Origin of the sequence: Rhizobium sp. BR 362 (assembly GCF_036528765.1) — a bacterium.
Classification (GTDB): domain Bacteria; phylum Pseudomonadota; class Alphaproteobacteria; order Rhizobiales; family Rhizobiaceae; genus Rhizobium.
The window spans coordinates 170078-280116 of record NZ_JARWGH010000004.1; the positions used below are offsets into that span (position 1 = coordinate 170078).

Here is a 110039-nt window from a genome sequence, read left to right on the forward strand (position 1 = left end):
AGTGCTGGCCGAATTCAAGGCCTTCGACGCAGATCTGGTTGTCCTTGGCATCGACGCCCTTCGGGGCGGCGCCGTTGACGGTGACAAAGGGCGTGTAGTCGACGCCGCTCTTCACCAGTTTCTCGGAGAATTGCAGGCAGGCGCGGGGCGAAGCGTTGTCGTTGTCCAGCGTATTGCCGGTGACACGGAAGCCCTGGCGGGCTCTGAGATCCTCATAGGCGGCCTGGACGGTCGGGGAGCCGGCCAAGGCAAGGCTTGCCTTATAGGCGCTGAGTGCCTGGCGATAATTCTGCGCGTTCTGCAGTGATGTGGCGAGCACTGCCAGCGCGTCGGCCCGGCTCCGCGTCGTGCGGGAAAGCTGATAGCCGTTGAGTGCAGCGTAAGCCGCCTGGGTGGCGACCGTCGTGTCGTTCGTTATGGTATTGGCGGCCCGCGCCATCTCGACCCAGAGCGCGCCATTGTCAGGCGCAAGCGACAGCGCGCCCTGAAAGGCGTTCAATGCGTTGTTGATGTTGCCGGAGGCCAGCTCGATGCGGCCGAGCGCCGTTAGGCTTTCGACGCCCTGTCCCTTCAGCTCATTGGCAAGCATGAGCCTGCTCTTCGCATCGCGCGCGGCCTGTAAGAAAATGTCGGAAAGGAAGGGAAGCGCGGGTGCGGCGCCGATATCCGGCTCATTTGCGGCAGCGGTTTCGACGATCTTGCCGGCAACAGCGCCGGGGAAGCTGTTGAGCTGGTTGAAATCGGACTTCAGGAAACACCATTTCACCTTGGGATTATAGGTGAAAGCCTTGCAGGACTTATCGCCGATGCAGGACGTCGAGCATTGATCCAGCGTGACATTCTGCTCGGTGCGCAGATCGAAGCCGAAATAATCGCCATCTTGCGTGGTGACCACTTGCCGCTTGGCATCGGCGGCGCTCGCGGGCGTCAGAGCGGCGAAGGTGGCGAGAAGAAAAACGGAAAGTCCGATAAACGCGCGCTTAGACATAAGTCCCCCCAACGCTGCCCGTTTCGATTGGCCGCACTCTTCAAACTTCGGTCTAATTTGTCAACCGAGCGTCGAGATGCAAACGCGCGATTTCGACTATACCGATCTGTTTGAATGCCGTGCCTTGCTATTCCAAGCTACATTTCCGCAGCACTCGGAAGCATGTCCCAAGGTGAAGCCCAAACTGTCCAGTTCACGATAGTCCGCGCGTGCGAAAATGTCATCTGGCACGAATAAGCGAAGCAAAATGAAAAGCTTAGTTTTAAAAAAGGTCCATACCTTGTTTGCCGTACGGAGCTTTACAGACCGTCTGTTTCATCCTGATGACGATGACTGCCGGCAATCGCATTCAGCTCGTCATCGAATAGATGCGTTACGCAGCATCGACACCGGCGTGGGGTGCCGGTGCCGATGCTGCGCGAAAACGGCTGATGAAGCTCCTAGCGGTTCGTCATGGCCAGCGAGGCATCCGAATAGCGCTTGCCCGCCACCAGTTCGAGCGGGATGACGTCGCTCAATTCCTGAAGTTCGCCGGCCGAGAGCGTGATGTCGGCGGCGGCATTCTGCTCCAGATGGTGCAGCTTGCGGGCGCCCGGGATCGGTACGATGTCGTCGCCCTGATGCAGCACCCAGGCGAGTGCGAGTTGTGCCGCCGTGACGCCCCTGTCCTTGGCGAGGGCTTCAAGCTTGGCGACGAGGGCGGCGTTGGCGTCGAAGTTCTCGCCCTGGAAACGCGGCACGTTGCGGCGGAAATCGTCGGCCGCGAGATCGCTCATATTGCGGATCGCTCCCGTCAGGAAGCCGCGGCCGAGCGGACTATACGGCACGAAGCCGATGCCGAGTTCGCGGCAGGCGGCAAGTACCTCTTCCTCCGGATCGCGGCTCCACAGCGAATATTCACTTTGCACGGCGGCAATCGGATGCACGGCGTGGGCGCGGCGGATCGTGGCGGCACTGGCTTCCGAAAGGCCGAGCGCACGCACCTTGCCCTCCCTCACCAGCTCCGCCATGGCGCCGACGGTATCTTCGATCGGAACGTTCGGATCGACGCGGTGCTGGTAGAAGAGATCGATGACATCAGTGTCGAGGCGTTTCAGCGAGGCTTCGGCCACCTCTTTCACATGCTCCGGCCGGCTGTCGACGCCGATCATCGCTGCCGGACCTGATTTTTCCAGATCGAGCTTGAAGCCGAACTTCGTCGCGATGACCACGCGATCTCTGACGGGCTTCAGCGCACGGCCGACCAGCACCTCATTGGTGAAGGGGCCGTATGTTTCGGCGGTATCGAAAAAGGTTATGCCGAGATCGACGGCGCGATGCAGCGTTCTGATGGACTCGTCGTCATCGGTTGCGCCATAGGCGAAGCTCATGCCCATGCAGCCGAGGCCGACAGCGGAAACGGAAAGTTCCTTGCCGAGTTTGCGGGTTTTCATAGTCGTGTCCTTTGAGCTTAATTCTGGTCCGCGACGGCATTTGCGCCTGCCGCGTGACGAGAGAGAAATTATGTCCGCCGATAGCGAATGAAAATGCATGCAAATTCAAATGGGCTGTTCTATTATTTAGATCAATGAACAGAACACAGCTCTCCCAATTGGCGGTCCTCGCCGCCGTTGCCGCCCATCGAAGCTTTCGCGCCGCCGGCAAGGAATTGTCGATCGCACCCTCCGCCGTCAGCCACGCGGTGTCGAGCCTCGAGGAAAGCCTCGGCGTACGCCTGCTTGCCCGTACCACCCGAAGCGTCTCGCCGACGGAGGAGGGCAAGCTGCTGCTGGAGCGCCTGGCGCCGGCGCTGCAGGAGATCGATATTGCGTTGGAGGATACGCTCGCCGCCCGCGGACGTCCGGCCGGCAATCTTCGCATCACCGCGCCGCGTTTTGCGACCGACCTGCTACTTGCCCCACGCCTCGGCGATTTCCTGAATAGCTATCCCGATATCACCTTGGAGATTGCCAACGAGGATGGCTTTACCGATATCGTGAAGCAGGGTTTCGATGCCGGCATCAGGCTGGAGGAAAGCCTGGAGGCGGATATGATCGCGGTGAAGATATCGCCCGACATCCGCACCGTGATCGCCGGATCTCCCGCCTATTTCGAGAAACATCCGAAGCCTATGCATCCGCGTGATCTGGTGCATCACCGCTGCATCAAGCGGCGTTTCACCAATGGAGCGATCTATCGCTGGGAATTCGAAAAGGATGGCCGCGAGGTAATCGTCGCCGTCGAAGGGCCGCTGATCGTCGGAGAGGATCAACTTGCGGTTCTGGCGGCCCTGAACGGCGCAGGGCTCGCCTATCTCTTCGATATGCGCGTTCAGCAGAAACTCGCCGACGGCGAGTTGATCCGTGTGCTCGAAGACTGGTGTCCGCCTTACCCCGGCCCCTACATCTATTATCCAAGCCGTCGCCAGATGCGCCCGGCACTCAGGGCTTTCATCGATTTCTTCAAGTATTCGCCATAGCAAGAGCAGCGGGGAGACCCCGCCGCCCTTGCCGGGAAATCATGCTGCCGCCTTCTGGTTGGCAGCGGTCATGGCGAGCTTCGAGAGAATCTTGTCGGTATTTCCCTCTTCCTGCAGCGTCTGGTCGAGCAGCTTGACTACCTCCGGCTTGCCGAGCGTGTTCGCCCAGGTCCGCAGCGTGCCATAGCGGGCAATCTCATAATGCTCGACGGCCTGGGCCGCGGAAATCAGCCCGGCATCGAGAGCGGGCGTTCCCTTGAATTCATCCATGATCTCTTCGCCTTCGGCGATGATTCCTTGAATGGCTTCGCAGGTCTTGCCTTGGGCGCGTTTGCCGATCATTTCGAACACCTGCTGCAGACGTTCCACATGTCCTTCGGTTTCCTGCAGATGCTTTTCGAAGCCGGCCTTGAGATCCGGTGATTGCGCCGCACGCGCCATCTTGGGCAAGGCCCGAACGATCTGTCGTTCGGCATAATAGATGTCCTTCAGCGTATCGTAGAACAGGTCTTCCAGCGTCTTGTCCTTGGCCATTGTCTCTCTCCGTGTTTTTAGAGCCAAATTTCTCGGATGCCGCCCGGCGGCGACCCCTACACAAGCCGGCGCAATCCTAATTGTTCCCGCTGCTGACAAAATTCGGGGTACCAACCTGCGATAAGCCAAGGTGAGATAAATATCCGCAGCAGCCAAACGAATGGCGGAAGGGATTCAGAGACGATGAAAAGGCCGGGATCGATGAAGGGGCTGGAGGAGCTAGGCCGCGTCAGGCTGTCGAAGAATTTCTTCTTCCGCGATTTCCTGCATTCGGAGATCGCCGATTTTCATCGCATTCCGAATATCCCCGACGATCCCGACCTGGCGATCGAGTCCGGCAGCCGGCTTTGCGAGGAGCTGCTGGAACCGCTGGAGGCGAGCTTCGGTCGGCTGCATATCCGCTCAGGCTACCGTGCGCCTGCCGTCAACGCCTTCGGCAACAGGAACGGCTTGAATTGCTCGACCAATGCCCACACCGCCGCGCATCACATCTGGGATATGCGCGATCTCGACGGCTGCATGGGCGCGGCAGTCTGCGTCGTCGTGCCATGGCTGATCGACAATTGCCGTGAGGAGGGTGATTGGCAGAAGCTTGCCTGGTGGATCCACGATCATCTGCCTTACGCCTCGCTCTGCTTCTTCCCGAAATTATGGGCCTTCAACATCCAGTGGCACGAGCGGCCGCAACGGACGATCCAGAGTTTTGCCCAGCCTCGTGGCATGCTGACCAAGCGCGGCATGGCAAATTGGCAGGGCGATCATTCGGCTTTCTACGCGGGATTTCCGATGCCGGTCATCTGACCGGGCATGACCTTGTCCAAAAACCGCTTCGCACTTTTTGGGATCATGCCTCAAAAACTGATGCGGTAGCGAATGTGTCCGTCGCTCTCGACATAACTGTCATAGAGCTTGCGGGCCGTGGCGTTGCTGTCTTCCGTATGCCAATAGAGCCGCGCCCACCCGTTCTTCTTGCAGAGGGCGACGAGGTCGTCCATCAACGCCCGGCCCACACCGCGTCCGCGCGCGCTTCCATCGACGAACAGGTCCTCCAGGTAGCAGTCCGGCGTGCGAACCCAGGTGCCCTCATGCGTCAGGCAGAGCGTGAAACCCTTGACCTCGCCATCGACCTCGGCGACGCGCATGAAGATGGCGGACGCCGGATCGAAGACCCGGCGCCATGTCTTGTCGGTGATATCAGGCGCGATGCTGACGCCATAGAAGGCGAGATAGTCGGCCCAGAGCTCGCGCCAGCGGGCTTCGTCTTCGGGCTTGGCATCGCGGATCACGACGGTCATCGGTTTATTCCTGCTTACGTTATTCGCCGGCTTTGTCGAGCAGGCTCATGGCCTCGTCGGAAAGCGAAAGCTTCGCCGAATTGATCAGCGCGTCGAGCTGGCCGAGGCTGGTGGCGCTGGCGATCGGCGCGGTGACGCCGCGTTTGCGCAGCAGCCAGGCGAGTGCCACATCGGCCGGCGTCGACTTGGTCTCCGCGGCAACTGTATCGAGCGCGGCGAGAATGCGGAAGCCCCTGTCGTTGAGGTAGGCCGAGACGCGATTTTCGCGCGCACGCCCTTCGGTATCGGCCTTGTTGCGGTACTTGCCCGTGAGAAAGCCGGCCGCCAGGCTGAAATAGGTGATGACGCCGATCTCCTCTTTCACGCAAAGATCGGCAAGCGGGCCTTCGAAACTTCCGCGTTCATAGAGATTATATTCCGGCTGCAGCACGTCATAGCGCGGCAGACCGGCCTTGGCGGCGGCATCGAAGGAGGCCTGCAACTGCTCGGCATTGAGGTTGGAGCAGCCGGCATGGCGGATCTTGCCCTGTTCCTTTAGTTTGGCATAGGCGCCGAGCGTCTCCTCATACGGCGTTTCCGGATCCGGCCAATGCGAGAGATAAAGATCGATATAGTCGGTCTGCAGCCGCTTCAGCGAATCCTCGACCGCTCGCAGGATATAATCCGCTCTCAGGCCCTTCTTGCCGGGACCCATTTCGGAGCCGACCTTGGTAATGATGATCGCCTTGTCGCGGGCAACGCGGCCCTGCTTCAGCCACTTGCCGATGATTTCTTCGGAATCGCCGCCCTTGTTGCCGGGAACCCAGCTTGAATAGACGTCCGCCGTGTCGATCGTGTTGAAGCCGGCGTCGAAAAAGGCGTCGAGCAGAGCGTAGGAAGTCTTCTCATCGGCCGTCCAGCCGAAGACATTGCCGCCGAAGACGATCGGCGCGGTGAAAAGATCGGTTCGTCCAAGCTTGCGCATTTCCATAATGGCTCTCCAAATCGTTTGAGCAAAAAACCGGCGCCGAAAAAGGCCGGAAAGGGAGGGGGACGTCGGTGCAGGTTATCGTCCTACCATTGGAAATGCCACTAACGATTATTTTATTCGGCCGCCGATCGCCGGTAGTGGCTGGGCGGCAGCTCATTATATTTCGACCAGACGCGCCGCATATGCCGCGGCGAGGCGAAACCGGATTTTTCCGCCACGCGCTCCATGTCCAGCCGCGAATTGGCAAGCACATCGCGGGCGAGCGTTACGCGCATCAGATTGACATAGGCCGTCATCGATAGCCCGGCATGCTCCTGAAAAAGTCGGGAGATGTGCCGCGCGCTCATCGCGCCGATGCCGGCAAGCTCCGCGAGGGACCAGCCATGCGCAGGGTCGGCCATGATCGCGTCTTGCACGCGATGGATGGCGGGATGCACATGATTGCGGCCGCTGAGCCAGGGCGAAAGCTGCGGGTCGGCACCCGTGCGGCGCATGTAGACGACCATATGGCGGGCGATCGTCAGCGCCGTCACGGGAGAAGTGAGGTTGGAGACGATGTGCAGCATCAGGTCCGTGCCAGTGGAAATGCCGGCGCTGGAATAGCGTTCGCGATCCTCGACATAGAGCCGGTTGTCGAGAACCCGCGCGGTGGGGGCATGGTGCTGGACTTCTTCGATGCAGGCCGCGTGCGTCGTGCAGGCATAGCCTTCGAGCAGGCCGGCGCGGGCAGCGAGCACCGCGCCGGAGCAGATGGTGATGAGGGTGACGCCCGGACGGATCGCCGTCCTCAGCCAGGCGGCGAGCAGCCCGTTCTCCTCCTCGATATCGCTAGCATCGGGCGGCGGCGTGACGCTGCCGGAGACGACGACCAGGGCGCCATCGGAAATGCGATCAGGCAGCGGCAGGAGATCGGCAACCGTCAGACCAATCGAGGTCGTCTGTGTCGGCCGGGCGGCAATGAAACGGTAGTCGAACAGGATATCCTCCTGTTCGATGTTGGCGCGGCGCAGAACCTCCACCGGCCCGGCGACATCCATCAGCAGCGTATAGGGCGGCAGCAGGACATAGACGGGAATGACGCGAAGATGTCCTTCGCTCTGGTTCATGCAGCGCTCCTTAGCGCTACTCCGGCAAGCGCTTCTTCCACGGTGGCGATGCGGGCGAAACGGCCTGACAGCACCAGCTCGGTACGCTTCTTGATATCCTCGGAGCTAAACACTGTGCCGGACGCATGCGTCATCGGGAAGGTCAGCGTCGCCTCAGTGACGTAATCGACATCGTAGCCGAGATCGGAGGCATGGCGCGTCGTGGTTTCGCAGCATTGCTCGGTGCGGATGCCGGAAACGATCAGCTTGCGGATGCCGTTTTCCACCAGCCAGACGTCGAGACCCGAACCCACGAGAGCGGAATGGCGCGATTTGTGAAAGATGGCATCAGCCTCCAGCGTGATCTCCTCGAGCTTGCGGACATATCCGCTCGCCAGACTGAAATGCTCGTCGCCGTCGACATGAAAGATCTGGACCACCGGAATGCCACGGGCCTTCGCGCCGTCGATCAGAATCTGCAGGCGGTCGACGAAAACGGGCAGGTCGTCCGCTTGCCAGTAAGGGCGGTGACGAAAGGATTCCTGAACATCGATAACCAGCAAAGCAGTATCGCTATGGGACATTTTCGTATCTCCTGTGCTTAAAGGATAGCCGAAGCTAGATCCGGATGAATAGACGCTAAAGCCATATGCCGGACAAAATGAGGACAAATCCGGCCATCGAGCTGCTCGCATAACGACCAGTTTTTGGCTCGATGCTACTGGGCGGCATTGCGCCTTGGATAAGCGCCGCATAAAGTTGGCTTCGATTTCGTCGCGAGCGAAATGAACTACCGTTTCGCTCCACCCACCAATTTCATAAGGTCCTGTCCGAAAGCCGCTCCGCGCCTGCCGCCCTGCGGTCACTTGCTTCGGGATCGTGCTCCAGGAGGAAAAATCATGCTGCGTTTCGGAATTTTATCCACAGCCAAGATCGGCCGCGAGCTTGTCGTACCCGCTATCCAGGATGCGGAAAATTGCGTAGTGACGGCGATCGCCAGCCGCGATCTTGCACGCGCCCGCCAAATGGCCGATCGCTTCTCCCTGCCGCATGCTTTCGGCTCATACGAAGAAATGCTCGCCTCCGACACGATCGATGCCGTCTATATTCCGCTGCCGACCTCGCAGCATGTCGAATGGACGATCAAGGCGGCCGATGCCGGCAAGCATGTGCTCTGCGAAAAGCCGATTGCCCTGAAGGCCGATGAGATCGACAGCCTGATTGCTGCCCGCGACCGCAACAAGGTGCTGGTGACGGAAGCCTATATGGTCACCTACGCGCCGGTGTGGCAGAAGGTGCGCTCGCTGCTGGCAGCCGGCGCCATCGGCCGCTTGCGCCATATTCAAGGCGCCTTCACCTATTTCAACCGCGATGCCGGCAATATGCGCAACATCCCTGAACTCGGCGGCGGCGGCCTGCCCGATATCGGTGTCTATCCGACGATCAGCACCCGCTTCGTCACCGGCCGCGAACCCCTGCGCATCCAGGCAGTCACCGAGCGCGACCCGGAATTCGGCACGGACATCTATTCTAGCGTCAAGGCCGACTTCGGCGATTTCGAACTGACCTTTTATATCGCAACGCAGATGGCCAACCGCCAAGTCATGGTTTTCCACGGCACGGACGGTTTCATCGAGGTGAAGTCCCCGTTCAATGCGGATCGCTATGGCGCCGAAGAGCTGGAGCTGAGCAATCGCGGCCACTCGGAATCGCAAATCTTCCGTTTCCCCGACAGCCGTCAGTACAAGCGCGAGGCGGAAGCTTTTGCCGCGGCGGCGTTGGGCAAGGGTGGGGAAGTCGTGACGCTCGAAAGCTCGAAGCTCAACCAGAAGGTCATCGACGCCATCTATCGCGCCAGCGAGAAGGACGGCTGGGAACCGGTCTAGTGCGGTTCCTCACGGATTTTGCCTGTGGCGGAAGACGAAACGCGAATAGCCGAAGAAGCTGAATGCAGTTGCCGCCGCTGATGCCAGAATCAGCGCTATGATCGGCTGAAGCGCCGGCGCGGAGACGAGTAGCGAGCTGAATAGAGCATAGTTCAGCAATGCCGACGTCAGGCCGACCGAACCATAGCGAAAGCCTTCGACCGCCAGCGAGCGGTTGGAGCGGCCGAAGGTGAAGTTGCGGTTGAGGAACCACGTGGCGAGCAGTGCGCTCGGTATGGAGAGGGCCCGGCCGACGAATGGACCGAAGGGCGTGAACCAAAGCAGCAGATGCAACACGCCCGCATCGACAACGAAGCCAATGCCGCCGGCGATCAGGAAGCGCAGAAGCTTCTTCATGCAGCCTTGGCCCTTTTTCTCCGGCTCGCCGGCTTTTCCTGTTCGGCCATATAGATCGTTCGCTCATCGCCAATCTGCCGGGATGCCGGTTTGGCGAGGCTCATATAGTGGATGCGAAGCTGTTCGGCGCGGGCTCGGGCGACGGAATCGAGGATCAGTCCGGCCGTGAACAGCATGAAGGAAATCATCATCAAGGCCATGGACAGCACCCAGGTGGGCATGCGCGCGACCAAGCCGGTTTCGAAATATTCGACGAAGACGGGGATCATGAAGCCGATGCTCGCTTCCATGGAAATCGCGCCCAAAATGCCGAAGAAGGCGAAGGGCCGCGTTTCCTTCATCAGCATCGCGAACATCCAGAGGATCTTCCAGCCATCGCGGAAAGTCGAAAGCTTGGAGTGCGAACCCTCCGGCCGCCGGCCGTAATCGAGTTCCAACTCGCTGACGGGCAGCGTCAGCCGCGAGGCATGCACCGACATTTCCGTCTCGATCTCGAAACCGCCGGATACGGCCGGAAAGCTCTTGACGAAGCGCCGGGAGAAAGCGCGGTAGCCGGAAAAGATATCGCTGAAGTCGGTGCCGAAGATCGTTCGATAAAGCCAGTTGAAGATCCGGTTGCCGAAGGCGTGGCCCTGCCGGCCGGCATCGTCATGCACGCCCCGGCGCGTGCCCACCACCATATCGGAACCTTCGGTCAGAAGCGTGCGGATCAGTTCCTCCGCATCCTCAGGCGCATAGGTGCCGTCGCCGTCGGCCATGATGTAGATGTCAGCGTCGATATCGGCAAACATGCGGCGCACCACATGTCCCTTGCCCTGGCGGCGCTCGCGAACGACGGTCGCGCCCGCAAGCATGGCATGCAGCGCCGTCCCGTCTGTGGAGTTGTTGTCGTAGACGTAGATACCTGCCTTCGGCAGCGCCTCGCGAAAGCCGCGTACGACTTGGCCGATCGTCGCGGCCTCGTTGTAGCAGGGCAGGAGAACGGCAATGTTCAGGTTCTCACTCCACATGGTTTCTGGCCAATTCTTACGCATGACGTTCACTTGAGGCCTCGACGGATAATTCGAATGAGAACTTATCCCGCTGCGCGTTAATAAGACCCTATGGCTGCGGGTGAAAAATGGCGGGTTGTGATCGCTGCGGGAACATTATCGTGATATCGGCTGCGGCATGGTCCCGCTTTACGTTTTCTTGATCGGCGCCCTTTAGCGTGACGGCCTTGCATGTCCTTCAAACACGGGGTTTCATCGAGATGGTGCAGGCGGTCGGAATATCGCGCGGATCGGTATTGGCGGTCACGCAGACGGCGTCTTCGCGCTGGTCGCGGCTGACGCTCGTCTCACTGATCTACAGCGTCATCATCATCGCCGCCCTGCTGATCCTCAATCGTCACGCCACGGATTATGTCGGGCCCGACAATGACGACATGATGCGCCTGGTCGAAGTGCGCGATTTCCTGGGAGGTCAGGGCTGGTTCGACACGGTGCAATATCGCCTCGGCCTCGATGGCGGCACGCTGATGCACTGGTCGCGCTTCATCGATTTGCCGATCGCCGGCCTGATTGCCTTCTTTCGGCTGTTTCTTGCGCCGGAAGGCGCGGAGGCCGCAGCGCTCACGGTTTGGCCGCTCCTGCTCGTGCTACCACTGATGTTCTTCATGGGCCTCGCCGGACGCCGCATTGCCGGCACAGAAGGCATGCATTTCTCGCTCGGCCTGACGGGGCTCTTCATTCTGGTGTCGAGCCGTTTCAAGCCGGGTTCCATCGATCATGACAATGTCCAGCTCGGGCTTGCCGCGCTCACCGTCGCCATGCTGGCCGACGAGAGCTACAGGCCGCGGAATTTCGTCATTGCGGCCATTGCCCTTGCCATTGCCCTTGGCATCGGAGCGGAAACGACGCCGTTCGTCGCGGTCGCCTGCATGGCGGTCGCCGGGCTCTGGGCCTGGGACGGGGAGATTTTCGCGCCTGCCGCCCGCGCCTTCGCCTTGACGCTGACGATCGCCGTCAGCGCCGCATTCTTCGCGCTGGTGCCGCCGCATCTCTATTCCGCCGTCACCTGCGACAATCTCTCGCTGGGCTTTTACAGCATCACCAGCATCGGCGGCGCGGGCCTGTTATTGTCGGCGCTGTTCGCCAGCCGTCTGCCGCGCCCCTGGCGTCTGGCGGTGCTGGTGGCCAATGGCGCCGTCGTCTTCGCCACCACACTGGCGATCGCGCCGCAATGCCTGCGCAATCCGCTTGCCGATCTCGATCCGTTGCTGGTGCAATTGTGGTTGAACAGCGTCAGCGAGGCGCAGTCGATCCTGGCCTTGTCCCACTATCAGCCGGAAACGCTCGGCGCCTTCTATGCCACCGGCTTCATGGCGATCGTCATCTGCATCTTCCGCATGATGCGCGGCGAGCGCGCCCGGCTGCATTTCGTTCTTCTGGCTTTGGTGGCCGTCAATTGGATCATTGCGCTCGTGCAGGTTCGCGGCGCCGAATTTTCCAATCTGCTCGCCATACCGCCGCTCGCGCTGCTGCTGGCCGAACTTCGCCGCATCTCCGCCGCTGATACGGAAGATATGGGCGCCGCCTTCTTCTATGTTTCCGCCACGCTGCTCTCCGTGCCCGCCGTCTGGGCTGTCGGCGGCGCGCTTGCCAATAACGGCATCGCAAACAGCTTCTCCGCTCCGGTCGCCAAGGCGGAAGAAACGGGGCAATGCATCTCAAAAGACGCGTTGGCGCCGCTTGCCGGTCTCGAACCAGGCGTCGTTTCCGCACCGTCCAACATGGGTTCGCCCATCCTGCGCTTCACGCAGCATCGCGTGCTCTCCGGTCCCTATCACCGCGATCAGGGTGGCATGCTGACCGAGTTGCACATCGGCCTTGCGGAGCCGAAGGAGGCGGAAGCCTTCCTGCGCGGCGCTCATGTAACGTTGCTTGCCTTTTGCCCCAGCGACCCGCAGGTGGAAGAAGTTTCGAAGCTGAAACCGGATGGGCTCTATGCGCAACTCGGCCAGGGCCATGTGCCCGCCTATCTTCAGCCGATCCCGGTTGCCGCGAAGTCGGACGTGCAGTTCTTCCGGTTCACACCGGGGGATTGAGCGTGCCGATATCTGACGAACGGACTTTTATGGAAGAACAGCCGCCAGCAAGTGAATCGTCGAGCCTCTTTCGCAAGGTGAGTGGGCGCTTCTTTCGTTCCATACTTGTCGAACGTATCGATCACGTCCTCGATCCTCCGCATGAGACGAGCGCCGGGCGCTATCACCGGCTCGGTCAGCCTGCCCTTTATATGAGTGCTTCGCCGGAGTGGGCGATCATGGCGATTTCAGGTTATATGCGCGAAGACGGACGGCGACGTGTTGTCGTGCCGCTGTTGGTCAGCAAGGCATTTGTGCTCGATCAACATGATGAGCAGGCCTGTGAACGGCTCGGCATTGATCGGGATGCCTCCAATCTACCCTGGCGCCCCGCTTTGGCCGCCGGCGAGGAACCGCCCTCCTGGCGCACGGCCGACGCCGCCAGAGCAGCCGGCGCCGACGGCATCATCGATCGATCAAGATTGATCTCCGGTGGTTGGCATCTCAATCTGTTTCGTTGGAACGCGCTCGGCGGCCCGTCCGTCGAGGTGAGCGGTGATCCGGTTGAGATTACATTGTCGGAAAATGGCCCGAAGTGGGGTCTATAGCCAGAGCTCGTAACTCAGCTCTTGGTCTGGTCGGTGCCACCGCGCCGTGATCAGGCCCTGCGCCGCTCCAGGGCGTCGAGCGTGACGAGATAACCGATGAAGCCGAGGTTATAGCCGCCGAGCGCAACGAACAAGGTCATCAGAGGCGGGGGAACCGCTGAGGCGGCAACCGCTGCCATGAAGGCAATGCTGATCAGGGCTGCACCCAGGATCGAGCCGATCGCCGAACGCTGCAGGCCGGCCGCAATTCCGATGATCATGGCGGTTACGAATATCATCGCTCCACCTCCTCTTTACCAAAAACAAGTTTGCACAGAATTGCATGCGGATGGCTAAGAAAGGCTTTGTAGACAGGGTTAACGCATGATGAAGCCTATTGTGCCGTGCGTCCCATCGGCCGCCGAAGCAACGCCGTAGCACCTTAAATCTGCGCATAATCTCTTCCCAAAATCGATTCCGACTTAAGGATTATGCGGCTCCGCATTTGCGGCGACTTCGGATAAAAGACGGTATGAGCAGCTTCTTTGAGAATGATTCGCCGACGAATCTCGCGGAATACTCTGTCTCGGAATTATCCGGATCGATTAGGCGTACCGTCGAGAGCGCCTTCGATCAGGTGCGCGTGCGCGGAGAAATTTCCGGCTATCGCGGACCGCACTCCTCCGGCCACGCCTATTTTTCGCTGAAGGACGACCGAGCCCGCATCGACGCAGTGATCTGGAAAGCTACATTTTCCAGACTGAGATTCCGCCCCGAAGAAGGAATGGAAGTCATCGCAACCGGCAAGGTGACAACCTTCCCGGGCTCCTCGAAATACCAGATCGTCATCGAGACGCTTGAGCCGGCGGGTGCCGGTGCGCTGATAGCCCTGTTGGAGGAGCGCAAGCGCAAGCTCGGCGCCGAGGGTCTGTTCGATGCCGACCGAAAGCGTCGGCTTCCTTTCATGCCGAAGGTCATCGGTGTCGTCACCTCGCCGACGGGCGCGGTCATCCGCGATATTCTGCATCGCATCTCCGATCGTTTCCCCGTGCACGTGCTGGTGTGGCCGGTGAAGGTGCAAGGGGACGGTTCAGGCGATGAGGTGGCGAATGCCATCCGCGGCTTCAACGAGTTCGCGCCCGGGGGCGCCGTTCCCCGTCCCGATGTGCTGATCGTCGCCCGCGGCGGCGGCAGCCTGGAGGATCTCTGGAGCTTCAACGACGAAGCCGTGGTCCGCGCCGCCGCGGCGAGCGAGATCCCATTGATCTCTGCCGTTGGTCACGAGACCGATTGGACCCTGATCGACTATGCCGCCGACATCCGCGCCCCGACGCCGACCGGAGCCGCGGAAATGGCCGTACCGGTCAAGGCTGAACTCGAGGCGCAGCTCGCAAGCCTTGCCGCTCGCCTGCATGGCGGTATCGGCCGGCAAATGGATCACCGCCGGCAGGCGGTACGTTCGCTCATTCGGGCGCTGCCCTCGCTCGACCAGCTTCTCGCCCTGCCGCGCCGCCGTTTCGATGAGGCCGCCGCCGGCCTCGGCCGTGGGCTGGAACTGAACACGCTCAACAAGCGCCGCTCTTTCGAGCGCACCGCCTCGCATCTGCGGCCCGACGTGTTGTCGAACCGCATCGCCGAGCGCCGGCAGATGCTGGGCGAGAGGATGAGCCGCGCCGAACGCACGGTCGAGCGGATGATCGATCGCGCCCGCGCCCGGATCGGCCGCGCCGATGCCGTTTTCGCCACGCTGCCCTCGCGGCTGGCGGCGCAGACCGGTCGTGCCCGCGATCATCTCGCCAATCTCTCCCGCCATGCCGACACGGCGATACGTCATCAGCTCGTGCGGGCGCGTGGTGAATTGGTGGCCCAGGAGCGGATCCTGCAATCGCTCTCCTATAAAAACGTGTTGAAGCGCGGCTATGCCGTCGTGCGTGACGAGGCCGACCGGCCTGTCTCGCTGGCCGCAGCCCTCGCCACGGGTGCGGCGATCTCGATCGAATTCGCCGATGGCCGCGTCGGTGCCGTTACCGGCGACAGCCCCGCCGCTCCCTCGCCGATAGTGCCGCCGGCGGAGACGCCGCCGCAGAAGACGCGGACCGCGAAGCCGGCTGATGCCGCCGACCCGCCGAAGCAGGGAAGCCTGTTCTGATGCGTATCCTCCTCGTGCTTGCCCATCCGCTGGAGGATAGCTTTGCCGCTGCGGTGGCGAAAACGGCGGAAGAGGCGCTTGTCGCCGGCGGGCATGAGGTGGATTTGCTCGATCTCTATCGCGAGGACTTTGACCCGCGGCTGACCGAAGCCGAGCGGCGCGCTTACGTCGATCAGCCCTATGATGTCAGCGCCGTCGAGACTATCGTCGCGCGGCTGCGGGCGGCGGACGGGCTGATGCTGGTCTTTCCGCAATGGTGGTTCAATTTTCCGGCTATCCTCAAGGGCTTCTTCGATCGGGTTTTCGCTCCGGGCGTCGCTTTCCACCACGATCCCGCCGGCGGCCGTATCGTGCCGCAGTTAAGCAATATCCGCCTGTTCTGGGCGCTGACGACGACCGGTTCTCCCTGGTGGGTCGTGCATCTCTATATGGGCAATCCGGTGCGCCGGCTCCTGAAACGTGGTATCGCCGCTTTCTGCGCAAGGCGGCTCGATTTCCGTATGCTGACCCTGCACGATATGGATCGCATTGGCGAAGCCAAGCGTCGTGCTCACCTTTCTCGCGTCAGGAATGCCCTGGCCGCGCTTTCGCTTTGATCTAGTTAATCCCCACACCATCAATTCGGCTGATATGCGGTTTTGGCGGCGGTATGTTATTCTAACGCCATGTTTTTTTAGGAGGACCAGACGATGAGATTGGCCTCTTACAATGTCGAAAACCTCTTCGATCGCGCCAAGGCGATGAATCTCGATAGCTGGGAGGAAGGCCGCCCGATCCTGGAGAAGTTCGCCGCGCTTGAAGGCTTGCTCGGTCAGGCGAGCTACAGCGACGCCGATCGGCGAAGGATCATGGAACTGATCGTCGCGCTTGGCCTGGAGAGAAGCGACACCGGCCCCTTCGTACTTCTGCGACGCAATCGCGGTGCGCTGTTGACCCGGCCGAAAACTGGCGGCGTCGTGGTCATTGCCGAGGGCCGGGCCGATTGGGTTGGTTCGCTGGAATTGCGTGAGGAGCCGGTGGATGAAGAGGCGATGCGCAACACGGCCCGGGTCATGAGCGATGTCAATGCCGATGTGCTGGGCGTTATCGAAGTCGAAGGCCGGCCGGCGCTGGCCTCTTTCAATTCATTGATCGTGCCGTCGGTCGGCGGCGATCCTTTTACGCATGTCATGGTGATCGACGGCAATGACGAGCGCGGTATCGATGTCGGTCTTATGACGCGGAAAGAATTCCCGATCGGTTTCATGCGCAGCCATGTCGATGATCGTTTGCCGGACGGTTCGCTGATCTTCCCACGGGATTGCGCCGAATATCGCGTGACGACGCCCGCCGGCGCGACGCTGGTCGTTCTGGTCAATCACTTCAAGAGCAAAGGCTATGGCGGCGTGCAAGCTTCCGACGCCCGCCGCAGGACTCAGGCGAAGCGGGCGCGGGAAATCTACGAGGCCTTGCTGATGGAAGGTGTCGACTACATTGCGTTGATCGGCGACCTCAACGACTTTCCCGACAGCCAGCCGCTGAAGCCACTGACCACCAGCACCCTGAAGGATGCCTTTACCCATCCCGACTTCGATGATGGCGGTTATCCCGGCACCTACGGCCTCTGCAACACCACCGGCAAAATCGACTATCTTTTCCTATCGCCGACGCTCTTCGACAAAGTGCAAGGGGGCGGTGTTTTCCGCAGGGGTCTATGGCCGGGTTCGCGCCCGAAGCGCTGGGAGGTCTATCCGGAGCTCACGGCGGAGAAGCAGGGCGCATCGGACCATGCCGCCGTGTGGGTGGACCTGGATATTTGAAAATACCCTCGCTCTATCGAAGCGAAGCTATTGATGGCTTACGCCCACTCGCCCCCGCGCATGACCGGCACGCGTGAGCCGTCGAGCTTGATGCCGTCGATATCCACCTTGTCGGAGCCGATCATCCAGTCGATGTGAATGAGGCTCGAATTGCCGCCCTGGGCCTTGATCTGTTCCTGGCTCAACGTCGCGCCGTCGATGAAGCATTTGGAATAGCATTGGCCGAGCGCGATGTGGCAGGACGCATTTTCGTCAAACAGCGTGTTGTAGAACAGGATGCCGCTGGCCGAGATCGGAGAGGAATGCGGCACCAATGCCACTTCGCCGAGGCGCCGCGCGCCTTCGTCGGTATCCAGCACCTTGTTCAGCACTTCTTCGCCGCGCGTCGCCTTCGCCTCGACGATGCGGCCGCCTTCGAAGCGAACCCGGATATTGTCGATCAGTGTGCCCTGATGCGAGAGCGGCTTGGTCGAGGAGACGTGACCTTCGACACGCAGCGCATGCGGCGTGGTGAACACCTCTTCGGTTGGGATGTTCGGGTTGCAGGTGACGCCGTTCTTGGCGACCGAGGCGCCGCCGTGCCATTCGTGGCCGTCGGCGAGGCCGATCTTCACGTCGGTACCCGGACCCTGGAAGTGCAGGGCGGCGAAGCGCTGCCCGTTCATCCAGGCCGAACGCTTGTGCAGGTTGGCATTGTGCTCGGCCCAGGCGCCGATCGGATCCGGCACGTCGACGCGCGAGGCGGCGAAGATCGCCTTGGCGAGCTTGGCGACGGCAATCGCTTCCGGGTCGTCTGGGAAAACCAGCTTCGCCCAGGAGGGGTTGGGATAGGAGACGATGTTCCAATTGATGTCGAAATTGGAGATCTTCTCCAGCGCTGGCTTGTAAGCGGCAGAGTTGGCGCGGTTGGCGCGCGCCACCTTGGCCGGGTCCTGGCCGGAGAGCAGCATCGGATTGTCGCCGGAAATGGCGAGCCGCGCGGCATTATTGGCATAGGCCTTGGCCATGCCTTCATAGAGCCAGTTCGAAGCGCGGTCGAAGCTGCCGTCATGACCGTATTCGTAGCGGGCAAGCGTGGTTTCCTCGTCGGAATAGAAAGTGGTGACGAGACCGGCGCCGGCTTTATACGCCTCGCGGGTGATCAGCCGCACCAGCGGCATCGCCACGACCGGCGCGGTAATGACCAGATCCTGGCTCGTCTGCAGTTGCAGCCCGACCTTCACGGCCACTTCGGCAAGCTTTTCCAGCTTGGCGGGATCGACGGGATGATGGTTGGGCGAGTCGAACGTCATGGCAAAACCTGCGTGCTGAGGATCGGAACAACGGTCCCAGACTTAGACTTGTTTGCGCCGGAAATGAAGGCTGTTTTGTTTTTTTGCCACCATCAAGCGATCAGCGGCGCGGCCTTCGCCTTCAAAATCGTCAGCGCGTCCTGTGGGTTAAGGCGCACCTGCAGGCCGCGCTGACCGCCGTTGATATAGACGTATGCCTCCGTTATCGCCTGCACCTCGATCGCCGTCGGCACGGTCTTTTTCTGGCCGAAAGGACTGATTCCGCCGACATGATAACCCGTCAGCCGCTCGGCATCGGCGGGCTTCATCATGGCCGCCGATTTGCCGCCGAATGCGCCGGCGAGCTTTTTCATGCTGACCTCACGATCTGACGGAACGACCACGCAGACCGGCTTGCCATCCACCTCTGCCATCAGCGTCTTTAGCACCCGATGGGGCTCCTCGCCCAGAGCCTCCGCCGCCTGCATGCCGACACGCTCGGCATTCGGATCGTAGTCATAAGTATGGACCGTGAAGGCAACCTTGGCCTCAGTCAGCATCTGCGTGGCGCGGGTGGTTTTGGACATGAAGATACCGATGTGTCTGACGGCTCAATCTGAACCAAATTCTGAATGAACGCGGTCGAGCTTTTCTAAAATCTCCAATCCTCGAGCCCGGTCGCCGCTCGCAACTCTTAGGCGAAACCGCGTTTCAGCATTGAACTCAGTCAGCGCTTTTGTTGAAAGTTCTTCGAAAAGCTTGTTGAGGCTCGTGCCGCGGGCGACGGCGAGAGCTTTCAAACACTCATGCTGATCGTTCGGAAGACGGATTGTCAGCTTTTCCTATTTCAAGGTCCCCTTAGCGGTTGAACGCGCCCGCATAGATCTCCGGCTTGAAGCCGATCAGCAATTTGCCGTCGGCTTCCAGTACCGGGCGCTTGATCATCGAGGGTTGGGCCAGCATCAGGGCAATGGCCTTGTCCTTGGTGAGATCGGCGCGGTCTTCTTCAGGAAGGGCTCTGAAGGTGGTGCCGGCGCGGTTCAGCACGGTTTCCCAGCCTGCCTGCGCGGTCCAGCGTTCCAGATGGTCGCGGTCGATGCCGATAGCCTTGTAATCGTGGAAATCATAGGCGATGCCATGGCCTTCCAGCCAGGTCCGCGCCTTCTTCATCGTGTCGCAATTCTTGATGCCGTAAATCTTGATCGTCATGCCGAATCCGTTCCTTGCTGTGCGCCATCGCATAACACGCAAGCGGCGATGAACGAAAGTCTGGGACGGCGCGAGGGTTCGGACCTGCGCTGAGCTGCCTCAGTCTTCCAGCGTTCCCGGCTTGCGGGCCGCAGCGCTCGGCCTGTCGCAGCCGATTTTCATCAGGTCGCCGCGGCGCCGCACGAGGCGATCGGAAGCCCGGGTGACGATGAGGCCGGCCTGCGGGGCGTGAACATCGATCGTTCCATTCGGCATGCCCGGCGCGGTAAGGATCGTCGCCAGCAGATCTCCTTCAACGACGCGCTCGCCGATATTGCGATGGAAGAGCACGGTACCGGCCTGCGGCGCGCGGATCATCTCGACATTGTCGAGCGGTACGGCGGGTCCGGTAAAGCTGGGCAGGCTCACGTCATCATCCCGCACCGCGCCACGGGCAGCGAGGAAACGCCAGAGCCCTTCGGCATCCCTCTTTGCCATCTCCGGATAGACATCGCGCGTGCCGCGCAATTCGACGGTGACAGACAGTTTTCCCGGCAGATGCACCTTCTTCTCGCCAGGCACGTCGTATTTCCAGGCGAAACTGACGGCTTCCTCGAAGGCAGAGCTTTCACCATCCGACAGCAGGACGGCGTCCATATTCAGAGCTGCCGCCAGATCGGCCGCCTCCGGCCAGAAGGCTTCGTCGATATAGGCATATTGCAGGGATTCGTCGTCGCAGTGCAGGTCGATCACCAGATCGGCCCCGAGCGCCATGTGGATGAGTTGCCGCTTCAGCCGATCCGCGGCTGGATAGCGCTCTAGATTTTCGATCAGCAGGTGACGGTCGCGCGCCGAAATCAGCGGAAAGTCGCGGTTGAAATTGGTGCGCGTGCCCAAATCGAAGCGGCCCTGCATCTCGCCGAAATGCGATTGCGCCGCGCCGATGGGATTGGCATGTGGCACCACGATGATGTCGCTCAGAACCGCGCCTTCGGTTTCCGCCTGCCGTAGTCGCTCGCAGAGGAAGTGGGCCAGCGCCGTGCCCGGCAGTTCGCCCGCATGCAGCGCCGCCTGGATATAAACTTTCGGCGCATCCGGCTTGCTGCCCGTAAAATGCAACACAGGCAATTGCCACGCGATCCCGGGCGTATCACCGTCGATAATGATTTGCGTGGCGTCCATGTGCTTTTCTCCTGCTTGCAATGCCCCGACGGCCGCAGCGCGCGCAATGGGAAGGCGGCGCGCGGATCGATCAGAACTTGTTTCACCGCCTGCCGAAAAACAAGGGCTGCCGCCGCAGCCTTGTCATTGCTCCCGTTTTTTACGAACCGCCGCTCCTGCGCAGGCTCATAATTAGGGCGAGGCTGAGCAGAACGGCGCCGGCACCGAGGACAAAGGGCGCTGTGTAGCCGAACTGATTGGCAAGCAGGCCGGCGATCGGACCGGTGCTTCCGAGCGCCAAATCCAGAAAAACCGAGTAGAGGCCGAGTGCAACGCCACGATTTTGCGGCGGAATTCGCGCCATCGCCTCATTGCCAAGCGCCGGAAAGATCGGTGCAAAGCCGGCCCCGGCGAGGGCTGCACCGATGATCGCAACGGCGGGTGAGGGAGCAAAGGCCAGCTCCATCAGCCCCAAGATCTCAAGGACCAGTGAGACGCGTGCCAGCGGCAAGCCGCCGAAGCGGGCGACGGCTTGCGCCAATCCGAGGCGGACGCCGATAAAGGCGAGACCAAAAGCGCTCAATGCCAGCGAAGCGCCGTCCCAATCGCGGCTATGGAAAAACAGGGCGACGAAGGCCATCACGACGCCGAAGCCGCTGGAGGCAAGCGCCAGCGCGACGCCGAACGGCGCAATACGGCTGAGGACCTGCCCGGTTCCGATGCCCTTCTCCTTGACGCCCGGCACGGCCGGCCGCGTCTGCGCCAGTATCAGGCCGGCAATCGCCAGCCCGATCGTTACCGCGCCGGTGGCGAAGAAGCCATATTGCCCTGCAAGCCACGCACCGAAGGGTGCGGCAAGCGCGATGCCGCCATAGGTGGCGATGCCGTTCCAGGAGATGATCCGCACGGTTTCGCCCGGTCCCATCAGGCCGATCGCCCAGGTGATCGCCGCCGTGCTGACCAGGCTCTCACCGACGCCAAGCGCCAATCGGCCGACAAGCAGAAGTTCCAGGCTCAGGGCCGGAGCGCCCGTCACCAGCGCCGATGCCAGCGTCAGTGCGCCGGAAAGTCCAAAGGCTAAGAAGCCGAGGAAAACCGAACGGCGCGGCCCGTAATGGTCGCACAGCCGGCCGACCTGCGCGCGGCTGATGATGGTTGCCACATATTGCGCGCTGATGGTTATGCCTGCCCAGACGACACCGAATCCGAGTCCGCTATCGACATAGGTCGGCAGCACGGCGAGTGGCAAGCCGATGGCGACATAGCCGAAGAAGGTCAGCGCAACGATGGAAAGGAGGGATAGTGTCGAGGAGGAGTGGATGGTTTGCGAGGCAGTGTTCACGAGATATCGCCTGCGGGCACCGGCGCGCGGTGTCCTTGCTGTTTGCAATACGGATCGGGGTTCGTACCGGATAGGAGTGGCTGCAACGGCCCAACGACCGCGCGAGGTCACGGTCAATTGGTATCAGGCGAGGAGAGGCGGGGTCAATGAAATTGCTGCTTTGCAGCAACAAATGATGACGCGTTCAAGCAATTGTGTTCGGCGCGGTGACGGGTGAAGGAACCGCACATGCGCGGTCAGCGGGAAGCGGCTTGCCGTGGGGAAGGAGGCAAGGCGACGATCGCGCCACCTTGCCTTCGGTTCACATCGTCAGCACCACGCTTGCCGTCGTTCGCCCCGCCTCCAGGTCGGCATGCGCCCTCGCTGCATCTTTCAGCATGTATTCCGCCCCGATCGGATTGATAAGGCCGGCCTGCAGTTCCGCCATCAGCGCCTCGGCGCCCTGCCGGTAGAGAGCAGGATCGTTGGCATAGGTCAGCACGCTCGGGCGAGCGAGACCGATGGCGCGGGGCGCGGTCAGTTCCTCGATCTGGATCGGAGGAATGGGACCGGCGGCTTGGCCGAGGCTCGCGACCATGCCAAAGGGCCGCACGGTCGCGAGTGTCTGCGACAACATTGCGCCACCAATGCCATCGATGGCGAAATGCACGCCCCGGCGGTCGGCGATGCGGCGCGTCTCCTCCACCCAATCCTCGGACGTATGCAGAAGAACGGCATCGGCGCCGGCTTCATAGGCAAATTCCGCCTTGGCTTCCGAACCGACGGTGGCGATGACGTTGGCGCCGAGCCGCTTTGCCCAGCGCGTCACGATCTGCCCGACACCGCCGGCTGCCGCATGCACCAGAATCCATTCGCCCGGCTGCAGCGGATGAACCTTATGCAGCAGCATATGAGCGGTGAGCCCGCGCAACATCGTGCTGCCGGCGAGCCTGTCGCTGACACCGTCGGGCAGCCGCACCAGCCGCGAGGCAGGCAGAGTCCGCACCTCGGCATAACTTCCGAGCGGATGGCCGACATATGCGATGCGATCGCCGACCGACAGACCTTCGACGCCCGAGCCGACCGCCTCCACCACGCCAGCGCCCTCAAAGCCGAGAACGGTCTGGCCGGGCGGCAGGGGATAAAGCCCGGAGCGAACATAGATATCGACGAAATTGACGCCGGAAATGCTTTGGCGGATGCGGGCTTGCCCGGGTCCCGGCTCAGTGACGGCAAGGTCGACGAGCCGCATTGTCTCCGGGCTGCCGGGACCGGTTATGGCGATGGCTAGGGGCATAGAACAGTCTCCTTTCAGACGCGTTTTTTTGATCACAAAGGCGCGCCTGAATAAATTCGGTATGAACTCACCGCATCTGTGCAATAATGCACAGATGATCGATTGGCAGGACCTCCTTCACTTCGCCTCCCTTGCCCGCACCGGCTCGCTTTCGGCGGCTGCGCGCGAGCTTGGCGTCGACCACGCCACTGTCGGCCGGCGGATCGCCGCGCTGGAGCGCACGCTGGACCTGCGGCTCATCGACCGCCGGCCGCGCACCTCGCCCTTGACGGCTGACGGCCGGGCGATTGCCGAGCTGGTGGCCGGCATGGAGGACAATGTCGAGGCGATCAGACGTTATTCGAAAAGCGCGGTTGCGGGCCTTTCCGCCGCCGTCATGATCAGCGCGCCGCCCTCCATCGCTGCCCATCTCATCGCCCCGAAAGCGGTCGCCTTTCGCGCCGAACATCCCGATATCACGCTGACGATCGCCGGCGTCACCCGCCGTTCCGCCCTTAATCACGGCGAGGCCGATATTGCCGTGCGCATGTCGCGTCCCGAGGAAAGCGATCTTCTCGTCCGGCGCATCGGCGTCATGCGCTTCGGCCTTTATGCCGTGCCTGAAATTGCAGCGACGCCGGAGGATAGCTGGGTCTTCATTGGCTATGACGCGGCGCTCGATCATCTGACGCAGCAGACCTGGCTGCGCAGCCTGCTTGCGGGCCGCCCCATCGTTTTCCGTGCCGGCGACGTCTTCGGTCAATTGCAAGCCGCGCTCGCCGGTCTCGGTGTCGTTGCGCTGCCCGCCTTCCTCGGCGATGGCGAAGCCGCCCTTAAGCGTCTGCCGACGGAAATCCCCTCACCCACGCGCGACCTCTGGCTCGTGACCTATCCCGATCTTCGCCGTTCTCCCGCCATCCGCGCGGTGATGGATTTCGTCAGCGAGACGATCGGGAGAAGCTGTCCGCTGAGAGGGGTTGACGGGCAGCCTGAGCCGATCTCGACAGTTCCGCACTCGACGCTTTGATGGCTTCGACAGTGCCATTCGCGCCGCTGGCATCCGCGTGCAATTCGCTCGCGTCCATGACCGGGTTCATGATGCCATGGCGATAGCCGGAATCGAGGGCCTTGAAAATAGCTGCAGCTTCAGAGTTGACGACGCGGTGGTGACGCATGCCGATGTGTCAATTTAGAAGAGGCCATTGATCGATATATTCGTGCTTACTAAGACCTTGTAGACTATTGACCAACACGAATTTCCGCACGGTCCATGTAATCGGCTTTTCCAAGTCGACCCTTGGAACGGGCGTACGGCCGTACTGAAGAGTTATATGGGGCTGGTAGCCCGGATCCAGACAAACGGCCAAGCCAGCCTCGTACACCGCGAGCCCGAGTTGAAGTTGAAGCCTTCTGAATTCCTTGACGCCATCTGTTGGACAAAGAACCAGCGGATGTGATGGTTGGCGAAAACTGAGAACATGGTCGAAAACCAACGTGAACTCGCAGTGCTGGATGGTTTTCGCCGCTCTCATGGCGATGGCGGTGATGTCATCCCGTCGTTTCGGATATTTGCCGAAGCCATGGACAGAGACATGCCGAAGTCCTGGTGGTCTGGCCCTGCCCAGTAAGCGATAGCTTTGACCCAATATCACCATAAGCTTGTCTATTTCGTTGCCGACCGGTTCATCGGGCAAAAGAGCGAAGTAAAGATTCTCCGATCCCTGCCTTGTCTGTGTTCTCGGGGGCGGAGTCTCCGGTTCCGTCATCCCGAAAGGAAGCTGTGTCTGTCTAACATCGAACATTTGATACCTCGCGGCCCCAAGGACGCCCCTCACTCGCTTCTGCCGAGCTAATCTCATCCGTGTTCGCAAATCAAGAACAAAAAGAGAACGAAGTGTCCGGCGTCGCGCCTAATTGAATATCTCGCGCCGCTTCCATAGATTGGGAAAATCAACAGCACCGAATAAAACCGCCCTTCGATTGTTCACCGCAGGTCCGGGCTTTTGCGCCCGTTCTCAATAAGGGAATGATCTCACATGTTGATAAAAACCATCTTCTCCGCCGTGTTTTTCACCCTCATTGGTCTCGGTGTGTCCGCTTGCTCCACCACGGGGCAGGGCAATTCCAGCGGGGGCAGCGGCGGTATGACGCGTTCCTCTCCGGCCGGCGGCAGTACGTCGGGCGGCGGTATGGGCGGCGGATATTGATAAGCTCCCAAGCTGCGTGGGAAGCGGTGCGGCTGATGTTGCTATGGCAGCATCGGCATCGCTTCCTTCGACCGATAAAATCTCGGCAACCGGTCGTCTTGCGCAAGAATCGGGTTGAATTGAAGTGCCCAAAGCACGATTTTCATGGCAAGTGGAAACACGGAAGGCCCTGCCATGAGCGAGACGAATCAACATTATCTGATCTTCGAAACCGCGGGCGGTTTCTGTGGGATTGCCTGGAACGATATCGGCATAACGCGCTTCCAATTGCCGACGAAAAGCGCTGAAGCGACCGAGCGCCTTATGCTCCGCCGTCTGCCAAATGCGCGTCCCGGCATACCGACGCCCGATGTAACCGAGGCGATTGCCGCCGTGAAGCGCTATTTTGCGGGCGAGGAGATCGACTTCTCCGGCGTAAAACTGGATCTGAGTGAGCAGGACGATTTCTTCAAGCAGATCTATGCGGCCGCCCGGCAGGTGGGATGGGGGCACACCACCACCTATGGCGCGCTCGCCAAGCAGCTTGGCGCCGGTCCCGAAGCTGCGCGCGACGTCGGCCAGGCCATGGCCAAGAACCCGGTGGCGCTGATCATCCCCTGCCACCGCGTCTTGGCCGCCGGAGGCAAGATAGGCGGCTTTTCGGCGCCCGGCGGATCGACCGCCAAGACCCGCATGCTGGAACTGGAAGGCGTTCAGCTCGCGCCGCCGAAGCCCGTGCAGCAATCCCTGAATTTCTGAACGCCGGTCGCATGGCCGCTGCTGAAGGAGGATGGATCACGCGTCCGTGGCTGCGGCCGCATCTCCGGCGAGCGGCCGAGCCCTTTGGGACGGAGAACGCAGCAGCAAATAGAACGCGGCGATATGCGTGATCATCAAGAGGGGCACGTAGATGATCGGGATCGCATAGGTGGCGCCTAGCTGCCCGGCCAATGCCGGAAGGTCGAGCTGACTGCCGTGATAATAATCGATGATGATATCGCTCGCCCCAGCGAGGTTGAAGGCAATGGTGAACAGCCAAAAGAGCGGGCGCGTCTTTATGGTCATAAGCGCCAGCATGGCGAGCAAGCCGGTTGCAAAATCACCGTAAGCGGCTGGCGCGGTGAAGCCTGCGGGCAGGTTCGGGCCGACGACGCCGGGAACGATGAAGACGAGCCCGAAGAAGCGGAAACTATGCAGCGTGGCGATGGCGCGTTGCGCTGCGACCTGATCCATCGATTTGAGCCTCGGCCAGATATACGCTCCGAAGCATAGCAGCCAAGGGACATACCCCAGAACAAGATGTAACTGGAAGATGATTGCGGGCGACATGTGGCCTCCTCTGGGATGCGAATTCATGCGGTGTCGAACACGATGGGGTCGCAAGCCTGATGTACGACTGCTTTCGCCTGGCGACTATTCGCTATAATGTTGACGGGCCATGAAGCAGAATTTCACAGTGAGACGCGGGGCGCTCGACGGTGTGGAGGCGTTCCTCAGCGTCGCCGAGCACCGCAGCTTTCGCAGGGCGGCCGCGGAACTGGGGGTAACTCCTTCAGCGATCAGCCAAGTGGTGCGCGCACTTGAGGCGCGCGTCGGCGCAGCGCTCTTCCTGCGCACCACGCGCAGCGTCGGCCTGACAGAAGCGGGCGAGCGGTTCCTCTCGCGCGCCAAACCCGCCTTCGAAGAGCTCGTCGCCGCAAGCGAAGTCGCCGGTCAGCTCGGCGAGCGGCCGGCCGGATTATTGCGTCTCGCCGTGCCGCGTTCGGTCGTGCCGATCCTGCTGGAGCCGCTGATTGCGTCCTTCTGCGAGGCCTATCCTGCGATCGAGGTGGAGATCGCGGTCAGTGAGAAGCTGGTGGATCTCGCAGCCGACGGTTTCGATGCCGGCGTCAGGATGGGCGAGTTCATCGCCGCGGATATGGTGGCGGTGCGGCTGACGCCGCGGTTCCCGTTTGTGGTTGTTGGCAGTCCCGACTACCTGTCCCGACGAAAGCCGCCGCAGCGCATCGACGATCTGCGCGATCACGCCTGCCTGCGCATGCGCCGCTCGAACGGCTCGGTCGCGCCCTGGTCCTTTGTCGACGGCGGCAAGACGATCGAAGCAATCGTCTCAGGGCCACTCATCGCGCATGATTATCCCACGATCCTTGGGGCTGCCATCCAAGGTGCTGGGCTCGCGCAGGTACCCGGTCCGCTCGCCGAAGCGGCTGTCGCCGACGGCCGATTGCAAGCGCTGCTCACACCCTTTGCCATCACAACGCCAGGGGTTTTTCTGTACCATCCAGGCAGGCATCAGGTCTTGCCCAAACTCCGCGCATTCATCGAGCATGTCAGATATCGGCGCGGCGACGCTCGGTTCGGAGAGGTCATCTCCGGCTGATCGGAAGGTCGAGCGGTTTGACCCACTCGAGACGGCGCTTGGTGAACATCTCGAGCATCGGCTCAATGCCGTCGGAGCTGTCCAGGCAGCCGATCGTCGCAAAGACCATTCCTGGGAAGCTCTCCAGCTTGCTGCTGAATACTCTGGCGCCGCAATCGGGGCAGAAGTTGCGATCGAGGCCCTTGCCGGATTGGGCGATATAGTGAAACGCCTTCGGCTCTCCGCTGGTCAGCGTAAAATCATCCTCGGGCACGCCGAAGAAAGTGGCTGCCTCGCCGCCTGATGCGTTCTTGCAGTCAAGGCAGTGACAAACGGCGACGAAAGTAGGATCCGTATCGAACTGGAATTTGACGGCACCGCATGCGCACTGACCTGTGTGCTTCTTGGCCATGTATCAGCCCTCCTATCCGATTGACAAACATCTCTGCGTAAACCGCGGCATTCTATGTGCTTAAACAGGCAAAGCGCGCGTGACTTCCGCCCGCAATTACCACTGCAAATCAGCCATCTCGTAAAATGGGCGGATTTCGATCTCGCTCGGTCCGGGCATGGGGTTGGGGCAGCGCTTTACCCAGGCGACGGCCTCATCCATGTCTTTGACCTCCCAGATCCAGAAGCCGGCGACAAGCTGGCGGGGTTCACCGAAAGGCCCGTCGATGACCGTACGGTTGAGGCCATCGAATGCGACACGCTTGCCCTCGGAGGAGGGTTTGAGGCCGTCGGCCGTGATCAAGATGCCGGCATCGCGCAGATCGTCATTGAATCGGCCCATTGTCTCCATCATCTCCGTCTCCCAGCTCGTATGGGAAAAACCCTTCTCGCTCTCCTCGGTAGCCTTCACCAGCACCATCACACGCATCGTCTGTCTCCTTGTTTGAGCCGGCCTTATTGGCCTGATAACGAAATGACGAACGGGGTTTTCGCACGCCGACATCGTCCTACAAATTTTGATGTCAGACGCAATTTCCCGCGCTTACACTCGCTCAAACGATGCGAATTTCAGCCCGAACCGAGGCCTTTCTCTCACCAAGCAGAAATGCCAGCTTGTCCTTTAAAGCGATGTCGAAATTGTAAAGCCGCCGATGCCCAAAATTTTTTTCTGACCGCTGTCAAAATCTTGCCGGTTCGAACGTCGTTGTCGCAGCCGGCCCTGAGGCTGCGCGTATCGAGAGAAAGGAACAGGTCATGCAATATATGCTGTTGGTCTATTGGAATGAAGCCGAACACAAGAATGCTAAAAAGGAGCAGAAGGCCGAGACCTTCGCGGCCTACGCCGCTTACACTGAAGCGTTGAAAAAAGCCGGAGCGTTCGTGGCGGGCAGCGGATTGCAGGATTCCTCGATGGCAACCGTGGTGCGCGCATCGGATGACAAGCCCACCGTTCTCAACGGCCCCTATATCGAAAGCAAGGAGCAGTTGGGCGGCTACTACATCATCGAAACGGCAGATCTCGATAGCGCCATCGCCTGGGCGGCGCGTTGTCCCGGCGCTCAACGAGACACCGTGGAGGTCCGCCCTCTCATGGTCTATTGAACCGCCATGTCGCAAGGAGACGACCAGTCTGCCATCAAAGCTGCCGAAGCGGTGGCGCGCCGGAGCTATGGCAAACTGGTCGCTATTCTAGCGGCGCGCACACGCGATGTGGCTACTGCCGAAGACGCTCTGTCGGAGGCCTTTGCTTCCGCTCTGGCGGACTGGCCGGTCAAGGGTGCACCGCTAAAACCCGAGGCCTGGCTGCTTGCCGTTGCCCGCCGCAAGATGATCGACGCCATCAGGCGTAGGCGGGTAAGCACTGCCGCCTTCGAGCATCTCAAGCTCATGGCGGAGGAGCTGGAGGCAGCGGCGAGCCTGGTGCCAGACGTTCCAGACGAGCGTCTGGCTTTAATGTTTGCTTGCGCGCATCCGGCAATAGAACCCGGAATCAGAGCGCCGCTGATCCTGCAGACGATTCTTGGGTTCGACGCTGAGACAATCGCCTCAGCCTTCCTGGTCTCGCCGGCGGCAATGGGCCAGCGGCTGGCGCGGGCAAAGAACAAGATACGACGCACCAGAATTCCCTTGTGCGTGCCCGATCGGGCAGACATGCGCGCACGCCTGGCGGCAGTGCTGGAGGCGGTGTATGCGGCCTATACGGAAGGCTGGAGCGATCCGGTCGGTGCCGATGCGAACCTGCGCAATCTGGCTGAGGAGGCCATTTGGCTCGGCCGGCTGATCGTCGCGCTCTTGCCAGGTGAGGCCGAAGCGCTCGGCCTGCTGGCACTCATGCTCTATTCCCATGCGCGGCGTGGCGCGCGGCGCAGTCCAGCCGGCGAATTCGTGCCGCTCGCCGATCAAGATCCTGCGCTATGGGACGAAGGCTTGATCGACGAAGCTGAGGATCTGCTTGTTCGCGCCAGTGCGTTCGACGCCTTCGACCGCTATCAATTGGAAGCGGCCATCCAATCGGCTCATGTGGTGCGCCGCCGCACCGGCGCGACGGATTGGGCGGCAATCGAGCGTCTCTATGATGGGCTCTGCGCAATTACCGGCTCGCCGGTGGCGGCAATCAATCGCGCGATCGCCGTGGCGCAGACGCGCGGGCCAGCCGCAGGGCTGGCGGCGCTGCCGATGCTTACCCATGGTAGCCGGCTTGTCGAGTATCAACCCTATTGGGCTGCGCGAGCCGAACTTCATACCAGAATGGGGGAAATGGCGGCGGCCCGTGAAGCCTATGATCAAGCAATTGCCTTGGAAATAGATCCCGCCATCCGCCGCTTTTTGCGAAGGCGGCAGACGGAAATCCTGACGCCGCCGCGCTAAGCTCGGTGTTCCCGGATCACCAACATCGTCTTCTTGGGTCGAAGGTGTTGCCGTTGCCTTTCATTCGCGCTCGATTATTTGAATATGTTACTATTGTGCCTTGGAACCAATGACATGCAAAACTGTTCAGCTATAACTTTGATACAACGCTGATGTGCCCGGCAGGTTGGGTAAGCGGCGCTCTTTGAGGAGTCTCTCATCATGAATATTTCGCCCAGATTTCGTTCAGTCGCGGTTGCCGTCATCGCCGCCGCGGGAGTTAGCTTTGCCAGTGCCGCCCATGCCGATAGCGGGACGATCCGCTTCGCCGTCTACAAGGCCGCCTTCTTCGTCGGTGGCTCGGGAGGCGAGGGCACGCTGACCTTCCATGGTCGCCGCTATCCCATCACGATCGGCGGCATTTCGGGCGGCCTGGCCTTCGGTGCCTCCAAGACCTATTTCAGCGGTACCGTGCGCCACATACGCCGCGCCCGCGATGTGACGGGGGTTTACGGTGCAGTGGGCGGCGGCGGCGCAGTCGGCAGGGGTGCCCAGGTGATCGTCATGACCAATGACAAGGGCGCTCAGCTCGAGCTCACAGGCAGGCAGGTCGGTCTGCAAGTCAACGCCGATATCAGCGGCATGAGCATCACGGTGAAGTAAGAGCCGTTACTTCGTTCGTCATATCCTGGATGGGCCCGATTTGTTCAATTCGTGATCGGGCCGTTCCTGGAAAGCTGTTCAGGAGTGCCCGCAGCCTCTGCGCAGCACTTGCTCGCCACTCTGCGCAAATAGCTGACCTTGGCCCATTGCCACCAGCCGGATCTTCGGCGATGGCCTTACGTCGCCCGATAGATTTGCGCCACCACGCCCCCCGGAAAGGCCTTCGAGTGTATCAGCTTGAGAGGCATCGGCGCGGCGAGTTCCGAAAACAGCGGCAGGCCTTTGCCCAGCGCCACGGGATGCACCCCCAGCACGAACTGATCGACCAGGTTCCGGGCGATGAGGCTGCGGGCGAAGCTCACTCCACCATGGGCCATGATCGGCTTGCCTTCCCGGGCTTTCAACCTCGCGATTTCCTCCGTCAGGTCACCGCTCGCCACATAGGCATTCGCCCAACTGTCTGCACCGGGCTGCCGCTCCGTAGATTGTGTGCTTCCCGCATGGGCCCGCGCTTCATTGAGCGCCGCCGTCGGGTGCGCGCTCCTTAGGATCGCCGGCCCCTGTCGTGAGAAGACGGCCTTGGGGATCTGGTTCATCGGCGGCGCGAATACGTCGGTGGAGGTCGGCCACCAGGCGGCCATGGCTTGGAAACTGCGGCTGCCCATGATGTGCAGGCTAGCGTTCCATATGGTCTCCACGGCCCAGGCTTTCGCCTCTGGATCGGAGCCGAACATCCATTTGTTTCCCCCATCGAGGTCGCTCACGAACCCGTCGACGGATATGGACATTTTCAAGATCAGCTCTCTCACGGCTTCCTCCTCGTTGCGGTTCCGGCCCGAGGACGGGCCAGATCGACAACTTTCGACAGCGCGTGATTATTTTATCGCTGCCGCTATTCCCACTCGATCGTGCCGGGCGGCTTCGACGTCACGTCGTAGACCACGCGGTTGATGCCGCGGACTTCGTTGATGATGCGGGTGGCGGCGCGGCCGAGGAATTCCATGTCGTAGTGGTAGAAATCCGCCGTCATGCCGTCGACTGAGGTGACGGCGCGCAGTGCGCAGACGAATTCGTAAGTGCGGCCGTCGCCCATGACACCGACGGTCTGGACCGGCAGCAGCACGGCGAAGGCCTGCCAGATCGCATCGTAGAGGCCCGCCTTGCGGATTTCATCGAGATAGATGGCATCGGCTTCGCGCAGGATTTCCAGCTTCTCGCGGGTGATGCCGCCAGGGCAACGGATCGCGAGGCCGGGGCCCGGGAAGGGATGGCGGCCGATAAAGCTGTCAGGCAGGCCGAGCTCCTTGCCGAGCACGCGCACTTCGTCCTTGAAGAGTTCGCGCAGCGGCTCGACGAGCTGCATCTTCATGCGCTCCGGCAAGCCGCCGACATTGTGGTGCGACTTGATGGTGACCGACGGGCCGCCGGTGAAGGAGACGCTTTCGATCACATCGGGATAAAGCGTGCCCTGGCCGAGGAAATCGGCGCCGCCGAGCTTCTTGGCCTCTTCCTCGAAGGTCTCGATGAAGAGGCGGCCGATGATCTTGCGCTTGGTCTCGGGGTCGCTGACGCCTTCTAGCTCGCCGATGAAGCGGTCGGAGGCGTCCACATGCAGGAGATGCAGATTGTAGTGCTCGCGGAACATGGCGACGACATTGGCCGCCTCGTCCTTGCGCATCAGGCCGTGGTCGACGAGGATGCAGGTGAGCTGATCGCCAACCGCCTCGTGGATCAGCAGCGCGGCGACGGAGGAATCGACGCCACCAGACAGGGCGCAGATCACGCGCTTGTCGCCGACCTGCTCGCGGATCGCCTGCACCGCCTTGGCGCGATAGGCCGACATCGACCAGTCGCCCTTGATCCCCGCGATATTGTGAATGAAGTTGCTGATCAGCTTGGCGCCATCGGGCGTATGCACCACTTCCGGATGGAACTGCACGCCGTAATATCTGCGCTTCTCGTCGGCGATGAAGGCATAGGGCGCATTCGAGGAGGTGGCGACGACTTCGAAGCCTTCCGGCAGCGCAGTCACGCGGTCGCCATGGCTCATCCACACCTGATGGCGCGAACCGTTCGACCACAGGCCTTCAAAGAGCGCGCAATCCTTGTCGACGTCCAGGAACGCGCGGCCGAATTCGCGGTGATGGCCGCTTTCTACCTTGCCGCCGAGCTGCATGCACATGGTCTGCTGGCCGTAGCAGATGCCGAACACCGGCAGGCCGCTGTCGAAGATGATCTGCGGCGCCCGCGGCGAGCCTTCGTCCACAGTCGAGGCCGGGCTGCCGGAGAGGATCACGGCTTTTGGCTGCAGCCGCTTGAAGCCGGCTTCGGCGGATTGGAAGGGAACGATCTCGCAATAGACGCCGGCTTCGCGCACGCGCCGTGCGATGAGCTGCGTCACCTGGCTGCCAAAATCGACGATGAGAACGGTGTCTGGATGTGCTGTCTGGGTCATGGCGAGCCTTTAATGAAAAGCGCTTTCGCTGGCAATCCGGCAAATCAAGCCGGAGCCGATTTTATTGTCCCGATTGTATCAGCCCTCGCGTCGCTCAGAACCAGAAAACGGCGTCTTCCAGCGCCGTGAACAGGCCATCGACGGCGTAAGAGAGCTTGCGGTCGATGACATGCAGATATTCCGTCCAGCCGGAAATGTGCTGCAGCTCGACCAGGCCATCGGAAATGCCGCGCAATCCAATCAGCGGCCGGTCGTAGATCTGGCAGACGCGCAGCACCGAGAAGGTTTCCATATCCACCATGTCGGCGGCGATTCGGCCATAGGCATCGGCGCCGGAGATGACATTGCCGCCGGTCGAAAGGCTCGCTTCCGGAATGGCGGGAATGCGCAGCGGCAGCTCGATCGTGGCGGGTTGGTCGAGGAACGGCGTGCGGCCCTTTTCGAAACCGAGCGGTGAAGCGTCCATGTCGCGATAGGAAACGGAGGTGACCTGGTAGACCTCGGTCTGCTCCAGCTTGGCCGAGCCGGCCGAACCCAGCGAAACCACCATGTCCGGCAGATCGTCCTGCGCTTCGAGCTGCGCGAGCGCGCGCGTCATGACGATGGCCGCCTCGACCGGACCGACACCGGTCATCAGCGGATCGATGCGGGAGCGCAGGAAGGGGCCGTACTCCGCCTCCGCCGCCATGACGAACAGGATCGATTTTCCCGATACGCGTTTCAGTTCGAATTTCATCCGGTAATTCCCTCTCGGCCTCGGATGACCATCATCGTCCCGGTCATGGAGGCAATCAGCTTGGCAGGCCCATCGCTTATAGCATAGGCCCGCCCATCGGCGACGATGATGGTGTTGCCGGGCTTGGTGACATCGCCGCGAAACAGAAAGCGCTCGCCGCGCCCAGGCGACATCAGATTGATCTTGAATTCGATCGTGAGAATCGATGCCGAGGGATCGATGACGCTGTAGGCCGCAAATCCGCAGGCTGAATCCAGCGCGGCGGCGATGATGCCGGCGTGGAGAATGCCGTGCTGCTGCGTCAGCTTCACGTCGAACGGCAGCTCGATCTCGACCGTGCCATGCTCGACGCGCGTCAGCTCCGCGCCGATCGTCGCCATCGCCGCCTGCCGCTCAAAGCTTGTTCTGATGCGCCCCCGAAAGTCGCCGCTGCTGCTTTCCCCAGTCATTCCTCATCCCTTTCGCGGCTGCGAAATTGGCATGGCGGAAGAATTTGGACAAGGGCACTGCGGTGGAATTCGCCTCCCGGGACTGCCGGGCCGTCGACATTGTTTTCCCATGATGGTGCGTATTCGATATGGTCACCAACAGATTCGAGATGGAACCAAGATGACGACGATCCGGCAATCGACGCGAGCCTACGAAACCTGGATGCGGACGCAATTGGGCGCCGATCTGGTCGAATCCGATCTCGACAAGAAGCACAAGAAGATGAAGAGCGGCGGTTTCGTCTTTCTGCGCGCCACCTATTGGCGCTGGGCCGAGACCATCTTCGAGATCTGCCCCGATCTTGCGGGCGCGCCGCAAGTGCTGGCGATCGGCGATACGCATCTGGAGAATTTCGGCACCTGGCGCGATGAGGAGGGACGGCTGGTCTGGGGCGCCAACGATTTCGACGATGCGGCTGTTATGCCCTATGCGCTGGACCTCGTGCGCCTTGCCACAAGCGCGATCCTTGCGCGGGGCGCCACTTCGCCGACGCCGCGCGCCATCGCCGAAGCCATCCTCGGCGGTTATCGCCGTGGGCTGACAGCGCCGTCTCCGGTCATTCTGGAGCGTGATTACAAGTGGCTGCGCAACGACGTCATCCTCTCAAATGCCGAGCGCAAGGAGTTCTGGGACAAATATCGGGATCTACCGCCGCCGGCCAAACCGGTACCCGCGCCTTACCTTGACGTGCTGCGTCGATCGCTGCCGGATGAGGAGCTTCCTTTCGTCGCCAAGCCGCGCACCGCCGGCACCGGCAGCCTCGGCCGCCCACGCTTTATCGCCGATGTCGAATGGCGCGGCGGGCCGGTAATCCGCGAGGTCAAGGCACTCGCTCAATCCGCCTGGTCGCTCCGACACGATCCGTCCGATACGATGATCCGTACGGGTATCATCGCCTCCGGCCGCGCCCGCTCTCCCGATCCGCACTATGAGGTGATCGACAAGCTGCTGGTCCGTCGCCTCTCGCCGAATAGCCGCAAAATCGAAATCGAGGGCGATGCGCAACTCCTGTTGTCGCCAGCCATGCTCGACCTGATGGGCTTCGAGATCGGCAATTGCCATGCCGATGACGTCTCCCGCATTCCGGCGATCCTGGCTGACCTCGACAAGAGGGAGGTGGACTGGTTGAGGAACTCCGCCAAGGCGGCTGCGGTTGCGATCGGCATGGAGCAGGCGGAGTTCGCGGCCAAGGGCTAGACCGGCAAAAAGCGGTCAATACCCAGCGGCTTCCAGGATCAGTTGGGCGATTGTATCGGGATGTGAGATCAGCGCAAGATGGCTGGCCTTCACCTCGATGGTCTTGGCGCCCATGCGCTTGGCCATGAAGCGTTCCAGATCCGGATTGATCGTCCTGTCTTCGGTGGAAACCGCATACCAGCTCGGCTTGCTGCGCCAGGCGGCTTGACTGGTCTTACCGGTCAGCAAAGCCTTTTGGAAGGGCTGCTGCACGGCATAAAGCACCTCTGCCTTGGCCCTCGGCAGGTCGCCGGCGAAATCCCGCAGGAATGCTTCCTCAGTCAACCGCCCTTCGTCACCGTCGAAGACGATGCCTGCCGATGCCGGCGGCGTTGGATATGTCTTGGCGAGCGCCGTATAATCTTCGCCTGCATCCGGTGCGCGGGCTGCGACATAGACCAGAGACGAGACCTTCGGATGCACACCGGCTTCCGTGACAATCATGCCGGAGAAGGAATGGCCGACCAGGACAGTCGGGCCGTCCTGACGATCGAGAACGCGCTGTGCCGATGCGACCGCTTCGGGAAGCGTCGTCAACGGGTTCTGCACCGCCGTGCAATTCAGCCCCTTGGCCTGCAGCCGCGCGATGACTTCCGTCCAGCAGGAGCCGTCTGCGAAGAGACCATGGACAAGAACGACGTTGCGGGCCTTCGCTGGCGCCGGGATCGCCGCGCCTGAGGCCGATTGGCTGGCGGCCATGGCGCGTGTGGAAATTAAGGAAGCGGCGGCGCCGGCAATAAGCGCGGTCGAGAAGTTCCGTCTGGTCATCATCATCATCGTGATCCTTATGGCGTTGAGACAAATGGGTGACAGAAAGCTGTCCGCGCCGGATGTCGGAGCGGTGAGCTTCTTGAGCGTTTTGCATTTCTGGGAGCGGCATCTGCCCAAATGCACCGATCGAATGCGCCCCGCCTTGCATTCGGATTGGGTAGCCGAGGCTGCTTTGTGTATGCAAAAGCAAGCTCGTTGATGAGATTTGTATTCGGAATGGCATTTTCTGTCAATAATTGGATGCATAACAGTTGCGTGATGACGAATTTGCATGCAAAGATGATGCGAAGAGATGTTTTTGCATACAAGCAACGATGAATGTCGGAGAACTCAGAATGACGGATGAACTGGATGACACGACGGAAGATCGCGAGTTGCTTTCCGATCGCATCCGCAACGCGCTGGAGGACGAGATCGCCACCGGTAAGCTGGAGGCGGGCGCCGCGCTGGACGAGCAGCAGCTTGCCGATCGCTTCGGTGCCTCGCGCACCCCCGTTCGCGAAGCATTGAGGCAACTGGCGGCGAACGGTCTGGTCGAAGTGCGGGCGCGGCGTGGGGTCGTGGTTGCCCGTATGACGCCCGAGCGCATCATGGACATGTTCGAGACGGTCGCCGAAATCGAGGCCATGTGCGTGAGGCTCGCCACCTATCGCATGACGCCGCTGGAGCGCAGCCACCTGATCGAGCTGCACGATTCATCCGAAGCGATCGTGAAAAAGGGTGATTTCGATGCTTATGATACGTTCAATCGCGCGTTTCACGAGGCGATCTATCACGCGACCCACAACAGCTTCCTCGCCGAACAGGCGATTGCGATACACAATCGCCTGATGGCTTTCCGCCGCGCGCAATTGCAGCAGGAACAGCGCCTCGATCGATCCCGGGTGGAGCATGAAGCGATCATGGAGGCCATCGCAGAGGGTGACGGGGAATTGGCATCGCGGCGCATGCGGGCGCATATGCTGAACGCAGCGACGGCGTTGCGGCGCTTCATCGAAGCCAACAAGCTTACCTGATTGGTATCCGGATCAGCCGCGGGCGATGCGCACGATGTGCTGGTCCCAGGCGACATCGCTGTGCTCGCCGAGGAAATTGCCGTTATAGGAGGACACGGCAAAGCCATGCTGCGCCGGCGCGATGCCGGCTGCATCGGCGATGCTTTCCACTTTCAGCACCGCCCCGGTCTTCGCATCTAAAGTCACCGATGTGCCTTGGACAGGCGAGGTGACGCCGACAAGGTTATCGGTGCGGTTGACGGCGATGGCGCCGACATAGTTGCCGAGCGCGCGGGTGGTGTCGTCGGGCAGGGAGATGAAGGTCAGGTCCTCTCCCTTGGAGAAATAACCGACGAGCGGCGGCAGGTCGTTGCGATGGCCTTCATATTGGCAGGCGAACCAGATCCGACCCTGCGCGTCGATGTCGACGTGGCGGGTGGAGACCTGGGCATAGTGCGGCGGCAGCGCGTGCTTTTCGATCAGCCGGCCGCTAGCCGTCTCGATCAGCGTCAGCGACGGCTTCATGTGATCGAGGTTGAGCTTGGTTCGGCCGAAATCCGGATGGGTCTCGATGCCGCCATTGGCGACGATCAACAGCCTCCCGTCGTCGGAAACGGTCATGTCATGTGGGCCGGTGCCGTAGGTTTCGTATTCGCCGATGCGCGCGAAGCGATTGCGCGCGTCATAGATGCCGATCATGCCCCTGTTGTTGTCGAAGTCGTTTTCGCTGGCATAAAGCAGCTTTCCGTCAGGGGAAAACGTGCCATGGCCATAGAAATGCCGGCCCTCGCGCGCCGTGATGACAACGGGCTCGCTTTTGTTCCAGGGATCGAAGATCATCGCGTAGGTGCCGGGGCGGCGGGCGAAAGCGACGGTCTTGCCGGTCGCCTTCGAAAAGGCCATGCCATGGGCGCGCGCCGGCAGCGCCACCTGATCGAGGATCTGGCCGCGCTCGCTGACTGTGGCCACCGCGAAAGAACCGTCCGACGTGCGGATGCCGGAAGCATAGACCGCGTCAGCCCGCTCCAGTGCCATCAGCGCACCCGGTTTCAACACGGCCAGAAAGGTCAACCCCGCCGCCTTGACGAAGGCCCTGCGGTCGATCAGCGCGCTCCGCATGCGGTCAATCCCCGTCAGCGAAGGAGAAGCCGGCGGAGAGGCCGATCGCCCCGCCGTAATCGTCACTGAAAGCGGTGGTGAGGTCGCGGCTGACATTCAGCAACTTGTCGATCTTGGCGCGCTCGGCATCGTTGCCAAGCGCTGCTTCGATATCGGGATTGACCGTCGGTGCGGTCACGGTCAGTTCCTTCAGCAGAGCATCGATCTTGCCGGCGATGTTGCGCTTGTCGGCGGGCAAAAGGTCGGCCATGCCGGCTTTTTCCCAGAGCGCTTTCAGCCCTTCGAGATTGCCGGACAGCGAGGCCCAGGTGCCGCCGGAACGCCAATAGATCGCCATTTTCGGCCGCGCCGCCGCGGGATCGCCTTTGTAGAAAGTTTCGAGCCGCTGATCCCTGACATTCTCCGCGCCATGTACAAGAATGCCGAGCAGTGCCGTCACGGCTTCCTTGTTGTCCATGAAATCGTCGCTGGTCTTGCCGGGGTTCTTCCAGGACTTCTGTACGCCGTTCGGATCGTCCCATTCGTCGGCGATGTCCTTGGCCGTGTTTTCGATATTGCCGGCGACCGCCGCGCCATAGCGGCAGCGAAATCCTTGCTTTTCGCTGCTGAGAACGCTGGAGCCGTTGCCGTAAAGCACATATTCCAGCGCCGTCAGGCTCATCAGCGCCACGCTCTTGCCGGCGACCGCCTCGACCGTAGTGTCGTGCTCGTCGGCCTTGGCGATCAGCGCCTGCACTTGTTTCAAGCCGACGCCCTTGCGGTCGGGATAAAAGAGGATGTGTTCGAAGCGGTTCTTCTCGATGATCGGCCCGGTCTGCACGATCTCGATGCGCGACCAGCTCTTGACCGTGTCGCCGAAGGCGGACTGCGCATTGGCGAGGCTTGCGGCGGAAGGATCGGCGCAGAGCGCCTTCAGAGCCGTGGTCAGTTTCGAGGCGCTGTCATGCACGGCGCGGTATCCGGGCCGGATGACGTCATCAACGGCCTTCTGCAACACCGCCGGCACGGCTGCTTCGTTCAGCCCGGCTCCATTGGCTGTCGCGTCCTGGGCATTGGCGGGCAGCGCCGCAAGGCTGAGGAGAAGGCCGGCCGCGAAAGCATTCCGATGACGCATCAGAGGGACTCCAGAAAATTGATGAGTGCTTGCCTGTCGTTCTGCGGCAGGTTTGCGAATGTATTTCGGGCCTTTTCCGCCTCTCCTCCGTGCCAGAGAATGGCCTCGGCGAGTGTGCGGGCGCGGCCGTCATGCAGATAAGCTTGCTGGCCGCTGACCGTTTGCGTCAGGCCTATACCCCAGAGTGGCGGTGTGCGCCAATCGCGTCCGGATGCCACACCGACCTGCTGCCCATCCGAAAGCCCGTCGCCCATGTCGTGCAGCAGGAAATCGGAATAGGGCCAAATGAGCTGGAAGGCCTGCGCCGTCGCCTTGCCGTCGCTGCCCTTGAGGTCGTCGCGGGTGACGAATTTTGGCGTATGACAGGCAGCACAGCCGGATTGATAGAAGATTTCCTTGCCGTGCAGCACGTCGGGAAAGCTTGCCTTTCGGCGCGCGGGCACGGCGAGGTTTTCGGAATAGAAGGTGACGAGATCAAGAATCGGCCCCGGTGCTTCCGTATCGCCGAGACGCGTCTGCACGCCGGTCGGCATGGCGAGGCAACGCGCCTCCTTGGCCGTGCAGTCGCCATGGGCGTTCGGCCGGTCGGGCGTGGAAATGCCGATATCGTTGACGAAAGCATCCGCCACCTGATCGCGCACGGTAGCGTTCTGCGCCTTCCAGCCGAAGCGGCCGAGCGCAGGTTGGCCGGTGCGGTGGTCGCGGACCACAGCGGCGCGGCCGCGAATGCCGTCGCCATCCTTGTCCTCGGGATCGGCATGCGCGAGGATATCGGCATCCGGAATGGCCTCGATCAGGCCGAGACCGATCATCGGGGGCGCAACACGCGGCGAGACCGTCGTCGTCTCGCCGAGTGGACCATAGGCAAGACCGGTCACGGCATAATGCGGCTTGCGCAGCGAAACGGTTTCGCCGCCCGCCAGCGTCACCATTTCCTCGGTGTAGGTGACAGCGACCTTGCCCTCTGCGGCGAGACTAGGCACGGCGAGATCCTGCAACTGCACGCCATAGGTCAAATCCGGAAAATTGAGTGCCTTGAAATCCCTGACGACCTGTTCCTCTTCCGGCGTGATCGCCGCCCGCGCCAGCCGCAGGACCATTGACGTGGCGGGGGCTCCGGCCGTCTCCGGCGGATGACCACGGCCGTCCCTGACATGACAGCTCTGGCAGGAACGGGCGTTGAATAGCGGCCCCAGCCCATCGGTCGCCTGCGTGGAGGACGGCGAGGAGACCCAGAGCTGGCGAAACAGCGCATTGCCGAGATGGAAATTCTCTTGACGCTCTAGGCTGAGATTGGCGGAAGGCTGCGAAAAGATGTTGCGACCAACGGGAGCGATCGATGTCGTCGCGCCACTCTCCATCGCCTCATAGGGCTCGGCCTTGGAAAAATCCGCAGTCGGGCGGGTCACGTCCTGAACCCGCTTCAGGGTGTCGGCCGAAAGGTCGGTACGCACGGTGGGGAAATTCAAAACATCGGCTGTCGCCAGCGTTACGGCAAAAACCACAAAGCCCGCTGCGAGAGCGGGCAAGAATGCGCGGCTGACCGGAATGCGGATCATCGGGACCAGGGCGGCGACATCGTCAGATGCCGCCGCCCTCCTTTATTACTTCTTGAAGACGGCGTTAGGATTATCCAGGCTGTCCGAGCCTTCAAGCTTGATCGTGCCGAGATCGAGGTCGGCAACGACGCGCTGGATGCTCTTGGTCTGATCGAGCAGGCCGTCGATCGCCTTCTGGACGGTGGCATTGCCGACGGTATTGCCCTCGGCGATCATCTGGTCGTATTTCTCCACCGTCTCGCCGCGATGAACCATGGCTTTCATGGCATCAAGCGTCGCGTTCAGCTTGCCTTCCATCTCCTTGTCGAGCGCCTTGTCCTTGGCGGCGACGAGATCGTGCAGCGACGGTCCCTTCATCTTGGTGCCGTCGACGCGCGTGTAATTGCCGTTATAGGCGGCGGCGATGCCGATGGCGGCATTATTGTGGGAGTTGTAGGTGTTGTCGGAGAAGCAGTCGTGCTCCTGCTCGGGATCGTGCAGCAGCAGACCGAGCTTCATGCGCTCGCCGGCGAGTTCGCCATAGGAAAGCGAGCCCATGCCGGTCAGGATGGCCGCAAGGCCCGCCTTCGGATCGGCTTCGATATGCTTCGTGGCTTCGCCATCTGCCGCCCAATCATTGGTCATCTCCTGCAGGTCGGAGACGAGCAGGGTCGAGGCCGATTTCAGATATTCGGCGCGACGGTCGCAATTGCCATGCGTGCAATCCTTCAGATCGTAGTCGGTGGCGGGACGTTCGCCGGCGCCCGGGCCGGTGCCGTGCAGATCCTGGCCCCAGAGCAGGAATTCGATGGCGTGATAGCCGGTCGCGACATTGGCTTCGACGCCGCCGGCCTGCTGCAGCGTGCCGGAGAGGAATTCCGGCGTCAGATGCGAAGCGTCGACGTCCTTGCCGTTGATCTTGATCGTCTTGTTGGCGATGACATTGGCGATATAAAGGGAATTCTCATCGCTCTCGGTGCCGTAGGAGGCGTCGACATAGTCAATCAGGCCCTCGTCCAGCGGCCAGGAGTTCACCTTGCCTTCCCAATCGTCGACGATGGGATTGCCGAAGCGATAGACTTCCGTCTGCTCGTAGGGAACGCGTGCCTTGATCCAGGCAGCCTGGGCAGCCTTCAGCGTCTTGTCGCTCGGGTTGGCCAGCAATGCGTCGATGGCCCTGTCCAGTGCCTGCGCCGTGGTCAGCGCGTCCTGATATTTGGCATGGCCCACTTCGGCATAATGCTTGATGATTGCCGCCGGCTCGGGCGCGGCCGCAAGCGCCGGAAGGGTGGACATGGCGGTCGAGGCGACAGCCAGCGCCAAGGCGGCGCTAAAATTGATTTTCAGTTTCATGATCCTCTCCTGTGACGGCGGGGGGCCGTCAGAAACTTGGTAAATTGTCTCATGTATTAAAAACAAACTAGTGTCAAACACTCTAGTTTAGAATGATTTTAAAGCCGGAAATCGCAGGTTCCTGCATCGGCAAAGGAGTGGATGTGCTGGGAAAACGGCAGGTGCCGCGTCCTTCATGCCGCCGAAGCAGCAATAGCCGCTGCGTCCCGAACGAGCCTTTGCTATCCCTTCCGCCGCAGCCGGCAGAAGAAGAAACCGTCGGTATCGGTCGATGCCGGCGTCAGGGTGATGGTCTTGCCGTCCGATGAGCGCGGCTTCGGCGCATCGCTGCCGAACAGCTTCTCCCAGGAGCTCAGTACTTCGACCACTTCGAAATCCGGATTGTTGGCGGCAAAGCGGTTGACCTGCGTTTCATTTTCTTCCGGCAGGACCGAGCAGGTAACGTAGAGCAGCATGCCGCCGGGACGGACGAATTCTCCGGCCTGAGCCAGCGCTTCCTGCTGCTGGCTGGTGCGCTCGTCGAGGTTCTTCTGCGTCAGCCGCCATTTCGTATCGGGACGCCGGCGCCAGGTACCTGTGCCGGTGCAGGGCGCATCGACGAGGACCTTGTCGAATTTACCGCGCAGCGGAAGCAGGCCGTTTCTTTCGTCATGAACCTGGACATTGCGCGTGCCGGCGCGCTTCAACCGTTCGATGATCGGCGCCAGCCGCCGCCGGTCGGTATCGTAGGCATGGACCTGCCCCTTATTGTGCATCGCCGCCGACATGGCGAGGGTCTTGCCGCCGCCGCCGGCGCAATAGTCGAGCACTTGGTCGCCTTCTTCAGGCAGAACGAGATCGGCAACGATCTGCGATCCTTCGTCCTGTACCTCGAACCAGCCCTTCTGGAAGGAAAGTTCGGCGGTGACATTCGGCAGGCGCGATGCGCCTTCGCCGGCGGGAATGCGGATACCGTAACGGGCGATCTTCGAAGCATGGGCGCCGGCGCGCTCCAGCGCCTTCACCGCCTTGTCACGGCTGGCCTTCAGCGCATTGGCGCGCAGATCGAGCGTCGGCCGCTCGGCCAATGCCTGCGCTTCCGCAAGCCAGCTATCGCCGAATGCTTGTTGAAAGGAATGCTCGACCCATTCCGGAATGTCGCCCTGGATATGGCGAGGCGCGTCTTCGATCTTGCGGGAGGCAAAGGCGGCCAGCGCCTCGGCGCTTGGCGGCTCGGGCGCGAATTTATCGCCGTCAAGTTCGGCGGCCAGCATTTCCGGCGTCAGACCCCATTGCCGGAAGAGCACGGCATGGGCAAGCGCGGAGGGGCTGTCGTCACCCATCAGCCAGGCATGGGACAGCCGCATTCGCAGAGCGTCGTAGACGATGTTACCGATGGCGGCGCGGTCGCCGGAGCCGGCGAAGCGATGGGCCAGTCCCCAATCCTTCAGGGCGTCGGCCACCGGTCGCTTGCGCGCTTCGATATCGGCAAGAACTTCGATGGCCCCCTGCAGCCGGCCGCCCAGACGCATTCACTATTCTCCTGCTTGCGCACGGCTCCGAAATCACCTGTGATTGCCGGAAGGTTCATGCGCCACTAAAGTGTCACTGACACCTCATCAATCCGCACGAAATAAGCACGTGGCGGCAGATTATTGAGACGTCTCAACCGCGTGGTAGCCGCGATTGACGGAGAGAGCAAGCGTCAGGCCGAAACGCCGGGGTCGTTCCCAGCAAATCCGCCGCTTATTTCGAGGCGACGACGTCGTAACAAACACTCGCAGTGCCAGAGGCAACCATGCCGATATCCTGCGCTGCAGCACGGGAGAGATCGAGCACGCGTCCACGAATGAAAGGCCCGCGGTCGTTGATGCGAACGACGACGCTACGACCATTGTGACGGTTGGTTACTTTCAGGCGTGTGCCGAAGGCAAGCGAGCGATGGGCGGCAGTAAAGTTGGCGGAACTCATGCGTTCCCCGGAAGCAGTCTTGGAACGTCCCCCGTACCATGATGCGCCCCCGCATCCCGATGCTGCAAATGCATCCGTAGAGAGGATAGCAAAAGCGGCGGATATAGTTGCGATGATCGCAACCGAACGATTGATTTTCTTCAAACCGATTTTCCCTCAAACAATTGAACTTGCGCCTGGTGAGCGGCGGGGGCTTAAATCGGGCGAAAAATGGCAAAAAAGTGCTTGCTAATATCACGGAATGTTACAGACGGTAACATTCGTGATTTATGACGGTTTATATCACTAGTTGCTAAAATTAAGGTTTAGTGGAAAAAACCCAATGGAATCAGTTAAAAACCGAACGAATTTTCCGAAATCGATGTTGCAATGCAGAAGATCACGAAATTTGAAAAAATAATTTTCCGACTTCGCCTTATTTGTTGCCGCATTTGTGCAATTTCAGAGACCATTAACCATAAATGTGGAGCAAATTGAACTCATCAATATGGATTAGTAGAAATTTTCGTGCGATTGCGGAGGTGATTATCTCGCCTTCGCTCAGCCGCGCCAGCGTCCCGAGGACCAGAGTTGGGCAAGCGACATGCGGTATTCCGGATAGCGAAAGGGGAAGCCCAGCGCGCGCAATTTTGCGTTCGAGACGCGCTTGTTCTCACCATAGAAGGAACGGGCCATGGGCGTCAGCTCCGCCGTTTCGAAGGGCTGTTCCGGCGGCGGCTCGATGTCCATCAGGCGAGCCGCCTCGACGATGACGTCCTGAGGCGGAGCGGGCTCGTTATCGGTGACATTATAGATGCCGCCGAGTTTGCGCTCGGAGAGAAACTTGGCGCAGGCGCCGATGTCTTCGACGCGGATGCGGTTGAACACCTGGTTCGCCTTGATCAGCCGTCGGGCCGTTCCCTTTTCCAGATTGCAGAAGCTGTTGCGGCCCGGACCATAGATGCCGGCAAGCCGGAGCACCGCGACGGGAATGCCAAGCCTGATGCCGACGCGGTGCCAGCCGTCCTCGGCTTCGACGCGTTCGACCGAGCGGTCGGAAACCGGATGCAGCGGTGTTTCTTCGCTGACCCAAGCGCCCTTGTGGTCGCCATAGACGCCGACGGTCGAAAGATAACAAATCCATTCGAGCTTCGGCATGAGCGCGCGGATATTCAGATGCGCCAACCGCAACAGCGGATCGCCGGATTTGCCGGGCGCAATCGACTGGACAAGATGCGTGGCGGATTTCATCACCTCGCTCAATTCCGGATCGAACGTCTCACCGTCAAAGACGAAAGCTTCGATGCCCTCCTGGCCAAGAGGACCGGTCTTGTCAGCCGAACGGGTTGTGCCAGTGATGCGAACGCCGGGGCCGGCGAAAGCCTTGGCGATGGCCGTTCCCGAATAGCCGCAGCCGAAAATCATCACATGCATTACGCAACTCCCGCCATTGTCCATTCCGCGCGGACATCCGCGTCCGGTTCGTCACTTCTTTCTGCCGCAAAACTGCGGAACTCGCCAGCCGTCATCAACCGCGACAATGCCCAGACGGCCATGCCGCGCACCACCGCCGAGGGGTCGTCGGTCAGGCGACGGCATGCCGCGATCAAGCCACGCTCTCCGGAATTGCCGGCGGCGATCAGCACATTGCGAATGAAGCGATCACGGCCGATGCGCTTGACGGGCGAGCCGCTGAAGAAGGTGCGAAAGGCGGCATCGTCCAGATCGAGCAGGAAGGCGATCGGCGGTTCTTTGAGGTCGTCGCGGGCGATCAGCTTCATCTCGGCGGCGGCGCTGGCGAATTTGTTCCAGGGACAGGCGGCAAGACAGTCGTCGCAGCCATAGATGCGATTGCCGATCAACGGCCGAAGCTCTGGATCGATCGGTCCCTTATGCTCGATGGTCAGATAGGAAATGCAGCGGCGCGCGTCGAGCTGATAGGGCGCTGGGAAAGCTGCCGTCGGGCAGACGTCGAGACAGGCGCGGCAGGAGCCGCAATGATCGATCTCAGCCTCGTCCGGTTCGAGATCGGCTGTGGTGAACATCGAGCCGAGAAACAGCCAGGAGCCATGCGTCCGGCTGACGAGATTGGTGTGCTTGCCTTGCCAGCCGAGGCCCGCCGCAGCGGCCAGCGGCTTTTCCATGACCGGCGCCGTGTCGACGAAAACCTTGACATCTTCCTGCGATCGCGCCGCAAAGCGGGTGGCGATCTCCTTGAGGCGTCCCTTGATGATGTCGTGATAGTCGCGGTTGCGCGCATAGACGGAGATCGCCGCTTTGTCGGGCTTCTCCAGAATGCCGCGCGGGTCTTCTTCGGGGCCGTAGTTGAGGCCGAAGACGGCGATGGAGCGCACCTCACCCCAGAGCACGTTGGGATCGCCGCGGCGTTCGCGCGTCTCTTCCATCCACGCCATGGTGCCATGGTAGCCTTGATTCAGGAATTGATTGAGCCTGATCCCCGCCTCGGGAATGGCGTCTGGCCGGGTGATGCGGCAGAGATCGAAACCCTGCATCCGCGCTTCGTCGCGAAGAAAGGCCGTCAGCGCACGCCGTCGCTTGCCTTCTTTTTCTGTGGCACGGTCGTCGGGCATATCCAGCCCCGTCAGAAATCCAGATCGGCGTAGTGGGATACAGGCGTGATGCCGCGCACGCGTTCCGCCAGGATCGGTCGGAAAGACGGGCGGGATTTCAGCCGCTGATACCACTCCTTGGCGATGGGCGATTCCGTCCAGTCGATCTCGCCGAGATAATCGAGAACGGAAATCGAAGCGGCCGCCGCAAGATCCGCATAGCTCAGCCGGTCGCCGGCGAGCCATTGGCGGGAACCCGCGAGCCAGGAGAGATATTTCATGTGCTGGCGGATGTTGCCCCGAGCCATGCGCATCACCTTTGAATCGGGAGCGCCGCCGCCCTGGTCGGCAGTCATCTGCAGCTTGTAGACCCGTTCGCGCACCAAAGGCCGCGTCACGTCCTGCTCCATCTTCTGCATGAACCATTCCGTCAGCCGGCGGATTTCGGCGCGCTGGAACGGGTCTTCGGCCAGAAGCCGACGGTCTCGCTTCAGAACGCCATGCGTCTCGTCGAGATATTCGGAAATCACGGTCGCGCCGCAGAGCGCCCGCATGCTGTCATCGACATAGACCGGCAGCGTGCCGGCCGGATTGAGCGCCAGAAAATCGCGCCGCTTTTCCCACGTCTGTTCCTCGATCAACTCCGTCTGATAACCGTATTCGGTCAGGATCAGACGGACGAACCGTGATGGAGATGACATGGAATGATGATACAGCGTCGGCATTGATACTCGGGCTTTTGCGATTGATGCTTATAAGAGTCTCGGGCCCACCATCTTGCGGCCCTAGTCATACGTCATCCGTTGAAGCTATAGGAGTTTGGCCTAGCTATTACAAGCGAATCGGGCCACCCCGCCCCGTGACAAAGGACACAATATGGCTGAACAAATTGTTATCGCGTTGTTTTTGGGCCTTGTGGAAGGCCTGACGGAGTTCATTCCCGTATCCTCAACGGGTCATTTGATACTGATCGGACATTTCCTCGGTTTTGATGAAGCTGCCACTTTCGACGTTCTGATTCAGCTCGGTGCAATCCTCGCCATCTTGCTTGTCTATTTCAATCGCCTCGTTCAAATCGCAAAGGCGCTGCCGGTCAGCGTCAAGGCTCGTCATTTCGTGCTCGCGGTTCTTTTCGGCTTCCTGCCGGCTGCCGTCATCGGCGCGATCGCGCATGATTTCATCAAGACGGTGCTGTTCGATTCGCCGAAGGTCATCTGCATTTCGCTGATCCTCGGAGGCATCGTCCTGCTGGTCATCGACAGGGTCCCGTTGAAGCCCAAATATACCAGCGCCTATGAGTTCTCCTGGCCGATGGCGATCAAGATCGGCTTCTTCCAATGTCTGGCAATGATTCCTGGAACGTCGCGTTCGGGCTCCACCATTGTTGGCGCCCTCTTGCTTGGCGCCGACAAGCGCTCGGCCGCGGAATTCTCTTTCTTCCTCGCCATGCCGACCATGGCTGGTGCTTTTGCCCTGGATCTCTGGAAAAGCCGTCACGACCTCAGCATGGACCAAGGCCTGCTGATCGTCATCGGCTTCGTCACCGCTTTCCTATCGGCATTGTTCGTGGTCCGGGCACTGCTCGATTTCGTATCGCGCCGCGGCTACGCCCCCTTCGCCTGGTGGCGCATCATCCTTGGCGTTGTCGGCCTGATCGGGCTTTATACGATCGGCTGAAGGCGGATCGCTGGGAGTGCGATCCTGAGGATAAAAAGGCCGGTGCAAACCGGCCTTTTTTATGCTCGATCAGATCGGCTCGATCAGTTCGAGGAAGAAGGCTCGATGGAACCTGTCGTGCAGGGATCGACGCCATAGGTTGGCGTGCATTCACCCTTGACCGAAGCGATGCTGCCGCGGGCCACGAACGAGCCAGCGAGGATCACCAGTGCCGCGCACGCAAACAAAAGCGCGATAGACTTACCCATCGAAGAATGCCTTTCCGCAGAAGTGAAGCGCGCCACGAATTGAGCCGGCCAGGCCCTGGCGACGCGCGGTTGTGTTAGTCAGTGAAATGACGAATAGCAATAAAGGTTCATGTTAAATTTGACGTTAATGCTACTATTTTCAGTGTGCGTCTTTTGGGCAACGCCAAGCTGTGAATGAAGGTGAGGAGGGCGGCTCCTCGATGCCGGAAACGCGGCCGGACGAAGCAAAAACGCCGCCTGGATAGAACCAGACGGCGCTTCGATTTTTCGAATCACTAGAGGTTAGGCGGCCTTGCCGGAACCGGTGAACTGACCCTGCGGGCGATAGCGCACCAGGTACGACGGCAGCACGGAAATCAGCAGGGTTGGCATCAGGCCGATATCCTTCAGCGTCCGGCCTTCCGCTTCGGCTTCCTTGGAAACGACATTGTCGTGCTTCAGCAGGCGAACCTGATCGGGCGTGATCGGCGGCGTGATGAGCGGCACCCACGAAACGATGCTGCCGATGAAGGACGCAAGGCCGAACGGCAGAGACACCAGCGACTTCTTCCGGTTGATAACCTCGAGCGTCGTTTCGAGACATTCGCGGAAAGTAAGCACTTCCGGACCGCCAAGTTCGTAGATGGTGCCGGCTTTGAGCTTGCCGTCGACGCCGCGTGCAACTGCCTCGGCGACATCCTCGACATAAACCGGCTGGAACTTCGTCTGGCCTCCGCCAATGAGCGGCAGGAAGGGCGCGGTGCGCGACATATCGGCGAATTTGTTGAAGAAGCCGTCTTCCGGACCGAAGACGATCGACGGCCGCAGGATGACGGCGTCCGGCTTGATCGACAGGATGGCGGCTTCGGCGCGGGCCTTAGTGCGGGCATAGGCGGAAGGCGAATTGGCATTGGCGCCGATGGCGGAAATATGCGTCAGCGAAGCGCCAACGCCGCGCGCAGCCTCCGCGATCGCCTTGGCGCCGAATTCCTGCACGGCATCAAATTTATTGCGGCCGCTTTCGGTGAGAATGCCGACGCAATTGACCACATGCTGCGCACCTTCGACGGCGCGGTCGATGGAGTTGCGATAGCGCACGTTCGCCTGGACGATCGAGATCTGACCGAGATTGCCCTGCGGCTGCAGGTAACCGGCGAGATCGGGACGGCGTACGGCAACGCGGATGCGATAGCCCCGCTTGGCGAGCACGCGGACGACATGCCGGCCGATGAAGCCCGATCCCCCAAACACGGTCACGAGCGGCGGAAGGTTGGACAGGGTCATGGCAGGCTCCTCGAAAGGCTTAGATAGGGCTGATCTGGTTTCGTCTTAACCGATCCGAGGGCCGAGGTGAAGAGCTATCGCACCGCATGTTCTGGCCGCTTTTTAAAAGCCTTAGATGCCTTCGACGACCACCATTTCAGCGTCCGCCACTTCGTGACGAATCTTGGCGGCAGCCTGGTATTCCGGCGAGTTGTAGCAATCGACGGCATGCTGCAGCGAAGGGAATTCGATAACGACGTTGCGGCCACGGGCCTGGCCCTCTAGCGGCGTGAAAGCGCCGCCGCGGGCGAGGAAATTCGCGCCGAATCTCTCGAAAGCCGGCTTGGCGGCGGCGACATAGTCCTTGTAGCGCTCGGCATCGCGAACATCCACGCGCGCGATCCAGTATCCCTTTGCCATGTCCGGTTCTCCATGTTTCCTGCAATTTAGAGCGCAGCATCCATCTCGGCGAGGATGGCGCGGGCGGCTTCCTTCGGATCGGCCGCCTTGACGATCGGTCGGGCGACGACGAGATGGCTCGACCCTGCCTTGATGGCCTCAGTCGGCGTCATCACACGCTTCTGGTCGCCCTTGTCGCTGCCGGCCGGGCGGATGCCGGGGGTGACCAGCGCCATGTCCGGGCCGATGATTTTGCGCACGGCGGCGGATTCTTCTGCCGAGCATACGATACCGCCCATGCCGGCGGAGAGGGCCTGTTCGGCACGACGCAGCACCAGCGTATGCGGGTCGTATTCATATCCGGCGGCAATCAGGTCCTGCTCATCCATCGAGGTCAGCACGGTAACGCCGAGCAGGCAGAGGTCGGAACCCTTGGCTGCGGCGACGGCCGCCCGCATCGCCTTCGGGTAGGCATGCAGCGTCAGCATCGACATGCCCATCTTGACGATGTTTTCGACGCCCGAAGCGACCGTGTTGTCGATATCGAGCAGCTTCATGTCGAGGAAGATCTTCTTGCCGTCGGCGGCAAGGTCACGGGCGAATTCCAGTCCGCCGGCGAAGGCGAGCTGATAGCCGATCTTGTAGAAGAGAATGTCGTTCCCGAGGGTGCTGACAACCTTTTCGGCCTCCTGAAGGTTTGGAACATCCAGTCCAACGATCAAGCGGTCGCGTGCGGTCATCTCAACTCCACCCCTGCCAATCTTCGATAGGCGTCCAGTCGCATGAGACGGCGCGCTTCGCAAGATCGAAACAGAAAAGATTGCCGCCGCCGGGCGGCTGATCGCCCTGACGCGCGATCGGCTTGCCTTCCAGGTGACATTTCAGCAGCGTGCCGACGCCGCCGTGGCCGACGAAGGCGATCGGCGTCTTCGGATCGTGTCGCGAGAGAACGGCCTCCACGTGGGAAACGATCCGCGTTTGCGCATCGATCGCGCGCTCCCAACCCTTAAAACTCTCGTGTGGATGGGCAAAGAACCAGTCCGCCGCCTTCTCGAATTCCGGCGGTGGCAGGAAGCCCGTGGCGCTGCGGTCGTTTTCGTGCATGGCTTCGATGATCTCGACCGTGGCGCCGCTCGCCGTCGCCAGGATTTCGGCGGTCTCGATCGCCTTGCGTTCGCCGCTGGAAACGATCAGGCCAAGCTGACGCGCCCAAGGACGCGTCGCCGCTGTTTGCGCCCGCGCGGCGCCGATATCGGAAAGACCCCATTCCGGAACCGGCACCGAGGGATCGATGCGCACCTGTGGATGCGTGATATAGAGTGCGAACATGATTGAGCTCAGCCCCGACGGTAGATCCAGAGCTGCGCCGGCGGGATGTTGCGGACGATGAAGTCGAAGTGCTGGATATGATAGCGATCCGGCCGGGCGATGATCGGTGACACCGGCCCATAGGAGATCTGCACCACCGGCCGGCCGGGCGGCATGCGGTCCAGCAGGCTTTCGAGGAGAGCGACGCGCGCCTTCATGGGGAAATTCAGCAGCGGAATACCCGAGACGATGGAATCGAATGTCTGGCCGCGCAAAACGCCGAGCGTCTTGTCGAGATCGAAGGCATCGCCATTGATGAAATGGACGCCGGGATAAAGACGGACGAGATGATTGTAGAAGTCGGTGGAATATTCGACGGCGACGAGATTTTCCGGTTCGACGCCGCGGGCCAGGATCGCCTTGGTAATGGCGCCTGTGCCGGGCCCGAGCTCCAGCACCGGCAGGCCGGAATGGATATTGACGACGCTCGCCATCTTGCGCGCCGTGATCGAGGATGTAGGAACGATGGAACCGACCGTTTTCGGGCCCTGCATCATGCCTTTGAAGAAACGGATTTCTTCGTCGAACTTCCTGCCCAGCCGTTCCTTAAGACGCAGCGCCATCCTCTCCCCCACCAGTTTTACAGTTGCGACCTACATATCGCTTATCTCTCATCTTGCAATGCCATGGCGCAATAACAAGAGAAAACGTCGCAACCTGTACAGGCTCAAATAAAAGCGCCCTCCCGTTCTCAAGAACGCGTAAAAGGGCGCTTCGGTTTCGCTAAACGCGCATCGGCATCAAAACATAGAGAGCATCGTCGCCGGCCGTATCGCGGATTAGCGTCGGCGAGCCGGCATCGGCAAGCAGGAAGATTGCCGCATCGCCGGACAATTGCGCGGTGATGTCGAGCAGATATTTGGCGTTGAAGCCGATTTCCATCGCATCCATGTCGTAGCCGACGGCGACTTCTTCCGTCGCACTTCCGGAATCGGGATTGTTGACCGTCAACAGAAGCTGACCGTCCGACAACGCCAGCTTCACGGCGCGGCCGCGCTCCGACGAAATCGTCGAGACTCGGTCGACAGCCTGCGCGAAGGTCTCGCAATCGACCCGCATTTCCTTGTCGTTGCTGGTCGGGATGACGCGCTGATAATCGGGGAAGGTGCCGTCGATCAGCTTCGAGGTCATGACGATCGAACCGATCGTCAGGCGGATTTTCGCATCGGACACTTCGACGGTGACGATGACATCGGGGCTGTCGACCAGCTTCTGCAACTCGCCGACCGTCTTGCGCGGAATGATGATGCCCGGCATGCCCTCCGAGCCCGAAGGGGCGTCGACATCGGCGCGGGCGAGGCGGTGTCCATCCGTGGCGACCGCCCTCAGCTTCAGGTCGCCGTTGCTTTCGATCGTGTGGAAGAAGATGCCGTTCAGATAATAACGCGTTTCTTCAGTGGAAATCGCAAACTGCGTCCGGTCGATCAGCATCTTCAGGTCCGCCGCCTTCAGCTTGAAGGAATGGCTGAAACTGCCGGCGGTGAGATCCGGAAAATCGGATTCCGGCAGGCATTGCAGCGAAAATTTCGAGCGGCCCGAAGCAACCGTCATCGAACTGCCGTCGGGATTGGTCGCGAGAAGCACTTCCGAACCGTCCGGCAGCTTGCGCACGATGTCGTAAAGCAGATGCGCCGGAACGGTGGTGGCGCCGGCCTTCTCGACATTGGCGGGCGTCGCCTCGGTGATTTCGAGATCGAGGTCGGTCGCCTTCATATCGAGGCTCGCGCCGTCGGCTTTGAGCAATACGTTGGACAGGATCGGGATCGTGTTGCGACGCTCGACCACGCGATGCACGTGGTTCAGCGATTTCAGGAGATTCGACCGCTCAATTGTAATGCGCATGATGCTACCGCTTTCGACCGTTACTCCCGGGCGGCCACAGGCGCCCGAAGGATGCTTTTTCGGACAAGGCCCGAGATTGGACGGGCAAAATGACAGAACTCAGCATGCGAATGCAAGAGGCATCGGAACATGCTGCACGTCATTTCGGCATTTGGCCGACAATGCTCACAGGATTTGCGCGGCTCTTGCCGTCAGGCCATACCTCGCCCATAAAGACGATGATTCCGAGGCGAATTCAGGGTCGGTATGAACGACGAAAACACCAGCGGCGGAGCGCGCAGTTTCCGCTTGCATAATACCACGGTTCCCGCCCGGCCGCTGGAGCCGGCGCTTTATCTTGTCGCGACGCCGATCGGCAATCTCGGCGATATCACGCTGCGGGCTTTGGAAACTTTGGCCGGTGCCGATGTTCTCGCCTGCGAGGATACGCGTGTCACCCGCGTGCTGCTTGACCGTTATGGCATTCAGAACCGTCCCTTCGCCTATCATGAGCACAATGCGGACGAAGCTGGGCCGCGGCTGCTGCAGGCGCTGGAAGCCGGCCGCTCGGTAGCCTTGGTCTCCGATGCCGGCACGCCGCTCGTCTCCGATCCCGGCTACCGGCTGGCGCAGCAGGCGATCGAGGCGGGTTATCGTGTCGTGCCGATCCCGGGGGCATCCGCGCCTCTTGCCGCGCTGGTCGGCGCCGGCCTTCCCAATGATGCCTTCCTCTTCGCCGGCTTCCTGCCCGCCAAGGACAAGGGCCGCCGAGACCGACTGGCCGAGCTTGCCGTCGTCCCCGCCACCCTGATCTTCTTTGAATCGCCGCATCGCATTGCCGCGACGCTCGCCGCCGCTGCCGATGTGCTTGGCGGCGAGCGCAAGGCGGCCGTTTGCCGTGAACTCACCAAGACCTTCGAGGAATTCCGTCGCGGTACGCTCACTGAACTCGCGGTATTCTATGAGGCCGCCGAGCATGTGAAGGGCGAGATCGTGCTGCTTGTCGGTCCCCCCGCGGAAAGTGTTGCCGCGGAAGCGGATGTCGAGGCCATTCTAGCCGATCTCGCAGGGACGATGCCGACGGCCAAGGCCGCGGCGGAGGCTGCGCGGATCACAGGCCTGTCGCGCAAGGATCTCTATCAGCGCCTGCTCGATATGAAGGAGCGCCATGGCTGAGACCGGCGAGAGGCTGAAGCGGCTGAAAGCATGGCGGCGCGGCCATGTCTCCGAATATGCCGCAGCACTTTTCCTCGTCTTCAAGGGCTACCGCATTCTCGCCATCCGCCACCGCACCAAGCTCGGCGAAATCGATATCATCGCCCGCAAACGCGATCTCGCCGTCTTCGTCGAGGTCAAAGCCAGGCGCGGCGAGCAGGAGGCGATCGATGCCGTTTCCTTTTCCGCGCAGAAGCGCATTCGTGCTGCCAGCGACCTCTGGCTTGCACGACAGCCGGACTATGCGCTGTTGTCGCAGCGTTACGACATCGTCGCCATCCTGCCCGGTCGCTGGCCAAGGCATTTTCCGGACGCTTTTTGAGGCTAACATCATGGCGGCGTCATAAAGCGCAACTATTGCCAGACCACCGCGCTTACGCCGCTTCCGGGCATCGCGCCTTACGCAAGTTCGACAGGTCTTATGATGATCCGCAGCACCGTTTCCGGCTTCGCCGTTCCCTCGCAGGAGGAACGCAAAAATTTCGTTTCATTGGAAAAGACGCCGGCCATTCATGCCGCGAAGCTGGCATCGCTCGCCTGCATGAACACGGTACGCATCGGTGGAGCGGAAGCCAAGGTCGGGGCCTTGGCCTTCCCGTTTACAGCCGCCGCCTGGAACCTCGAGCGCTGTCTGTTTCCCGAGGAAAGTGCGGCGAAGCTGCAGGCGACGGGTGCGCCGCTGATCCTGCTCTCCGAGATGGACGAGGGCATGGCCCGCACCGAGCAGCGCGACCCGACAGCGATCGTCGCCGATGAGCTCGGCATGAACTACGCCTATGGCGTCGAATTTCTGGAGCTCAGCCTCGGTTCGGAAATCGAGCGCTCCTTCTGCAAGGACGGTTTCAACGAAAAGGGCTTTCACGGCAACGCCCTGATGGCGTCTGTCGCCCTAAAGGATGCTTTCCTCTTCCGTTTGCCGGGCGAGGCCAAGTGGTTCAACGATAGCAATGAACAGCCGCGCATCGGCGATCGCTGCGCTGTCGGCGCCATCGTCGAAACCGAGGCCGGTCCCTTCGTCGCCGTGTCGGTCCATCTCGAAAGTGTTGCGACCACTGCCTATCGCGAGCGACAGACGGCGGCGCTGATCGATGTCGTCGAAGCCTTTGCCCCGGGCCTTCCGATCCTGATCGGCGGCGATCTCAATACCGGCAATCACACCGGCGGCGATTTTTCGACCGATACGCTGTTTGCCATGGCGGAGGGCCGCGGCTTCGAATGCCATGGCGGGCCGCTGGACCAGACGAGCACGCGCCCGAGCCTGATCACCCGCTTTCCCGATCGCATCATGAAGCTCGATTGGTTCCTAACCCGGGGTTTGAAGATCAGCGAGAGCCATCTCGTTTCTTCCCTCAATGAAGAGGGAAAGCCTTTATCCGATCATGACATGATCGTTTGCACAATCGAAGGTTTTTCTGCCTGATCGCTGCAATCGTTAAAATGCACCGGATTTCATGAACCGCGTCGTTACCTCTTCCGTGCGATGGAGGCTGAGACGCGCATGGAATTGGGGGATTGCATGGTCTTGAAATTGATGTTGGCGAGCATGGCGGCTTTTGCCGCGCGTGCCGTCCCGGTCGTCGCGGCGCTGCCGCAGTCGAAAAGCTTCGTGGCCGGCGCCAGTGGCGAAATGGAAATGAAGCCGTCGCCGATCGAACCGTCCTGGATCCTGGCAGGCGATCCGATCGCCCGCATTGCGGAGCATTCGCGCGGACAGGACGATGCCGCAATGACCGCGCTGTGGGATTGCACCGCGGGCGAGTTCCGCTGGTATTTCGGCTGGGACGAAACGGTGATGATCCTCGAAGGCGAGGTGCATATCACGACGGAAGACGGCGTCGAACGCACGCTCTGTGCCGGCGATGTCGCCTATTTCGCCGGAGGGACCTGGGCGACATGGCGCATCGATCGCTATCTGCGCAAGGTCGCCTTTTTACGCAAGCCGTTCCCGAAGCCTTTGACCATGGCCTATCGCCTGCGCAACTTCGTCCGGCAGGGCGGCGCACAGGGCCTTGCCGCCTAGACGCGGCCGGCCCTGACGGAAGCCTTTGAATAGCCGTTGCGTTTGGATGCGGGCCGACCTACATCTGTCCGCAAATTCGAGCGAGGGCTAACTATGGCTGGTATCAAGAATGTTGCGGTCCAGATGGACCACGTCAAGAGCATCAACATTGCAGGCGACTCGACCTTCGCCATGAGCCTCGAGGCCCAGACCCGCGGCTATAAGCTCTTCCACTATACGCCCGAGCGTCTCAGCATGCGTGACGGCAAGATCTATGCTACCGTCGAGCCGATGATCCTGCGCGACGTCAAGGGCGATCATTTCGAGCTCGGCGAGCCGGAGCGCGTCGATCTCTCGACCATGGATGTCGTGCTGCTGCGCCAGGATCCGCCCTTCGACATGGCCTATATCACCTCGACTCATCTGCTCGAGCGCATCCACCCGAAGACGCTCGTCGTCAACGACCCGGCCTGGGTGCGCAACTCGCCGGAAAAGATATTCGTCACCGAATTCGCCGACCTCATGCCGAAAACGCTGATCACGCGCGATCCGGTCGAAATCCGTCGCTTTCGCGACGAGCTTGGCGATATCATCCTGAAGCCGCTTTACGGCAATGGCGGTGCCGGCGTGTTTCATTCGAGCCGCGACGACCGCAATCTGTCGTCTCTGCTCGAAATGTTCGGCCAGCTCTTCCGCGAGCCCTTCATTGCTCAGCAATATCTGCCTGACGTGCGCAAGGGCGACAAGCGCATCATCCTCGTCGACGGCGAGGCGGTCGGCGCCATCAATCGCGTGCCGGCCGAGCATGACAGCCGCTCCAACATGCATGTCGGCGGCCGTGCCGAGGCCACCGAGCTGACAGCGCGCGAACAGGAAATCTGCAAGCGCATCGGCCCGGCGCTTAAGGCGCGCGGCTTCCTGCTCGTCGGCATCGACGTCATCGGCGACTACATGACCGAGATCAACGTCACCTCGCCGACCGGCCTGCGCGAGGTCAAGCGTTTCGGCGGCGCCGACATTGCCAGCCTATTGTGGGATGCGATCGAGGCGAAGCGCGCTTGACGCGCGCTCGCCCTATCGAAATCACGGCGCCTCTCCGGTCCCCGTGAGCCGAGCTAGATCGTTATCCCCATGCGGCGGCAGGTCAGGATGACCGCTGACGGGCCGGTGGAACTGTCGTCCGCGATGACGGTCGGCACGAAGCCGAAAAGCGGTTTCACATCGAGCATCATCCCGACATAAGGCCGCTTGTCCATAATGCCGCCATAGCCGCCGATGGAACTGATGGTACCGCAGACACTGACATAACCCTTGCTATTCTTGGAAGCCGCCATCGGCCCGAAGATCAGCACACCTTGATAGGGAAGCTGCTCGCGCAAACCCTTTTCCACCGCAGCAATTTCCTTGGCGTTCAATTGATAGGGAACGCCTTTTTCCAAATTATCCCCGCCATCGATGGATTGGCAGCCGGCCAGAACAGTGCCCAGCAGAAGCGATACCACGAGTCTCATATTTGCCCCCCATTGTAGAAATCGTCCCTTCGTTCTTTTATTGTTCTTGTTTCATTCCATGTTTTCTGCCACATTGCAACCCATAGTCTCTTATGAAAAATTGATAACGATAAACGAGTTAAAAGAGGGCTGGGATGGTAGCGCGCGTCAGCACGGTTGCGTTTCAGGGCATTGAGGGCGTTCCCGTCGAAGTGCAGGTGATGATCTCACCGGGTAAAGTGATGATGCATATTGTCGGCCTGCCGGATAAGGCGGTGGCTGAAAGTCGCGAAAGGGTGCAGGCAGCCCTTCACGCCTCCGGCCTGTCGCTACCGCCGAAGAAGGTGACGGTCAATCTCGCGCCGGCGGACCTTCCCAAAGAAGGCAGCCATTTCGATCTTGCGATCGCGCTGGGACTGATGGCGGCGCTGGGCGCCATTCCGGCGGATGCGCTATCGGCCTATACCGTCGTCGGCGAGCTCAATCTCGACGGCACGATTGCGCCCGTTGCCGGCGCGCTGCCGGCGGCGATCGCCGCCAATGCCATCGGCAAGGGCCTGATATGCCCGGCCGAAAGCGGCCCGAGGCAGCCTGGGCCGGCACCGAAATCGATATTCTTGCGCCGCGCAGCCTGATTGCGCTCGCCAACCACTTCCGCGGCACCCAGGTCCTGTCGCGCCCCGAACCGGCGATCCGCGCCAATGCCGCCAACTTCCCCGATCTTGCCGATATCAAGGGGCAGGAGAGCGCCAAGCGGGCGCTGGAGGTGGCGGCGGCTGGCAACCATAATCTGCTTTTGGTCGGTCCGCCCGGTTCCGGCAAGTCGATGCTGGCGTCCCGCCTGCCGTCCATTCTGCCGCCGCTGTCGACGGCGGAGCTGCTGGAAGTGTCGATGATCCATTCCGTCGCCGGCCAGCTCTCGGGCGGAAAGCTTTCCGATCGCCGGCCCTATCGCACGCCGCATCATTCAGCCACCATGGCGGCGCTGGTCGGCGGGGGTTTGCGCGCCCGCCCCGGCGAGGTATCGCTGGCGCATCATGGCGTTCTGTTTCTCGATGAATTGCCCGAGTTTTCGCCGCAGGCGCTGGATGCGTTACGCCAACCGCTGGAGTCGGGCGAATGCGTCATCGCCAGGGCCAATCATCGCGTTTCCTATCCCGCCAGCATTCAGCTTGTCGCGGCTATGAACCCTTGCCGCTGCGGCATGGCAGGCGAACCGGGTCATACCTGCGCCCGCGGCCCGCGTTGCGTCGCGGATTATCAGGGCCGCATTTCCGGACCGCTGCTGGATCGTATCGATATATCCGCCTCGACGTGCCCGCCGTCTCCGCCGCCGATCTCATCCGCCCGACGACCGCCGAAAAAAGCGCCGATGTCGCCCGTCGCGTCGCCCGTGCCCGCGAACGGCAGCGCGAACGTTTCGAGGCTGCGGGCGTGAAGGGGATCTCTAGCAACGCCCGTTGCTCGACATCGATGATCGAAACGATCGCCGAGCCCGACGCCGCCGGCCTGCAATTGCTGCGCGACGCGGCGGAGAAGATGAAGTTTTCCGCTCGCGGGTATCATCGCGTGCTGAAAGTGGCCCGCACGCTCGCCGATCTCGACGACAAGCAAACGGTCGGGCGCATTCATCTCGCAGAAGCCATTTCCTACCGTATTGCCGGCGAACGGCTCACGGTGGCGGCGTGACGCAAGCGGCTGAAATAACATGGATTACTTGTGGTCACATCTGACAGCAAACAAGTAATCTCGATACACGCTGCTGTTGCAAAATCTCTATTTGCCGCAACAAATGGCTGGCTTGTAAGAGGCAAGCTGATTATGAACAAGTTTAAGGGCCTCTTTCGCGAGACCATCAAGCTCGATGCCGTCGAAACCCTTGACGTGTCATCGGAGGAAGCAGTTAAGCGCCTTGGCGGCACTATCGGATGGGGTGTTGCCGGCGCAGTCATACTTGGCCCTATTGGGCTGCTGGCCGGACTTCTGGCGGGCGGCAAGGGTAAAGACGTGACGTTTGTTTGCAAGTTGAAGGATGGGCGAAAGTTCCTCGCAACCGCGTCATCCAAGATGTTCACGGAACTGCAAAACAAGACGTTTCGGTTTGAATAGAGCAACGGGGCTTAAGCCCCGCCGCAGTTTGAATTCCTAACGACCAAAGGGGCGTATCAGCCGCCCAGGCCTTCGAACAGTGCCGTCGACAGATAGCGCTCGGCGAAAGAGGGAATGATGACGACGATAGTCTTGCCTTCGTTTTCCGGACGCTGGCCGATCTTGATCGCAGCCGCCAGTGCCGCGCCGGAGGAGATGCCGACCGGCACGCCTTCGAGCTTGGCGACGTGACGTGCCTGCTGGAAAGCCTCGTCATTGGTGACGGTGACGACTTCGTCATAGATGTGCGTGTCGAGAATCTTCGGAGCGAAGCCGGCGCCGATGCCTTGAATCTTGTGCGGGCCGGGATTGCCGCCGGAGAGGATCGGGGAGTCGGCCGGCTCGACGGCAATGACCTTGATATTCGGATTGCGGGCTTTCAGCACCTGGCCGACGCCGGTGATCGTGCCGCCGGTACCGATGCCGGATACGAAGATATCGATCTCGCCGTTCGTATCGTTCCAGATCTCCTCGGCCGTCGTCTTGCGGTGGATTTCGGGGTTGGCCGGGTTTTCGAACTGCTGGGGGATGATGGCGTCAGGCAGCGTCGAGGCCAGTTCCTCCGCCTTGGCGATCGCGCCCTTCATGCCCTTCGGACCTTCGGTCAGCACCAGCTCGGCGCCAAGCAGCAGCAGCATCTTGCGGCGCTCGATCGACATCGTCTCCGGCATGGTGAGGATCAGCCGATAGCCCTTGGCGGCGGCGGCGAAGGCGAGTGCGATGCCCGTATTGCCGGAGGTCGGCTCGATCAGCACGCTCCTGCCGGGGATGATCTTGCCCTGGGCTTCCAGGCTCTCGATCATGGCAACGCCGATACGGTCCTTGACGGAGGCGATCGGGTTGAAGAACTCGAGCTTCGCCAAAAGATTGGCCTTGACGCCCTTCTCCTTGGCCAGCTTGTCGAGACGTACGATCGGCGTATCACCAATGGTGTCGGTGATCGAAGCATAGACGCGGCCGCGGCCTGGTTTGCGGGTGTCGGTCATGGGTAGCTCCCCCTTTGTTGGAATCGTAGAAGCACAATAGGATCAAACGCTGGCGGAAACCAGAATGGGATCACTCTGCCCTTCCCATGCTATGGGAAAAGAATTCCCTCAAAATCTGGCAGGGAAAGGTTTTTCAGGCGGCCCGCGTGACGATGAAGGCTGCCGTACCGGCGAGAATGCTGGCGGCCGCCCGGTTCAAAATCTGCAGCGCTTTCGGCCGCTTAAGGAAAGTGCGGGCGCGGGAAGCGAGCAGCATATAGGGGATCAGCACCACCAGAAGCACGACGAAGGTGGCCGCGAGCAGAACGCCATATTCGCGAAGCCCGATGCTGCCGATATCAATCAAAGTTGGTACGAGCGCCACGTAAAACAGCATCGTCTTCGGGTTACCAAGCGTCACCAGCAGGCCTGAGAGGAAGGACATACCGGCGCTGGTCGATTTTTTCGCCGCGACATCGGTGGAGAGCAGCCCGGCAGTCCAGAGCTTCCAGGCGATGTAGGCAAGATAGAGCGCACCGGCGATCTTGATGACGATGAAGATCTCCGTGAAGGTCTGCGCCACGAAAGCGAGGCCGAGAATGACCGCCGTCAGGTAGATCGTGTCGCCGAGCACAAGACCGAGTCCCATGAAGAAGGTCTCGCGAAAGCCGGAGCCAAGCGCGCGGGCAACGATGGCAGTAATACCCGGGCCGGGGATTGCGGCCGCAATGAAAAGCGCACCGCTATAGGCGAGCAGAGTTGCGAGCGTCATGGTGCGTTCCTCCAGGGATGGTTATTGCTCTATCGCACCGCCTTTGCCTTTTCAAGCGATTGCGCAAACGGCGCGAACATACTACCAAGGGTTAACGGCCCGTCGAAACTGCGTTGCATAAGGCTCCCATGTCGTCCGCATTGCTCCTGATCGACCTTCAGAATGCCATTTTAGCCGGCCTCGGCACACCCGAGCGCCAGCCGGCGATCGACGCCGCCTTGGAAGGTGTCGTGGCCGGACTTGCGTCGTTGAAGCGCAAAGCGCGTGCCGCCGGAATTCCTTCCTTCATCGTGCAGCATGACGGCCATGGAACGCATCGCCTGGCAAAGCGCGGCGAAGGCTGGCAGTTGCGCCGCGAAATCGCACCGGAGGCCGGCGATGTTGTGGTGCATAAGACGAGCTGCGATTCCTTCTTTGAGACCGATCTTGAGGCGCGCCTCCGCGCAAAAGGGATTACCCATCTCGTCATCGGCGGCTGCATGACGCAATTCTGCGTCGACACCACGGCGCGCCGCGCCGTGTCGCTCGGCTTCGACGTGACGTTGCTTTCGGATGGTCATACCACCGCCGATATGGGCAAGCTGACATTTGAGGCGATCATCGCCCATCACAATGCATTGCTGGATGGCTTCGATGCCGGCCCGCATGAGATCCAGCTTATCCCGACAGCCCAGATCGCCTTCTGAATTCATCCCCGCCGGAGACCTCCATGCCGCATCTCGCCAGCATCATCACCTTTGCCCTGATTGCCGTCGGAATGGTGCTGACACCCGGTCCCAACATGATTTATCTGGTGTCGCGATCGATCTCGCAGGGGCCGGCGGCCGGGCTGATCTCGCTCGGCGGCGTGGCGCTTGGCTTTGTCTTCTACATGCTTTCGGCAGCGCTCGGCATCACGGCCTTCCTGTTCGCAGTGCCCTTTGCCTATGACGCGCTGCGTCTTGCGGGTGCCGTCTATCTCGCCTGGCTTGCCTGGAATGCATTGAAGCCCGGCGGCCGTTCCGCCTTTCAGGTTCGCGATCTCCCGAAGGACGGGCCGCGCAAACTCTTCTTTATGGGCTTGGTGACGAGCCTGCTGAACCCTAAGGTCGCAGTCCTCTATCTCTCGCTGCTGCCGCAATTCATCGATCCCGCCAACGGCAGTGTCTTCAGCCAATCCGTCATTTTCGGCTTTACCCACATTGCCGTCAGCGTGACGCTCAACTCCATCTTCGCGCTGACAGCCGGCTCCGTCGCGCTGTTCTTCTCAAGCCGCCCATCCTTCATGCTGGTGCAGCGCTGGCTGATGGGCACGGTGCTTGCCGGACTTGCGATGCGCATGGCCTTCGAAGCGCAGCGGTAGTTCAGAACACCGGCAGGTGATCATTCGGCGGCTTCCTTTGAAAGATGACCGCTTTTAGCACGCGGCAAGGCGATCGTCCAACCGAGGTTCATGCCTGCCGCCGCTGCCAAAATGATCACCGCACCGATGATCTGCGCCATGCCGAGCACATGGCCGAAGGCGACGCGATCGACGACGATGGCAGCGATCGGATAGATGAAGGACAGCGCCCCGGTCAGATGTGTCGGCAGCTTCTGGATGGCGCCATAGAGCAGCACATACATCAGGCCGGTATGGACAATGCCCATCGTCGCCAGAATGGACCATCCGCCCGCATCCCGCGGCAGAGCGGAAAAATCGGCCGAAGGCAGGAGCATCAGAATGCCGGTGGAAACCTGGATCAGCGCGATCAGATGCGGCGGCGTGCCCTTCAGCCATTTGGCGGCCAGCGCTGCCAGCGCATAGAAGAAGGCGGCGCCGAGCGAAAGCAGAATGCCAATAGCATAGCTGCCGGCGCCCGTTGCCTCCGCCGGCTTGCCCTCGACGATGACGGCCATGCCGGCAAAGGCGAGACCGAGCCAGAACAGCTTGGTGATCGTGATCTTTTCGCCGAGAAACAGCGCGCCGAGACCCAGCAGCATGAACGGTTGCGTATTGTAGACCGTCGTCGCGATCGAGATCGAGGCATGCGAATAGGCGGCGAAAAGCAGCAGCCAGTTGAGGACGATTGCGACACCGCCGGCAACGGCGATCGCAAAGGTGCGCAGGCTGAGAATGCCGGGGCGCAACAGGCCCATGGCGCCGCAGATCAGAAGAAGCGTCAGCGCCCCAAACAGGCACCGCCAGAAGACGACGCCGGTGACAGGCTGCCCCGACATCAACACGAACCAGCCGATCGTCCCCGAAATCAGCATTGCCGCCGTCATTTCCGCTGTGCCGCGTCTTATCTCGCTCATTGTTTCCGCTCCATTTGCGAAGCTTGATAATATTCTTCTCAACGAGCGGATGATATAATCTGAATAAAGAAGAACGGGCGAATTACCTAATTATGTGAGGTGAAACCATGAGCGTGCCTAATGTGGCCACGGAACTCGACGCGATTGACCAGCGCATGCTGGAGGCCCTGGCGCGCAATGCCCGGATTTCGCTGAAGGAACTGGCGGAAGCGGCCGGCCTCTCCTCGCCGAGTGCCGCTGAGCGGTTGCGCCGGCTGGAAGAGCGCGGCGTCATTGCGGCCTTCACCGTAAATATCGCACTGGAAACGGTCGGTTATCCCCTGCAGGCGATCGTGCGCATCCGGCCGCTGCCCGGTCAATTGCACGTGGTCGAGCGCATCATCCAGGAAACACCGGAATTTATCGAATGCGACAAGGTCACCGGCGACGACTGTTTCATCGGCCGCCTTGTCGTGCGCTCGATGGGGGAACTCGACGGCATACTGGACAAGATTGCCGAGCGCGCCGAAACGAATACGTCGATGATCAAGGCGACCCCGGTCAAACGCCGCCTGCCGCCTCTTTCCTGTTAAAATTCCGCCATCGGCGACAACATGATCGGACCATCGATGTGGTCGGCGGCATCACCGCGCATCATCAGCGAGGTATAGCCTTGATAAGGCGCGGGCGTGCGGTCCCAATCCAGCCGATCCGGCGGGAAGCAAACCTCGATCCGTTCGGAGCGAAGGTCGAGCGCAGATGAGATCGCGGCCAAAGGCAGAATGGCCGGACCGGCCGCATCGAGAAGCCGAAGAGTGCCACCGTCGAACTTCCAGGCGACAACGGTCGTATCCGCGACCAAAGTCAGGCGGATATCGGGATCGAAGCAGGCATTCAGGTGAAACATCTCCATTTGCCCGACAACCGCGAAGCGCCGGGAAACGGGAGCACGATTTTGCAGCAACGTCTTCAGCAGGCGGAGATCGCCGGGATCCTGCAGGGATAGGCGCCTTGCGGGCGGGAGCGGTCCAGCCGTTTCCGGCGGAGGCCCAGCGAAGACGTATTGCGGGAAAGTCCGGAAGCCATAGCGTTCGTAAAGAGCGGGCTTGTCCGTCAGCAGGATGTCGAGTTCGAAACCCTCGGCCTTGGTCCTGGCAAAGGCGCGCTGCATGAGGTCGCGATAAAGCCCTCGCCCCCGCCATTCCGGCCGCACGGCGCCCGACTGATAGCCCGCCGCTCTGACAAGGCGGCCGTTAATCACCAGTGGCATGGAAAAGGCGCTGAAATTTGCGACGCATCGGCCCGTCTCGTCGAAATAGCCAAAGGGCATGCTGCTCGGGTCGGGGCCGCAGAATTGATCCTGTAGACTGATGTCGATGGAAAAGGTGTCCTGAAGCAGGTCCACTAGAGCCGACCAGGCCGAAGGATCGCCAAAATAGTCCTGGCGCAGGAACAGGCCTTCGGTATCCGGTTTGCTCGCCATCACACGCCAGTCGAGCCGAAGCCGCCGGCGCCGCGGCTGGTTTCGCTGGCTTCGGTGATTTCGGCAATACGCGCCTGCGTCACCGGCGCAATCACCATCTGCGCGATGCGCATGCCGCGGGTGATATCGAACGGCTCGTCCCCGAGATTGATCAGCAACACCTTCACTTCGCCGCGATAATCGCTGTCGATCGTGCCGGGCGTGTTGAGGCAGGTTATGCCGTGTTTGAAGGCGAGGCCGGAGCGTGGACGGATCTGAGCCTCGAAACCCTCGGGGATCTCCATGATGAAGCCGGTCGGCACCAACGTCCGTTTGCCGGGCGCGATCGTCAGAGTCGCGTCCTCCTCGACGGCTGCGCGCAAGTCCATGCCGGCCGCCCCCTTGGTTTCATAGGCGGGCAGATCGAGGCCCTGGCCGTGGGCGAGGCGAATGAGGTTCAGCGTCGGGCGCGTATCGGTGTGAACGGTCATGCGGCATTAGTTTGTGCGGGAGCCGCGAAGGTCAATTGCAATCCCGCCTTTGAATCGCTAGATACAGCCGCAATTCACAGGATTTCACAAGCATGGCCGAAAGTCTCGCCGAGGCGGTCTCCCGCCGCCGCACATTCGCTATTATCGCCCACCCGGACGCGGGCAAGACGACGCTCACCGAAAAGCTGCTGCTCTTCGGCGGCGCCATTCAGCTTGCCGGCGAAGTCAAGGCCAAGAAGGATCGCATGCAGACGCGGTCCGACTGGATGAAGATCGAGCGCGAGCGCGGCATCTCGGTCGTGACCTCTGTCATGACCTTCGAATATGACGGCAACGTCTTCAATATTCTCGATACGCCCGGTCACGAGGACTTCGCTGACGATACCTATCGCACGCTGACTGCGGTCGACGCCGCGGTCATGGTCATCGATGCCGCCAAGGGCATCGAGCCGCGGACGCTGAAGCTGTTCGAAGTCTGCCGCATGCGTGACATCCCGATCATCACCTTCATCAACAAGATGGACCGCGAAAGCCGCGATCCCTTTGAAATTCTCGACGAGGTGGAAGAGAAGCTGGCGCTGGACACCGCTCCGGTCACCTGGCCGATCGGCCGGTCGAAGACCTTCTGCGGTTCCTATCATCTGGCTGACAATACCGTCCGTGGCTCCGATACCGAAGTCGAGGCGACCCGGGTCAACGGGCCGCAGGCCGTCGCCGGTCGGCTGCCGGAAAACGAGCGGCAAGCCTTCATCGACGAGACCGAGCTGGCGATCGAAGCCTGCCGTCCTTTCGATCGGGAATCCTTCCTGGAAGGCCATATGACGCCGGTTTTCTTCGGCTCGGCGCTGCGCAATTTCGGTGTTCGCGATCTCATCAACGCACTCGGCGACTTCGCGCCGCCGCCGCGCGATCAGGTCGCCGATATCCGTACTGTGCAGGCGACCGACGACAGGATGACAGCCTTCGTCTTCAAGATCCAGGCCAACATGGACCCGAACCATCGCGACCGTATCGCCTTCGCGCGCATCTGCTCCGGCAAGCTGGAACGCGGCATGAAGGCCCGGCTGTCGCGCACCGGCAAGCAGCTCGGCTTGACCGCGCCGCAATTCTTCTTTGCCTCGCAGCGCCAGCTCGCCGATACGGCCTATGCCGGCGATGTCGTGGGCATTCCCAATCACGGTACGCTGCGCATTGGCGATACCCTGACCGAAGGCGAATCCTTGGTCTTCCAGGGTGTGCCGAATTTCTCGCCGGAAATCCTGCGCCGTGTCCGTCTTGAAGACGCGATGAAGGCGAAGAAGCTGAAGGAAGCGCTGCAACAGATGGCCGAAGAGGGCGTCGTGCAGCTCTTCTCGCCGGAAGATGGCTCACCCGCCATCGTCGGCGTCGTCGGCGCGCTGCAGCTCGATGTCTTGAAGGAAAGGCTGATGGCCGAATATGGCCTGCCGGTTTCCTTCGAAATGTCGCGCTTCTCCGTCTGCCGCTGGATATCAGCCGATCAGGCCTTCGATCTCGACAAATTCGTCACGGCGCGCCGCGGCGATATCGCCCGCGACCTCGACGGAGATCCGGTCTTCCTCGCCCAGGACGGCTTTTCGCTGCGCTATGAGGCGGAACGTTATCCGGCTATCAAGATGGTCGCCATCAAGGAATATCACGCCGTCAAGGCGGCGTGATCCTCGTTTTTCGTCGGAACATGGCAGCGCTTATGCCTCCGCGTTCCGGGTTATCTTTGACCAATCGGCGTTCGGATCGGCCGGATATCGATCGAGCGCCACCGATGGCATCTTATCCGGATCGTTGTAGAGCGTCATGATCGCCGCCTCCGTGACGGCCGTCGCTGCGGGGATATTGGCATCGCCATTTCCCGCATCCCAGGCTGCCTGCCAGATCTTCGCCAGATAGCGGGTGCCGCGCGCCATGCAGGTGATGGTGCGGTCGCCGAAGTCGTCCCACATCGCCTCTGCCTTCTCCTTGGCTGGTTTGCCGATAAGCTCAACCCACTTGTCGACGATTTCCCTTGGCGCGATCTCCCTTTGCGTATCGGTGATGAGAGTAATGACGGCCTTGCTTGCATCATAGCCATTGCTGATTGCCGGCATCGGCTCGGCTGCGAGATCCGTTATACGCTGTGCGAGTTTCGCATCGAGATTTTGCTTCTGATAGCCGTAGGCGATCATATCGTCTTCGTAGCCTACATGGACGCCATCGGCTTCCAGTTTCATCTTGGGCGATCGCGGGCGGGGGACAACCTTGGCCGGATCGCCCTGCGAAAGATAGGAGGTGTGCAGCGGCTGGCAGGCATCGCCCATATAGTGAATGAGGACGCCGCCGGCGCAGAGAAACATCGCGGCGTCGCCGTCCCGTGCCGCCTTCGCCATTATGTCGAATAGCTGATGAACTCTGAAGGGCAGGGCTCCCCAGTGCTTGTTACGCAGGTCGGCATTGGGATCGAGCAATTGCGCCCAGGCGTCATATTGCGGCTTTATCGCAGCGAAATAGTCGATCCAGGCTTCCGGATTGAGGTAAGTGTCCGGCGCGGATTGATTGAGCGCGAGAAAGGTCTCGCCATTCTGATAGGGAAGATCCAGATCGGCAAAATGGTTCGGATTGTCGTTCTGTCCGCGGCTGCCGGGCCCGATCTTGCGGTGCTTCCTGCCGTCGGGGCCTTCCACCATGATGAAGTTGACGTTGCTCTTCCAGACATTGTCGGGAACGTCGGCCAGCGGCACGAAGTGAATCTCGTTGTCGTCCTTTTCGAGAACGCGGGGATCGTTGCCGAGTGCGTCGTCCGGAGTGAGCGCCAACAGATCGAGATTGTTGTCGAGGAAGCTTCGCAGCTTCTGCGACGTCACGAGATCTCCGGACAGGGGCAGGGAGCGGCCAATGATATAGTGTCCGACCCATCCCCAGATGAAATCTTGATCCAGATTGATGTCGCGCACCAAATCAAGATCCAGGTGATCGAGTGCCGTGCTGAGGGATGTGGCGAGCGCATAGGGCTGCGACAGACTTTCGCCGTCTTCGAAGAATTCTTCTTTCCCCCACAACAGCGCGAAGGGATAGTAGGTGACTTTCCTGGCGTCCTTCGGATTGTCGCTGTCGGTCCTTTCGGCATGCTCGATGAAGAGGACCGTACCGGAATCGCCGTGATGGACGCCGAGACCGATATTCTCCGCCGGATTGCGCGCTTCCGCATCTTCCTCGATCTTCAGCCGATCCTCGCCGATGCCGTAGGTTTCCGGCCCGATCAGGAAGTCGCTGATATATTCCGATCCGCCCATCGCCTTGTAGCGATAGAACAGGCCATGGATTTCGCCTCTGATTTTGCCGGTCACTGCTGACTGGCCAACCACTTTCATGGTGATCAGCTTAAGGCTGAAGCTGTTGTCGTAAAGATCCAGCACCGGACCAATGGGAGCGATGCCGGGAAACTCGGTTTTCCATTGCAGGATATTGTCAAGCTCGACCAATCCGACATCCATCAGCAGGCGCTGGTTCGTCGAGGGAAAGTTCGGATAGATGGTTCGGAAGTCCTGCCTGCCGAGACCCTTTTTTGCAGCTAGGCCGATCTTCGGCCTGCGATGGGTCTGCAAGGCGCTGATATCCGTTCCCGGTTCACCGACGACATGCCGATTGGTCATCACGAAATAGCGTTCGCTATCGCGCACGATGCAGCCCGCGGTCGCAAGGCGTGTCATGCCCTGGCCATCCTCGTTGATGATGGCCGAGCCCGGCGCCAGCAGGTTGCGCGGCGTCCGGCTGTCGAGCTTGACCTTCAGGTCTTTGGACAGCGGCTGCCTGCGCGCTTCGATGACACAGACCGGCACGGTTCGCCCGTCCGGCAGATAGAGCGTCTTGGGGACCACATCGGAAGGATCCTGTTTCGCCAGATCCTTCTCATACTCCCAACTGGAGACGAACACATAGACGCAGGGCCAGGAATAGGGGCGTACTTCCGAGTTGAAAAGCGTTCGCCGCTCGCTTTCCGGTGAACGCTTGCGCAGCGCCTGCTTGTCTTTCGAAGGCCAGGGATCGCTCTTGCGAATTCTGTAAAGACCGAGCGCCGTTGCCACCACATTCTTCTTGTTGATCAAATGATAGTGGAAGAGGTCACGCGCCTCCACGAGGTCCTTGAGCGAAAGAGAGGCGAAATTGCTGCTGCTTTTGAAGAGAGTATCCATGAGTCCGCCCACCAGGTTTCAGAGTGATTTGGATGTGGATTTCGAAAGCACGCGCCGGGGGCGCGAAAATGATTGCATCAAACGGCATTTCATCGCGATCACGATCGGCGCGATGACATTCTGCAATAGAGACACAGGATGCTACAATTTTGATGACAGGTTATCCTTCGGTAAGATCGGGGCGCACGGACAATGCGCCGTTATTGGCGGCCGGCATGGTCAAGCCGTTGCCCAAGCCGATGAATATGCAGGGGCCGAAGAATGCGAGACTATGCGTGATGCCCAGCATCGATAGGATCAGGCCAACCGCCAAACCGATGCAGGTCATAAGACGTGCAAGAACGAGAATAGTGGCGAGTGGGACCTTCGAGGCATAACGCCCGGCCAGATAGCTGCCCAGAATGAAGCCGGCAGGCACCAGCCCCATGTAAAAGCCGAGCTTCGCGCTCGATCCGCCGAGCGTGTCGCCGACAACCAATGGCGCGCCTCCGAGGAATGTGTAAATCACGCCCATCGAACACGCCATGCAAAGGGTGTAGGCCCAGAACCGCACCGAAACGAGCAGCAGCCTGTAGGAGGCAAGATAGGTCCCGCTTGTCCTCGATGAGCGCGCCGTCGTTTCTCTCAGTTCGCGCATGGACAAAGCGAAGGCACCCGCGCCCAGGATCGCCAGGATAACGAAGCACGCCCGCCATCCGAACAGCTCATCGAGTGAACCGCCGGACAAGGGGCCGACCATGGGTGCAAGCGCCCAACCCATGGCGAGATAGCCGAATTTGCTGGCAGCCTCGCCTTCATTCGAGGTTTCCTTGATGACCCCCAGGGCGACCGAATAGCAGGGCGCGATACACGCCTGCATCGCGCGAAACAGCAGGAAAACGCCGATACTAGGCGCCAAAACGCAGCCGATAGAGGCGATGATGAAGATGGAAAGAGCCGTCAAGACGACCGGCTTGCGTCCAAATCGATCCGATATCGCTCCGCCGATGATTTCCAGAAGTGCGGTGATAATCGAATAACCGGCGACCGAAAGGTTCACGAGCGCGAAATCGGCATGGAACGTTGCGGCAATATGCGGCAGCGAGGGCAGGATCATATTTACTGGCAGCACCGCGAGCGCCGAAAGCAGGATCAGGGTTGTCAGGCGGGGCGGGGCAGCAATCGCGGTCATCTGCGTGCCGGGAGTCTGAATGGGACTGTCGCTCGTCATGGTCTCGTCCGTTTTTGTCGGTGGGATAAAACGAAAATCTGACGAGGCGCGGCCCAGTTTCGGGCATAAAAAAAGGCCCCGTCAGGAGCCTGCTTTCCGCGCATGGGTGCTTTCGCCGGATGGCTACGCCATCCTGCCCATGCGCTCTATCACTACGACGAGAACCGTTGCGATTGTCATGACGCTACAGCTAGACAGAAATTTCGATATCGTCAATGTGCTCGGGATATTCCTTGAAATATAACGCTATGCCATAGTGCGGCCGGCCTGTTGTTTTGTGAGATGAGGGCGCTCGGAGGGAAAGCATGGTCCGGGAAAACGAAATTCGCGAAAACGAAGTCGCCATCGCGCCGCCGGCAGCGACGGATGCCGGTCTTGTCTTCATCGGCCGAATTTCGACCCCCTGGAGCTCCCGGATGGAAACGCCGCGCCAGGGGCGGCATGACGGGCCGCTCTGCCGCATCGAGATTTTCGAGCCTTGGGTGCCGGCGCTGAAGGGCGTGGAGAATTTCGAGCGGCTGGAAATCCTTTATTGGCTGGACCGCTCGCGCCGCGATCTCGTGCTGCAGAGCCCGGCGAGCAGCGGCAAGGTGCATGGCACATTTTCGCTGCGCTCGCCGGTGCGGCCAAACCCGATCGGCACCTCCATCGTCAAGCTGGAGGCGGTGGAAGGCGCCGTCCTGCTCGTGCGCGGCCTTGATTGCCTGGACGGCACGCCGCTTCTCGACCTGAAGCCGGATCGCAGCCTTTTCAAACCGATCGCGCCGCCGCAGCCGGGCGATTTCCAGACCGGCGACGGCGAGACGGTGCATTCTTGTCAGAAGGCGTGAAGCATGATCCCGAAAAGTGCGAAGCGGTTTTCGGACAAGATCATGCTCACTTCAGGTGTCAGTCGACCGCAACCATGACGTCGGAGGCCTTGATGACCGCGTAGGCGTCGGCGCCGACCGTCAGGCCCAGTTCATCGACCGCCTCGTTGGTGATCGAAGAGGTGACGATCGAGCCATTGCCGATATCGATGCGGATATGGGCTGTCGTCGCACCCTTGGTGACCTCGACGACTTTGCCCTTGAGACGGTTGCGTGCGCTAATTTTCATGAATATGTCTCCGATATATCGGCGCGACCATATCGACTTCCGAAAATCTCGGCCATAAAAACCTTACTCTCCCCGCGGAAAACGCTGGTTCTCCTCCAGCACGTTCAAGTCCATATGGTTGCGCATATAGCGCTCGGACGCCTTCTGCAGCGGCTGGTAATCCCAGGGATAGTAGGCGCCGTTGCGGAGCGCCGCATAGACCACCCATCGCCGCGCCTGACTTTCGCGCACGGCAGCGTCGAAGGTGGCGAGATTCCAGCGCTGCCTCGCTAGCGCGGTCAGTTGCGCCAGGATTTCGGCATGCGCGGGATCGCCGGCAAGGTTGGAGAGTTCTTTGGGGTCGGTGTCGAGATCGAAAAGCAGGGGCGGGTCCTTGTCGCAAAGCGACAACTTGTAGCGGGCATCGCGCAGGCCGACGAGCGGCGCTTCCGACCCTTCCGCTGCATATTCCATCGGCACCGGGCCTCGGCTTCCCGTACGGTGGACGAGCGGAGCAAGGTCTTCGCCATCCGTCCACTGCAGCAGCGAAGCGATATCGAGCCCGGCAAGGCCGGCAAGCGTCGGCGTCACGTCGAGCGTCGACACTGGCTGGTCGATACGCCCTGCTTTCCAGCCGGGGGCGGCGATCATCAGCGGCACGCGCGCCGAGCCTTCGAAGAAGTTCATCTTGAACCACAGTCCGCGTTCGCCGAGCATGTCGCCATGGTCGGAAACGAAGAGCACGATGGTATTGTCGGCCATGCGGCCGCGCTCCAGCGCGTCGAGGATTTCACCGATCTTCTCATCGACATAGGAGATATTGGCGAAATAGCCGCGCCGGGCTCGGCGTATCTGTTCGGGCGTGATGTCGAAAGCGGTATGGTCGCTCGCCTTCATCAGCCTCTGCGAATGCGGGTCCTGCTTGTCGAAAGGAATCTCCGCGACTTCGGGGTCGAGCGCCGGGCAATTCTCATAGAGATCCCAGAAACGGCGGCGGGCGACATAGGGGTCGTGCGGATGGGTGAAGCTGACGGTCAGGCACCAGGGCCGCTCGTCGTGTCCGCGGGACAGATCCAGGAGTTTGCGGGTGGCGTGATAGGCAACCTCGTCGTCATATTCCATCTGGTTGGTGATCTCGGCGATCCCGGCCCCCGTCACCGAGCCGAGATTGTGATACCACCAGTCGATGCGTTCGCCCGGCTTCGTATAGTCGGGCGTCCAGCCAAAATCGGCGGGATAGATGTCGGTGGTCAACCGCTCCTCGAAACCGTGCATCTGGTCCGGCCCGACGAAATGCATCTTGCCGGAGAGTGCCGTCTGGTAGCCCGCCGCCCGCAAATGATGCGCGAAGGTCGGAATGTCGGAGGCAAATTCGGCGGCATTGTCATAGACGCGGGTGCGGCTCGGCAATTGGCCCGACATGAAGGAAGCCCGCGCCGGCGCGCAGAGCGGGCTTGCCGTATAGCTGTTGGCGAAGCGCACGGAGCGTTTCGCCAGTGCCTTCAGCACGGGTGCGTGGAGAAAGTCGGCCGGACCGTCGGGGAAAAACGTCCCATTCAACTGATCGACCATGAGAATAAGGATATTCGGGCGCGCCATGTTGGATGTCCTCGAAGAATTAAAGGCCGACCGCAGCCTTGACGGCATCGAGGCCGGGCTTGCCGTCGATCGTTGTCACGCCGGCAAGCCAGGGCGTCAAGCTCTCCGGATGTGCCTTCAGCCAAGCGGTCGCCGCAGTCTTCGCATCCTGGCCGCCGAGAATCGAGCCCATCAGCGAATTTTCCATGCCGATGTCGAAGGTCAGATTGTGGAACAATTTGGCGGCGTTCGGGCAGTTGGCCGACCAGCCGGTACGCGCCAGCGTGTAGACCTGCGCGCCGCCATAGTCGGGGCCGAAATAGGCATCGCCGCCGGAGAGATAGGCAATCTGGAAGCGGTCATTCATCGGATGCGGCGCCCAGGCGAGGAAGACGATCGCGTGCTTGTCCTTGCCGGCGCGCTCGACCTGCGACAGCATCGCCTGCTCGCTGGATTCCACCAGGTCCCAGCCCTTCAGACCGAAATCGTTGGCGTCGATCATCTTCTGGATATTGGCATTGGCCGGCGCGCCGGGCTCGATGCCGTAGATTTTATGATCGAAATCGTCGGCGTGTTTCTGCAGATCGGCGAAATCCTTGATGCCCTTGTCGGCGACATAGGTCGGAACGGCGAGCGTAAATTTCGCGCCCTGAAGATTGCGGTTCAGCACTTCGATGGCTTTAGATTTGTTGAGGTCGTCGACGAAGGCTTTCTGTGCCGGCATCCAATTGCCAAGGAAGACGTCGATCTCGCCAGTCTTCATCGATTGATAGCCGATCGGCACCGAGAGCGTCTTGATGTCAGGCTCGTAGCCAAGTGCGCCGAGCAGCACGCCCGTTACGCCATTGGTCGAAGTAATATCGGTCCAGCCCGGATCGGACAAATGGATGGTGCGGCAGGAATCGCTGTCGGCTTTGGCGACGCCGGCGAAGGACAGGGCGGAAAAGAGCGCGCCGGCGGCAAGCCGGCCCATGGCAGAAATTTGCATGATGACAGTTCCCTTTTATTATTTGCTCATTTTATTGAACATCAGTAGCATTCGCCCTGTGAAGAAGGCTTTTTTCGATGGGCGACAAAAGGAATTTTTATGGCTGAGCGGCCGGTGGATCTCGGATGGCTGCGAATTTTTGTCGAGGTAGGTCGCTCGGGCAGCCTGTCATCCGCAGCGGCAAACCTCGGGCTGACTCAGCCGGCAGTTAGCTATCAGATCCGGCGGATCGAGGAACAGATAGGCGTAACGCTCTTTGATCGCCAGCATCGCGGTGTGGAACTGTCCTCGGAAGGCCGCCGTCTGTTTGAAATCGCAGAAAAGGCGGTCGGCGGGGTCGATTCACTGGTGCGCAGCTTTCGCGCGGAGGCGCAGCGGCCGGCGGTGCGGCTTAGGACAGACTATGCCTTCTCGGCGCTGTGGCTGATCCCGCGCATGCATCGGTTTCGTCTGCTTCACCCGGAACTGGATATCCAGATCGTCGCCACGCAGCGACAGGATCGTGTTCATTCGGAAAGCGGCGATGTCGCCGTCGTCTTCGGCACGCGTGAGGAGTTTGGACCCGAGGCGGCATTATTGCTGCCGGAAAAGGTGGCGCCGATCTGCGCGCAAGGCTTCGTCGACAAATATGGTCCTTTCAGCGATCCCAGCCGCCTCGCGCAAGCGACACTGGTGCATCTGGATTCGGAAACACCGTCGCCCTGGTTCGATTGGAAGAGTTACTTCGCCGAACTTGGCATCAGCCGGGACGCCTATGCTGCCCATGGCGACCTGCGGTTCAACACCTATTCGCTGGTCGTTCAGGCGGCGATCGGCGAACAGGGCTTGGCGCTCGGCTGGATGGGGCTGGTGGATTCGCTTCTGGCCGGTCGCATGTTGGTGACCGCCGGTCCGGTGATCGACGGCCCCAACCGTGGCTATTGGCTTCTGCCGCCGAGGTCGCAGAGCATACATGCGGAACGGCTGACGGAATGGCTGGTCAGGGAAGCGGCGGCGATGTAGCCGGTGCTCGTCACTCCGCTCTCAGATCCGCCAGGAAGACATCGCACCAGCGCGAAACATCGTTTTCCAGCAAATGGTCCATCATGCCGCGCCAGCGCTCGCGCCGTTCTTCCAACGGCATATTGATGCCGCGCGCCAAAGCGTTTGCGGTGTCGTCGACGTCATAGGGATTGACGAGCAACGCTCCTTTCAATTCGCGTGCCGCACCGGCAAAACGCGAGAGCACCAGTACGCCGGGATTGTCCGGATCCTGTGCCGCCACATATTCCTTGGCGACGAGGTTCATGCCGTCGCGCAACGGCGTCACCAGGCCGACTTTCGCTAGCCGGTAGAGGCCCGCCAGGACCGGACGGCTGATAGAGCGGTTGATGTAGCGGATCGGTACCCAGTCGACGGTGCCGATCGCGCCATTGACCCGGCCGGCCTGCTCGGCGACGGCATGCTGCATCGCCTCGTATTCTGGCACTTCCGAGCGCGATTTCGGCGTGATCTGCAGGTAAGTGACGCGGCGCTGATGGGCCGGATTGTTGGTGACAAAGCGTTCGAATGCGTCGATGCGCTGCGTGATGCCTTTGGAATAATCGAGCCGGTCGACGCCGATGATCAGGTCGCGGCCTTCAATGCTTTGCCGCGCCTTGCGCACCACGCTGTGGGCCGCCGCCTTGCGGGCAAAGGCGGCGAAGGCTGCGGTCTCGATGCCGATCGAATAGGCGCCGCCGCGGAAATTGTGGCCGTGAGCGCTGAAATGGCCGGGACTGTTTTCGACCCCCATGCCTTCGCGCTTCAGGCAGCCGGCGAAATTTTCAAGATCGTATTTCGTTTGGAAACCGAGCAGGTCATAGGAGGAGAGGCCCCGCATGATTTCTTCGTGCACCGGCATGGTGAAGAGCACATCGGCCGGCGGCCAGGGAATGTGCAGGAAGAAACCGATGCGGTTCTTGAATCCCATTTCCCTCAACTCCGCCGCTAGCGGAATGAGGTGATAGTCGTGCACCCAGATGGTATCGTCGGGCTCCAGCAGCGGCGCCAGCCGATGGGCGAAGAAGCGGTTGACGCGGAAGTAGCTGGCCATTTCCTTGCGGCCATACTCGGCCAAGTCAAGTCGGTAATGGCAAATCGGCCAGAGCACACGGTTTGCAAAGCCTTGGTAATATTCCTCGACATCGGTTTGAGTAAGGTCGGTCAGCGCGTAGGTGATGTTGCCGTCTTGGGTCAACACCAGCGGTTCGGGCTCGATATCGCCGCTCGATTTGCCGGACCAGCCCATCCACACGCCTCCGCGCTCCGCAAGGGCAGCCTGAAGCGCGACTGCAAGCCCGCCGGCCGCCGCCGCACCTTTGTTGTCGGGGACGGAAACGCGGTTGGAAACAATGATGAGACGACTCACGGAATGCTCCTTTCAAGAGGGCCGCGGCGTTACGCCAAAATGACAAGAATAATTATTTGGCAAGCGCCGCGAGTATCTCTCTTAAACGTCCGGGCGAGGGAATGAATGCACGTGCGAGCGTCTTGCCCTTGGGCGGACCGATGCGCACGGATTGACCGCCGAGACGGTTCGCGACGGCGAACATGGTCTCGTCGGTGACGTCGTCGCCGATTGCGAGGGGCCGCCGCCCGTTGAAGGGCGTTTCATTCAGGAAGGCTTCGAGAGCATGTCCCTTGCTCGCGTGCGCCGGGCAGATTTCGACCACAAGCTTGCCATGTTGCAGGATCCAGTCCGGGCCGGCTTCCTGCAGATAGCGCTGCATCATTTCGGCGACGTCGGCTTCTCGCTCCGGTGCCAACCGGTAGTGAACGGCGACCGCAGCCCCTTTGTCCTCGACGAGAACGCCCGACCAAGCCTCGACCTCGCGCGCGATCATGCGCTTCATTTCCTGGAAGGCGGGTGGAATCAGCGCGCGCCGGAGACGTCCTGCCGCGTCGCGCCGCTCGGCGCCGTGCAGACCGGCGATAGAGAAGTGGAAAGGGTTAAACAGAGGATCAACGAAGGCAACGGCGCGTCCGGTCACCAGAGCCAGCGCGCCGCCGAGCCGGCGCGAAAGCGTCTCGAGCACAAAGGGAAGGGCTGGAGGGACGACGATCGACTCGGGGGTCTCGGCGAGATCGAGCAGCGTCCCGTCGATGTCGAGGAACAGCGCCCATTCGTCAGGATACAATGAGAGTGCGGTGAGCGCCGGCTCATTTGGCGGCGCTGGTTCGGCTTCACCCTGTTCGGGCTGTTCCTCGTAAGTCATGGAGGTTTAGCTATGGCGCGCTTTTCGTTCGGCAAGAGAAAAACGACCACACCAGACGTTTATTCCGGGAAGGACAGGCCGATGTCTCGCAATATCCGCAACCGACAGATGCAAAAAAGGGCCGCGCGAAGCGACCCTTCCATGAGTTTTGGCCCGTAACTGGCCTGAAGCGCAGAACGCTTCCGGAAGGCTTGATCAGAGCGAGGGCTGCCTCGCAACGCTCACAACCACTTCCATGCCTGATACGCGGACCGAAATCTCACTAGACATTGGATCACCTTCCTTTCGTTACGTTGACGATATGCTTAACGTAACTCAAATTTCATCGATTTCAAGGGGCATACATGAGAGATGCTTCACTCTTCGTGTCGCATTGAAACGCAAGAGTTCGTTCCACTTTTGCGTGATATTCATCGTAGCAGTTGACAGCGGAAGCAGCGCCTGTCTGTGCCAGCGGACAGGATCGGGGAAGATGGGCAACCTCGACCGTGGCGATCGGCCTCGCCGTCAACAAGGAGGTGAGCTATGTGATTCCCACTTAGCATCACGTTTCGCATAAGAAAAACCCGGACTAGCTGGCAGCTTGAGGTCCGGGTGACTTTCTAAAAGCAAAATAAACGAGGGGTGGGCTGCAACCCGCCCCTCACTCCGGCAATATAGGCCAAGCCGACATTTTCATCAGGCTACTCAACGAGGGGCCAAAACCTCCCTTCAGGGAAGGCATGTTCACAGAAGAATAATGCTGCGAGGCCGAAATGTGATCGGACGGCGTGTCAAATATCTGTCACCTTCGCCTCTCAATCCTTGGTAAATTAAGAGTTTATTACCTATTCCGCACGAACAATCGTCCTTGATTTTGACATTCTCCCGCGGGACAGGAAGCGAGCGGGAATTGGAGCGAAAGACATATGTGTCGTTGGGCAGCCTATCGTGGAGACCCCCTCTATCTGGAGGAGCTGGTGTCTTCGCCTGCCCACTCCCTGATCGAACAATCTCATTGCGCCACGCGCGCCAAGACGGCGACCAACGGCGACGGATTTGGCATCGCGTGGTATGGCGACCGGCCGGAGCCGGGCCGCTATCGCGATATCCTTCCGGCCTGGTCCGATTGCAATCTCAAGAGCTTGGCGCGGCAGATCCGCTCGCCGCTCTTTCTCGCTCATGTCCGCGCAGCGACCGGCGGCGGCACACGTCGGGACAACTGCCATCCTTTCGTGTACGAGAACTGGTCCTTCCAGCACAATGGGCAGATTTCCAATTTTGACCGCTTGCGCCGGCCGATGGAATCCATGCTCGATGACCAGCTTTTTCATGCCCGCGGCGGCACGACCGATTCCGAGCTTCTGTTCCTGCTGGCGTTGCAATTCGGTCTTGCATCCAATCCGTTTGCCGCGATCTCGGAAGCCATCGGATTTGCCGAGGGCCTGTCGCTTCATCTGACCGGCTCGGCGCTGGTGCGCTTCACGGCCGCTTTTTCCGATGGAAAGTCGCTCTATGCGGTACGCTATGCTACCGACCGCAAGGCGCCAACGCTTTATGCCTCGCCTGTCGGCATCGGCTATTGCCTCGTATCCGAGCCGCTGAACGACGATATCGATGCCTGGACGGAGGTTCCGGATGGCAGCGCCGTATTGATCGACGACATGGGTGTCCACATCACGCCCTTCCAGCCCGAAAAGCGCGCATCCGCCGGACCGCAGACGCCTCTCACGATCCCTGCTTGAACTGTTCGGCAATCAAGGCCGCCAGGCGCGCCGCCACTTCTTCCTTGTCGAGATCGGGCCACTGCTCCACGCCGCCATGGCGGATGAGTTTCACGCTATTGCGCGTGCCGCCCATGATACCGGTTGCCGGCGAGACATCGTTTGCGACGATCATGTCCGCGCCCTTGCGCTCCAGCTTCGCCTTGGCATTCGCCTCTACATCCTGTGTTTCGGCGGCAAAGCCGATGACGAGCTGCGGGCGGTGCGTGTGATGGCCGACGGTTTTCAGGATGTCGGGATTTTCGGTGAGCGCCAGGGTTGGAATGGATTCACCCGGATGCTTCTTGATTTTTTGATCGGCCGCAGACGCGACGCGCCAGTCGGCGACGGCCGCGACCATCACGGCGATATCGGCCGGAAGAGCCGAAAGCACGGCATCGCGCATCTCTTCCGCACGCTCGACATGGACGACGTGCATGCCCATGGGGTCAGGGATCGAGACAGGCCCGGAGACGAGCGTGACGTCGGCACCGAGGGCTGCGAGCGCCGAAGCAATGGCATGACCTTGCCGGCCGGAAGAACGATTGGCGATATAGCGTACCGGATCGATCGGCTCATGCGTCGGGCCCGACGTGACGACGGCTTTTCTGCCGGCGAGCGGTCTTGCCCCATCATCCAGCCGCATCTCGGCGGCAGCGACGATCTCCAGCGGTTCGGCCATGCGGCCGGTGCCGGCCTCCTTGCTCTCGGCCATTTCGCCAGCCATGGGGCCGACAAAGCGGATGCCGTCGCCCCGCAATGTCTCGACATTGCGCTTCGTTGCCGGATGCGCCCACATTTTCGGATTCATGGCAGGCGCTGCGAGCACGGGCCGGTCGGTCGCGAGCAGCACGGTCGACGCAAGGTCATCGGCCAGACCATTGGCCATCTTGGCGAGGAGATCGGCGGTCGCCGGCGCAATCAGCACCAGATCGCAGTCCCGTGCCAGCCTGATATGGCCGACATCCTGCTCGTCCTCTCGGGAAAACAGGTCGGTGAAGACATGATCGGCCGCCAGCGCACCGACGGCAAGCGGCGTAATGAATTCCTGAGCCCCCGATGTCATGATGGGACGGACGGTGGCGCCGCGCTCGCGCAGCCGCCGGATGAGATCGAGGCTCTTATAGGCCGCGATGCCACCGGAAATGATGAGAAGGATGCGTTTTCCCGCAAGAACCATGGCCCGAACCCGTCGCCTGTTTTTATGCCCATGAACCTAAGCCTTTGGTGCATAATAGGCAATCGGCAGCAGTGTCAGCCGAGAATGTCGACGCAGAAATCGATGAAGGCGCGCACCTTTGCAGGCACGTGATGACGGAATGGGTAAAAGGCGTAAAGCGGATAAAGCTCGTCCTTCCAGTCCGGAAAAAGGTCGACAAGCTCTCCGCGGTCCAGAAAATCCGTGATGCCAAGCGTGAAGACCTGAGCGATGCCGAGGCCCGCAAGACAGGTTCCGAGCGTCGTTCCGGCATCGTTAACCAGGATGCGGCCGCGCGTCTCGACCGGGATGACCTTGCGTCCGCACCGGAACTCCCACTCGAATGGCCGTCCCGTCCGAGGATCCTGATAGTGGATGCAGAGATGGTTCGCGACGTCGGCCGTCGTTTTCGGTCGGCCATAACGCTCGATATAGGCGGGTGCGGCGACTGTGATGACGCGCGTTTCCAAAAGCAGTCGGGCAATCAGTGAGGTCTGCGGTGGCTCGCCGAAGCGCAGGGCGACATCCATGCCGTCGGCCACGAGGTCGCCGATCTCGTTGCGGGTCAAAATCTCGATCTGCAGGTCGGGATAGAGGTCTAGGAAGGCGCCGAGCCGCGGCGCCAGGACGAGGCGGGAAAAATAAGGATCGACATTGATGCGCAGGCGGCCGCGCACGGATTGAGCGACGCCGGCCACCGTCGTCGCCGCCTCCTCTATGCCGCCCAGCAACGGCACCACCTGCTCGTAGAAGCGAGCGCCATCATCCGTCAGCCGCAGCGCCCGCGTGGTGCGATCGAGCAGGCGCACGCCGATGCGCGCCTCCAACCGCGAAACTGCCCGACTGACTCCGGACGGCGTGAGGCCAAGCGCTTCGGCCGCCCGCACGAAGCTACCGCCCTCCACCACGGCCGTGAGCACGCTGACGCCATTCAGCAATCGTCCGTCGAACATTGTCCATCCATGATTTTCCGTCAGCAATCATGAAGCGGCGGCGCATTTCAGTCAAAGTCTTTCGGATGCGGAAAGGCCGCGGAGGAGAGCTCCGCGGCGTTTCTTCAGTCACTCCCTGCGCGGTCAGGTACGCGTGATCGAGGCGCCCCCATCGACCAGCGATGCCGTGCCGGTGACGAAGCTTGCGTCGTCGGAGGCAAGGTAGAGGACCGAGCGGGCCAGCTCGTCGGGACCAGCGACACGCTTCAGCGCATGCAGATTGGTGATGAAGTTCTGCTTGTCGGGGGTGTCGTTCATCTCACGATACATGTCAGTATCGACGGCACCCGGCAGCACGGCGTTGACCCGCACATTCTGCGGGCCGAATTCGGCCGCGAGCGCCTGCGTTAGGCCGATCAGGCCGGACTTGCTGGCGGCATAGGCGGCAACGCCGGGAAAGGCAAAGCTGTAGCCCACAAAGGTCGATGTGAAGATCACCGAACCGCCGCCATGCTTGACCATTTCGCCGATCTGGTGCTTTGCGGCGAGGAAGGAAGCGGTCAAGTTGATTGCGAGCGTCTCAGTAAAGCTTGCCTCCGAAACCTCGGTGCTGGGGCCAGCTTCACCAAGCGTGCCGGCATTGTTGAAGGCGATGTCAACCCTGCCGTAGCGCTCGACGGCGAGGGCGACCAAAGCCTTGTGATAGTCTTCCGAACGCACGTCGCCGGCAAGCGCGGCAGCTTCGCCGCCAGCGACCTTGATTTCCGCAACAAGGCTTTCCAATTCGGCTCCCCTGCGGGCGCCGACGATGACCTTGGCACCTTCGGCAGCGAAGAGTTTGGCTGTGGCGCGGCCGATGCCGGAGCTCGCGCCAGTGACGATTGCGACCTTTCCATTCAAGCGGTTCATTGTTCCATCTCCTGTGTGAGGACGTGTCTGTCGTTCCGTCCGATGGGTAGAGAATGGTGTTTTTCGATCGTTCGGATTAGTCTTCTAATCATGGAATTCGAATTCGGGATTGCCGAACGATGCTCAAGATTGAAGGAATCGCTGCTTTTGTGGCCGTTGCCGAAGCGGGATCGATCAGTGAAGCCGCGCGCCGGCTGCGCCTGTCGAAATCCGTCGTCAGCGAGCGGTTGGCGGAGATGGAGAAGACGCTCGGCGCCACGCTGCTGCATCGTACGACCCGCAAGCTGGCGTTGACGGAAGACGGTACCGCCTTCCTGGAGCGCGCATCGAGGATCGCGCACGAGGTGCGGGAAGCGGCGGCCGACCTGGCCAAGCGGCGCGGCACATTGGCAGGCCCCTTGCGCATTGCCGCCCCTGTCACCTTCGGCCGCATGCATCTCGGCCCGGCGCTCTATCCTTTCCTGGTCGATCACCCCGAAATCGAACTGACGCTGGATCTGGACGACCGTCGTGTCGATGCTTCCTCGGACGGTTATGACGCCATCATCCGCCATGGGCTGATTGCCGATTCACGCCTTGTCGCGTGGAAGCTGGCCAGCAGCCGTCGCCTACTCGTGGCGTCACCGGATTATTTGAGCCGTCACGGCACGCCCGCATCGCTGTCCGATCTCGAAAACCATCGCGGTATTTTCTACACCAATCGCGGCGTCGCCGATTGGCGGTTTCAAGGATCGGACGGCGCCGTCATCGTCAGAGGCAAGTTGGCACTCGGCATCAACAATGGCGATATGTGCCGAGATGCGGCGATCGCCGGGCTAGGTATTGCGCTGCTGCCGGCCTTTATTGTCGGTCCAGCGATCAATCAAGGGCAGCTTGTGGAAGTCGATGTCGGCTACAGGCCGGAAGCCGAATTCATCTTCATGGCCCATCCCGAGGGGCGCAATCCCTCGGCCAAACTGCGCGCCATCGCCGATCATCTGAAGAAGACATTCGGCGATCCTCCCTATTGGGAGCGGAGCACGTAACTATGCAATCAGGCTCATGAGATTGGCGACCACAGGCGATCGCTGTGCCTTGAGGCTCGCAAGGCCGAGCCGCGCCACCACCGGCGGCCCGTCGATCGGCCGGTAGGCGACGCCATCGAGCTTGATCTGCGCGATCGAAGCCGGAACGATGGAAACGCCTAAGTTTGCGGCGACGAGATTGACGACGGAGGGGATCTGCGGCGCCTCCTGCGTCACGACGAGTTCGAAACCGGCTTCTCGGCAGGCCGCGACGATATCGTCATAGAGGCTGAGCCCCACCATGCGGGGAAAAAGAATAAACGGTTCGCCGGCCAAGGCCGCGATCGGCAGGCGCTCCCTCTTCACCAGCGGATGATGCGCCGGCAGCGCAATCAGCATCGGCTCGTCGGCAAAGCGCTTCAGGCGCACATCCCGCGGGTCTTCCAGGCCCGGCCGGATGAAGGCTGCGTCGATCTCGCCGCGCATCAGCCGCTCCATCAGCGCATTGGTGTTCATCTCTGTGAGCGACAGCCGCACTTCCGGCCAATGGCCGCGAAATTCCCGGATGGTCGCCGTGACGATGGTGTTGAAGGCGGAAGAGGCGGTGAAGCCGAGCGCCAGGCGGCCAATTTCGCCGCGATTGGCGCGCTGGGCAGCAAGCTTGGCTTTTTCAGCCGCGTCCACGGCGGTTTTGGCCTCGGCGAGAAAAGCCTCTCCCGCCTCTGTCAGTTCCGCCCCATGTGGAACACGGTGAAACAGCATCGCGCCCACCTCGTTTTCGAGATCGCGGATCTGCTGGCTGAGCGGCGGCTGGCCGATACCGAGTTTGGCAGCGGCACGCGTGAAATTTCCCGCTTCTGCAAGCGCCAGAAAATAGCGGATATGACGCAGCTCCATCGCTATCTCCAAAACCTATTGAGATCGTCTGTGCCATATATTGGACTAATGAAGCCGGCCTGACTAGATTTGATTGCAAGAAAGGTTGTGTGCCCCATGTTCCGCGCCGCCAGCAAGCAGCAAATCATTGCCTCCGAAGTCCCGTCCCGTACCGAATTGACGCTCGTCAGGAATGAGCCGCCGACCGAGGCCCGCCAATTCCTCACGCGCGGCACCCCTGCCTTCCGCCGTGCGACCATCGCCCTGTTTCTCTCTGGCTTCGCCACCTTCTCGCTGCTCTATTGCGTGCAGCCGCTGATGCCGATCTTCTCCGAGGATTTCGGTGTCACGCCGGCCGCAAGTTCGCTCTCGCTGTCGCTTTCGACCGGCTTCCTGGCCTTTGCGATCTTCGGCGCGGCTGCCGTTTCCGAAAGCCTCGGCCGCCGCAGCCTGATGTTCATATCGCTGCTGGGTGCAGCAATTTGTACGCTCGTCTGCGCGGTGTCGCCGAGCTGGCATATGCTGCTCGTCGTCCGCGCGCTCGAAGGCTTCCTGCTGGGCGGCGTACCGGCCGTTGCCATGACCTATCTGGCCGAGGAGATCGAGCCGCGCGGCCTTGGCGGCGCCATGGGCCTCTATATCGCCGGCAACGCCTTCGGCGGCATGGCCGGCCGCGTGGTGACGGGTACAATCGCAGAACTTCTGAGCTGGCGGCCGGCGCTGGCCGCCGTCGGCATTCTCGGCCTGGTCGCCGCCATCGGCTTCCTCTATCTTCTGCCGCCGTCGCGCAACTTTAGCCCGCGCAAGGGGTTCGACGCTGCTTTCCACCTGAAGGCCTGGGGCGGCCACTTCCGTAACCCGGCGCTGCCGCTGCTCTTTGCCATCGGCTTTCTCGTCATGGGTTCCTTCGTCACGGTCTATAACTATGCCGGCTTCCGCCTCGTCGCCGATCCCTATGATCTCAGCCAGACCGAGCTCGGCCTGATCTTCACCGCCTACCTCTTCGGCATCGGTGCATCCTGGGCGGCGGGCCTGCTGGGTGACCGCATCGGTCATTTCGTCGTGCTGCCGGTCGGCGTGCTGATCGCGGCACTCGGCGCGGCGGTGACGCTGTCCAGCTCCTTGCCGCTCATCATTCTCGGCATCGTTCTGGTGACGATCGGCTTCTTCATGACCCATTCCGTCGCCAGCGCACTGGTGGGACGTCTTGCCCGGAGCTTCAAGGGCCACGCATCCTCGCTCTACCTGCTCGCCTATTATCTCGGCTCCAGCATTGCCGGCTCGGTCGGCGGCTATTTCTGGCTTGGCGGTGGCTGGAATGATGTGATTGCCTTTATCCTCGTCATGCTGGCAATGTGTCTGGTCAGCGCCCTTGCAGTTGCCAAGCTGGCGCGTCGTTGAGCCAGGAGGCTGCCATGATCCGTATCGACCATCTCGATCATCTGGTTCTCACGGTCGCGAGCATCGATGAGAGCTGCGATTTTTATGCCCGGGTGCTCGGCATGGGCGTCGAAAGTTTCGGCGACGGCCGCAAAGCTCTCACCTTCGGCAATCAGAAAATCAATCTTCACCGCGCCGGCCACGAGTTCGAGCCCAAGGCCGAACGGCCGACACCGGGCTCGGCCGATCTTTGTTTCATCAGCACCACGCCGGCGGATGACATCATCGCTCATCTGAGAGCCGAGAGCGTCGCGATCGAGGAAGGTCCCGTTCGCCGGACCCGCGCGACCGGCCCCATTCTCTCGGTCTATTTCCGCGATCCGGACAGCAACCTGATCGAAGTGTCCAATACACTCTCCTGAAATCCGACGGTCCGCCTGAAGGAGCGCCCTCCAAGCCTGCCCCCGAATGCGTCTCTTGACTTGCGCAACTTCGACCTATATTAAACCGACAAGTTAATTAACTTTGTGGTTTATTATTCGGCATGGATACGTTGAGCATGACCCTCTCGGCCCTGGCCGATCCCACTCGCCGAGCCATCCTTGCGCGGCTGGCAAGTGGTGAGGCATCTGTTTCCGAGCTTGCCGAACCCTTCGACATGTCGCTGGTCGCGGTTTCCAAGCATCTGAAAGTGCTGGAAAAAGCCGGCCTGATCTCGAAAGGCAGGGAGGCGCAGTGGCGGCCCTGCCGGCTGGAACCGAAGCCGCTCCGGCAGGTGGATGACTGGCTGGAGAGTTACCGGCAGTTCTGGAACGACAATCTGGATCGTCTGGAAGCCTATGCGGCGCTATTGCAAAAGGGAGGAGCGGATGACCCCAGCCAATGACGGCGGCAGCGGACGCTCGTTACGCGAGATCGTGCTGACCCGCGACATTGCCGCGCCGCGCGCCCTGCTGTTTCGCCTCTGGACGGAGCCGCAGCATCTAATGCGCTGGTGGGGACCGCAGAACATGACGGCGCCATCCGTCTCCGTCGACGTGCGGGAAGGGGGCGCCTGGCGGCACTGCATTCTCACCCCGGACGGTAGGGAATATTGGAGCCACGGCCGCTATCTGGAAATCGTTCCGCCCGACCGCCTGGTCTTCACCTTCGCCTGGGAAAACCAGGAGGGCAGGCCGGAGCATCCAATGCAGGTTACCGTGGAATTTTATTTGCTTGGCGAGAAGACGCGCCTCGTCTTCCGCAAGGTCGAACTGCCCGATGATACCGAACTGAAGCTGCAGACCGGCGGTTGGGAACAGGCTCTCGACAAATATGTCGCCTACGCAGAAGCCACCTCAAGGGAAGGATGCGAGTGATGAAGAAGACCTATCATGGAAGCTGCCATTGCGGCGCCGTCAGCTACGAAGCCGATCTCGATCTGCAGGGCGGCACCTTCAAATGCAACTGCTCGATCTGCAAGAAAAAGCGCAATTGGCTGGCCGTGGCAACACCGGCGGATTTCCGCCTGATCTCGGGGGAGGACAGCATCGGCGAATATCAATTCGGTCAGCGCATCCTGCATCACCTCTTCTGCAAGACTTGCGGTATCAGCTCCTTCAACTGGGGTGAAAATCCGGCACTCGGCGGCAAGTTCTATGCGATCAGCATCAGTTGCCTGGACGATGCCACCGATGAAGAACTCGCCAGCCTTCCGATCGGCTATTTCGACGGCCGCGACGATCGCTTCGATCGTGCGCCGGAGGAAACGCGGTATCTTTAGAGCGCGAGGCTCAGGCTTTCACGGCGAGCCAGATGACATGCCGCGCGCCGCTCTTGCCGTTGGCGCGCGTATTGACCACCTCGGCAGCAAAACCGCTGTCGCGCAGCCGCCGCGTGAAACGCTCGTCAGGTCCCGAAGACCAGACTGCCAGCACGCCGCCGGGACGCAAGGCGTCGCGCGACGCCTTGATACCCTGATAGTCATAGAGGCCGTCATTGGCCTCGGACGTAATGCCGTCCGGACCATTGTCGACATCGAGCAGAATGGCGTCATAAGCCGCCTTGCGGGCACGGATGAGCGGACGCACATCGCCCTCATGAATGGCGACACGCGGGTCGTCGAGGCAGCCGTCGAAGACCCCTGCCATCGGCCCGCGTGCCCAGCTCACGACAGCCGGAACCAGTTCCGCGACCGTGACCTTGGCGTCCGCATCGAGTTCGCCGAGGGCCGCCCGCAAGGTAAAGCCCATGCCGAGGCCGCCGATCAGCACATGCGGCGCCTTCCGCCCCTTGATCTTCTCGCAGGAAAGCGTCGCAAGCGTGCCCTCGGAGCCGCTCAACCGGCTGTTCATCAGCTCGTTGGTGCCGAGCATGATGGAGAATTCCTGGCCGCGCTGTTTCAAGCGCAGCTCGCCGCCACCGGGGATTTTCGCAGTGTCGAGCAAGGTCCAGGGGATCACGGGCAACTCTCCAAAGCAATTCCAGGAAAAGTGTGTAGCGGTTTTCCGTCGGGAATTGCGTGTAAAACAGGTCGTCATGAATTGCCCGGGACCATAGTCTTTCAATGTCGCCAAGAACAGACGCACTTATCCCAAACGGATATAGGGCACATCCTTTTTCGCAACTTCGTCCAGCGCTTCCTCATAGCCGGCATCGGCATAGCGCATGACGCCAAGCGCCGTGTCGTTGGTTAGCGCGTGATCGAGCCGTTCATCGGCGGCGGGCGTACCGTCGGCAACCACGGTGACGCCGCAGCTCGTCATGTAGCCGGCATAGCCGCCGCCGCCGGAATGGACGACGACGAGATCGGCCATGGACGAGCAGAGCATCATGGCGTCGATTAGCGGCCAGTCGGAAATGGCGTCGGAGCCGTCCTTCATGCGCTCGGTCATGATGTTCGGATGCGCCATTGCGCCGGCATCGAGATGGTCGCGCGAAAAGGCGATCGGGCCTTCAAGCTCGCCGCCTGCCACAAGCTCGTTGACGCGGCGGGCAAGCGCAGTGCGCTCGCCATGGCCAAGCCAAGCGATACGCGCCGGCAGCCCTTCGAAAGGCACATGCTGGCGGGCGAGGCGGATCCAGTTGGTGATGATCTTGTTGTCGGGGAACATCTCCAAGAGAAGATCGTCGATGCGGGCGATATCGCTTTCCTCGCCCGAAAGCGCCATCCAGCGGAACGGGCCGATGGCGCGGCAGAAGAGTGGCCTGAGATAGGCTTCGGTGAAGATCGGGATATCGAAGGCATTGGCGACGCCGCCTTCCTTCGCCTGGGTGCGGATCAGGTTGCCGTTGTCGAAGACTTCGGATCCTTTTTTCTGAAAGTCCAGCATGGCTTTCACATGCTCGACTATCGAGGCGCGGCTTGCCGCCATCAACTGTCCCTGGCCGTCGTCGCGCAGGTCTTTGACCTGGCTCAGGCTCATGCCCTTGGGCACATAGCCATAGACGAGATCGTGGGCCGAGGTCTGATCAGTGACGATGTCGGGCACGATGCCGCGCCGTGCGATCTCGGGATAGATTTCGGCCGCATTGCCGACGAGGCCGACGGAAAGCGCCCGCTTCTCCTTGACGGCTGCATCGATCATCGCCAGCGCGGAATCAAGATCGGGCGCGATCTCCTGCAGATAGCCGATTTCCTGGCGCTTCCTGGCGCGCTCCGCATCGATGTCGACGCAGAGGATCGCGGCCCCCGCCATGCGTCCAGCGAGCGGCTGCGCGCCGCCCATGCCGCCGAGGCCCGCTGTCAGCACGAAACGGCCGAAGAGATCGCCGTCGAAGCGGCGCTCGGCGATGCGCATGAAGATTTCATAGGTGCCCTGGATGACGCCCTGGCTGCCGATATATTGCCAGGCGCCAGCGGTGAGCCCACCCCAGCAGATCAGGCCCTTGCGCTGCAGCTCGTAGAAGACTTCGGCCTTCGCCCATTGCCCGACGATATTGCAGTTCGCCATGATGACGAGCGGCGCCTTGTCATGCGTGCGGATGAGGCCGATCGGCTTGCCGGACTGGATGAGAAGCGTCTGGTTCTCATCCATTTCGGTGAGCGCCTTCACGATGCCCTTATGCGCTGCCCAGTTGCGGGCCGCCTTGCCGAGGGCCGCATAAACGACGAGATTATCCGGATCTTCGCCGACCGAGAGCACGTTTTCGAGCAGACGCAGCAGAGCCTCCTGCCGCCAGCCTTTGGCACGCAGCTCCGGGCCGCCCGGGATGGGGAATTTCGGGTGACGTGGATTGGCTTTCGGCATGTTCTGGTCCTCGTGTTTAAGTGTTCTACCTTCTCCCCCACGGGGAGAAGGTCGCGCGTAGCGCGGGTTGAGGGGGCGTTGCACCGTAAGGCTTATTCTCCCGTATCACCGGTCCTCCGCTTTCCTTCTGGGCGTTCGTCGCTACGATCGATCCAATGGATCGATCGTTCCAGCTTTGCTGGACCGCTCCTCACCCCCCTCATCCGACCCTTCGGGCCACCTTCTCCCCGTCGGGGAGAAGGAGATGTCCCAACCTCATTTCGGCGGCAGGCCTTCGACGAAATTCAGCGCGGCCAGAAGCAGCCGCTTGCGCAGCATGTCGTTGCCATAGGCCTCTGGCCCGGCGCGCACCCATCCCTGCATTTCCCGGCTGCCGGACAGCATGGGTTTAACGTCGGGCTGCTCCAGCGCCCAGGCATCGTTGCCCTTGCCGAGGCGGATCAGCATGCCGTCTTCGCGGGCGCCGCAAAGCAGATGGCCGTTGAGTAGAAAGGCCCAGCCGCCGAACATTCCTTTTTCGCTGAGCCCGGGTCGTCGCCCAAGCTCTTCTCTCAGCAATTCCTCGAGACCTGCGTCACGGGCCATTTGCACCTCCCGCGCTTCTCAGCCTTTCTTGGCCGCCAGAGCGTATTTCGCGATCTCGATCCCCATGGCCTTTTCGACGGAGGGATAGACAGTCGGATCGAGCACGCTCGCCGAAAGCGGAATGATATCCATCGGTACATGCAGGATGAAGACATGCATGCCCTCGTGCAGTTGGCCGACGCTCAAGGGCTCGCCTTCCGGCGACAGCGTAGTGATGACGGAGGGGAACGTCGCGAGGCGCTTGCCGCCGGTATCTTCGATGGCCATGTATTCGTTCATCACATGCATGATGACCGCCTTGTCGCCGCTGCCGACCATGATGGTGCCGATGTCGAAGGCTTCCTTCGTGTAGACGACATCCTTCCTGGTGATCGTGCCCTCGGCCAGAATGTGGCCGCCGGTGGTCTTGCAAATGGCGTCGATGACCGCGCTGCCGCCCTTCTTCTCCGCTTCGATGATCGCTTCACCGAGCGAGAGCGCCATGGAGATGCCACCCAGCGCCGCATGCGTGCGGACATAGGAAGCGCGCAGCGGATTTCGGCAGGAGGCGATAAAGCCGCCGGACTGGTCGGACGCGGCGCGCAGGATCGGCGAAATCTTCGCCGTCGCGCCCTTCACGACCAGCTCGATATAGCGGTTTTCGGCGCGGTTGCCGCCGACGGCGGTCTGGATCATCTGCTCGGGCGAACCCGCCATGCCGATCGAGCCCATGTCGCCGGTCGGATGGGCGCGGATGTCGCCGACCGCGTCCACCACCTTCGTTCCGAGAATGGCCGATGGCAGCCAGCCATTCAGGGTCGAGGACTTGCCATTCTGGCCGATGATGAGGCCGGAGAGCTTCTCGCCGAGTTCGTCCTGGAGGAGCTGCACGGCCTTGACGTAATCGATGCCCTGCATTTCCCAGGGGGTGGTGGAGGCCGGCGCGCCGATGGCGGCTGCGGTTGCGATCCAGTCGCTGTCGTTCAGTTCGTCGATCGACACCAGCTCCGGCTTGCCGACATTGACGGCCGCATAGCCAAGCATGCGGCCGTGATCGGCCCAGCCGCCACCGCCTGCGGCATAGACGGAACCGCCTTTGACGGCCGCTTCCACATCCTTGGCAACGAGTACGCGTCCCATCGGCTACTCCCCGGTCTGTTTGAGATTCTTGTCCATGTCGCGCACCGCTTCGAAGAGCACGGCGGTGCCCATGGCGATGTCGTCAATCTCGGCCCATTCCTCGGCGCAATGGCTGCGGCCCTCCTTGCAGGGGACGAAGATCATCGCCGCAGGCGCGACCTTGGCGATCCAGGCCGTGTCGTGGCCGGCGCCGGAGGCCATGCGGCGATGCTTTGCGCCGACTGTATCGCAGGCGCGCTCCAGCGTTTCGAGCAGGACGGGAGCACCCGGCGTCGGAAAATTGTCGGAGACGCGGACCGGCGGCTTGATCGTCACTCCGTAAGTTTCCGCTATCCGTTGCACCGCACCGTCGATCCAGGCGAGGAACTCTTCCATGTCGCTGCGGATTTCGGCGCGGCCGTCGATCAACAGCACCACCTTCGAAGGCACGACATTGGCCGCATTCGGCTCGATGCGGAATTCGCCGACAGTGGCAGCAAAATGGCCCGGCGTCTTCGCCTGCTCGGCTGCTCGGCTCCGGATGTCGAGCACGAGCTGCGATGCTGCCACCAGCGCATCGGCGCGCCGGTCCATCGGCGTCGTGCCGGCATGGTCGGCGCGGCCTTCCACGGTGATCTCGATGCGCGTGATGCCGGCGATCGCCGTGACGATGCCGACATCCTTGTTCTCAGCCTCCAACACGGGACCCTGCTCGATATGCAGCTCCAGGAAGCCGGCGAGATCCGGCCGCTTCTGAGAGAGCAGCACCGAAGGATCGCCGCCAACCTCGGCAATCCCTTGCGAAAGCGTGCGGTCGCCGCTCACGCGGGAGAGCCATGCCTCGGGGATCTGCCCGGTCATACCGCGGCTGCCGATGCAGGATACGCCGAAAATACTGACTTCCTCGGCCAGAAAGTCGACGATCTCCAGATCATGATCCAACTCGATATCGCGATCCCTGAGGGAACGCGCGACTTCCAGCGCGGCAATCGTGCCGGCGATGCCGTCGAAGCGACCGCCATCGGGCACGGTGTCGGAATGCGAGCCGACCAGGATCGTGCCGAGGCCAGGTTTGGTGCCAGCGCGGCGGCCGATCAGATTGCCGGCGGCGTCGATGCGCGTTTCCAGTCCGGCCGCTTTCATGCGTGCTTCAATGTAAGCACGACCTTTCAGAAATAGCGGCGAGAAGGCGCGGCGTGTCCAAGGGTGATCGGGCTCGGTGATCCCCGCCAGAGCCTCGATATCCTCGGCGATGCGATCGGCGTTGACGGGCAGGTTGTGGCGTTTCGGTTGATTCATCAGGCAGTCTCTCCGGCGATAATCTGGCGAGGAAGCGGGCGGACAAATCTGCCGCTGCCCGGCTCGGCCAATACTTTATTTCTGTCGGCAATCTGCTTGCCTCTCAGATAGGTGGCGGATACCGTCCAAGGCAGGCGGATACCGTTATAGGGGCTCCAGCCAACGACGTTGTTACCGCTCGAAGCGGCGTCGTAGACGGTTTCTCGCGGTTCCAGCACGACGATGTCGGCATCCTTTCCCGGCGTCAGCGCGCCCTTGATATGGTCGAGGCGGAAATGCCTGGCGGGGTTCTCCGCCATCAGCTTCGCCGCCCAGGTCAGCGACACGCCGCGTTCGAGGGCACCCTTGACGAAGAGTGGTACCATGATTTCGAGGCCTGGAACGCCCGATGCATTCGAAAGCATATCCGGATTGGTCTTGCGGTTTTCCGACCAACTGACATGGTCCGTCGAGACGAGCCAGACATTGCCTTCCGCCACCTTGCGCCACAGCGTCTCCACTTCGGCGCGCGGGCGGATCGGTGGATTGATCTTCGCCTTGCCGCCAAGGCGCTTCACGTCGTTTTCCTCGTCCAGCGTCAGGTAGTGGATGCAGCATTCAACCGTTGCCTCGAAGCCGTCGCGGCGGTAAGCGCGGGCAATATCGTAGCCGCGGCCGAGAGAGCAATGCACCACATGCGCGGGGCAGCCGGTGTTCGCGCCCGTTTCGAAGATTGTATGCATGGCGAGCAATTCGGTGATCGGCGGACGCGACAGGCCGTGGGCGCGATAGTCGGTAATGCCGCTCGCCTTCACCTGTTCCATATAGGTGCGAACCGCTTCATCGTCTTCGTTGTGCACGCCCGCCGTCAGTCCGGTCGGTGCGATGGCGGCAAAGCAGGCGTCGAGCAGGGCAGGCGGGATGCGCGGGAAGCGCTTCGGGTCCGTGCCGAATGTCGAGAATTTGAAGGCTGCGACGCCAGCCTCCACCATTTCGCGGATGCGCGCCGGGCCTTCTTCCGGGTCGACGGTGCCGTAGAGCGCGAAGTCGACGCGGGCTTGCGGAGCGGCATGATCGATCTTCTTTTTCACCGCCACTGCCGAGCAGACGAGATTGCCTTCGTCATAGGGCATGTCGACGATGGTGGTAACGCCGCCGGCTGCCGCCGAACGGGTCGACCAGATGAAATCCTCCTGGTCCTTCTGAGAGAGGGAATGGACCTGCGCATCGATCGCACCGGGCAGGATCAATGCCTTTCCGAGGATATGCCGTTCGTGCGCTGCAGGTGGGATGCCGATGCCAATCTCGGCAATCTTGCCGTCACCCACGGCGACATAACCCTCTTCCACGATGCGTTCGGGAAGAACCACGGTGCCCTGCAGAACGAGATCGAAGTCAGCCATATCCAGTCTCCCGCTCACCGGTTTGGTCAGATCACGACAGTATCGCGATAAAGCCGCTCTTCGACCCGCTCCAGCGAGCCGAGCGCGAAGAAATCATCATAGGCGAGGATCGGCGCCTGGGCGATCATTTCGGACACGAAGGCCTCTGAACCCAATTCCTCTTCGATCGCTTCAACTTCAGCCGACAGCGGCCGGTCGACGACATAGAAATCGGCATGTTTGCGCACGACATCATAGAGCATGCGCGCCACACCTTCCGGCCTGTCGCCGAGAATGTCGATCGCCTGCGCCGAGAGGAGGGCTTCCAGCGCTGCAAGGCGCTTCAGCGCCCGCATCTGCCGGTCGAAACGTTCGATCACCAGCGGCAGGAAGGCGGCTTCGTCCTCCATGCCGGCGGCAACCACCAGCGACTGCGCCGAGACCGGATTGGACATGGACAACACCCGCGAGAAGATCTCGCCGGCAAGCTTGATGATCGGGCCGAATCCGGTGGCGATCCTGCCTTCCGGGACGAGATTGACCGGCAGGCCCCGCCGCTGGCCGTTGCCGAGCAGGACGCAGCGGTTGAAGGCATTGCGCGCCGCATGCGCCATGCAGATGACCGCAGCCTCGAGCAGGATCGTTACATCGAGTGGCAGCGAGCCGCCCGACGTCATGACGCGGCCGTCGACGATGACGGGATTGTCGTCGGAGCGGCCCGTCGCCGCCAGGATCTTGTGACCGGCGGCCAGCAGATTTTCGATTACTGCGCCGAAGACTTGGCCGATCATGCGCAGGCTCAACGGGTCCTGCACATGCGTCGCGACGGGCCAAGGCCATTCTTCGGAGGCGTTGCAGAGCCAGGAGCCGATCAGCGCTTCCCGCGCCGTACCGACATGGCGTACCGCATGCCAGGGATCGCGCGAGGCACCGAGCGCGCCGGCTGCCATCATGCCGGTCGCGAGCAGAACGCGGATCGAGGAGGCGGCATTGCGGGTCGTCTCGGCAGCCGCCGCGAAACTGACGGCGTTGACGCTGAGCGAAGCCAGGCTGTCGCGCGGCAGCATTCTCACCGGCTTGATGCCGGCGGCCGCAAAAGCATCCGCCGCCTGCATGCGCCGACCGTGATAGACGGCCTCGCCGACCCCGGTCAGCACCGCGCCGATCTGGCCCATGAGGCCGATGTCGGCGCAGCCGATCGAACCGGTGCGGCGGACGACGGGAATGACATCCGCATGCAGAAGCTGGAGATAGGCGTCGATCAGCTCCGGCGAGCAGCCGACCCGGCCGGTCAGCGCGGTATTGACGCGGATCGCCATGGCATTGCGGACGACGGACATGGAAAAGGGCGCCCCCGTGCCGAAATGATGGGCGCGCACCAGCCCGAGATTGAAGGCGTCGAGGTCTTCCGGCGACCATTCCACATCCTTCATTGCCCCGACGCCGGTGGTCGAGCCATAGACGGGCATGCCGGACTCGATCGTGCTTTCGAGAACTTCGCGTGCCGCACGCACGCGCACCAGGCCGCTTTCCGATGCCGAGGGCATCACGACACCCGCGCCGATCCGCACCAGATCGCTGAACCCCAAGGGTTGTCCGGTGAGTTCGATGCCGGCTTTCTGACGCTCCATCTTGGCTGTTCTCCTTTCCCGCAAGGTTATGCGAGCATGATCGATAATGGGATATCCCAAATATCGAACACCTGCCATGCCGTTGCGAGCAGAAGTACATGCAAATCGCGCAGCAGCATCATCGCCGAACGAGCGATCCGTAGGATGGGCGGATATCGATCCTTAGGGCATGAGCTCTCAAGTGTCCGATTTCGGCGATGCAGCGCACCGGTCAACGACCAAGACAGGGCCAAGTTGTTCATCGTCGACCAAAATTGCGCAACGGCGCGGTCACGGAAAAAAGGTCAGCTCAACAGCCATGCAATATAAAGCAGCACGAGCGCGATAATCCAGAGCGCCAGGCGTCCGGAACGGCTGTGCCGGGCCTCAGCCTTGCCGATCGCCTCCGCCGTCTGCGGATCGAAGCGCAGACCATTTTCGCTCATGGCAAGGAGTTCGTGGTGGAATTTTTCGGTCTTGGCTGCGATTTCGGGCACGGCTTCGGCAAGTTTGACCGCCGCCTTCAAACCGTCCTTCAGGTCGGTTACAATGCGTTTGGGTCCGAGATTGGTGCGGATCCAATCGCCGACGACGGGCTCCGAAGCCTTCCACATGTTGAAGCGCGGATTGAGCATGCGCGACACGCCCTCGACCACGACCATGGTCTTCTGCAGCATGACCAGCTCCGGCCGCGTCTCCATATCGAAAAGTTCAGTCACTTCGAAGAGCAGCGTCAGCAGCTTGCCCATGGAGATCGTCTCGGCCGGCTGGCCGTGGATCGGCTCGCCGATGGCGCGGATCGCCTGCGCGAAACTCTCGGTATTGTGATGCCCCGGCACGTAACCGGCCTCGAAATGCACCTCGGCGACGCGGATATAGTCGCGGGTGATGAAGCCATAGAGAATTTCGGCAAGGAAGCGGCGTTCCTTTTTGCCGAGGCGCCCAACGATGCCCATGTCGACGGCGACGATCTGTCCCTCGGCATCGACGAAGAGATTGCCAGGATGCATGTCCGCATGGAAGAAGCCGTCGCGCAGCGTGTGCCGCAGAAAGGACTGGATCAGCGTGTCGGCGAGCACGTTGAGATCATGGCCGGCTGCCTTCAGTCCCTCGACATCCGACATCTTGACGCCGTCGATCCACTCCATGGTGATGACGTCGCGGCCGGTGCGCTCCCAATCGACTTTGGGGACGCGGAAGCCCGGATCCTTCTCGGTGTTTTCGGCAATCTCGGAAAGTGCCGCGGCCTCGAGCCGCAAATCCATCTCGACCTTGGTGGTCTGCTCCAGCGTCCGCGTCACTTCGACGGGCCTCAAGCGGCGGCTTGATGGCATGAAGCGTTCCTGCAGATGGGCGACAAGATACATCGCCTTGATATCGTTCACGAAACGCTGGCGCACGCCGGGCCGGACCACCTTGACGGCAACGCGCTTGCGGCCTTGCGCAGTTTGCACTTCCGCCGGATGCACCTGCGCAATCGAGGCAGCGGCAATAGGTTCGTCAAAGCTTACATAAAGGTCGTCGAGCGGGCGGCCCAGAGACCCCTCGATCGCAGCCTTTGCCGCGGCATTCGGAAAGAAGGCCATGCGGTCCTGCAATTGCGACAGGTCATTGGCCATGTCGACGCCGACGACATCGGGTCGCGTCGCCAGAAACTGGCCGATCTTCACATAGGAAGGTCCGAGACGCTCGACCGCCTTGGCCAGGCGATCGCTGCGCGCCTGGGTCTTGGCGCGTTTGCGGGCAAAAATGCTGACGAAGGATTTCGCAAGGCTGACGGAGGGCGGCAGCCCCTCGGACGGAAGCGCGATCACCACGCCTTCGCGCACCATCACCCAGCCGACCCTGACAAGGCCGAAATATGCGTTGAAAGCACTCATCGGGTCTCAACGTCTCGCTGGATGCCAGCCGAAAACCGCGTCACATTCTTCGGAACCATGCGTCAGAGTTTCCAGCCGGAGTGCAGGGCGGCGATACCGCCGGTATAATTGGTAAAGCTCACGCGCGAAAAGCCGGCCTCGCGGATCATCGTCGCGAAATCCTGCTGGTTCGGGAATTTGCGGATCGATTCCACGAGATATTGGTAGGGTTCGGCATCGCCGGTGATCGCCTTGCCGAACTGCGGAATGGCGTTGAAGGACCAGGCATCGTAGACGCGGTCGAGCAGCGGCAGGTCGACTTCGGAAAATTCCAGCACCAGCAGCCGGCCGCCGCGCTTCAGCACGCGATAGGCTTCCTTCAGCGCCACATCGATATGCGGCACGTTGCGGATGCCGAAGGCGATCGTATAGGCGTCGAAGGAATTGGGCTCGAAGGGCAGTTCTTCGGCATTGGCCTCGACGAAGGTGAGGTTGTCGGTGAGCTTCTTCTTCTCGGCGCGCTCCGCGCCGACGCCCAGCATCGAGCCGTTAATATCGAGGACGGTCGCGTGCGCCAGCCGGTTCGAGGCCTCGACGATGCGGAAGGCGATATCGCCCGTACCGCCGGCGACGTCGAGGACCTTGTAGGCAGGATCCTTGCGCGGATTAAGCGCGGCGATCATCGCATCCTTCCAGGCCCGGTGCAGGCCCATGGACATGACGTCGTTCATAATGTCGTAGCGCTTGGCGACCTTGTGGAACACCTCGTTGACGAGGTCTTGCTTCTCGCCATCGGCCACTTCGCGGAAGCCATAGGATGTTTCCATGCCGCCATCGGCGGAGGCGCGGCTTTCTGCCATCAGCTCAACTCCGTTACATAAATAGGCGGCGGACCATAGCGAAATCGCGTTTGCCACGCTATCTCATGAGCCAGGTCACCAGCCGCAATGCCTTTGGGCTATAGCTCAGATCATAAGCGGTTGAAACATAAAGATGGATAGCAATGCCGGAATTACCAGAGGTCGAAACGGTCAGGCGCGGGCTTGCGCCCTCCATGGAAGGCGCGCTGCTCGCCGAACTGGAGTTGCGCCGCAACGATCTGCGCTTTCCCTTTCCGGCAGAGTTTTCGCGCCTCGTCTCCGGCCGCGGCATCACGTCGCTGTCGCGCCGCGCAAAATATCTTCTGATCGATCTCGACGATGGCATGACGATCGTATCGCATCTCGGCATGTCCGGCTCCTTCCGCATCGAGACTGGGGCGGCTGCCGGTGCGCCGGGTGACTTCCACCATCCGCGCTCGAAAGACGAGAAACACGATCACGTCATCTTCCATTTGGAGGGCGCCAATGGCCATGCGCGCGTCATTTACAACGATCCCCGTCGCTTCGGCTTCATGGACATCGTCCGGCGGGCGGATCTCGCCAGTCATCCGTCCTTCCGCGATCTCGGCCCCGAGCCGACCGGCAACGAATTGAGCGCCGACTATTTGGCCGAGCGCTTCTCAGGCAGGGCACAGCCGCTGAAAAGCGCGCTACTCGACCAGAAGAATATCGCCGGGCTCGGCAATATATATGTGTGCGAGGCGCTATGGCGTTCGCATCTGTCGCCGCTGCGTGCTGCCGGAACCTTGGTGGCCGAAGCCGGCCAGCCGAAAGAGGAATTGCTGAGGCTCGTCGTCGCGATCCGCGAGGTCATCGCCGATGCGATCGCAGCCGGCGGTTCATCATTGCGCGATCACATCCAGACGGACGGTTCGCTCGGCTATTTCCAGCATTCCTTTTCCGTCTACGATCGCGAAGCGGAGCCTTGCAGGACACCGGGCTGCGGCGGTACGGTCGCCCGCACCGTTCAGGCGGGGCGCTCTTCTTTTTATTGCGCCTCCTGCCAGAGCTAGAGCAATTCCAGGAAAAGTGCGAAGCGGTTTTCCGTCGGGAATTGCGTAAAACGAAGGGATAGAGCGGGAAAGTAAAACGCTGAGCCGCTCCAATTTGAAGGGAGAGACACATGGCCTATGAAACCCTCATCGTCGAAACACACGAGGCCGTGGGTCTCATCAGGCTCAACCGGCCGCAGGCGCTGAACGCGCTGAATTCGACGGTGCTTGCCGAATTGAAGCAGGCTTATGGCGCCTTTCATGCCGACGAGACGATCGGCGCAATCGTGCTCACGGGTTCGGAAAAGGCCTTCGCCGCCGGTGCCGACATCAAGGAGATGCAGCCGCTCGAATTCGCCGATGTTTATAAGACCGATTTCATCAGCGGCTGGGACGAGATCGCCAAGGCGCGCAAGCCCGTCATCGCTGCCGTCAGCGGTTTTGCGCTCGGCGGCGGCTGCGAGCTTGCCATGATGTGCGACTTCATCATTGCTGCCGATACAGCAAAGTTCGGCCAGCCGGAGATTACGCTGGGCATCATTCCCGGCATGGGCGGCTCGCAGCGTCTGACGCGCGCTGTCGGCAAGGCGAAGGCAATGGACCTGATCCTGACCGGCCGGATGATGGATGCCGCCGAAGCCGAGCGTTCGGGCCTCGTGTCGCGCGTCGTGCCGGCCGACAAGCTTCTCGAAGAGGCGCTGACCGCCGCTGCCAAGATCGCCTCGCTGTCGCGACCCTCGGTGCTGATGGCAAAGGAGGCCGTCAATCGGGCGCAGGAGATGACGCTGGAAGAGGGGCTGCGCTTCGAGCGCCGGCTGTTCCACAGCCTGTTTGCCACCGAGGATCAGAAGGAGGGCATGGCCGCCTTCATCGAGAAGCGCAAACCCGCCTTCAAGAACAGGTGAAAACGAGATTCCGGAATTGCGCGGGTTCCGTGAGAATCCGCGTTGACGCCGCCGCTCATTCCGGTTATATGCCCGCCACAGTTTGGAAAGCCGATCTGGTTTTCCGCAATTGCTCCCGCATTGCTGGATGAAGTGGCCGCAGGGCCCGCGCTGCACTGACGGAGCTATGTTCGAATTCTAAGAGAGGCATACATGGCCAATACCAGCTCGGCGAAAAAAGCGACCCGCAAGATCGCCCGCCGCACCGAAGTCAACAAGGCTCGTCGCTCGCGCGTTCGCACTTTCGTCCGTCAGGTCGAAGAAGCCATCGCATCGGGTGATGCGGATCGTGCGAAGGAAGCCTTCCTCGTAGCGCAGCCGGAACTGGCTCGCGCTGCCACCAAGGGCGTCCTGCATGCCAACACCGCTTCCCGCAAGGTCTCGCGTCTTGCCAAGCGTGTGAAGGCACTTTCGGCTCCGACAGCGTAATTTTTCCTTAACGATTTAATCGTTAGACTTGAGCCCGGCCCTCGCGCCGGGCTTTTTGGATTCAGCCGAAATTGCTCCATATAGCTAAAATGTAGCCGGCTGATCATGTCACTGAGGTGACAGAAAAAGTCATTTAAAAACAATGGTTTATAGCAGGATGTCTTGATATTGGGTGATCTGCGTGACGTCCAGCTGGCTGCCGGGTGAGTCAAGGATTTTTTTATTTTTTTTGTTTTGAAAGCTGTGGGAATCGCGCTGAACGGGAATCTCCTTGATTCAAAAGCGATTCTTTTTTGACGTGGTTGTGACACTCAAAAACGGCTTCCAGAGTCAAGGACCGCCTCTTAATTTTGTGTAAAATTCATCGTTGATCTCCGCCTTCGATCCTGCCTAAATGGCTTTCAACAAGGGGCGCGGACATCATCTGAAACGGCTTCGGCGAACACTGCCATCACTGGCAGTGGGGGTGGTTTTTGTTCCTTGTGACGGAGCGGTTCAGTTCCGTTTTTTCAAACAGTTGACGAGTTAAGGCCACAAGCGGTAACGCCTGCGGAACGAGGAAGCTTGTCTGCTCTTTGCAGCCTAAGTCCCAAGCGTGGCTGCGGGGAGGGGAGAAAAATTGACAGCCGTTTGGGGCGGTCGGTCGGAGTACGAGGACCGAACGACTGCTCCAGATGCAAACGCCAAGACGAAGGCCGCTCGAAGAGCAGTTTTCGCCAGGGTGTTTCGCGCAAGGTCCGTTTGGCTGGACCCGGCTGATGAACCGGTATGCGGCGAAGCTCGACACAACGAGCGCGACCGCTATGCCATGGCGTAGACCTAAGGGCGGCGGTATCATCCAATTTCCGCCCTATAAAAAGAGACTGTGGAAGGCGGCATTATGCAAATGATTACCAGAACGACGGGTGCGTTGGAGAATGGGGACAATGCACAGCAGGCGTTCAGTGCGGTTTGCCTTGAAGCGGCGGGGGAAAAAGGAGATATGCAGCATAACGTATTGTTCGAGCGTGTCAGTGCACGCTTGAAGGCCCAGGTCGGTCCGGATGTTTATGCTAGCTGGTTTGCGCGGCTTAAGCTGCATTCGGTATCGAAGAGCGTCGTACGGCTGACTGTTCCGACGACATTTCTGAAATCCTGGATCAACAATCGTTATCTCGATCTGATCACCAACCTGTTCCAGGCAGAAGATGCTGAAATCCTGAAGGTTGAAATTCTCGTGCGCACGGCGACCCGCCATGGCGCGAAGCCTTGCGCGGACGAACATGTCGCGGTGCCTGACGCGGCTTCGGTGGCGCCGATCCGCCGCCCGGTTGCCCAGCCTGCCGGCCAGGTCGTTGCTCAGACGATCACTGCTGCAGCCGCTGCCCGGCCGGCGACCGTGGGCGCACCGCTGTTCGGTTCGCCGCTCGATTCCCGCTTCACCTTCGATACCTTTGTCGAGGGCAGCTCGAACCGCGTCGGCCTTGCCGCCGCCAAGACGATTGCTGAAGCCGGCTCCGGCGCCGTGCGGTTCAATCCGCTCTTCGTCCACGCGACGGTCGGCCTCGGCAAGACGCATCTTTTGCAGGCGATCGCCAATGCGGCCGTGCAGAACCCGCGCGGGCTGCGCGTCGTCTATCTGACGGCGGAATATTTCATGTGGCGCTTTGCCACCGCCATTCGCGACAATGACGCGTTGACGCTGAAGGACTCGTTGCGCAACATCGATCTTCTGATCATCGACGACATGCAGTTCCTGCAGGGCAAGATGATCCAGCACGAGTTCTGCCATCTGCTCAATATGCTGCTCGACAGCGCCAAGCAGGTCGTCGTTGCTGCCGACCGCGCGCCCTGGGAGCTTGAATCGCTCGATCCGCGCGTGCGTTCGCGTCTTCAAGGCGGTGTCGCGATCGAGGTCGAGGCGCCGGACTATGAAATGCGCCTCGAAATCCTCAAGCGCCGGCTGGATGCCGCCCGCATGGATGATCCTTCGCTGGAAATTCCGGCCGAACTCCTCTCGCATGTTGCCCGCAATGTGACGGCGAGCGGCCGTGAGCTGGAAGGCGCTTTCAATCAACTGATCTTCCGCCGTTCGTTCGAGCCGAACCTGACGGTCGAGCGTGTCGACGAACTGCTGGCCCATCTGGTCGGCTCCGGCGAACCGCGCCGTGTGCGCATCGAGGACATCCAGCGTATTGTCGCGCGTCACTACAATGTCTCGCGCCAGGAGTTGGTCTCGAATCGTCGCACGCGCGTCATCGTCAAGCCGCGCCAGATCGCCATGTATCTGTCGAAGACTCTGACGCCGCGCTCTTTCCCGGAGATCGGTCGCCGCTTTGGCGGTCGCGACCACACGACCGTGCTGCATGCGGTGCGCAAGATCGAGGAGCTGATTGCCGGTGACAGCAAGCTTTCGCATGAAATCGAGCTGTTGAAGCGTCTGATCAACGAATAAGACGCGGTACTTTCCGCACTTTATCCACGGCCGGCTTCATCGCCGGCCGTTTTCATTTATGCGGCTTTTATTCTATAGAAGTCTGAAATACTGAATCGGATGCTCGGTCGGAGGAGGCCGTCGCACCGAATGGGAGGATATCAATGGGTTTTGACAGGATTGCCGTTCTCGGCCTCGGAAAGGTCGGGCGGCTCGCCGCCACATTGTTGCATGAAAGCGGTTTTGCCGTCACGGGCATCGACGCCCGGTTGCCGGCAGAGGCCGTACCTTTCGCCTGCGAGCCAGGGAATGTCTCCGATCCCACATTGATCGGCAATCTCTTTTCCCGCGTCGATGCCGTGCTCTCCTGCCTGCCGTTCCACCTGAACGCCGATCTGGCGCGCCTGGCCCACGGCGCCGGCATTCATTACTTCGATCTGACCGAGGATGTGCCGACCACGAACGGCATCATCGAGCTTGCAAAGAGCGCACGCGGCCTGATGGCGCCGCAATGCGGCCTGGCACCCGGTTTCGTCGGCATTGTCGGCGCGAGCCTTGCCGATGTCTTCGATCGCTGCCGCTCGATACGCATGCGCGTCGGTGCCTTGCCGCAGAATCCGACCGGACTGTTGGGTTATGCCTTCAACTGGTCGCCGGAGGGTGTTGTCAACGAATACCTGAATGATTGCGAGGTCATCGAGGGCGGAGTGCGCAAGCTGGTCTCGCCGATGGAGTGGCATGAGACGCTCTATGTTGATGGAGTCAAGCTCGAAGCCTTCACCACCTCGGGCGGCCTCGGAACCATGTGCAGTACCATGCTCGGTCGGGTGGAGAATCTCGATTATAAAACCATGCGGTATCCCGGCCACATGGAGCTGATGAATTTCTTCTTCCATGAGTTGCTGATGCGCGACCGCCGCCAGCTTGCCGGCGAAATCTTGACCGAGGCGAAGCCGCCGGTGGATGACGATGTGGTCTATGTCCATGTCTCGGCCGAAGGCATGATCAACGGCAATCTGCGCCGGCGGGAATTCGTGCGCGCTTACTATCCGATCGAAATCGCCGGCGAAATCCGTACCGCCATTTCCTGGACCACCTCGGCCTCCGTCGTTGCCGTCATCGAGCTGGTGCGTGCCGGCCGTCTGCCCTCGACCGGCTTCCTGCATCAGGAGCATATCCCGCTCGATACCTTCCTCGAAACGCGGACCGGAAGCCTGTTCAAGGGCGGCATTACGCATCACGGATGATGCGGCTTCTCTGACGGCATATGGGAGACCTCGGAAAACAGCCAGGCGCGAAAGGCCGCGATGGCTGGCCGTTCCAGCGCGGCCGGCGGGTAGACCAGGTGATAGGCCAGCGTGCTCGCAAGCCCCATCGGGAAGGGCGCGGCAACGGTGCCGTCAGCCAATTCCTTTTCGACGAAAGAGCGCCGCATCAACGCGATGCCGAGCCCTGCCTTCATGGCATGGTAAGCGCCGGTGCCGTCGGTGAAGATCGGCCCTCGTGTTGCGTCGACCTTGGTTGCGCCGGCTGCCAGCAGCCAGAGCTGCCAGTCGCGCCGGTAGACATCATGGATCAGCGTCAGGCCGGCCAAGGCGTCGGCCGTGGGTGATGGACCGAGCGAAGCGGCGATCTCAGGCGTGCAGACCGGCACATATTCGTCATCGAGCAATCGCTCGCTCGCCAGCCCCTCATAGCCGCCGAGCCCATGGCGGATGGCGATGTCGATGCCGTCGCGCTGGAAATCCATCATCCGGTGCGAGGCGCTAATGCGGAGATCGATCTCCGGATGCGCCCGTTCGAAACGTATCAGCCGCGGCACCAGCCAGTGTGTGGCAAAGCCGGCGGTGCAGGTGACAGTCAGCACCGTGTCGCGCGCCCGCATCGTCAGCGCCGCCGTCGCCTCACGCACCAGGCGAAAGGCGGTGCGCAGCGTCGCGAAATAATCCGCACCGTCAGCCGTCAGCGCCAGGCCGCGCGCCCGGCGGTCGAAAAGCCGCACGCCCAGTGCGGTTTCGAGATCGCGTACCTGCAGGCTGACGGCGCCAGGGGTCACATGCAGCTCCCTGGCGGCGACTGTCATGCTCAGATGACGCGCCGAAGCTTCGAAGGCGCGCAGCGCCGAGAGGGAAGGCAGTTGATCCATCATGATTGAGTTCAGCTAAACGATCGAACGAAAAAGACTCGTTTGCAGGAGCCTCATGATTGCGGGATTATCCCATCAATCTCGAATGCTGACAAGAAACTGCATTTTCGCCCAGCATCGAGCCAAACTCATAGAATGGAAAATGGGAGATATCGCCATGGCGCAGAAATCGATGGGCGCGGCGGAGTGGGGCATGCTGTTGGGATTGTCGATCCTCTGGGGCGGCTCGTTCCTGTTCAACGGCATCCTGGTACACCAACTGCCGCCCTTCACCATCGTTGCGGCGCGCGTCGCCTTGGCGGCGATAGCCTTGCATATCATCGTCCGGATAACCGGTCAGGCGATGCCGCGCGACCGTCAGACCTGGGCGGCTTTCTTCGGCATGGGTGTCCTCAACAACGTCATTCCCTTCCTGCTGATCGTCTGGGGCCAGACCCATATCGCCAGTGGTCTAGCCTCCATCCTCAACGCAACGACACCGCTCTTCGCTGTCGTGGTGGCGCATTTTCTGACGACGGACGAGAAAATGACCGGCAATTGCCTGATCGGCGTTATCGTTGGTTTTGCCGGCGTGGCGCTGATGATCGGCCCGTCGGTGCTGAGCAGCCTCGGTTCGAACGTGCTGGCCCAGCTCGCCGTGTTGGGCGCCGCCTTCTCCTATTCGCTCGCCGGCATTTTCGGCCGCCGCTTCCGTCGCATGGGTCTTGCGCCCATCATCCCCGCCGCCGGACAGGTGACGGCCTCGACCATCCTGCTGTTGCCGGTTGCCCTTCTGATAGACCACCCTTGGACACTCAGCATGCCCGCGACGGAAACCTTAGTGGCACTGGCCGGCCTGGCGATCCTCTCGACCGCGATCGCCTATGTCCTGTTTTTCCGCATCCTGGCGACGGCGGGTGCCACCAATCTGATGTTGGTCACCTTCCTTATCCCCGTCAGCGCCATCCTGCTCGGCGCGCTGATCCTCGGCGAACAATTGCAGCCGAAGCACTTTATCGGCATGGCGATGATCGCGGTCGGCCTTGCGGCGATCGACGGGCGATTACTCGCTTTCAGGAGACGAAGCGTAGCGGCGGAATAGGACGGACCTTCCGCCTTTTCAGCACGCCAGATCGGCGACCACGGAATCGAGGATCAGCATGCCCGCCGGTGTGCAGCGCAGGCGGGAATTACCGAGCCGTTCGATGAAGCCGTGCTCCAAGAGAAGCTGCTCGCGCTTCGGATCAGGCTCCCGGCCGGAGAGCTGCTGCCATCGCACGAGATCGATCCCTTCTTTTAGCCGCAGGCCCATCAGCAACAACTCGTCGGCCTGCTCGTCGAAGCCGAGCATCTCCTGATCGACGATGCCGTGACCGTCGCGCTCGACCAGCTCCAGCCAGCTTTCCGGCTTCCGCTCGGTGGACGTCGCAAGCTTCTTCGGGCCTTGGGTCAGCCGGCCGTGGGCGCCGGGGCCGATGCCGGCATAGTCGCCGTAGCGCCAATAGGTAAGATTGTGGCGGCTCTCGGCGCCGGGACGCGCGTGATTGGAGACCTCATAGGCCGGCATGCCCTCGCGCTCGGTGATCTCCTGCGTCGCCTCATAGAGCAGCGCCGACTGGTCGCCATCCGGCACGATCAGCTTGCCAGCCTTATGCAGGCCGTAGAACGGCGTGCCTTCCTCGATGGTCAATTGATAGAGCGAAAGGTGATCCACGGCGTAGGAGATCGCCTCCTTCAGCTCGCGCCCCCATTCCTCGACGGTCTGGTTCGGTCGGGCATAGATGAGGTCGAAGGACATGCGCGGGAAGATCTCCCGCGCCAGTTTGATTGCTTTCAGCGCATCGGCGACGTCGTGGAGCCGGCCGAGGAATTTGAGATCGCGATCGTTCAGCGCCTGCACGCCCATGGAGACGCGGTTGACGCCTGCGGCGCGATAGCCGCGGAAACGCTCGGCCTCGACACTGGAGGGATTGGCTTCCATGGTGATCTCGATGCCGTCAGGCATGTGCCAGGTCCGGGCAATGCCGTCGAGGATCGTGCCGACCGTCTCCGGCTTCATCAGCGAAGGCGTGCCGCCGCCGAGGAAGACGCTGGTCACGGTCTTCGGGCCGCTGATCGCCCGCATCGACGCCATCTCCTTCAAGAAGGCGGCAGCGAAGCGCTCCTGGTCGACCGGTTGATGGCGGACGTGGCTGTTGAAATCGCAGTAGGGACACTTGGCCGCGCAAAAGGGCCAATGCACATAGATGCCGAAACCGGGTTCGCCGGTATCCGGTAACAATTGCGCCCCGCGCATCAGGTCCTGAGAATCTACGATTTCCACGGGGTTAGCTTATGCCTCCAGGCAGGTTTCGACAAAGACCTTGAAGGCACGGGCACGATGCGACAATGCATGCGAATCGCCATGCTTCCAGCCATGCTTCTGGTCGGCGCTCATCTCGCCGAAGGTGGTGTCGTATCCTTCGGGCTGGAAAATAGGATCGTAGCCGAAACCCTGGGTGCCGCGCGGCGGCCAGACCACGGTGCCCTCGACTTCGCCGCGGAAAAGTTCCGTGTGCCCGTCGGGCCAGGCGAGGCAAAGCACACTCACGAAGCGGGCGGTGC

General features: G+C 61.1%; 117 protein-coding genes and 2 pseudogenes (2 of these 119 running past the window's edge). 48 read left to right on the forward strand and 71 right to left on the reverse strand.

All coding sequences use genetic code 11. The annotated features are described in order from the left end of the window. Together QDY28_RS07355 and QDY28_RS07360 are read right to left on the reverse strand one after the other, a co-directional pair. Positions 1-988, reverse strand: the start of a protein-coding gene (locus QDY28_RS07355) for an alpha-2-macroglobulin family protein (RefSeq protein ID WP_331381039.1). It extends 4520 nt beyond the left edge of the window; 988 of the gene's 5508 nt are visible here — the first part of the coding sequence; the start codon lies at positions 986-988; its stop codon lies beyond the left edge, outside the window. A 440-nt stretch (positions 989-1428) separates the two neighbouring features. Next, complete coding sequence (locus QDY28_RS07360; RefSeq protein WP_331381041.1) at positions 1429-2421, reverse strand: aldo/keto reductase; 993 nt, start codon at positions 2419-2421, stop codon at positions 1429-1431. Between the two features lie 134 nt (positions 2422-2555). On the opposite strand from QDY28_RS07360, the gene QDY28_RS07365 reads away from it, so the two are divergent. Continuing rightward, entirely contained in the window at positions 2556-3446 is an 891-nt protein-coding gene (locus tag QDY28_RS07365; protein ID WP_331381042.1) for a LysR family transcriptional regulator, read from the forward strand. Positions 3447-3485: 39 nt separating this feature from the next. Here the strand turns inward: QDY28_RS07365 and QDY28_RS07370 are convergent, their stop codons facing one another. Beyond that, positions 3486-3980 carry a YciE/YciF ferroxidase family protein gene (locus tag QDY28_RS07370; RefSeq protein ID WP_028750893.1) on the reverse strand — a complete coding sequence of 165 codons (495 nt, stop codon included), beginning with the start codon at positions 3978-3980 and terminating at the stop codon, positions 3486-3488. A gap of 183 nt (positions 3981-4163) precedes the next feature. Between QDY28_RS07370 and QDY28_RS07375 the strand changes: the two genes are divergently transcribed. Next, positions 4164-4781 carry a hypothetical protein gene (locus tag QDY28_RS07375; RefSeq protein ID WP_331381043.1) on the forward strand — a complete coding sequence of 206 codons (618 nt, stop codon included), beginning with the start codon at positions 4164-4166 and terminating at the stop codon, positions 4779-4781. Between the two features lie 50 nt (positions 4782-4831). Here the strand turns inward: QDY28_RS07375 and QDY28_RS07380 are convergent, their stop codons facing one another. The 4 genes from QDY28_RS07380 to QDY28_RS07395 all read right to left on the reverse strand — a co-directional run bounded on the left by QDY28_RS07380 (position 4832) and on the right by QDY28_RS07395 (position 7914). Continuing rightward, positions 4832-5275: a GNAT family N-acetyltransferase gene (locus QDY28_RS07380; protein WP_331381044.1), complete on the reverse strand. Its 444-nt coding sequence runs from the start codon at positions 5273-5275 to the stop codon at positions 4832-4834. Positions 5276-5294: 19 nt separating this feature from the next. Next, the gene (locus QDY28_RS07385) at positions 5295-6245 is read right to left on the reverse strand and encodes an aldo/keto reductase (RefSeq protein ID WP_331381045.1); all 951 of its coding nucleotides are present in this window, start codon (positions 6243-6245) and stop codon (positions 5295-5297) included. 113 nt (positions 6246-6358) lie between these two features. Next, positions 6359-7351 (reverse strand): GlxA family transcriptional regulator, encoded by a 993-nt coding sequence (locus tag QDY28_RS07390; protein ID WP_331381046.1) that lies wholly within the window; start codon positions 7349-7351, stop codon positions 6359-6361. Beyond that, positions 7348-7914 carry an isochorismatase family protein gene (locus tag QDY28_RS07395; protein ID WP_331381047.1) on the reverse strand — a complete coding sequence of 189 codons (567 nt, stop codon included), beginning with the start codon at positions 7912-7914 and terminating at the stop codon, positions 7348-7350. The genes QDY28_RS07390 and QDY28_RS07395 overlap by 4 nt, the downstream gene beginning before the upstream one ends. A 315-nt stretch (positions 7915-8229) precedes the next feature. Here QDY28_RS07395 and QDY28_RS07400 point away from each other — a divergent pair, with 315 nt between their 5' ends. Beyond that, positions 8230-9216: a Gfo/Idh/MocA family protein gene (locus QDY28_RS07400; RefSeq protein WP_331381048.1), complete on the forward strand. Its 987-nt coding sequence runs from the start codon at positions 8230-8232 to the stop codon at positions 9214-9216. A gap of 9 nt (positions 9217-9225) precedes the next feature. On the opposite strand, the gene QDY28_RS07405 is transcribed toward QDY28_RS07400, so the two are convergent. After that, positions 9226-9612, reverse strand: coding sequence for a GtrA family protein (locus tag QDY28_RS07405; protein WP_331381049.1), 387 nt, complete (start codon positions 9610-9612; stop codon positions 9226-9228). Then, entirely contained in the window at positions 9609-10622 is a 1014-nt protein-coding gene (locus tag QDY28_RS07410; RefSeq protein ID WP_331381273.1) for a glycosyltransferase, read from the reverse strand. Before QDY28_RS07410 ends, QDY28_RS07405 begins: the two co-directional genes overlap by 4 nt. A gap of 242 nt (positions 10623-10864) precedes the next feature. Between QDY28_RS07410 and QDY28_RS07415 the strand changes: the two genes are divergently transcribed. Continuing rightward, positions 10865-12700: a hypothetical protein gene (locus tag QDY28_RS07415; protein WP_331381274.1), complete on the forward strand. Its 1836-nt coding sequence runs from the start codon at positions 10865-10867 to the stop codon at positions 12698-12700. A 2-nt stretch (positions 12701-12702) separates the two neighbouring features. Next, positions 12703-13287 carry an RES domain-containing protein gene (locus QDY28_RS07420; RefSeq protein ID WP_331381050.1) on the forward strand — a complete coding sequence of 195 codons (585 nt, stop codon included), beginning with the start codon at positions 12703-12705 and terminating at the stop codon, positions 13285-13287. A gap of 50 nt (positions 13288-13337) precedes the next feature. On the opposite strand, the gene QDY28_RS07425 is transcribed toward QDY28_RS07420, so the two are convergent. Next, a complete protein-coding gene (locus QDY28_RS07425) occupies positions 13338-13565 on the reverse strand; it encodes a homogentisate export protein (protein WP_331381051.1) in 228 nt (75 codons plus the stop codon). A gap of 233 nt (positions 13566-13798) precedes the next feature. Between QDY28_RS07425 and xseA the strand changes: the two genes are divergently transcribed. The 3 genes from xseA to QDY28_RS07440 all read left to right on the forward strand — a co-directional run bounded on the left by xseA (position 13799) and on the right by QDY28_RS07440 (position 17214). Beyond that, positions 13799-15415, forward strand: a complete 1617-nt coding sequence (gene xseA / locus QDY28_RS07430) for an exodeoxyribonuclease VII large subunit (RefSeq protein ID WP_331381052.1) — start codon at positions 13799-13801, stop codon at positions 15413-15415. Then, the gene (locus QDY28_RS07435) at positions 15415-16011 is read left to right on the forward strand and encodes an NAD(P)H-dependent oxidoreductase (RefSeq protein WP_331381053.1); all 597 of its coding nucleotides are present in this window, start codon (positions 15415-15417) and stop codon (positions 16009-16011) included. Before xseA ends, QDY28_RS07435 begins: the two co-directional genes overlap by 1 nt. A 93-nt stretch (positions 16012-16104) precedes the next feature. Beyond that, positions 16105-17214, forward strand: coding sequence for an endonuclease/exonuclease/phosphatase family protein (locus QDY28_RS07440; RefSeq protein WP_331381054.1), 1110 nt, complete (start codon positions 16105-16107; stop codon positions 17212-17214). 38 nt (positions 17215-17252) lie between these two features. Here QDY28_RS07440 and QDY28_RS07445 read toward each other — a convergent pair whose 3' ends face one another. The 7 genes from QDY28_RS07445 to QDY28_RS07475 all read right to left on the reverse strand — a co-directional run bounded on the left by QDY28_RS07445 (position 17253) and on the right by QDY28_RS07475 (position 23452). Beyond that, the gene (locus QDY28_RS07445) at positions 17253-18506 is read right to left on the reverse strand and encodes an aminopeptidase (RefSeq protein WP_331381055.1); all 1254 of its coding nucleotides are present in this window, start codon (positions 18504-18506) and stop codon (positions 17253-17255) included. A 92-nt stretch (positions 18507-18598) separates the two neighbouring features. Further along, a complete protein-coding gene (ybaK, locus tag QDY28_RS07450) occupies positions 18599-19072 on the reverse strand; it encodes a Cys-tRNA(Pro) deacylase (protein ID WP_331381056.1) in 474 nt (157 codons plus the stop codon). A gap of 24 nt (positions 19073-19096) precedes the next feature. Continuing rightward, positions 19097-19285, reverse strand: a complete 189-nt coding sequence (locus tag QDY28_RS07455) for a toxin-antitoxin system HicB family antitoxin (protein WP_331381057.1) — start codon at positions 19283-19285, stop codon at positions 19097-19099. A gap of 58 nt (positions 19286-19343) precedes the next feature. Continuing rightward, positions 19344-19694 (reverse strand): ArsC family reductase, encoded by a 351-nt coding sequence (locus QDY28_RS07460; protein ID WP_331381058.1) that lies wholly within the window; start codon positions 19692-19694, stop codon positions 19344-19346. Positions 19695-19793: 99 nt separating this feature from the next. After that, a complete protein-coding gene (locus QDY28_RS07465; protein ID WP_331381059.1) occupies positions 19794-20855 on the reverse strand; it encodes a M14 family zinc carboxypeptidase in 1062 nt (353 codons plus the stop codon). A 139-nt stretch (positions 20856-20994) separates the two neighbouring features. Then, positions 20995-22176 (reverse strand): MFS transporter, encoded by a 1182-nt coding sequence (locus QDY28_RS07470; protein WP_331381060.1) that lies wholly within the window; start codon positions 22174-22176, stop codon positions 20995-20997. Between the two features lie 301 nt (positions 22177-22477). Continuing rightward, a complete protein-coding gene (locus QDY28_RS07475; RefSeq protein WP_331381061.1) occupies positions 22478-23452 on the reverse strand; it encodes a quinone oxidoreductase family protein in 975 nt (324 codons plus the stop codon). Between the two features lie 94 nt (positions 23453-23546). On the opposite strand from QDY28_RS07475, the gene QDY28_RS07480 reads away from it, so the two are divergent. Continuing rightward, a complete protein-coding gene (locus QDY28_RS07480) occupies positions 23547-24458 on the forward strand; it encodes a LysR family transcriptional regulator (RefSeq protein ID WP_331381062.1) in 912 nt (303 codons plus the stop codon). A 157-nt stretch (positions 24459-24615) separates the two neighbouring features. On the opposite strand, the gene QDY28_RS07485 is transcribed toward QDY28_RS07480, so the two are convergent. Next, positions 24616-25233, reverse strand: coding sequence for a 2'-5' RNA ligase family protein (locus QDY28_RS07485; RefSeq protein WP_331381063.1), 618 nt, complete (start codon positions 25231-25233; stop codon positions 24616-24618). A 234-nt stretch (positions 25234-25467) separates the two neighbouring features. On the opposite strand from QDY28_RS07485, the gene QDY28_RS07490 reads away from it, so the two are divergent. After that, positions 25468-25638 (forward strand): hypothetical protein, encoded by a 171-nt coding sequence (locus tag QDY28_RS07490; RefSeq protein WP_331381064.1) that lies wholly within the window; start codon positions 25468-25470, stop codon positions 25636-25638. 174 nt (positions 25639-25812) lie between these two features. Continuing rightward, positions 25813-26376 (forward strand): methylated-DNA--[protein]-cysteine S-methyltransferase, encoded by a 564-nt coding sequence (locus QDY28_RS07495; protein ID WP_331381065.1) that lies wholly within the window; start codon positions 25813-25815, stop codon positions 26374-26376. A 36-nt stretch (positions 26377-26412) separates the two neighbouring features. Here the strand turns inward: QDY28_RS07495 and QDY28_RS07500 are convergent, their stop codons facing one another. Then, positions 26413-26946: a hypothetical protein gene (locus QDY28_RS07500; protein ID WP_331381066.1), complete on the reverse strand. Its 534-nt coding sequence runs from the start codon at positions 26944-26946 to the stop codon at positions 26413-26415. A gap of 109 nt (positions 26947-27055) precedes the next feature. Here QDY28_RS07500 and QDY28_RS07505 point away from each other — a divergent pair, with 109 nt between their 5' ends. Then, complete coding sequence (locus QDY28_RS07505) at positions 27056-27997, forward strand: LysR family transcriptional regulator (protein WP_331381067.1); 942 nt, start codon at positions 27056-27058, stop codon at positions 27995-27997. Here QDY28_RS07505 and QDY28_RS07510 read toward each other — a convergent pair. Both QDY28_RS07510 and QDY28_RS07515 read right to left on the reverse strand, forming a co-directional pair. After that, positions 27984-28388: a GFA family protein gene (locus QDY28_RS07510; RefSeq protein ID WP_331381068.1), complete on the reverse strand. Its 405-nt coding sequence runs from the start codon at positions 28386-28388 to the stop codon at positions 27984-27986. The two genes, QDY28_RS07505 and QDY28_RS07510, sit on opposite strands and share 14 nt — an antisense overlap. A gap of 96 nt (positions 28389-28484) precedes the next feature. Beyond that, positions 28485-28856 (reverse strand): YciI family protein, encoded by a 372-nt coding sequence (locus tag QDY28_RS07515; protein ID WP_331381069.1) that lies wholly within the window; start codon positions 28854-28856, stop codon positions 28485-28487. 326 nt (positions 28857-29182) lie between these two features. Between QDY28_RS07515 and QDY28_RS07520 the strand changes: the two genes are divergently transcribed. The 3 genes from QDY28_RS07520 (at position 29183) to QDY28_RS07530 (ending at position 31438) form a co-directional block, all read left to right on the forward strand. Then, entirely contained in the window at positions 29183-29530 is a 348-nt protein-coding gene (locus QDY28_RS07520; RefSeq protein ID WP_331381070.1) for a YciI family protein, read from the forward strand. 6 nt (positions 29531-29536) lie between these two features. After that, positions 29537-30796, forward strand: coding sequence for an RNA polymerase sigma factor (locus QDY28_RS07525; protein WP_331381071.1), 1260 nt, complete (start codon positions 29537-29539; stop codon positions 30794-30796). A 201-nt stretch (positions 30797-30997) separates the two neighbouring features. Next, entirely contained in the window at positions 30998-31438 is a 441-nt protein-coding gene (locus tag QDY28_RS07530) for a hypothetical protein (protein ID WP_331381072.1), read from the forward strand. A 176-nt stretch (positions 31439-31614) separates the two neighbouring features. Here the strand turns inward: QDY28_RS07530 and QDY28_RS07535 are convergent, their stop codons facing one another. From QDY28_RS07535 to QDY28_RS07550, 4 genes are all read right to left on the reverse strand, one after another. Continuing rightward, entirely contained in the window at positions 31615-32247 is a 633-nt protein-coding gene (locus tag QDY28_RS07535; RefSeq protein ID WP_331381073.1) for a dihydrofolate reductase family protein, read from the reverse strand. Positions 32248-32330: 83 nt separating this feature from the next. Then, positions 32331-33893: a glutamine-hydrolyzing GMP synthase gene (gene guaA / locus QDY28_RS07540; RefSeq protein WP_331381074.1), complete on the reverse strand. Its 1563-nt coding sequence runs from the start codon at positions 33891-33893 to the stop codon at positions 32331-32333. Positions 33894-33987: 94 nt separating this feature from the next. After that, positions 33988-34629: a 5'-methylthioadenosine/S-adenosylhomocysteine nucleosidase gene (locus tag QDY28_RS07545; RefSeq protein ID WP_331381075.1), complete on the reverse strand. Its 642-nt coding sequence runs from the start codon at positions 34627-34629 to the stop codon at positions 33988-33990. After that, positions 34626-35078, reverse strand: a complete 453-nt coding sequence (locus QDY28_RS07550; RefSeq protein WP_331381077.1) for a PaaI family thioesterase — start codon at positions 35076-35078, stop codon at positions 34626-34628. The genes QDY28_RS07545 and QDY28_RS07550 overlap by 4 nt, the downstream gene beginning before the upstream one ends. A 160-nt stretch (positions 35079-35238) precedes the next feature. On the opposite strand from QDY28_RS07550, the gene QDY28_RS07555 reads away from it, so the two are divergent. After that, on the forward strand, positions 35239-36315 hold the full coding sequence (locus QDY28_RS07555) for a DUF2252 family protein (protein ID WP_331381078.1): 1077 nt from the start codon (positions 35239-35241) through the stop codon (positions 36313-36315). Positions 36316-36330: 15 nt separating this feature from the next. Here the strand turns inward: QDY28_RS07555 and QDY28_RS07560 are convergent, their stop codons facing one another. Beyond that, positions 36331-37128, reverse strand: a complete 798-nt coding sequence (locus QDY28_RS07560; protein ID WP_331381079.1) for an alpha/beta fold hydrolase — start codon at positions 37126-37128, stop codon at positions 36331-36333. On the opposite strand from QDY28_RS07560, the gene QDY28_RS07565 reads away from it, so the two are divergent. Then, positions 37052-37324 (forward strand): hypothetical protein, encoded by a 273-nt coding sequence (locus QDY28_RS07565; RefSeq protein WP_331381286.1) that lies wholly within the window; start codon positions 37052-37054, stop codon positions 37322-37324. The two genes, QDY28_RS07560 and QDY28_RS07565, sit on opposite strands and share 77 nt — an antisense overlap. 136 nt (positions 37325-37460) lie before the next feature. Further along, the gene (locus QDY28_RS07570; protein WP_331381080.1) at positions 37461-38141 is read left to right on the forward strand and encodes a GntR family transcriptional regulator; all 681 of its coding nucleotides are present in this window, start codon (positions 37461-37463) and stop codon (positions 38139-38141) included. Between the two features lie 12 nt (positions 38142-38153). Here QDY28_RS07570 and QDY28_RS07575 read toward each other — a convergent pair whose 3' ends face one another. The 6 genes from QDY28_RS07575 to QDY28_RS07600 all read right to left on the reverse strand — a co-directional run bounded on the left by QDY28_RS07575 (position 38154) and on the right by QDY28_RS07600 (position 45299). Further along, positions 38154-39239 carry a DUF1513 domain-containing protein gene (locus QDY28_RS07575; protein WP_331381082.1) on the reverse strand — a complete coding sequence of 362 codons (1086 nt, stop codon included), beginning with the start codon at positions 39237-39239 and terminating at the stop codon, positions 38154-38156. Between the two features lie 4 nt (positions 39240-39243). After that, the gene (locus QDY28_RS07580) at positions 39244-40353 is read right to left on the reverse strand and encodes an imelysin family protein (protein ID WP_331381083.1); all 1110 of its coding nucleotides are present in this window, start codon (positions 40351-40353) and stop codon (positions 39244-39246) included. Beyond that, positions 40353-41912, reverse strand: coding sequence for a di-heme oxidoreductase family protein (locus QDY28_RS07585; RefSeq protein ID WP_331381084.1), 1560 nt, complete (start codon positions 41910-41912; stop codon positions 40353-40355). The genes QDY28_RS07580 and QDY28_RS07585 overlap by 1 nt, the downstream gene beginning before the upstream one ends. 45 nt (positions 41913-41957) lie before the next feature. Then, on the reverse strand, positions 41958-43244 hold the full coding sequence (locus QDY28_RS07590) for an imelysin family protein (protein ID WP_331381085.1): 1287 nt from the start codon (positions 43242-43244) through the stop codon (positions 41958-41960). A gap of 221 nt (positions 43245-43465) precedes the next feature. Then, positions 43466-44755, reverse strand: a complete 1290-nt coding sequence (locus QDY28_RS07595; RefSeq protein WP_331381086.1) for an RsmB/NOP family class I SAM-dependent RNA methyltransferase — start codon at positions 44753-44755, stop codon at positions 43466-43468. A gap of 214 nt (positions 44756-44969) precedes the next feature. Next, positions 44970-45299 (reverse strand): septal ring lytic transglycosylase RlpA family protein, encoded by a 330-nt coding sequence (locus tag QDY28_RS07600; protein ID WP_331381275.1) that lies wholly within the window; start codon positions 45297-45299, stop codon positions 44970-44972. Between QDY28_RS07600 and QDY28_RS07605 the strand changes: the two genes are divergently transcribed. Continuing rightward, a complete protein-coding gene (locus QDY28_RS07605) occupies positions 45193-45426 on the forward strand; it encodes a hypothetical protein (RefSeq protein ID WP_331381287.1) in 234 nt (77 codons plus the stop codon). The genes QDY28_RS07600 and QDY28_RS07605 overlap by 107 nt on opposite strands. 308 nt (positions 45427-45734) lie before the next feature. Here the strand turns inward: QDY28_RS07605 and QDY28_RS07610 are convergent, their stop codons facing one another. From QDY28_RS07610 to QDY28_RS07620, 3 genes are read right to left on the reverse strand one after another with little or no spacing between them, the layout of a single operon-like run. After that, entirely contained in the window at positions 45735-46607 is an 873-nt protein-coding gene (locus QDY28_RS07610) for an SDR family oxidoreductase (RefSeq protein ID WP_331381089.1), read from the reverse strand. Then, on the reverse strand, positions 46607-47764 hold the full coding sequence (queG, locus tag QDY28_RS07615; protein WP_331381090.1) for a tRNA epoxyqueuosine(34) reductase QueG: 1158 nt from the start codon (positions 47762-47764) through the stop codon (positions 46607-46609). The genes QDY28_RS07610 and queG overlap by 1 nt, the downstream gene beginning before the upstream one ends. Before the next feature lie 11 nt (positions 47765-47775). After that, a complete protein-coding gene (locus tag QDY28_RS07620) occupies positions 47776-48468 on the reverse strand; it encodes a glutathione S-transferase family protein (protein ID WP_331381092.1) in 693 nt (230 codons plus the stop codon). A gap of 151 nt (positions 48469-48619) precedes the next feature. Here QDY28_RS07620 and QDY28_RS07625 point away from each other — a divergent pair, with 151 nt between their 5' ends. Next, a complete protein-coding gene (locus tag QDY28_RS07625) occupies positions 48620-49420 on the forward strand; it encodes an undecaprenyl-diphosphate phosphatase (RefSeq protein WP_331381093.1) in 801 nt (266 codons plus the stop codon). Between the two features lie 83 nt (positions 49421-49503). Here the strand turns inward: QDY28_RS07625 and QDY28_RS07630 are convergent, their stop codons facing one another. From QDY28_RS07630 to dnaN, 7 genes are all read right to left on the reverse strand, one after another. Continuing rightward, the gene (locus tag QDY28_RS07630) at positions 49504-49668 is read right to left on the reverse strand and encodes a hypothetical protein (RefSeq protein ID WP_199773511.1); all 165 of its coding nucleotides are present in this window, start codon (positions 49666-49668) and stop codon (positions 49504-49506) included. 282 nt (positions 49669-49950) lie between these two features. Continuing rightward, entirely contained in the window at positions 49951-50931 is a 981-nt protein-coding gene (locus tag QDY28_RS07635; RefSeq protein ID WP_331381094.1) for a complex I NDUFA9 subunit family protein, read from the reverse strand. Positions 50932-51042: 111 nt separating this feature from the next. Then, positions 51043-51330, reverse strand: coding sequence for a DUF1330 domain-containing protein (locus QDY28_RS07640; protein WP_331381095.1), 288 nt, complete (start codon positions 51328-51330; stop codon positions 51043-51045). Positions 51331-51356: 26 nt separating this feature from the next. Beyond that, complete coding sequence (pyrF, locus tag QDY28_RS07645; RefSeq protein WP_331381096.1) at positions 51357-52049, reverse strand: orotidine-5'-phosphate decarboxylase; 693 nt, start codon at positions 52047-52049, stop codon at positions 51357-51359. A gap of 1 nt (position 52050) precedes the next feature. After that, positions 52051-52638, reverse strand: coding sequence for a histidine phosphatase family protein (locus tag QDY28_RS07650; protein ID WP_331381097.1), 588 nt, complete (start codon positions 52636-52638; stop codon positions 52051-52053). An 8-nt stretch (positions 52639-52646) separates the two neighbouring features. Then, the gene (pmtA, locus tag QDY28_RS07655) at positions 52647-53240 is read right to left on the reverse strand and encodes a phospholipid N-methyltransferase PmtA (RefSeq protein WP_331381098.1); all 594 of its coding nucleotides are present in this window, start codon (positions 53238-53240) and stop codon (positions 52647-52649) included. A 160-nt stretch (positions 53241-53400) separates the two neighbouring features. Further along, positions 53401-54519, reverse strand: a complete 1119-nt coding sequence (gene dnaN / locus QDY28_RS07660; protein WP_331381099.1) for a DNA polymerase III subunit beta — start codon at positions 54517-54519, stop codon at positions 53401-53403. A 246-nt stretch (positions 54520-54765) separates the two neighbouring features. Here dnaN and rsmI point away from each other — a divergent pair, with 246 nt between their 5' ends. The 5 genes from rsmI to gshB all read left to right on the forward strand — a co-directional run bounded on the left by rsmI (position 54766) and on the right by gshB (position 58774). Further along, complete coding sequence (gene rsmI, locus QDY28_RS07665; RefSeq protein WP_331381100.1) at positions 54766-55674, forward strand: 16S rRNA (cytidine(1402)-2'-O)-methyltransferase; 909 nt, start codon at positions 54766-54768, stop codon at positions 55672-55674. Then, entirely contained in the window at positions 55667-56035 is a 369-nt protein-coding gene (locus QDY28_RS07670; protein WP_331381101.1) for a YraN family protein, read from the forward strand. Before rsmI ends, QDY28_RS07670 begins: the two co-directional genes overlap by 8 nt. Positions 56036-56137: 102 nt before the next feature. Next, positions 56138-57133: an endonuclease gene (locus QDY28_RS07675; RefSeq protein WP_331381276.1), complete on the forward strand. Its 996-nt coding sequence runs from the start codon at positions 56138-56140 to the stop codon at positions 57131-57133. Between the two features lie 96 nt (positions 57134-57229). Beyond that, the gene (locus QDY28_RS07680) at positions 57230-57733 is read left to right on the forward strand and encodes a cupin domain-containing protein (RefSeq protein ID WP_331381102.1); all 504 of its coding nucleotides are present in this window, start codon (positions 57230-57232) and stop codon (positions 57731-57733) included. 93 nt (positions 57734-57826) lie between these two features. After that, the gene (gene gshB / locus QDY28_RS07685; RefSeq protein WP_331381103.1) at positions 57827-58774 is read left to right on the forward strand and encodes a glutathione synthase; all 948 of its coding nucleotides are present in this window, start codon (positions 57827-57829) and stop codon (positions 58772-58774) included. Positions 58775-58827: 53 nt separating this feature from the next. On the opposite strand, the gene QDY28_RS07690 is transcribed toward gshB, so the two are convergent. Beyond that, positions 58828-59223 carry a hypothetical protein gene (locus tag QDY28_RS07690; protein WP_331381105.1) on the reverse strand — a complete coding sequence of 132 codons (396 nt, stop codon included), beginning with the start codon at positions 59221-59223 and terminating at the stop codon, positions 58828-58830. Positions 59224-59357: 134 nt separating this feature from the next. Here QDY28_RS07690 and QDY28_RS07695 point away from each other — a divergent pair. Both QDY28_RS07695 and QDY28_RS07700 read left to right on the forward strand, forming a co-directional pair. Then, positions 59358-60891: pseudogene (locus QDY28_RS07695) on the forward strand (YifB family Mg chelatase-like AAA ATPase). 30 nt (positions 60892-60921) lie between these two features. Further along, entirely contained in the window at positions 60922-61311 is a 390-nt protein-coding gene (locus tag QDY28_RS07700; protein ID WP_331381106.1) for a hypothetical protein, read from the forward strand. 56 nt (positions 61312-61367) lie between these two features. Here QDY28_RS07700 and cysK read toward each other — a convergent pair whose 3' ends face one another. Both cysK and QDY28_RS07710 read right to left on the reverse strand, forming a co-directional pair. Continuing rightward, entirely contained in the window at positions 61368-62336 is a 969-nt protein-coding gene (gene cysK / locus QDY28_RS07705; RefSeq protein ID WP_331381107.1) for a cysteine synthase A, read from the reverse strand. A gap of 133 nt (positions 62337-62469) precedes the next feature. After that, positions 62470-63087 carry a LysE family translocator gene (locus QDY28_RS07710; RefSeq protein ID WP_331381108.1) on the reverse strand — a complete coding sequence of 206 codons (618 nt, stop codon included), beginning with the start codon at positions 63085-63087 and terminating at the stop codon, positions 62470-62472. Positions 63088-63215: 128 nt separating this feature from the next. Here QDY28_RS07710 and QDY28_RS07715 point away from each other — a divergent pair, with 128 nt between their 5' ends. Continuing rightward, positions 63216-63773 carry a cysteine hydrolase family protein gene (locus tag QDY28_RS07715; protein WP_331381109.1) on the forward strand — a complete coding sequence of 186 codons (558 nt, stop codon included), beginning with the start codon at positions 63216-63218 and terminating at the stop codon, positions 63771-63773. Between the two features lie 23 nt (positions 63774-63796). After that, complete coding sequence (locus tag QDY28_RS07720; protein WP_331381110.1) at positions 63797-64429, forward strand: LysE family translocator; 633 nt, start codon at positions 63797-63799, stop codon at positions 64427-64429. A 20-nt stretch (positions 64430-64449) separates the two neighbouring features. Here QDY28_RS07720 and QDY28_RS07725 read toward each other — a convergent pair whose 3' ends face one another. Further along, on the reverse strand, positions 64450-65364 hold the full coding sequence (locus QDY28_RS07725) for a DMT family transporter (protein ID WP_331381111.1): 915 nt from the start codon (positions 65362-65364) through the stop codon (positions 64450-64452). A 107-nt stretch (positions 65365-65471) separates the two neighbouring features. Between QDY28_RS07725 and QDY28_RS07730 the strand changes: the two genes are divergently transcribed. Further along, complete coding sequence (locus QDY28_RS07730; RefSeq protein ID WP_331381112.1) at positions 65472-65936, forward strand: Lrp/AsnC family transcriptional regulator; 465 nt, start codon at positions 65472-65474, stop codon at positions 65934-65936. Here the strand turns inward: QDY28_RS07730 and QDY28_RS07735 are convergent. Next, a complete protein-coding gene (locus QDY28_RS07735; RefSeq protein WP_331381113.1) occupies positions 65933-66826 on the reverse strand; it encodes a GNAT family N-acetyltransferase in 894 nt (297 codons plus the stop codon). The two genes, QDY28_RS07730 and QDY28_RS07735, sit on opposite strands and share 4 nt — an antisense overlap. Further along, positions 66826-67296 (reverse strand): dUTP diphosphatase, encoded by a 471-nt coding sequence (gene dut, locus QDY28_RS07740; protein WP_331381114.1) that lies wholly within the window; start codon positions 67294-67296, stop codon positions 66826-66828. Before dut ends, QDY28_RS07735 begins: the two co-directional genes overlap by 1 nt. A gap of 92 nt (positions 67297-67388) precedes the next feature. Between dut and QDY28_RS07745 the strand changes: the two genes are divergently transcribed. Next, complete coding sequence (locus QDY28_RS07745; protein WP_331381115.1) at positions 67389-68972, forward strand: peptide chain release factor 3; 1584 nt, start codon at positions 67389-67391, stop codon at positions 68970-68972. Positions 68973-69002: 30 nt separating this feature from the next. On the opposite strand, the gene QDY28_RS07750 is transcribed toward QDY28_RS07745, so the two are convergent. Both QDY28_RS07750 and QDY28_RS07755 read right to left on the reverse strand, forming a co-directional pair. Continuing rightward, complete coding sequence (locus tag QDY28_RS07750; RefSeq protein WP_331381116.1) at positions 69003-71480, reverse strand: hypothetical protein; 2478 nt, start codon at positions 71478-71480, stop codon at positions 69003-69005. Between the two features lie 160 nt (positions 71481-71640). Then, on the reverse strand, positions 71641-72690 hold the full coding sequence (locus QDY28_RS07755) for an MFS transporter (protein ID WP_331381117.1): 1050 nt from the start codon (positions 72688-72690) through the stop codon (positions 71641-71643). On the opposite strand from QDY28_RS07755, the gene QDY28_RS07760 reads away from it, so the two are divergent. After that, a complete protein-coding gene (locus tag QDY28_RS07760) occupies positions 72671-72934 on the forward strand; it encodes a hypothetical protein (protein WP_331381118.1) in 264 nt (87 codons plus the stop codon). The genes QDY28_RS07755 and QDY28_RS07760 overlap by 20 nt on opposite strands. Positions 72935-72995: 61 nt before the next feature. Beyond that, complete coding sequence (gene tsaA, locus QDY28_RS07765) at positions 72996-73520, forward strand: tRNA (N6-threonylcarbamoyladenosine(37)-N6)-methyltransferase TrmO (protein ID WP_331381119.1); 525 nt, start codon at positions 72996-72998, stop codon at positions 73518-73520. 58 nt (positions 73521-73578) lie between these two features. On the opposite strand, the gene QDY28_RS07770 is transcribed toward tsaA, so the two are convergent. The 3 genes from QDY28_RS07770 to QDY28_RS07780 form a co-directional block, all read right to left on the reverse strand. Continuing rightward, complete coding sequence (locus QDY28_RS07770) at positions 73579-73788, reverse strand: TOBE domain-containing protein (protein ID WP_183690962.1); 210 nt, start codon at positions 73786-73788, stop codon at positions 73579-73581. Between the two features lie 63 nt (positions 73789-73851). After that, positions 73852-75366 (reverse strand): choline-sulfatase, encoded by a 1515-nt coding sequence (betC, locus tag QDY28_RS07775; RefSeq protein ID WP_331381120.1) that lies wholly within the window; start codon positions 75364-75366, stop codon positions 73852-73854. A gap of 19 nt (positions 75367-75385) precedes the next feature. Then, entirely contained in the window at positions 75386-76333 is a 948-nt protein-coding gene (locus tag QDY28_RS07780) for a choline ABC transporter substrate-binding protein (protein ID WP_442967491.1), read from the reverse strand. Between the two features lie 99 nt (positions 76334-76432). Here QDY28_RS07780 and QDY28_RS07785 point away from each other — a divergent pair, with 99 nt between their 5' ends. After that, positions 76433-77335: a choline sulfate utilization transcriptional regulator gene (locus QDY28_RS07785; RefSeq protein WP_331381121.1), complete on the forward strand. Its 903-nt coding sequence runs from the start codon at positions 76433-76435 to the stop codon at positions 77333-77335. Positions 77336-77345: 10 nt separating this feature from the next. On the opposite strand, the gene otsA is transcribed toward QDY28_RS07785, so the two are convergent. After that, positions 77346-78722, reverse strand: a complete 1377-nt coding sequence (gene otsA / locus QDY28_RS07790) for an alpha,alpha-trehalose-phosphate synthase (UDP-forming) (protein ID WP_331381122.1) — start codon at positions 78720-78722, stop codon at positions 77346-77348. Positions 78723-78774: 52 nt separating this feature from the next. Next, a complete protein-coding gene (gene otsB / locus QDY28_RS07795; protein ID WP_331381123.1) occupies positions 78775-79569 on the reverse strand; it encodes a trehalose-phosphatase in 795 nt (264 codons plus the stop codon). 908 nt (positions 79570-80477) lie between these two features. Between otsB and QDY28_RS07800 the strand changes: the two genes are divergently transcribed. Further along, positions 80478-81293, forward strand: coding sequence for a class II glutamine amidotransferase (locus QDY28_RS07800; protein ID WP_331381124.1), 816 nt, complete (start codon positions 80478-80480; stop codon positions 81291-81293). Here the strand turns inward: QDY28_RS07800 and coaBC are convergent. From coaBC to QDY28_RS07815, 3 genes are all read right to left on the reverse strand, one after another. Continuing rightward, positions 81277-82491, reverse strand: coding sequence for a bifunctional phosphopantothenoylcysteine decarboxylase/phosphopantothenate--cysteine ligase CoaBC (coaBC, locus tag QDY28_RS07805; protein WP_331381125.1), 1215 nt, complete (start codon positions 82489-82491; stop codon positions 81277-81279). The genes QDY28_RS07800 and coaBC overlap by 17 nt on opposite strands. 74 nt (positions 82492-82565) lie before the next feature. Next, positions 82566-83462, reverse strand: a complete 897-nt coding sequence (locus QDY28_RS07810) for a LysR family transcriptional regulator (protein ID WP_331381126.1) — start codon at positions 83460-83462, stop codon at positions 82566-82568. A gap of 123 nt (positions 83463-83585) precedes the next feature. Beyond that, positions 83586-84350 carry an SDR family oxidoreductase gene (locus QDY28_RS07815; RefSeq protein ID WP_331381127.1) on the reverse strand — a complete coding sequence of 255 codons (765 nt, stop codon included), beginning with the start codon at positions 84348-84350 and terminating at the stop codon, positions 83586-83588. Between the two features lie 119 nt (positions 84351-84469). On the opposite strand from QDY28_RS07815, the gene QDY28_RS07820 reads away from it, so the two are divergent. Continuing rightward, a complete protein-coding gene (locus QDY28_RS07820; protein ID WP_331381128.1) occupies positions 84470-85375 on the forward strand; it encodes a LysR family transcriptional regulator in 906 nt (301 codons plus the stop codon). Here QDY28_RS07820 and QDY28_RS07825 read toward each other — a convergent pair whose 3' ends face one another. Further along, entirely contained in the window at positions 85376-86251 is an 876-nt protein-coding gene (locus QDY28_RS07825; protein WP_331381129.1) for a LysR family transcriptional regulator, read from the reverse strand. A gap of 96 nt (positions 86252-86347) precedes the next feature. On the opposite strand from QDY28_RS07825, the gene QDY28_RS07830 reads away from it, so the two are divergent. The 5 genes from QDY28_RS07830 to QDY28_RS07850 all read left to right on the forward strand — a co-directional run bounded on the left by QDY28_RS07830 (position 86348) and on the right by QDY28_RS07850 (position 89372). After that, complete coding sequence (locus QDY28_RS07830) at positions 86348-87631, forward strand: MFS transporter (RefSeq protein WP_331381130.1); 1284 nt, start codon at positions 86348-86350, stop codon at positions 87629-87631. Between the two features lie 14 nt (positions 87632-87645). Then, on the forward strand, positions 87646-88032 hold the full coding sequence (locus tag QDY28_RS07835) for a VOC family protein (protein ID WP_331381131.1): 387 nt from the start codon (positions 87646-87648) through the stop codon (positions 88030-88032). 122 nt (positions 88033-88154) lie between these two features. Next, positions 88155-88496 (forward strand): ArsR/SmtB family transcription factor, encoded by a 342-nt coding sequence (locus tag QDY28_RS07840; RefSeq protein ID WP_331381132.1) that lies wholly within the window; start codon positions 88155-88157, stop codon positions 88494-88496. Continuing rightward, the gene (locus tag QDY28_RS07845; protein ID WP_331381133.1) at positions 88480-88968 is read left to right on the forward strand and encodes an SRPBCC family protein; all 489 of its coding nucleotides are present in this window, start codon (positions 88480-88482) and stop codon (positions 88966-88968) included. The genes QDY28_RS07840 and QDY28_RS07845 overlap by 17 nt, the downstream gene beginning before the upstream one ends. Continuing rightward, on the forward strand, positions 88968-89372 hold the full coding sequence (locus tag QDY28_RS07850; RefSeq protein WP_331381134.1) for a GFA family protein: 405 nt from the start codon (positions 88968-88970) through the stop codon (positions 89370-89372). Before QDY28_RS07845 ends, QDY28_RS07850 begins: the two co-directional genes overlap by 1 nt. Positions 89373-89382: 10 nt before the next feature. Here QDY28_RS07850 and QDY28_RS07855 read toward each other — a convergent pair whose 3' ends face one another. The 7 genes from QDY28_RS07855 to QDY28_RS07885 all read right to left on the reverse strand — a co-directional run bounded on the left by QDY28_RS07855 (position 89383) and on the right by QDY28_RS07885 (position 97813). Beyond that, a complete protein-coding gene (locus QDY28_RS07855) occupies positions 89383-90051 on the reverse strand; it encodes a spermidine synthase (protein WP_331381135.1) in 669 nt (222 codons plus the stop codon). Positions 90052-90177: 126 nt separating this feature from the next. Then, positions 90178-91839 carry a urocanate hydratase gene (locus QDY28_RS07860; protein WP_331381136.1) on the reverse strand — a complete coding sequence of 554 codons (1662 nt, stop codon included), beginning with the start codon at positions 91837-91839 and terminating at the stop codon, positions 90178-90180. Between the two features lie 255 nt (positions 91840-92094). Then, entirely contained in the window at positions 92095-92424 is a 330-nt protein-coding gene (locus QDY28_RS07865) for a TfoX/Sxy family protein (protein ID WP_331381137.1), read from the reverse strand. Positions 92425-92442: 18 nt separating this feature from the next. Continuing rightward, on the reverse strand, positions 92443-93543 hold the full coding sequence (locus QDY28_RS07870; RefSeq protein ID WP_331381138.1) for a DUF917 domain-containing protein: 1101 nt from the start codon (positions 93541-93543) through the stop codon (positions 92443-92445). 3 nt (positions 93544-93546) lie between these two features. Further along, a complete protein-coding gene (locus QDY28_RS07875; RefSeq protein WP_331381139.1) occupies positions 93547-94821 on the reverse strand; it encodes a Zn-dependent hydrolase in 1275 nt (424 codons plus the stop codon). After that, a complete protein-coding gene (locus QDY28_RS07880) occupies positions 94821-96203 on the reverse strand; it encodes a dihydroorotase (protein WP_331381140.1) in 1383 nt (460 codons plus the stop codon). The genes QDY28_RS07875 and QDY28_RS07880 overlap by 1 nt, the downstream gene beginning before the upstream one ends. A 26-nt stretch (positions 96204-96229) precedes the next feature. Next, a complete protein-coding gene (locus QDY28_RS07885) occupies positions 96230-97813 on the reverse strand; it encodes an aromatic amino acid lyase (RefSeq protein WP_331381141.1) in 1584 nt (527 codons plus the stop codon). Positions 97814-97979: 166 nt separating this feature from the next. Here QDY28_RS07885 and QDY28_RS30975 point away from each other — a divergent pair. Further along, a pseudogene (locus QDY28_RS30975) lies at positions 97980-98062 on the forward strand (DHCW motif cupin fold protein); the annotation flags it as partial. Positions 98063-98097: 35 nt separating this feature from the next. Here QDY28_RS30975 and ubiB read toward each other — a convergent pair. Together ubiB and ubiE are read right to left on the reverse strand one after the other, a co-directional pair. After that, entirely contained in the window at positions 98098-99672 is a 1575-nt protein-coding gene (ubiB, locus tag QDY28_RS07890) for a 2-polyprenylphenol 6-hydroxylase (protein WP_331381142.1), read from the reverse strand. Between the two features lie 62 nt (positions 99673-99734). Beyond that, a complete protein-coding gene (ubiE, locus tag QDY28_RS07895) occupies positions 99735-100511 on the reverse strand; it encodes a bifunctional demethylmenaquinone methyltransferase/2-methoxy-6-polyprenyl-1,4-benzoquinol methylase UbiE (RefSeq protein ID WP_331381143.1) in 777 nt (258 codons plus the stop codon). 143 nt (positions 100512-100654) lie between these two features. On the opposite strand from ubiE, the gene mutM reads away from it, so the two are divergent. The 5 genes from mutM to QDY28_RS07920 all read left to right on the forward strand — a co-directional run bounded on the left by mutM (position 100655) and on the right by QDY28_RS07920 (position 106557). Further along, positions 100655-101545, forward strand: a complete 891-nt coding sequence (mutM, locus tag QDY28_RS07900) for a bifunctional DNA-formamidopyrimidine glycosylase/DNA-(apurinic or apyrimidinic site) lyase (protein WP_331381144.1) — start codon at positions 100655-100657, stop codon at positions 101543-101545. A gap of 110 nt (positions 101546-101655) precedes the next feature. Next, the gene (locus QDY28_RS07905; protein ID WP_331381145.1) at positions 101656-102429 is read left to right on the forward strand and encodes an enoyl-CoA hydratase; all 774 of its coding nucleotides are present in this window, start codon (positions 101656-101658) and stop codon (positions 102427-102429) included. A 192-nt stretch (positions 102430-102621) separates the two neighbouring features. Then, positions 102622-102897, forward strand: a complete 276-nt coding sequence (gene rpsT / locus QDY28_RS07910; protein ID WP_028750996.1) for a 30S ribosomal protein S20 — start codon at positions 102622-102624, stop codon at positions 102895-102897. An 880-nt stretch (positions 102898-103777) separates the two neighbouring features. Further along, on the forward strand, positions 103778-105331 hold the full coding sequence (gene dnaA, locus QDY28_RS07915; protein ID WP_331381146.1) for a chromosomal replication initiator protein DnaA: 1554 nt from the start codon (positions 103778-103780) through the stop codon (positions 105329-105331). 143 nt (positions 105332-105474) lie between these two features. Further along, complete coding sequence (locus tag QDY28_RS07920) at positions 105475-106557, forward strand: saccharopine dehydrogenase family protein (protein ID WP_331381147.1); 1083 nt, start codon at positions 105475-105477, stop codon at positions 106555-106557. Here QDY28_RS07920 and gcvA read toward each other — a convergent pair. After that, positions 106548-107459 carry a transcriptional regulator GcvA gene (gcvA, locus tag QDY28_RS07925; protein ID WP_331381148.1) on the reverse strand — a complete coding sequence of 304 codons (912 nt, stop codon included), beginning with the start codon at positions 107457-107459 and terminating at the stop codon, positions 106548-106550. The genes QDY28_RS07920 and gcvA overlap by 10 nt on opposite strands. 154 nt (positions 107460-107613) lie before the next feature. Between gcvA and QDY28_RS07930 the strand changes: the two genes are divergently transcribed. Beyond that, on the forward strand, positions 107614-108537 hold the full coding sequence (locus tag QDY28_RS07930; RefSeq protein ID WP_331381149.1) for a DMT family transporter: 924 nt from the start codon (positions 107614-107616) through the stop codon (positions 108535-108537). Between the two features lie 18 nt (positions 108538-108555). On the opposite strand, the gene hemW is transcribed toward QDY28_RS07930, so the two are convergent. Continuing rightward, a complete protein-coding gene (gene hemW, locus QDY28_RS07935) occupies positions 108556-109731 on the reverse strand; it encodes a radical SAM family heme chaperone HemW (RefSeq protein WP_331381278.1) in 1176 nt (391 codons plus the stop codon). 36 nt (positions 109732-109767) lie between these two features. Beyond that, positions 109768-110039: the end of an RdgB/HAM1 family non-canonical purine NTP pyrophosphatase gene (rdgB, locus tag QDY28_RS07940; protein ID WP_331381150.1), read on the reverse strand. The gene runs 373 nt beyond the window's last position; 272 of the gene's 645 nt are visible here — the last part of the coding sequence; its start codon lies beyond the right edge, outside the window; its stop codon occupies positions 109768-109770.

Coding starts and splice junctions, on each gene's coding strand:
- QDY28_RS07360 (WP_331381041.1), bottom strand. CDS start 2,421: ATGAAAACCCGCAAACTCGGCAAGGAACTTTCCGTTTCCGCTGTCGGC.
- QDY28_RS07365 (WP_331381042.1), top strand. CDS start 2,556: ATGAACAGAACACAGCTCTCCCAATTGGCGGTCCTCGCCGCCGTTGCC.
- QDY28_RS07370 (WP_028750893.1), bottom strand. CDS start 3,980: ATGGCCAAGGACAAGACGCTGGAAGACCTGTTCTACGATACGCTGAAG.
- QDY28_RS07375 (WP_331381043.1), top strand. CDS start 4,164: ATGAAAAGGCCGGGATCGATGAAGGGGCTGGAGGAGCTAGGCCGCGTC.
- QDY28_RS07380 (WP_331381044.1), bottom strand. CDS start 5,275: ATGACCGTCGTGATCCGCGATGCCAAGCCCGAAGACGAAGCCCGCTGG.
- QDY28_RS07385 (WP_331381045.1), bottom strand. CDS start 6,245: ATGGAAATGCGCAAGCTTGGACGAACCGATCTTTTCACCGCGCCGATC.
- QDY28_RS07390 (WP_331381046.1), bottom strand. CDS start 7,351: ATGAACCAGAGCGAAGGACATCTTCGCGTCATTCCCGTCTATGTCCTG.
- QDY28_RS07395 (WP_331381047.1), bottom strand. CDS start 7,914: ATGTCCCATAGCGATACTGCTTTGCTGGTTATCGATGTTCAGGAATCC.
- QDY28_RS07400 (WP_331381048.1), top strand. CDS start 8,230: ATGCTGCGTTTCGGAATTTTATCCACAGCCAAGATCGGCCGCGAGCTT.
- QDY28_RS07405 (WP_331381049.1), bottom strand. CDS start 9,612: ATGAAGAAGCTTCTGCGCTTCCTGATCGCCGGCGGCATTGGCTTCGTT.
- QDY28_RS07410 (WP_331381273.1), bottom strand. CDS start 10,622: ATGTGGAGTGAGAACCTGAACATTGCCGTTCTCCTGCCCTGCTACAAC.
- QDY28_RS07415 (WP_331381274.1), top strand. CDS start 10,865: ATGGTGCAGGCGGTCGGAATATCGCGCGGATCGGTATTGGCGGTCACG.
- QDY28_RS07425 (WP_331381051.1), bottom strand. CDS start 13,565: ATGATATTCGTAACCGCCATGATCATCGGAATTGCGGCCGGCCTGCAG.
- xseA (WP_331381052.1), top strand. CDS start 13,799: ATGAGCAGCTTCTTTGAGAATGATTCGCCGACGAATCTCGCGGAATAC.
- QDY28_RS07435 (WP_331381053.1), top strand. CDS start 15,415: ATGCGTATCCTCCTCGTGCTTGCCCATCCGCTGGAGGATAGCTTTGCC.
- QDY28_RS07440 (WP_331381054.1), top strand. CDS start 16,105: ATGAGATTGGCCTCTTACAATGTCGAAAACCTCTTCGATCGCGCCAAG.
- QDY28_RS07445 (WP_331381055.1), bottom strand. CDS start 18,506: ATGACGTTCGACTCGCCCAACCATCATCCCGTCGATCCCGCCAAGCTG.
- ybaK (WP_331381056.1), bottom strand. CDS start 19,072: ATGTCCAAAACCACCCGCGCCACGCAGATGCTGACTGAGGCCAAGGTT.
- QDY28_RS07460 (WP_331381058.1), bottom strand. CDS start 19,694: ATGACGATCAAGATTTACGGCATCAAGAATTGCGACACGATGAAGAAG.
- QDY28_RS07465 (WP_331381059.1), bottom strand. CDS start 20,855: ATGGACGCCACGCAAATCATTATCGACGGTGATACGCCCGGGATCGCG.
- QDY28_RS07475 (WP_331381061.1), bottom strand. CDS start 23,452: ATGCCCCTAGCCATCGCCATAACCGGTCCCGGCAGCCCGGAGACAATG.
- QDY28_RS07480 (WP_331381062.1), top strand. CDS start 23,547: ATGATCGATTGGCAGGACCTCCTTCACTTCGCCTCCCTTGCCCGCACC.
- QDY28_RS07485 (WP_331381063.1), bottom strand. CDS start 25,233: ATGTTCGATGTTAGACAGACACAGCTTCCTTTCGGGATGACGGAACCG.
- QDY28_RS07490 (WP_331381064.1), top strand. CDS start 25,468: ATGTTGATAAAAACCATCTTCTCCGCCGTGTTTTTCACCCTCATTGGT.
- QDY28_RS07495 (WP_331381065.1), top strand. CDS start 25,813: ATGAGCGAGACGAATCAACATTATCTGATCTTCGAAACCGCGGGCGGT.
- QDY28_RS07500 (WP_331381066.1), bottom strand. CDS start 26,946: ATGTCGCCCGCAATCATCTTCCAGTTACATCTTGTTCTGGGGTATGTC.
- QDY28_RS07505 (WP_331381067.1), top strand. CDS start 27,056: ATGAAGCAGAATTTCACAGTGAGACGCGGGGCGCTCGACGGTGTGGAG.
- QDY28_RS07510 (WP_331381068.1), bottom strand. CDS start 28,388: ATGGCCAAGAAGCACACAGGTCAGTGCGCATGCGGTGCCGTCAAATTC.
- QDY28_RS07515 (WP_331381069.1), bottom strand. CDS start 28,856: ATGCGTGTGATGGTGCTGGTGAAGGCTACCGAGGAGAGCGAGAAGGGT.
- QDY28_RS07520 (WP_331381070.1), top strand. CDS start 29,183: ATGCAATATATGCTGTTGGTCTATTGGAATGAAGCCGAACACAAGAAT.
- QDY28_RS07525 (WP_331381071.1), top strand. CDS start 29,537: ATGTCGCAAGGAGACGACCAGTCTGCCATCAAAGCTGCCGAAGCGGTG.
- QDY28_RS07530 (WP_331381072.1), top strand. CDS start 30,998: ATGAATATTTCGCCCAGATTTCGTTCAGTCGCGGTTGCCGTCATCGCC.
- guaA (WP_331381074.1), bottom strand. CDS start 33,893: ATGACCCAGACAGCACATCCAGACACCGTTCTCATCGTCGATTTTGGC.
- QDY28_RS07545 (WP_331381075.1), bottom strand. CDS start 34,629: ATGAAATTCGAACTGAAACGCGTATCGGGAAAATCGATCCTGTTCGTC.
- QDY28_RS07550 (WP_331381077.1), bottom strand. CDS start 35,078: ATGACTGGGGAAAGCAGCAGCGGCGACTTTCGGGGGCGCATCAGAACA.
- QDY28_RS07555 (WP_331381078.1), top strand. CDS start 35,239: ATGACGACGATCCGGCAATCGACGCGAGCCTACGAAACCTGGATGCGG.
- QDY28_RS07565 (WP_331381286.1), top strand. CDS start 37,052: ATGGCGCGTGTGGAAATTAAGGAAGCGGCGGCGCCGGCAATAAGCGCG.
- QDY28_RS07560 (WP_331381079.1), bottom strand. CDS start 37,128: ATGATGATGACCAGACGGAACTTCTCGACCGCGCTTATTGCCGGCGCC.
- QDY28_RS07570 (WP_331381080.1), top strand. CDS start 37,461: ATGACGGATGAACTGGATGACACGACGGAAGATCGCGAGTTGCTTTCC.
- QDY28_RS07575 (WP_331381082.1), bottom strand. CDS start 39,239: ATGCGGAGCGCGCTGATCGACCGCAGGGCCTTCGTCAAGGCGGCGGGG.
- QDY28_RS07580 (WP_331381083.1), bottom strand. CDS start 40,353: ATGCGTCATCGGAATGCTTTCGCGGCCGGCCTTCTCCTCAGCCTTGCG.
- QDY28_RS07585 (WP_331381084.1), bottom strand. CDS start 41,912: ATGATCCGCATTCCGGTCAGCCGCGCATTCTTGCCCGCTCTCGCAGCG.
- QDY28_RS07590 (WP_331381085.1), bottom strand. CDS start 43,244: ATGAAACTGAAAATCAATTTTAGCGCCGCCTTGGCGCTGGCTGTCGCC.
- QDY28_RS07595 (WP_331381086.1), bottom strand. CDS start 44,755: ATGCGTCTGGGCGGCCGGCTGCAGGGGGCCATCGAAGTTCTTGCCGAT.
- QDY28_RS07605 (WP_331381287.1), top strand. CDS start 45,193: ATGCGTTCCCCGGAAGCAGTCTTGGAACGTCCCCCGTACCATGATGCG.
- QDY28_RS07610 (WP_331381089.1), bottom strand. CDS start 46,607: ATGCATGTGATGATTTTCGGCTGCGGCTATTCGGGAACGGCCATCGCC.
- queG (WP_331381090.1), bottom strand. CDS start 47,764: ATGCCCGACGACCGTGCCACAGAAAAAGAAGGCAAGCGACGGCGTGCG.
- QDY28_RS07620 (WP_331381092.1), bottom strand. CDS start 48,468: ATGCCGACGCTGTATCATCATTCCATGTCATCTCCATCACGGTTCGTC.
- QDY28_RS07625 (WP_331381093.1), top strand. CDS start 48,620: ATGGCTGAACAAATTGTTATCGCGTTGTTTTTGGGCCTTGTGGAAGGC.
- QDY28_RS07630 (WP_199773511.1), bottom strand. CDS start 49,668: ATGGGTAAGTCTATCGCGCTTTTGTTTGCGTGCGCGGCACTGGTGATC.
- QDY28_RS07635 (WP_331381094.1), bottom strand. CDS start 50,931: ATGACCCTGTCCAACCTTCCGCCGCTCGTGACCGTGTTTGGGGGATCG.
- QDY28_RS07640 (WP_331381095.1), bottom strand. CDS start 51,330: ATGGCAAAGGGATACTGGATCGCGCGCGTGGATGTTCGCGATGCCGAG.
- pyrF (WP_331381096.1), bottom strand. CDS start 52,049: ATGACCGCACGCGACCGCTTGATCGTTGGACTGGATGTTCCAAACCTT.
- QDY28_RS07650 (WP_331381097.1), bottom strand. CDS start 52,638: ATGTTCGCACTCTATATCACGCATCCACAGGTGCGCATCGATCCCTCG.
- pmtA (WP_331381098.1), bottom strand. CDS start 53,240: ATGGCGCTGCGTCTTAAGGAACGGCTGGGCAGGAAGTTCGACGAAGAA.
- dnaN (WP_331381099.1), bottom strand. CDS start 54,519: ATGCGCATTACAATTGAGCGGTCGAATCTCCTGAAATCGCTGAACCAC.
- rsmI (WP_331381100.1), top strand. CDS start 54,766: ATGAACGACGAAAACACCAGCGGCGGAGCGCGCAGTTTCCGCTTGCAT.
- QDY28_RS07670 (WP_331381101.1), top strand. CDS start 55,667: ATGGCTGAGACCGGCGAGAGGCTGAAGCGGCTGAAAGCATGGCGGCGC.
- QDY28_RS07675 (WP_331381276.1), top strand. CDS start 56,138: ATGATCCGCAGCACCGTTTCCGGCTTCGCCGTTCCCTCGCAGGAGGAA.
- QDY28_RS07680 (WP_331381102.1), top strand. CDS start 57,230: ATGGTCTTGAAATTGATGTTGGCGAGCATGGCGGCTTTTGCCGCGCGT.
- gshB (WP_331381103.1), top strand. CDS start 57,827: ATGGCTGGTATCAAGAATGTTGCGGTCCAGATGGACCACGTCAAGAGC.
- QDY28_RS07690 (WP_331381105.1), bottom strand. CDS start 59,223: ATGAGACTCGTGGTATCGCTTCTGCTGGGCACTGTTCTGGCCGGCTGC.
- cysK (WP_331381107.1), bottom strand. CDS start 62,336: ATGACCGACACCCGCAAACCAGGCCGCGGCCGCGTCTATGCTTCGATC.
- QDY28_RS07710 (WP_331381108.1), bottom strand. CDS start 63,087: ATGACGCTCGCAACTCTGCTCGCCTATAGCGGTGCGCTTTTCATTGCG.
- QDY28_RS07715 (WP_331381109.1), top strand. CDS start 63,216: ATGTCGTCCGCATTGCTCCTGATCGACCTTCAGAATGCCATTTTAGCC.
- QDY28_RS07720 (WP_331381110.1), top strand. CDS start 63,797: ATGCCGCATCTCGCCAGCATCATCACCTTTGCCCTGATTGCCGTCGGA.
- QDY28_RS07725 (WP_331381111.1), bottom strand. CDS start 65,364: ATGAGCGAGATAAGACGCGGCACAGCGGAAATGACGGCGGCAATGCTG.
- QDY28_RS07730 (WP_331381112.1), top strand. CDS start 65,472: ATGAGCGTGCCTAATGTGGCCACGGAACTCGACGCGATTGACCAGCGC.
- QDY28_RS07735 (WP_331381113.1), bottom strand. CDS start 66,826: ATGGCGAGCAAACCGGATACCGAAGGCCTGTTCCTGCGCCAGGACTAT.
- dut (WP_331381114.1), bottom strand. CDS start 67,296: ATGACCGTTCACACCGATACGCGCCCGACGCTGAACCTCATTCGCCTC.
- QDY28_RS07745 (WP_331381115.1), top strand. CDS start 67,389: ATGGCCGAAAGTCTCGCCGAGGCGGTCTCCCGCCGCCGCACATTCGCT.
- QDY28_RS07750 (WP_331381116.1), bottom strand. CDS start 71,480: ATGGATACTCTCTTCAAAAGCAGCAGCAATTTCGCCTCTCTTTCGCTC.
- QDY28_RS07760 (WP_331381118.1), top strand. CDS start 72,671: ATGGGACTGTCGCTCGTCATGGTCTCGTCCGTTTTTGTCGGTGGGATA.
- QDY28_RS07755 (WP_331381117.1), bottom strand. CDS start 72,690: ATGACGAGCGACAGTCCCATTCAGACTCCCGGCACGCAGATGACCGCG.
- tsaA (WP_331381119.1), top strand. CDS start 72,996: ATGGTCCGGGAAAACGAAATTCGCGAAAACGAAGTCGCCATCGCGCCG.
- QDY28_RS07770 (WP_183690962.1), bottom strand. CDS start 73,788: ATGAAAATTAGCGCACGCAACCGTCTCAAGGGCAAAGTCGTCGAGGTC.
- betC (WP_331381120.1), bottom strand. CDS start 75,366: ATGGCGCGCCCGAATATCCTTATTCTCATGGTCGATCAGTTGAATGGG.
- QDY28_RS07780 (WP_442967491.1), bottom strand. CDS start 76,333: ATGCAAATTTCTGCCATGGGCCGGCTTGCCGCCGGCGCGCTCTTTTCC.
- QDY28_RS07785 (WP_331381121.1), top strand. CDS start 76,433: ATGGCTGAGCGGCCGGTGGATCTCGGATGGCTGCGAATTTTTGTCGAG.
- otsB (WP_331381123.1), bottom strand. CDS start 79,569: ATGACTTACGAGGAACAGCCCGAACAGGGTGAAGCCGAACCAGCGCCG.
- QDY28_RS07800 (WP_331381124.1), top strand. CDS start 80,478: ATGTGTCGTTGGGCAGCCTATCGTGGAGACCCCCTCTATCTGGAGGAG.
- coaBC (WP_331381125.1), bottom strand. CDS start 82,491: ATGGTTCTTGCGGGAAAACGCATCCTTCTCATCATTTCCGGTGGCATC.
- QDY28_RS07810 (WP_331381126.1), bottom strand. CDS start 83,462: ATGTTCGACGGACGATTGCTGAATGGCGTCAGCGTGCTCACGGCCGTG.
- QDY28_RS07815 (WP_331381127.1), bottom strand. CDS start 84,350: ATGAACCGCTTGAATGGAAAGGTCGCAATCGTCACTGGCGCGAGCTCC.
- QDY28_RS07820 (WP_331381128.1), top strand. CDS start 84,470: ATGCTCAAGATTGAAGGAATCGCTGCTTTTGTGGCCGTTGCCGAAGCG.
- QDY28_RS07825 (WP_331381129.1), bottom strand. CDS start 86,251: ATGGAGCTGCGTCATATCCGCTATTTTCTGGCGCTTGCAGAAGCGGGA.
- QDY28_RS07830 (WP_331381130.1), top strand. CDS start 86,348: ATGTTCCGCGCCGCCAGCAAGCAGCAAATCATTGCCTCCGAAGTCCCG.
- QDY28_RS07835 (WP_331381131.1), top strand. CDS start 87,646: ATGATCCGTATCGACCATCTCGATCATCTGGTTCTCACGGTCGCGAGC.
- QDY28_RS07840 (WP_331381132.1), top strand. CDS start 88,155: ATGGATACGTTGAGCATGACCCTCTCGGCCCTGGCCGATCCCACTCGC.
- QDY28_RS07845 (WP_331381133.1), top strand. CDS start 88,480: ATGACCCCAGCCAATGACGGCGGCAGCGGACGCTCGTTACGCGAGATC.
- QDY28_RS07850 (WP_331381134.1), top strand. CDS start 88,968: ATGAAGAAGACCTATCATGGAAGCTGCCATTGCGGCGCCGTCAGCTAC.
- QDY28_RS07860 (WP_331381136.1), bottom strand. CDS start 91,839: ATGCCGAAAGCCAATCCACGTCACCCGAAATTCCCCATCCCGGGCGGC.
- QDY28_RS07865 (WP_331381137.1), bottom strand. CDS start 92,424: ATGGCCCGTGACGCAGGTCTCGAGGAATTGCTGAGAGAAGAGCTTGGG.
- QDY28_RS07870 (WP_331381138.1), bottom strand. CDS start 93,543: ATGGGACGCGTACTCGTTGCCAAGGATGTGGAAGCGGCCGTCAAAGGC.
- QDY28_RS07875 (WP_331381139.1), bottom strand. CDS start 94,821: ATGAATCAACCGAAACGCCACAACCTGCCCGTCAACGCCGATCGCATC.
- QDY28_RS07880 (WP_331381140.1), bottom strand. CDS start 96,203: ATGGCTGACTTCGATCTCGTTCTGCAGGGCACCGTGGTTCTTCCCGAA.
- QDY28_RS07885 (WP_331381141.1), bottom strand. CDS start 97,813: ATGGAGCGTCAGAAAGCCGGCATCGAACTCACCGGACAACCCTTGGGG.
- ubiB (WP_331381142.1), bottom strand. CDS start 99,672: ATGAGTGCTTTCAACGCATATTTCGGCCTTGTCAGGGTCGGCTGGGTG.
- ubiE (WP_331381143.1), bottom strand. CDS start 100,511: ATGGCAGAAAGCCGCGCCTCCGCCGATGGCGGCATGGAAACATCCTAT.
- mutM (WP_331381144.1), top strand. CDS start 100,655: ATGCCGGAATTACCAGAGGTCGAAACGGTCAGGCGCGGGCTTGCGCCC.
- QDY28_RS07905 (WP_331381145.1), top strand. CDS start 101,656: ATGGCCTATGAAACCCTCATCGTCGAAACACACGAGGCCGTGGGTCTC.
- rpsT (WP_028750996.1), top strand. CDS start 102,622: ATGGCCAATACCAGCTCGGCGAAAAAAGCGACCCGCAAGATCGCCCGC.
- dnaA (WP_331381146.1), top strand. CDS start 103,778: ATGCAAATGATTACCAGAACGACGGGTGCGTTGGAGAATGGGGACAAT.
- QDY28_RS07920 (WP_331381147.1), top strand. CDS start 105,475: ATGGGTTTTGACAGGATTGCCGTTCTCGGCCTCGGAAAGGTCGGGCGG.
- gcvA (WP_331381148.1), bottom strand. CDS start 107,459: ATGATGGATCAACTGCCTTCCCTCTCGGCGCTGCGCGCCTTCGAAGCT.
- QDY28_RS07930 (WP_331381149.1), top strand. CDS start 107,614: ATGGCGCAGAAATCGATGGGCGCGGCGGAGTGGGGCATGCTGTTGGGA.
- hemW (WP_331381278.1), bottom strand. CDS start 109,731: ATGCGCGGGGCGCAATTGTTACCGGATACCGGCGAACCCGGTTTCGGC.